At 60.5% G+C, this 115,343-nt stretch carries 94 protein-coding genes and 2 pseudogenes (1 of these 96 only partly in view); 54 read left to right on the top strand and 42 right to left on the bottom strand.

Features of this window, described 5'->3' with window-relative positions:
• From AB0N72_RS19350 to AB0N72_RS19330, 5 genes are all read left to right on the top strand, one after another.
• Positions 1-846, top strand: partial view of a branched-chain amino acid ABC transporter permease gene (locus AB0N72_RS19350; RefSeq protein WP_363934101.1) — the 3' portion only. It extends 33 nt beyond the left edge of the window; the window shows 846 of its 879 coding nt (coding positions 34-879); the start codon falls outside the window, past its left edge; the stop codon is at positions 844-846.
• A gap of 2 nt (positions 847-848) precedes the next feature.
• Positions 849-1,706, top strand: coding sequence for a branched-chain amino acid ABC transporter permease (locus tag AB0N72_RS19345; protein ID WP_363934099.1), 858 nt, complete (start codon positions 849-851; stop codon positions 1,704-1,706).
• A gap of 301 nt (positions 1,707-2,007) precedes the next feature.
• Positions 2,008-3,135, top strand: coding sequence for a zinc-binding dehydrogenase (locus tag AB0N72_RS19340; RefSeq protein WP_363934097.1), 1,128 nt, complete (start codon positions 2,008-2,010; stop codon positions 3,133-3,135).
• Between the two features lie 373 nt (positions 3,136-3,508).
• On the top strand, positions 3,509-4,996 hold the full coding sequence (locus AB0N72_RS19335) for an aldehyde dehydrogenase family protein (protein ID WP_363934095.1): 1,488 nt from the start codon (positions 3,509-3,511) through the stop codon (positions 4,994-4,996).
• 256 nt (positions 4,997-5,252) lie between these two features.
• Positions 5,253-6,428, top strand: coding sequence for a low temperature requirement protein A (locus tag AB0N72_RS19330; RefSeq protein ID WP_363934093.1), 1,176 nt, complete (start codon positions 5,253-5,255; stop codon positions 6,426-6,428).
• A gap of 737 nt (positions 6,429-7,165) precedes the next feature.
• Here AB0N72_RS19330 and AB0N72_RS19325 read toward each other — a convergent pair.
• On the bottom strand, positions 7,166-7,624 hold the full coding sequence (locus tag AB0N72_RS19325; protein WP_363934172.1) for a PhzF family phenazine biosynthesis protein: 459 nt from the start codon (positions 7,622-7,624) through the stop codon (positions 7,166-7,168).
• A gap of 1,240 nt (positions 7,625-8,864) precedes the next feature.
• Here AB0N72_RS19325 and AB0N72_RS19320 point away from each other — a divergent pair.
• The 8 genes from AB0N72_RS19320 (at position 8,865) to AB0N72_RS19285 (ending at position 17,734) form a co-directional block, all read left to right on the top strand.
• Positions 8,865-9,764 carry a fumarylacetoacetate hydrolase family protein gene (locus AB0N72_RS19320; RefSeq protein ID WP_363934091.1) on the top strand — a complete coding sequence of 300 codons (900 nt, stop codon included), beginning with the start codon at positions 8,865-8,867 and terminating at the stop codon, positions 9,762-9,764.
• Positions 9,765-9,849: 85 nt separating this feature from the next.
• Complete coding sequence (locus AB0N72_RS19315; protein ID WP_363934089.1) at positions 9,850-10,263, top strand: RidA family protein; 414 nt, start codon at positions 9,850-9,852, stop codon at positions 10,261-10,263.
• A gap of 43 nt (positions 10,264-10,306) precedes the next feature.
• Complete coding sequence (locus AB0N72_RS19310; RefSeq protein WP_363934087.1) at positions 10,307-11,098, top strand: cyclase family protein; 792 nt, start codon at positions 10,307-10,309, stop codon at positions 11,096-11,098.
• Positions 11,095-12,567: an FAD-binding protein gene (locus AB0N72_RS19305; RefSeq protein ID WP_363934086.1), complete on the top strand. Its 1,473-nt coding sequence runs from the start codon at positions 11,095-11,097 to the stop codon at positions 12,565-12,567. The genes AB0N72_RS19310 and AB0N72_RS19305 overlap by 4 nt, the downstream gene beginning before the upstream one ends.
• Before the next feature lie 288 nt (positions 12,568-12,855).
• Positions 12,856-14,208 (top strand): MFS transporter, encoded by a 1,353-nt coding sequence (locus tag AB0N72_RS19300; protein ID WP_363934084.1) that lies wholly within the window; start codon positions 12,856-12,858, stop codon positions 14,206-14,208.
• Positions 14,205-15,080, top strand: coding sequence for an alpha/beta hydrolase (locus AB0N72_RS19295; RefSeq protein ID WP_363934083.1), 876 nt, complete (start codon positions 14,205-14,207; stop codon positions 15,078-15,080). The genes AB0N72_RS19300 and AB0N72_RS19295 overlap by 4 nt, the downstream gene beginning before the upstream one ends.
• Complete coding sequence (locus tag AB0N72_RS19290; protein WP_363934081.1) at positions 15,073-16,557, top strand: carboxylesterase family protein; 1,485 nt, start codon at positions 15,073-15,075, stop codon at positions 16,555-16,557. The genes AB0N72_RS19295 and AB0N72_RS19290 overlap by 8 nt, the downstream gene beginning before the upstream one ends.
• 40 nt (positions 16,558-16,597) lie before the next feature.
• On the top strand, positions 16,598-17,734 hold the full coding sequence (locus tag AB0N72_RS19285) for a helix-turn-helix domain-containing protein (protein ID WP_363934079.1): 1,137 nt from the start codon (positions 16,598-16,600) through the stop codon (positions 17,732-17,734).
• 282 nt (positions 17,735-18,016) lie between these two features.
• On the opposite strand, the gene AB0N72_RS19280 is transcribed toward AB0N72_RS19285, so the two are convergent.
• The 3 genes from AB0N72_RS19280 to AB0N72_RS19270 all read right to left on the bottom strand — a co-directional run bounded on the left by AB0N72_RS19280 (position 18,017) and on the right by AB0N72_RS19270 (position 21,006).
• A complete protein-coding gene (locus tag AB0N72_RS19280; RefSeq protein ID WP_363934077.1) occupies positions 18,017-18,508 on the bottom strand; it encodes a hypothetical protein in 492 nt (163 codons plus the stop codon).
• Positions 18,509-18,540: 32 nt separating this feature from the next.
• Positions 18,541-19,428: a LysR family transcriptional regulator gene (locus AB0N72_RS19275; protein ID WP_363934075.1), complete on the bottom strand. Its 888-nt coding sequence runs from the start codon at positions 19,426-19,428 to the stop codon at positions 18,541-18,543.
• 381 nt (positions 19,429-19,809) lie between these two features.
• Positions 19,810-21,006 carry a YbfB/YjiJ family MFS transporter gene (locus tag AB0N72_RS19270; protein WP_363934073.1) on the bottom strand — a complete coding sequence of 399 codons (1,197 nt, stop codon included), beginning with the start codon at positions 21,004-21,006 and terminating at the stop codon, positions 19,810-19,812.
• A 438-nt stretch (positions 21,007-21,444) separates the two neighbouring features.
• Between AB0N72_RS19270 and AB0N72_RS19265 the strand changes: the two genes are divergently transcribed.
• The 8 genes from AB0N72_RS19265 to AB0N72_RS19230 all read left to right on the top strand — a co-directional run bounded on the left by AB0N72_RS19265 (position 21,445) and on the right by AB0N72_RS19230 (position 28,949).
• A complete protein-coding gene (locus tag AB0N72_RS19265) occupies positions 21,445-22,479 on the top strand; it encodes a substrate-binding domain-containing protein (protein ID WP_363934071.1) in 1,035 nt (344 codons plus the stop codon).
• A 240-nt stretch (positions 22,480-22,719) separates the two neighbouring features.
• Entirely contained in the window at positions 22,720-23,619 is a 900-nt protein-coding gene (locus AB0N72_RS19260) for an ABC transporter permease (protein WP_363934069.1), read from the top strand.
• 5 nt (positions 23,620-23,624) lie between these two features.
• A complete protein-coding gene (locus AB0N72_RS19255) occupies positions 23,625-24,440 on the top strand; it encodes an ATP-binding cassette domain-containing protein (RefSeq protein ID WP_363934067.1) in 816 nt (271 codons plus the stop codon).
• On the top strand, positions 24,440-25,606 hold the full coding sequence (locus AB0N72_RS19250) for a serine hydrolase domain-containing protein (protein ID WP_363934065.1): 1,167 nt from the start codon (positions 24,440-24,442) through the stop codon (positions 25,604-25,606). Before AB0N72_RS19255 ends, AB0N72_RS19250 begins: the two co-directional genes overlap by 1 nt.
• A 45-nt stretch (positions 25,607-25,651) precedes the next feature.
• Positions 25,652-26,041, top strand: a complete 390-nt coding sequence (locus AB0N72_RS19245; RefSeq protein ID WP_363934063.1) for a tautomerase family protein — start codon at positions 25,652-25,654, stop codon at positions 26,039-26,041.
• Between the two features lie 102 nt (positions 26,042-26,143).
• Complete coding sequence (locus AB0N72_RS19240) at positions 26,144-27,142, top strand: nitronate monooxygenase (protein ID WP_363934061.1); 999 nt, start codon at positions 26,144-26,146, stop codon at positions 27,140-27,142.
• A gap of 15 nt (positions 27,143-27,157) precedes the next feature.
• On the top strand, positions 27,158-28,645 hold the full coding sequence (locus tag AB0N72_RS19235) for a CoA-acylating methylmalonate-semialdehyde dehydrogenase (protein WP_363934059.1): 1,488 nt from the start codon (positions 27,158-27,160) through the stop codon (positions 28,643-28,645).
• 109 nt (positions 28,646-28,754) lie between these two features.
• Positions 28,755-28,949 carry a hypothetical protein gene (locus AB0N72_RS19230; protein ID WP_363934057.1) on the top strand — a complete coding sequence of 65 codons (195 nt, stop codon included), beginning with the start codon at positions 28,755-28,757 and terminating at the stop codon, positions 28,947-28,949.
• Between the two features lie 861 nt (positions 28,950-29,810).
• On the opposite strand, the gene AB0N72_RS19225 is transcribed toward AB0N72_RS19230, so the two are convergent.
• Positions 29,811-30,668, bottom strand: coding sequence for a hypothetical protein (locus AB0N72_RS19225; protein ID WP_363934055.1), 858 nt, complete (start codon positions 30,666-30,668; stop codon positions 29,811-29,813).
• Positions 30,669-30,707: 39 nt separating this feature from the next.
• Positions 30,708-31,466 (bottom strand): carboxylesterase family protein, encoded by a 759-nt coding sequence (locus AB0N72_RS19220; RefSeq protein WP_363934053.1) that lies wholly within the window; start codon positions 31,464-31,466, stop codon positions 30,708-30,710.
• Between the two features lie 409 nt (positions 31,467-31,875).
• On the opposite strand from AB0N72_RS19220, the gene AB0N72_RS19215 reads away from it, so the two are divergent.
• Positions 31,876-32,115: a hypothetical protein gene (locus AB0N72_RS19215; RefSeq protein WP_363934051.1), complete on the top strand. Its 240-nt coding sequence runs from the start codon at positions 31,876-31,878 to the stop codon at positions 32,113-32,115.
• A 248-nt stretch (positions 32,116-32,363) separates the two neighbouring features.
• Here the strand turns inward: AB0N72_RS19215 and AB0N72_RS19210 are convergent, their stop codons facing one another.
• Positions 32,364-33,134 carry a helix-turn-helix domain-containing protein gene (locus tag AB0N72_RS19210; protein WP_363934049.1) on the bottom strand — a complete coding sequence of 257 codons (771 nt, stop codon included), beginning with the start codon at positions 33,132-33,134 and terminating at the stop codon, positions 32,364-32,366.
• Between the two features lie 315 nt (positions 33,135-33,449).
• Between AB0N72_RS19210 and AB0N72_RS19205 the strand changes: the two genes are divergently transcribed.
• From AB0N72_RS19205 to AB0N72_RS19195, 3 genes are all read left to right on the top strand, one after another.
• Positions 33,450-34,814, top strand: a complete 1,365-nt coding sequence (locus tag AB0N72_RS19205; RefSeq protein ID WP_363934047.1) for an MFS transporter — start codon at positions 33,450-33,452, stop codon at positions 34,812-34,814.
• 101 nt (positions 34,815-34,915) lie between these two features.
• Positions 34,916-35,956, top strand: a complete 1,041-nt coding sequence (locus AB0N72_RS19200) for a carbon-nitrogen hydrolase family protein (protein ID WP_363934045.1) — start codon at positions 34,916-34,918, stop codon at positions 35,954-35,956.
• Between the two features lie 101 nt (positions 35,957-36,057).
• Positions 36,058-37,173: a hypothetical protein gene (locus tag AB0N72_RS19195; protein ID WP_363934043.1), complete on the top strand. Its 1,116-nt coding sequence runs from the start codon at positions 36,058-36,060 to the stop codon at positions 37,171-37,173.
• A gap of 95 nt (positions 37,174-37,268) precedes the next feature.
• On the opposite strand, the gene AB0N72_RS19190 is transcribed toward AB0N72_RS19195, so the two are convergent.
• Positions 37,269-38,486 (bottom strand): ROK family protein, encoded by a 1,218-nt coding sequence (locus AB0N72_RS19190; protein ID WP_364081394.1) that lies wholly within the window; start codon positions 38,484-38,486, stop codon positions 37,269-37,271.
• A gap of 167 nt (positions 38,487-38,653) precedes the next feature.
• Here AB0N72_RS19190 and AB0N72_RS19185 point away from each other — a divergent pair, with 167 nt between their 5' ends.
• The 9 genes from AB0N72_RS19185 to AB0N72_RS19145 all read left to right on the top strand — a co-directional run bounded on the left by AB0N72_RS19185 (position 38,654) and on the right by AB0N72_RS19145 (position 50,344).
• Positions 38,654-40,045 carry a hypothetical protein gene (locus AB0N72_RS19185; RefSeq protein ID WP_363934039.1) on the top strand — a complete coding sequence of 464 codons (1,392 nt, stop codon included), beginning with the start codon at positions 38,654-38,656 and terminating at the stop codon, positions 40,043-40,045.
• 7 nt (positions 40,046-40,052) lie between these two features.
• The gene (locus tag AB0N72_RS19180; RefSeq protein WP_363934037.1) at positions 40,053-41,033 is read left to right on the top strand and encodes a sugar ABC transporter permease; all 981 of its coding nucleotides are present in this window, start codon (positions 40,053-40,055) and stop codon (positions 41,031-41,033) included.
• The gene (locus tag AB0N72_RS19175) at positions 41,030-41,932 is read left to right on the top strand and encodes a carbohydrate ABC transporter permease (protein WP_363934035.1); all 903 of its coding nucleotides are present in this window, start codon (positions 41,030-41,032) and stop codon (positions 41,930-41,932) included. Before AB0N72_RS19180 ends, AB0N72_RS19175 begins: the two co-directional genes overlap by 4 nt.
• Positions 41,933-42,149: 217 nt before the next feature.
• Positions 42,150-44,309, top strand: coding sequence for a beta-glucosidase (locus AB0N72_RS19170; RefSeq protein WP_363934033.1), 2,160 nt, complete (start codon positions 42,150-42,152; stop codon positions 44,307-44,309).
• A 19-nt stretch (positions 44,310-44,328) separates the two neighbouring features.
• The gene (locus tag AB0N72_RS19165; protein ID WP_363934031.1) at positions 44,329-44,877 is read left to right on the top strand and encodes a hypothetical protein; all 549 of its coding nucleotides are present in this window, start codon (positions 44,329-44,331) and stop codon (positions 44,875-44,877) included.
• Positions 44,878-44,997: 120 nt separating this feature from the next.
• Entirely contained in the window at positions 44,998-46,230 is a 1,233-nt protein-coding gene (locus tag AB0N72_RS19160) for a CoA transferase (RefSeq protein ID WP_363934029.1), read from the top strand.
• Positions 46,230-47,756 (top strand): carboxyl transferase domain-containing protein, encoded by a 1,527-nt coding sequence (locus AB0N72_RS19155; protein ID WP_363934027.1) that lies wholly within the window; start codon positions 46,230-46,232, stop codon positions 47,754-47,756. Before AB0N72_RS19160 ends, AB0N72_RS19155 begins: the two co-directional genes overlap by 1 nt.
• Positions 47,757-47,959: 203 nt before the next feature.
• Positions 47,960-48,817, top strand: a complete 858-nt coding sequence (locus tag AB0N72_RS19150) for a PhzF family phenazine biosynthesis protein (RefSeq protein ID WP_363934025.1) — start codon at positions 47,960-47,962, stop codon at positions 48,815-48,817.
• A 459-nt stretch (positions 48,818-49,276) separates the two neighbouring features.
• Complete coding sequence (locus AB0N72_RS19145; protein WP_363934023.1) at positions 49,277-50,344, top strand: nitronate monooxygenase; 1,068 nt, start codon at positions 49,277-49,279, stop codon at positions 50,342-50,344.
• A gap of 536 nt (positions 50,345-50,880) precedes the next feature.
• On the opposite strand, the pseudogene AB0N72_RS19140 reads toward AB0N72_RS19145, so the two are convergent.
• The 14 genes and pseudogenes from AB0N72_RS19140 to AB0N72_RS19075 all read right to left on the bottom strand — a co-directional run bounded on the left by AB0N72_RS19140 (position 50,881) and on the right by AB0N72_RS19075 (position 65,074).
• Positions 50,881-51,930, bottom strand: a pseudogene (locus AB0N72_RS19140) (PDDEXK nuclease domain-containing protein).
• Between the two features lie 82 nt (positions 51,931-52,012).
• Positions 52,013-53,014: a S1C family serine protease gene (locus AB0N72_RS19135; RefSeq protein ID WP_363934021.1), complete on the bottom strand. Its 1,002-nt coding sequence runs from the start codon at positions 53,012-53,014 to the stop codon at positions 52,013-52,015.
• Positions 53,015-53,039: 25 nt separating this feature from the next.
• Positions 53,040-53,192 carry a hypothetical protein gene (locus AB0N72_RS19130; RefSeq protein WP_363934019.1) on the bottom strand — a complete coding sequence of 51 codons (153 nt, stop codon included), beginning with the start codon at positions 53,190-53,192 and terminating at the stop codon, positions 53,040-53,042.
• Between the two features lie 512 nt (positions 53,193-53,704).
• The gene (locus AB0N72_RS19125) at positions 53,705-54,133 is read right to left on the bottom strand and encodes a DUF4913 domain-containing protein (RefSeq protein WP_363934017.1); all 429 of its coding nucleotides are present in this window, start codon (positions 54,131-54,133) and stop codon (positions 53,705-53,707) included.
• Between the two features lie 15 nt (positions 54,134-54,148).
• Positions 54,149-55,918, bottom strand: coding sequence for a TraM recognition domain-containing protein (locus AB0N72_RS19120; protein WP_363934015.1), 1,770 nt, complete (start codon positions 55,916-55,918; stop codon positions 54,149-54,151).
• Positions 55,915-57,510 carry a DUF87 domain-containing protein gene (locus AB0N72_RS19115; protein WP_363934013.1) on the bottom strand — a complete coding sequence of 532 codons (1,596 nt, stop codon included), beginning with the start codon at positions 57,508-57,510 and terminating at the stop codon, positions 55,915-55,917. The genes AB0N72_RS19120 and AB0N72_RS19115 overlap by 4 nt, the downstream gene beginning before the upstream one ends.
• On the bottom strand, positions 57,510-59,018 hold the full coding sequence (locus AB0N72_RS19110) for an SCO6880 family protein (protein ID WP_363934011.1): 1,509 nt from the start codon (positions 59,016-59,018) through the stop codon (positions 57,510-57,512). The genes AB0N72_RS19115 and AB0N72_RS19110 overlap by 1 nt, the downstream gene beginning before the upstream one ends.
• Positions 59,005-60,285: a hypothetical protein gene (locus AB0N72_RS19105; RefSeq protein WP_363934009.1), complete on the bottom strand. Its 1,281-nt coding sequence runs from the start codon at positions 60,283-60,285 to the stop codon at positions 59,005-59,007. Before AB0N72_RS19105 ends, AB0N72_RS19110 begins: the two co-directional genes overlap by 14 nt.
• Position 60,286: 1 nt before the next feature.
• The gene (locus tag AB0N72_RS19100; RefSeq protein WP_363934007.1) at positions 60,287-61,036 is read right to left on the bottom strand and encodes a hypothetical protein; all 750 of its coding nucleotides are present in this window, start codon (positions 61,034-61,036) and stop codon (positions 60,287-60,289) included.
• A 28-nt stretch (positions 61,037-61,064) separates the two neighbouring features.
• The gene (locus AB0N72_RS19095) at positions 61,065-61,334 is read right to left on the bottom strand and encodes a hypothetical protein (RefSeq protein ID WP_363934005.1); all 270 of its coding nucleotides are present in this window, start codon (positions 61,332-61,334) and stop codon (positions 61,065-61,067) included.
• 13 nt (positions 61,335-61,347) lie between these two features.
• A complete protein-coding gene (locus AB0N72_RS19090; protein WP_363934003.1) occupies positions 61,348-61,956 on the bottom strand; it encodes a DUF6668 family protein in 609 nt (202 codons plus the stop codon).
• Positions 61,957-61,989: 33 nt separating this feature from the next.
• Positions 61,990-63,444 carry a chromosome partitioning protein ParA gene (locus AB0N72_RS19085; protein WP_363934001.1) on the bottom strand — a complete coding sequence of 485 codons (1,455 nt, stop codon included), beginning with the start codon at positions 63,442-63,444 and terminating at the stop codon, positions 61,990-61,992.
• A gap of 44 nt (positions 63,445-63,488) precedes the next feature.
• On the bottom strand, positions 63,489-64,001 hold the full coding sequence (locus tag AB0N72_RS19080; protein ID WP_363933999.1) for a hypothetical protein: 513 nt from the start codon (positions 63,999-64,001) through the stop codon (positions 63,489-63,491).
• Positions 64,002-64,009: 8 nt separating this feature from the next.
• On the bottom strand, positions 64,010-65,074 hold the full coding sequence (locus AB0N72_RS19075) for a CHAP domain-containing protein (protein WP_363934170.1): 1,065 nt from the start codon (positions 65,072-65,074) through the stop codon (positions 64,010-64,012).
• Positions 65,075-65,513: 439 nt separating this feature from the next.
• Between AB0N72_RS19075 and AB0N72_RS19070 the strand changes: the two genes are divergently transcribed.
• Positions 65,514-65,870 carry a helix-turn-helix domain-containing protein gene (locus AB0N72_RS19070; RefSeq protein WP_363933997.1) on the top strand — a complete coding sequence of 119 codons (357 nt, stop codon included), beginning with the start codon at positions 65,514-65,516 and terminating at the stop codon, positions 65,868-65,870.
• A gap of 154 nt (positions 65,871-66,024) precedes the next feature.
• On the opposite strand, the gene AB0N72_RS19065 is transcribed toward AB0N72_RS19070, so the two are convergent.
• The 4 genes from AB0N72_RS19065 to AB0N72_RS19050 are packed head-to-tail and all read right to left on the bottom strand — an operon-like array spanning position 66,025 to position 68,570.
• Complete coding sequence (locus AB0N72_RS19065; protein ID WP_363933995.1) at positions 66,025-66,447, bottom strand: hypothetical protein; 423 nt, start codon at positions 66,445-66,447, stop codon at positions 66,025-66,027.
• Positions 66,448-66,449: 2 nt separating this feature from the next.
• Positions 66,450-67,040, bottom strand: coding sequence for a hypothetical protein (locus AB0N72_RS19060; RefSeq protein WP_363933993.1), 591 nt, complete (start codon positions 67,038-67,040; stop codon positions 66,450-66,452).
• Entirely contained in the window at positions 67,033-68,010 is a 978-nt protein-coding gene (locus AB0N72_RS19055) for a hypothetical protein (RefSeq protein WP_363933991.1), read from the bottom strand. Before AB0N72_RS19055 ends, AB0N72_RS19060 begins: the two co-directional genes overlap by 8 nt.
• Positions 68,007-68,570, bottom strand: coding sequence for a hypothetical protein (locus AB0N72_RS19050; protein ID WP_363933989.1), 564 nt, complete (start codon positions 68,568-68,570; stop codon positions 68,007-68,009). Before AB0N72_RS19050 ends, AB0N72_RS19055 begins: the two co-directional genes overlap by 4 nt.
• An 879-nt stretch (positions 68,571-69,449) precedes the next feature.
• On the opposite strand from AB0N72_RS19050, the gene AB0N72_RS19045 reads away from it, so the two are divergent.
• The 3 genes from AB0N72_RS19045 (at position 69,450) to AB0N72_RS19035 (ending at position 73,700) form a co-directional block, all read left to right on the top strand.
• Complete coding sequence (locus AB0N72_RS19045; protein WP_363933987.1) at positions 69,450-71,210, top strand: hypothetical protein; 1,761 nt, start codon at positions 69,450-69,452, stop codon at positions 71,208-71,210.
• 1,537 nt (positions 71,211-72,747) lie between these two features.
• Entirely contained in the window at positions 72,748-73,380 is a 633-nt protein-coding gene (locus AB0N72_RS19040) for an AAA family ATPase (RefSeq protein WP_363933985.1), read from the top strand.
• Entirely contained in the window at positions 73,380-73,700 is a 321-nt protein-coding gene (locus AB0N72_RS19035) for a hypothetical protein (RefSeq protein ID WP_363933983.1), read from the top strand. Before AB0N72_RS19040 ends, AB0N72_RS19035 begins: the two co-directional genes overlap by 1 nt.
• Before the next feature lie 162 nt (positions 73,701-73,862).
• On the opposite strand, the gene AB0N72_RS19030 is transcribed toward AB0N72_RS19035, so the two are convergent.
• Entirely contained in the window at positions 73,863-74,045 is a 183-nt protein-coding gene (locus AB0N72_RS19030) for a hypothetical protein (protein ID WP_363933981.1), read from the bottom strand.
• Positions 74,046-75,279: 1,234 nt separating this feature from the next.
• On the opposite strand from AB0N72_RS19030, the gene AB0N72_RS19025 reads away from it, so the two are divergent.
• The 4 genes from AB0N72_RS19025 to AB0N72_RS19010 all read left to right on the top strand — a co-directional run bounded on the left by AB0N72_RS19025 (position 75,280) and on the right by AB0N72_RS19010 (position 78,303).
• Positions 75,280-76,092, top strand: coding sequence for a hypothetical protein (locus tag AB0N72_RS19025; protein WP_363933979.1), 813 nt, complete (start codon positions 75,280-75,282; stop codon positions 76,090-76,092).
• A 345-nt stretch (positions 76,093-76,437) separates the two neighbouring features.
• On the top strand, positions 76,438-77,322 hold the full coding sequence (locus AB0N72_RS19020; RefSeq protein ID WP_363933977.1) for a hypothetical protein: 885 nt from the start codon (positions 76,438-76,440) through the stop codon (positions 77,320-77,322).
• Between the two features lie 123 nt (positions 77,323-77,445).
• Positions 77,446-77,745, top strand: a complete 300-nt coding sequence (locus AB0N72_RS19015; protein ID WP_363933975.1) for an HNH endonuclease — start codon at positions 77,446-77,448, stop codon at positions 77,743-77,745.
• Between the two features lie 174 nt (positions 77,746-77,919).
• A complete protein-coding gene (locus AB0N72_RS19010) occupies positions 77,920-78,303 on the top strand; it encodes a hypothetical protein (protein WP_363933973.1) in 384 nt (127 codons plus the stop codon).
• 46 nt (positions 78,304-78,349) lie between these two features.
• Here AB0N72_RS19010 and AB0N72_RS19005 read toward each other — a convergent pair whose 3' ends face one another.
• Positions 78,350-78,718: a hypothetical protein gene (locus AB0N72_RS19005; RefSeq protein WP_363933971.1), complete on the bottom strand. Its 369-nt coding sequence runs from the start codon at positions 78,716-78,718 to the stop codon at positions 78,350-78,352.
• Between the two features lie 538 nt (positions 78,719-79,256).
• Between AB0N72_RS19005 and AB0N72_RS19000 the strand changes: the two genes are divergently transcribed.
• Positions 79,257-80,519, top strand: a complete 1,263-nt coding sequence (locus AB0N72_RS19000; protein WP_363933969.1) for a hypothetical protein — start codon at positions 79,257-79,259, stop codon at positions 80,517-80,519.
• A 191-nt stretch (positions 80,520-80,710) separates the two neighbouring features.
• Here AB0N72_RS19000 and AB0N72_RS18995 read toward each other — a convergent pair whose 3' ends face one another.
• The 3 genes from AB0N72_RS18995 to AB0N72_RS18985 all read right to left on the bottom strand — a co-directional run bounded on the left by AB0N72_RS18995 (position 80,711) and on the right by AB0N72_RS18985 (position 87,741).
• Positions 80,711-81,046, bottom strand: coding sequence for a hypothetical protein (locus AB0N72_RS18995; RefSeq protein WP_363933967.1), 336 nt, complete (start codon positions 81,044-81,046; stop codon positions 80,711-80,713).
• A gap of 446 nt (positions 81,047-81,492) precedes the next feature.
• Positions 81,493-84,846: a Swt1 family HEPN domain-containing protein gene (locus tag AB0N72_RS18990; RefSeq protein ID WP_363933965.1), complete on the bottom strand. Its 3,354-nt coding sequence runs from the start codon at positions 84,844-84,846 to the stop codon at positions 81,493-81,495.
• 147 nt (positions 84,847-84,993) lie between these two features.
• On the bottom strand, positions 84,994-87,741 hold the full coding sequence (locus AB0N72_RS18985; RefSeq protein WP_363933964.1) for a DUF1156 domain-containing protein: 2,748 nt from the start codon (positions 87,739-87,741) through the stop codon (positions 84,994-84,996).
• Between the two features lie 195 nt (positions 87,742-87,936).
• On the opposite strand from AB0N72_RS18985, the gene AB0N72_RS18980 reads away from it, so the two are divergent.
• Positions 87,937-88,446 carry a hypothetical protein gene (locus AB0N72_RS18980; protein WP_363933963.1) on the top strand — a complete coding sequence of 170 codons (510 nt, stop codon included), beginning with the start codon at positions 87,937-87,939 and terminating at the stop codon, positions 88,444-88,446.
• 15 nt (positions 88,447-88,461) lie between these two features.
• On the opposite strand, the gene AB0N72_RS18975 is transcribed toward AB0N72_RS18980, so the two are convergent.
• Positions 88,462-91,872 carry a helicase-related protein gene (locus AB0N72_RS18975; protein WP_363933962.1) on the bottom strand — a complete coding sequence of 1,137 codons (3,411 nt, stop codon included), beginning with the start codon at positions 91,870-91,872 and terminating at the stop codon, positions 88,462-88,464.
• Positions 91,873-91,990: 118 nt separating this feature from the next.
• Between AB0N72_RS18975 and AB0N72_RS18970 the strand changes: the two genes are divergently transcribed.
• Together AB0N72_RS18970 and AB0N72_RS18965 are read left to right on the top strand one after the other, a co-directional pair.
• Complete coding sequence (locus AB0N72_RS18970; protein WP_363933960.1) at positions 91,991-94,660, top strand: DEAD/DEAH box helicase; 2,670 nt, start codon at positions 91,991-91,993, stop codon at positions 94,658-94,660.
• Positions 94,661-95,300: 640 nt separating this feature from the next.
• A complete protein-coding gene (locus AB0N72_RS18965; protein WP_363933958.1) occupies positions 95,301-96,095 on the top strand; it encodes a recombinase family protein in 795 nt (264 codons plus the stop codon).
• Here the strand turns inward: AB0N72_RS18965 and AB0N72_RS18960 are convergent.
• The 3 genes from AB0N72_RS18960 to AB0N72_RS18950 all read right to left on the bottom strand — a co-directional run bounded on the left by AB0N72_RS18960 (position 96,022) and on the right by AB0N72_RS18950 (position 100,004).
• Entirely contained in the window at positions 96,022-96,837 is an 816-nt protein-coding gene (locus tag AB0N72_RS18960) for a VanW family protein (RefSeq protein ID WP_363933957.1), read from the bottom strand. The two genes, AB0N72_RS18965 and AB0N72_RS18960, sit on opposite strands and share 74 nt — an antisense overlap.
• A 415-nt stretch (positions 96,838-97,252) precedes the next feature.
• Positions 97,253-99,172: an FG-GAP-like repeat-containing protein gene (locus AB0N72_RS18955; RefSeq protein WP_363933955.1), complete on the bottom strand. Its 1,920-nt coding sequence runs from the start codon at positions 99,170-99,172 to the stop codon at positions 97,253-97,255.
• Positions 99,173-99,614: 442 nt separating this feature from the next.
• The gene (locus tag AB0N72_RS18950) at positions 99,615-100,004 is read right to left on the bottom strand and encodes a PH domain-containing protein (protein ID WP_363934169.1); all 390 of its coding nucleotides are present in this window, start codon (positions 100,002-100,004) and stop codon (positions 99,615-99,617) included.
• On the opposite strand from AB0N72_RS18950, the pseudogene AB0N72_RS18945 reads away from it, so the two are divergent.
• The 4 genes and pseudogenes from AB0N72_RS18945 to AB0N72_RS18930 all read left to right on the top strand — a co-directional run.
• Positions 99,993-100,223, top strand: a pseudogene (locus AB0N72_RS18945) (recombinase family protein); the annotation flags it as partial. The gene AB0N72_RS18950 and the pseudogene AB0N72_RS18945 sit on opposite strands and share 12 nt — an antisense overlap.
• Positions 100,224-100,342: 119 nt before the next feature.
• On the top strand, positions 100,343-100,588 hold the full coding sequence (locus AB0N72_RS18940; protein ID WP_363933953.1) for a recombinase family protein: 246 nt from the start codon (positions 100,343-100,345) through the stop codon (positions 100,586-100,588).
• A 286-nt stretch (positions 100,589-100,874) separates the two neighbouring features.
• Positions 100,875-101,984, top strand: a complete 1,110-nt coding sequence (locus AB0N72_RS18935; protein WP_363933951.1) for an N-6 DNA methylase — start codon at positions 100,875-100,877, stop codon at positions 101,982-101,984.
• Complete coding sequence (locus tag AB0N72_RS18930) at positions 101,942-103,468, top strand: type ISP restriction/modification enzyme (protein WP_363933949.1); 1,527 nt, start codon at positions 101,942-101,944, stop codon at positions 103,466-103,468. Before AB0N72_RS18935 ends, AB0N72_RS18930 begins: the two co-directional genes overlap by 43 nt.
• On the opposite strand, the gene AB0N72_RS18925 is transcribed toward AB0N72_RS18930, so the two are convergent.
• The 4 genes from AB0N72_RS18925 to istA all read right to left on the bottom strand — a co-directional run bounded on the left by AB0N72_RS18925 (position 103,421) and on the right by istA (position 107,596).
• Positions 103,421-104,695 carry an APC family permease gene (locus tag AB0N72_RS18925; RefSeq protein ID WP_216925948.1) on the bottom strand — a complete coding sequence of 425 codons (1,275 nt, stop codon included), beginning with the start codon at positions 104,693-104,695 and terminating at the stop codon, positions 103,421-103,423. The two genes, AB0N72_RS18930 and AB0N72_RS18925, sit on opposite strands and share 48 nt — an antisense overlap.
• Entirely contained in the window at positions 104,688-105,008 is a 321-nt protein-coding gene (locus AB0N72_RS18920) for a PadR family transcriptional regulator (protein WP_216925947.1), read from the bottom strand. Before AB0N72_RS18920 ends, AB0N72_RS18925 begins: the two co-directional genes overlap by 8 nt.
• A 93-nt stretch (positions 105,009-105,101) precedes the next feature.
• The gene (gene istB / locus AB0N72_RS18915; protein ID WP_216925946.1) at positions 105,102-105,917 is read right to left on the bottom strand and encodes an IS21-like element helper ATPase IstB; all 816 of its coding nucleotides are present in this window, start codon (positions 105,915-105,917) and stop codon (positions 105,102-105,104) included.
• The gene (gene istA, locus AB0N72_RS18910) at positions 105,914-107,596 is read right to left on the bottom strand and encodes an IS21 family transposase (RefSeq protein WP_363933947.1); all 1,683 of its coding nucleotides are present in this window, start codon (positions 107,594-107,596) and stop codon (positions 105,914-105,916) included. The genes istB and istA overlap by 4 nt, the downstream gene beginning before the upstream one ends.
• A gap of 126 nt (positions 107,597-107,722) precedes the next feature.
• Between istA and AB0N72_RS18905 the strand changes: the two genes are divergently transcribed.
• Complete coding sequence (locus AB0N72_RS18905; protein WP_363934167.1) at positions 107,723-108,547, top strand: type ISP restriction/modification enzyme; 825 nt, start codon at positions 107,723-107,725, stop codon at positions 108,545-108,547.
• A gap of 391 nt (positions 108,548-108,938) precedes the next feature.
• Here AB0N72_RS18905 and AB0N72_RS18900 read toward each other — a convergent pair whose 3' ends face one another.
• The 3 genes from AB0N72_RS18900 to AB0N72_RS18890 all read right to left on the bottom strand — a co-directional run bounded on the left by AB0N72_RS18900 (position 108,939) and on the right by AB0N72_RS18890 (position 112,156).
• Positions 108,939-110,072 (bottom strand): hypothetical protein, encoded by a 1,134-nt coding sequence (locus AB0N72_RS18900; RefSeq protein WP_363933946.1) that lies wholly within the window; start codon positions 110,070-110,072, stop codon positions 108,939-108,941.
• A 912-nt stretch (positions 110,073-110,984) separates the two neighbouring features.
• The gene (locus tag AB0N72_RS18895; RefSeq protein ID WP_363933945.1) at positions 110,985-111,560 is read right to left on the bottom strand and encodes a flavin reductase; all 576 of its coding nucleotides are present in this window, start codon (positions 111,558-111,560) and stop codon (positions 110,985-110,987) included.
• On the bottom strand, positions 111,557-112,156 hold the full coding sequence (locus tag AB0N72_RS18890; protein WP_363933943.1) for a flavin reductase: 600 nt from the start codon (positions 112,154-112,156) through the stop codon (positions 111,557-111,559). Before AB0N72_RS18890 ends, AB0N72_RS18895 begins: the two co-directional genes overlap by 4 nt.
• Before the next feature lie 225 nt (positions 112,157-112,381).
• On the opposite strand from AB0N72_RS18890, the gene AB0N72_RS18885 reads away from it, so the two are divergent.
• The 3 genes from AB0N72_RS18885 to AB0N72_RS18875 all read left to right on the top strand — a co-directional run bounded on the left by AB0N72_RS18885 (position 112,382) and on the right by AB0N72_RS18875 (position 114,972).
• Positions 112,382-112,759: a MerR family transcriptional regulator gene (locus tag AB0N72_RS18885; protein ID WP_363933941.1), complete on the top strand. Its 378-nt coding sequence runs from the start codon at positions 112,382-112,384 to the stop codon at positions 112,757-112,759.
• Between the two features lie 215 nt (positions 112,760-112,974).
• Positions 112,975-113,571 (top strand): recombinase family protein, encoded by a 597-nt coding sequence (locus tag AB0N72_RS18880; RefSeq protein ID WP_363933939.1) that lies wholly within the window; start codon positions 112,975-112,977, stop codon positions 113,569-113,571.
• 381 nt (positions 113,572-113,952) lie between these two features.
• A complete protein-coding gene (locus AB0N72_RS18875) occupies positions 113,953-114,972 on the top strand; it encodes a DUF4192 domain-containing protein (protein WP_363933937.1) in 1,020 nt (339 codons plus the stop codon).
• The last annotated feature ends 371 nt before the right edge of the window (positions 114,973-115,343 follow it).

Below are 115,343 nucleotides of genomic sequence, written 5' to 3'. Positions count from 1 at the left end.
CTGACGATCGGGAGCACGTACGCGCTCGTGGCACTCGGAGTCGTACTCATCTTCTCGATTCTTGATGTGATGAGTCTCGCACAAGGTGAGCTCTTCTTGGCCTCGGGCTACATCGGGCTGGTGTGGACGCTGGGTCTGACGGGCAACATCTGGCTCGCCATACTCGCGGTCATCGTCAGTTCGGTGCTACTCGGAGCGCTGGTTGAGCGGGTGGTCGTGCGACCGACGCTCAAGGGCGGGCACATGGCGACGCTGATCTCGACGGTGGGCGTGGGGATTATCCTCACAAACCTCATCGTCGTGCTGTTCGGCCCGTACAACCAGCCGGTGCCGAACGCCGCGGTCGTCGGCGCCTGGCATCTCGGCCCGGTGTCACTGCGTCCAATCGACCTGATCGCACTTGCCGTCCTGGCTGCCGGGTTCTTCGGATTGACCTTTATAGTGCAGAAGACGCGACTGGGAGTCGCGATCCGTGCGACCGCAGAGAATCCGCAGGTTGCAGCGACGTTCGGCATCCGGGTCAACCGGATGCGGTCGCTCACTTTCGTCATCGGCACGGCGTTGGCTGGACTCGCGGCGGTGATCCTGGCGCTGAAGTTTGGAGTCCTCACTCCGGTGCTTGGACTCGACTTCACGTTGAAGGCCCTGATCGTCACGATCATCGGCGGGACGGGCAGGATCGCTGGGGCTGTGATCGCCGCCTTCGGACTGGGCATCGTCGAAGCCATAACGACCCAGTTCCTCGGCGCCGACTGGGTCAGCCTCGTCGGCTACACAGTGCTCTTGCTGTTCATCATGTTGCTTCCGGAGGGCATATTCCGGTCCCGAGTCAGAAGGGCGGGCTGATCATGCACGTCGATCTTGAACTTCTCACAATCCTGTTCGCGGTCAATGCCATCGGCGCGCTGGGATTTTACGTCACGTTTACGAGCGGGCAGTTCTCGCTCGCGCACGGTGCAATGTATGCAATCGGCGGCTACGCAGGAGCGTACGTGACCACCGCCCTCGGATGGCACTTCCTTCTAGCGATCGTCTCGGGCTTTGCATGCTCTGCCATCATTGGCGGCGTGTTGGCTCGCCTGCTCGCCGGCGTTCGCGGGTTGTACTTCGGCGTGGCGACCCTAGCTTTCGGCGTGGTCGTCGTGGAGGCGATCAAGAGGATTCCCGCACTCGGCGGTCCGTTCGGCCTAGCGGGCGTGCCGATCTTCACTAATCTGCCCGTGTCAATCGTGGCTCTGGTCCTTGTCGGGCTCGTTGCCTTGAAACTCGACCGCTCGCCGCTGTACGTCGCACATGCAGCAACGCGTATCGACCAGGAGGCCGCTCTTGTGATGGGGATCGATGTGAAGCGCACTCGAGGCGTTGCCTTCGCCATGGGCGGCGGGATCACGGGGATCGCTGGCGTCCTCTACGCCGGTTCCACCTCGGTCGTTTCCCCGGATCTGGGCAGTTTTCATATGAGCCTCGCATTCCTGTTGATGGTGGTCATCGGCGGGGCGAACTCGTGGAGGGGCCCGATTCTAGGGGCCGCGATCTGGACTGTACTCCCGGAGGTTTTCCGTTCAACTGACGAGCTGCGGATGGTGTTGTTCGGGGTCGCTGCCATCGTGATCGTGGTCTGGCGGCCGCAGGGGATCATCCCTCGGCGAATCTTCCGAGCCAAAGCGGACGTGGCGAAGATCCCTGCGATTTCCGCGACGGTCTGAGCGGGCGAAGGAGGATGGGAGCCGGAGCCCCATCCTCCACAGCCCGCGTTGGGTCCGAGGACGATCTCGCAGCGTCCGCGGTGGCGATGAGCTTTTGAGACGCCCATGCTTTCAATTTAGTAATCTTATATCAAATATGTTATATAACATATCGCTGTTCGACGTGGTTGGTGAACCTCCGAAAGGACTAGGCCGGCAACGTCGGAAGAAAAGATGGAGTGGTTCATATGCAAAATTGTCCCGGTTGGTATTGCTCAGCATCGGTTGCAGCATCGGTAGCCTTCGGTAGGAAGGTGGGGCGATGAATGTGGTGCCAGCCACGACGCGTGCTGCGGTGCTGACAGAGTACGGGGCGAATACCCAGGTATGGGATCTACCCATTCCCGACCTGGATCCGCGCGGGATCCTGGTCACCGTCGAGGCTGCAACAATGTGCGGCTCGGACGTGCACCTTAGTCAGGGCGCTCTCTCCGACCCCAAAGCCGTCTTTCACACGGAGTTGCCACTGGTGTTGGGGCACGAGATCGTGGGGCGAGTGGCCAAGCTCGGTTCGGATCGCGTTGTCGACGGTCTGAACCGGCCATTGAAGGAGGGCGACCTGATCGCTTTTACCTATGCGCGATGTCGGTCATGCTTTTGGTGCTCGGTGGCCCACCAGCCCACCCTTTGTGAGAACTCGGTCAACTATGGATATGGGCCAGTCGACGAGTTCCCCTATCTGACTGGGGGGTACTCGGAATACGCGTACGTGATGCCGGGATGCGGGGTGGTCAAGGTGCCGGAAGGTCTGGACCCGGCACTTGCGGCGTCGGCTACATGCGCGTTCCGCACGGTGGTACACGGGTTCGAGCGAGTCGGTCAACTCAAGTCGACTGACACTGTGGTGATTCAGGGTAGTGGCCCCATAGGTCTTTTCGCGGTGGCATATGCAGTTCAAATGGGGGTGCGACGGACTATCGTCATCGGTGGTCCGGCGGACCGTCTTGCTCTTGCGCAAAGGTGGGGCGCAGACGCGGTCATGGATTTCACTGAGGTCGGCATCGAGGAGAGGCGCGTTCGGGTCCTGGAGGCGACCGAGGGGAGGGGGGCCGACGTCGTCCTAGAGTGCAGTGGTGCCCGAGGGGCGATGGAGGAGGGCGTGGGTCTTGCTCGTCGGGGAGGGAAGTATCTTCTGCTTGGTGTCGGTGCCCCGGAGAAGGCTCGAATTGATGTCACTGATCTCGTGATTCGCGAAATCACGGTGCTCGGCAGCGCCGGCGGCGATGTCGATCACTACTACCAGGCACTGCAATTCTTGGCCGATTATGGTGACCGGTTTCCCTTCGAGGCCATACTTGGCAACAGGTACGGGCTTGAAGACGTCGGAAGTGCCTTAGCTGCAATGAAGAACGCGACAGAGATCAAGCCGGTGATCATCCCGGCTAAATGACTCCCTGACGGACGAAGAAAGCGATTGTCAGGGTCCGCCCGGCCGCTACCGCATTCCCGAGGGCGCAGGCGTCCTGAGGCGCGTAAGTAGCTGGGCATCTCTGCGCACTTGGGTCAGGAGGAGAAATTCGTCGTCAAGCTCGCGGCGCGTGGTCCTGACGAGTTCCCTCTAATAGCCCTCCCCGAGAGGTCCTGTCGAGGGGGTATGTGAGGCGCGCGCCGTAAATATATTATTCCGCAACTTTGTGTCGTGCTGTCTGGTCGCTTGAAATATCTGCGAACGCCGACGGTGACCGCTGTCGGTAACGTTCAGCCTTAGCCACTCTTGGCAGCATTCATGCAATCCCGCTAAATTGAATTCAGGAGTCATCACGATGAGCACTGTGAAGAGCACCACCCGTAGAGTCGGCTTCGTTGGCGCCCAAGGACATGTCGTCCCGCGACAGGGCGACTACATTCCTATCCTCAATCCGGCAACGGGCACAATTATCGCCGAAGCGTATGAGGCCACCAAGCAGGATGTGGATGAGATCGTTGCTTCTGCGAAGTCGACCCAGCAAAATATTTGGCGGTCAACGCCGCCAGATGTCCGGGGCCAGCTTCTTCGGGCGTGGGCCAGCAAGGTGAAGGAACATCGCCAGGAGTTGGCCGAACTCGATTCAGAAGACGTAGGCCATCTTCGGAAGGAGACACTCGGCGACATCGATACCTGTGCTCGCATTCTTGAGTATTACGCCGGAATGGCCGACAAGCTAGAATCGCGTTCATTCGCCCGGTACCCGGGGCGCGTCGCCTACGGCATGGACGAGCCTTACGGTGTGGTCGCTGGAGTGAACCCGTACAACGCGAACACAGTCTTCGTTGCCTTTAAGGTAGCTCCCGCGATCGTCGCAGGCAACGCTATCGTGCTGAAGGCCCCAGAATTGGCTCCACTGTCGACGTTCCGTCTAGTGGAGTTAGCGCTTGAGGCGGGACTGCCGCAGGGTTTGGTAAACGTAATCACGGGCCGAGGTGGCGTGGTGGGCCCACTACTCACAGAGCACCCGGGCATCGGCATGGTAGCGTTCACCGGAAGTTTGGAGGCTGGGCGGTCGGTTATTCGACAGTCGGCAAAGCAGATCATTCCGGTGGGTCTCGAACTGGGCGGCAAGAGTCCTGTTATCCTCCTGGAGGACGCCGACCTTGACCTTGCACTTCCACTGATCGCGCACTCGAACTTCGTCAAAAGCGGTCAGAGCTGCGTCGCTGGTTCTCGAGTCTTCGTTCCAGAAGCACTCTACGTGGAGGTCTGCACAAGGTTCGCTTCGATCGCCCGCAATCTTCGCGTCGGCAATCCTTCCTCTTCTCACTCCCAGATGGGAAGCCTGATCAGCCAGAAGCACCGCAGTTTCGTTGACTCGCTGGTACATTCCGCCGTGTCAAACGGGGCCAAGCTTTTAGCCGGCGGTGCGGTGGTAGAGCCCGATGGCCTCACTGGCGGTGCATTTTACAGTCCAACGGTTCTGGCCGATGTCGAGGACAACAACCCAGCCGCCCGAACAGAGGCCTTCGGTCCCATGGCGTGTTTGCTCCCTTATGCAAATGTTGACGAGGTTCTCCGCCGCGCTAACGACTCGAAACTGGGCCTGTCGGCACAGGTATGGGGCAACAATGCCGCGCAGATTCAGTTGCTAACAGACGGTCTGGAGGTCGGCACGGTATGGGTCAACACCTACCGCGCGCTTCACGCCACCGTTCCTTTTGGGGGCTATAAGCAGAGCGGTTACGGCCGGGAGAACGGGTATGAGGCCATAAGGCTCTACACGCGTTCCAAGGCAGTCGTATGGGATTTGACTACAGAACGATCAAACCCATACAAGTGAAACGCAATTCGATGAATTCAAACGGCAGAGCATCGGAATCCCGCATCAGTTACTGCTGGATCGTGGCCGGAGCGGAGGCCATTCATGGCGGTCCCCCACTGCAGGCTTCCTGCTGTGGGGTGAAACCGTGCGGAATTATCAGTTGGGTAGTTGCCGAGAGGCCCAGTTAGCTTGAGTTGCTTTCCGTATGCTGGCTGGGAAGATGAGGTCGTGGTGAATCGTTCTGGTCGGGTTTGAATGTGAGGAAGAGTCGGAATTGAAGCTCCGATTGGGGACATCATTACGAAGAGATCCAGGGGATGTGGAGGTCAGTCCGCTTGAGCTCTTCTTTGACCTTGTGTTTGTCTTCGCGATCATGCAGCTGTCGCTCTATTTACTCGAGCACCTGACCTGGACCGGCATTGCCCAGACCGGGGTGCTCTACATTGCGGTGTTCACGGTGTGGTCGTACACCACCTGGGCGGGGACGCTGACGGATCCTGCCCGGGGTCCGGTTCGGGCGATGCTCCTCGGCGCAATGCTGCTCGGATTGTTCATGAACGTGTCCATCGCATCGGCCTTCGACACTTCGGGCTGGTTATTCGTCACCACGTACCTGGTCATGCAGATTGGTCGGACGTTGTGGCTATTGAGTGCTGGCCTGGACACCGTCATGCATCAACACTTCCAGCGAACCCTAGTCTGGTTGGTTGCGTCCGGGCCGCTGTGGACCGTCGGTGCCGTCGTCGAAAGCGGTCCCCGCCTGATTCTCTGGAGCATTGCCACGGTGGTCGACCTGATCGGCATGCTCGCGGCCCACCCGCTGGCTGGTAAAAGAGTGCGCACGGAGAAAACTGCCTTTCCTGTCGCACATCAGTTCGAGCGTGCACGGCTATTCTTCATCATCGCGTTGGGCGAAACGGTAATGACGACCGGCTCTGCCATCACGCACGCCCCACTAGGGCCGATGACACTTTTCGTCGGCGCCGTCGCCCTCACCGGGACGATTACTCTGTGGTGGGTATACTTCGGGCGATCCGAGGGCGCGGCCCGGGCGCGGGTAAACTTCGACCAAGATCCCGTAAAAACGACCAGGTACGCAAATTACTCGTTGATGGCAATGGTCGCGGGACTGCTGGCGATCGCCGTGGGGGATGAGCTAGTCATTGCCCACCCGGCCGGAGAAGCAGAACCGTCAACGAATGCGCTGCTTTACGGCGGCCCATTCCTGTTTTTCGCGGCTCAGTCGTGGTACATGCGGGTTGCTATGAACGAACTTCCGCGCTCCCGACCCATGGCGATGATGGCATTGGTTGTGCTTACGGCAGCGACATGGCAGGCCCCACCGTACCTCGCAGCTGTCGCTGCCATGGTAGTAATCCTTGCCGTCGCGGTCGCCGACGCCCGTCGCAGCTCGGAGGAGACGGACAAGTCCCATTCTTCCGTCTCCTAGTAGTAGCCATGAAGCGCGTCGGCAGACCAGCCTCCGCCCAGCGATGGTCTGACAGCGATCGCGTGTAGCCTCAACACCAAACCACGCAAAACACGGGGCTGGAAGACTCCGGCGAAGCACTGGACGAACAGCTACCATCAGCTCGACGACCCGGTGTTGCGACGACCGGTTGGAACCGTCCAATGCAACTCTGCCCCTTCCGTGGTCTGGTCAAGGACCTGGACATGCGCTCCTCGATGGGCCGCGCCGGAGTGCAAAGGTAGCGACTGACGGGAAGATCGCAATGCATCCCAGCGACGGGTTCGCTGCCGGGTGCTGGGTAAGGTGTGCTTATCAGAGGCAAGGGCGAATAGCCTGAGCACGACGACGGTTAGAGCCGCTTCGGCGGTGATAGTGATCTGTGCCTGAGGCCAGGCTACACGCCCTCTGATGGTATAGGTACCAGCCAGCAACGCCACCGATCATAGCTTGCAGCCCAACAGCCCAGACCGGGCTAGCTAGCGTTCGCAGAGGAATGCGCGGGGACGGCCAGCGTGATGACTGCTGGGTTGAAGGCCATTAATAAGGGAGGCGTTGAACGCTTCAATGCAGGACCAGGCTGAGTGGAGTGATGCTTTGGGCTGCGGCACCGATGCAGTTTCCTGCCCAGAACAGCGGAACCCCAGCACCCAGGCGATCTCCAAGGCAGGATGGGAGCCGCTAGGTGGTGATGGTTGAGACGGTATTGTCGCGGGCGATCATTTTTCGATGCGGGCGATGCCACTGAAGCATGTGCTCGTTGTTCCGCCAACCCAGACCGTCCCTTCAGGATCGGCGGTGACCGTGATGTCTCCTGCCCTGCCAAGCCGGGTGCCCTGGGAAACCTTGTAGATGTGCGGGGCTGCCCCCGTGCCCGTAAGCCACTGCCCGACCGAGGCGTTCATGGACCCGCGGACTGGGTCCTCGGCAACGCCTACTCCGGGCGCGAATGTGCGCATTTCGAACGCATACTTCAAGCCTTCTGGAAACGCACCGATTGCGCCGACCATCGCGTCGGGGATTTGCGTCAGGTCGGGTTCAAGGTCAAGGACCTCCTGCGCCGTAGCGAGTCGAATGACCGCCCAGCCGGGGCCGTTGTCCACCCACTGGTGGCTAAGCACCTGGTCTTGACGGATGCCGAACGCGCGGACGATGCGGGCCAAATAGTCGTCCTCCAGTTCACCCGTCCGAATGGTGGCCGGGGCGGCAAAAGATAAAATCCGTTTCTGCGCTGCACGTCGATCAGGCCGGCGCTACATTCCTGAACGATCCGGTCCGCCCGCCTCGGAATTCCGCCAAAATTGCCGCTACTGGTCAACGCCCTAAGCGGATGACGGGCGTTGGTCATGGCCGAGACGGGCAGCGGGCGGACACCGGGGCCAAAGCCAAGCGGGTCGAAGCCATCGCAGCGGACCAAGTTAGTCGAAGTAGTGCCGTTCGCTGCCAATTAACCAATCGTTCATTCAGCGACGTTCAGGGCCATCAGGCCAGAAGTGTTCTCGGCGTCCACGGGGCGAAGGGTGGTCCCGACAGCCGCGTTTTTGCTTGCTTTGTTCTCTCACCAGAGGGTTTAACCGGCGCGATGGTGCGGGTGGGGGAAGACCGTTCATTGCAAGAACTGCGATAAGGCAGATCCCTGTACCGATGAGGGAACCCACCGTGAATGCCTGGGGGCCGCGGATGGCCGGGAGCTGCGCCGCTGAAGACACCAACGCGAAGATGGCTGTTCCGGTAGCGAAACCCAGGAGCCTAAGACGCTTCCAATTAGAGGCCGTGTAGTGAGACCGGCTACTACCGTGGGCGCAATGACAAGGTACGCGGCTCCGCCACCTACCCCGAAGGAGCACGCACGCCGGCGAGGTTTCCCATGAGGAGGAAGGCTCCGGCCGGGACGAAACTAATTCCCCAAAGAGCAACGCCTGCGCCAGCGGCCCTCCGGGCGCCAAGAAGGCGTTGGCCCGTTCCCAAAGGGCGCCCCTGTGGCAAGGCCGAAGGGATGTGGCGACGGAGGGAAGCACGGAGTCCGCGGTCGTCATTCCAGAGATGGAAGGAAGTCCCATTTGCGGGGCGCTGAGGCCATACATCGTCCCGATGCGGAGCATGAGAAGGAAAACTGACACCCTGATCCGATATGTGGGGGTGGTCTTCATGGCTTCCTTCTCACTCTCGTTCATGGATTCTCTCGTGGGCCTCCACGAGACCAGCGCGGGAATTGGTCAGCCGTGCGATGTCGCCGGCAGGAAGGTCAGGTTGACACCGTTGCTCTGGCTGGCCTGGTGGTACCAGTGCGTACCGGGGAGGGTTAGCCCTGGGTCATCGCTTCGTCAGACCTACCGGAATGTTCTGTGGTTTCCCCAAAGACCGGCGAGACCGGGGATTCGTAAGGTGAACGGCATCACACTATAAGCCGGAGTCGCCATGAAACTCGTCTCATACTTCCTCGACGGAGTCCTCCATCCTGCAGCTCTAGTGCAAAGCGAATGGCTGCAGCCGATTGCCCCTTTGCTGTTAGCCGCAGGGCACCACGTTCGGGACATGACCGAAGTGCTGGAACATCTTAATAATCTCCCACAGCTTCTCGCCCAGGCTAACCCAGCCGAGCGCATCCCCGCTGAATCGGTCAGACTCGGTCCGCCCCTGCCCCGACCAACCAATATCGTCGCTGTCGGACTGAATTACCCCGGCCACATTCTCCCTGGCACCCCAATTGACGCCTCACCCCGGCGCCCCGTTGTCTTCTTGAAATCCACCACCAGTATTGCGGGGCCCTCTGACCCGATCATCCGGCCCGCCGGTTCCGTGGCGTTGGACTACGAGTTGGAAATCGGCGTAGTCATCGGCACGTCTGGGCGTCGGATTTCTCGGGCCGATGCTTGGGCGCATGTCGCTGGCCTCGTTGCCGTCAACGACATCACCGCAAGAGATATTGCCCTCGGTGACAGTCATATCCATCCGCTGCTTGCCCAAATCGCCCGCGGAAAGAGCGCACCCAGCTTTTGTCCTCTCGGCCCTTGGATCCTTACTCGCGATGAGCTCGACTACGACGCTGGTATGGAGATGGTCCTGACAGTTAACGGAAGCCCGCGCCAAAGGGCCAACAGTCGGGACATGTTGGTGCCCATCCCCGACTTGCTTCACGACCTTAGCTCCTCAATGGACCTAGCCCGCGGGGACCTGGTGCTAACAGGCTCACCTGCCGGATGCGGAGTCCAGCAACACCCACCGTCGTTCCTTGCGCCCGGGGATGTCATCGAAGCCGAGATCGAAGGCTTGGGACGCCTAAAGAATACGGCTATTAACGCACCTGCATTCCACTAATGCTCCGTCGCTGCGTGCATGACATCCAACGAACCACCGGTTCCTCCGACCAACCCTTACCCCTTCGAACACACGAGGAGACTCCATGACCACTTCAACGATTCGCCCATTGCCAATAAACCCTGAAACGCTTGCTCCCCCTGCCGGCCACTTCGACCGTGCCATCAGGATCGGCAACTGGCTGTCCATTTCCGGCACCTCCGCTCTCACCAACCTGACCGGCGAGATTGAAGACCGTATTCTTCCGGAAAGCTTCAGAGACCAAGCCAACGCCACGTTCGACAACATCGAAGCCGTACTCGCCTCCGTGGGAGGGACGCTGGCAGACATTTACGACTTCCGTGTAACTCTGGCTGACGGCGCGGACTTCGGGGAGCTCAACGACATTTTCCGCGAGCGACTTCCAGAACGAGGCTTCACCGGCCATGGTTTCGTGGCCGGCTTCCTTGCACCCGGGATGAAGATCGAAATCGCCGCCAGCGCGTACCTGCATTCCTAGTATCCAGCTCTACCACACCACCCATTCCGACAAAGGAAGCACCATGCCCACTGCCACTTCCCTATCGCAGTGCCTTGTCCAAGGCACGACAACCGTCATCGACCTGACGACACCACTGAGCCCCAGCACGCCCGTCGTCCCCGTCCCAGCCCCCTTTGCCCCGACCGCCGCGTTGTCCTACACCCCCGTCAGCGACTTTGATGAGGCCGGTCCTGGCTGGTCCTGGAACGACATCACACTGGGCGAGCACGCCGGTACGCATGTGGACGCACCCCGGCACTGGATAAGTGGCCGAAACGGCAAATCAGTCGACCAGATCTCACCTGACCGACTGGTTGGGCCTGCGGCAGTTGTGGACTGCACAGACCAGGTCAGCGAGAACCCAGCATATTTGCTGACAATTGAGGACTTGGAGGCTTGGGAGACTGAGTACGGCCGTTTCCAACCGGGTACTTGGGTGCTGGCGCGTACCGGTTGGAGCGAACGCAGCGCAGACCCGGAGAAGTTCCTCGATCCGCAAGGCTGGCCCGGACTGACCCTCTCGGCGGCCAAATGGCTGGCCGGGCACCCTCATGTGAGCGGCTATGGAGTCGAGGCCATCGGTATCGACAGCCTGGGAGGCTCCCAAGAAGCTGACGATCAGGACCCGGATCCGGGAGCCTTCGGCCCAGGCCACTACTACCTTCTGGGCTCTGACAAATACGGGGTTACCTCGCTCCGTAATCTTGAGCAACTGCCTGCGCATGGAGCGACCATCATTGTGGCCCCTCTTCCACTTGTAGGCGGTACGGCTGCTCCAGCGCGCGTCTTCGCCCTCCTCGAGGAGTCCAAATGAACGGAACCAACACAGCCACTGACACGATCTATGACCTGCTCGTGGTTGGTACCGGCGCAGCGGGCCTCACCACCGCCACCGAGTTCCTGCACGCCGCCGACAAAGGTGGATGGAAACCATCGATCGCCGTCATAGACAAGGCGCCCGTTGAAGAAAGCGGAGGCGCCACGCGATGGTCGTGGGTCAACTTGTTCGTCAATCAGCACGGTCAAGTAGACCCGGAAGTGATCAACCGCGTCATCGGCGGACACCCGGACGTGGATGACCAATACTTCAGAACTCTCGAGGCAGAAAGCGGCGACACAGCTCAATGGATGCGCACTCAAGGGGTACAAATCGCGTATCAGAATCCGGGCATCGCCATGGAGTCAGACTATGGAGCCGTTGTCGGAGGCGGCCAAGCACTCCTTGACGCACTCATGGCTCAACTACGGACCCGCAAGGGTGTGGAGTTCCTCTACTCGACCGAGGCGTTGATGATCCACCAGAATGGCGCCGGCGAGGTCGACGGACTCACCGCCAGAACCGCCGACGGCACCGAATTTACGCTGCGTGCACGAACTGTGGTCGTTGCTTGTGGAGGATTCGAGGGAAGCCCTGAAAAGCTCAAGCAGTATGTGGGTGATCGCGGAGCCGACATCAAACCTGTCGTTCCCGGCCTACGCTATAACGTGGGCGACGGACTAAGAATGATCACGCAAGTCGGAGGCGCTACATCCGGTCAATTCGAAAAGCTGCATGTCCAACTGGTTGACTCCCGGGCTTCCAAACCCGATGCGGGAATCTTCGGCGTACCGTACGGCATCATCGTCAATAACAAGGGCCAACGGTTTATCGATGAGGGAAGCCGCACATTCGAAGGATTGAATGCACCCCTGGCCTGGTCCGTCTGGCGCGACCACGAGAACGAAGCCTATGTAATCTTCGACGCGCAGACTGACGCTATTCCAGCCTTCAGCTTCCTCAACCAAACAAACCTGGAACCGGTCAGCGCTACGACCATTCCGGGACTGGCGGAGGCGCTAGGCCTTGATCCTGTGGCCCTGCACCGCACAATCGAGGAATTTAACGCCGCAACAGTGGCGGGCCCCTTCGACCCAGCTACCAAGGACGGGCTGCGGACCCAGGGCCTGGGCATCGAGAAGACAAATTGGGCCCGCCCACTCACCACCGGCCCGTTCATTGCATATCCAGTACGAACAGCCGGCATCTTCAGCTTCGGCGGAGTGCGCACGGACATCGATGGCCGAGTAATCGGCACGGGCGGCCAACCGATACCGGGCCTCTACGCCGCAGGGGTTACCACCGGAGTCTGGTACACGGAATACCCCGGCGCAATGTCCATACTCCGTGCTGTGACGTTTGGGCGGCGCGCCGGGCGACATGCCGCGTACCTCGCCGCAACCCGTACGAACGCAGCCAGGACGCGGACCTCGCCATCAACCGCAGCACAGTCTTTGCCCGCATGACACACGCTGATAATTACTGACTCGCTCTATCGGAGTCGCTCCCTCGCCTGGCCCCATCGAAAGCACGTGCGTCCCCAGGACGCACGTGCAACGCCGGTGTCAAGGCGTCTCGATATGATGCCGGCGAACGCGCCTCGCTCAGCTCACCGCTTCCCCTAATCCCCCGGCTATGTCCTATGGAACCCACGACCTATCACTGGAGATCTACCGACACGCCCCGGACGATCCAAATTATCGAGTGCCGGCAACGGCGCCCATCCCCCAACGTTTTCACCCCCTGGAGATCCCATGCATTCCTCGCCACCCCGCCTGACCACTCCCCTACCAATGCGCACGCGCCTCACTCTTGCGCTACTCATGCTGACGATGGTGGCCGAAGGCCTGGACCTCGTCGTCGCAGGCTTCATCTTCCCCCGCGTCATGGACGAATGGGGTGCTGGCATGGATTCCATAACCCTTATTGTCACCCTCAGCGTCGCCGCTACCGCACTAGGCGGGTTCGTAGCAGGCCCCCTTGCTGACAGTTTCGGATACCGACCCGTCATCGTCGTAAGCGCTCTATGCTTCGCCTGTCTCACAGCAGCATTAGCTCTTTCCCCGGATATGACGGCCCTGGCCTGGATCCGCTTGATCGGATGCGCTGGGATGGGAGCCATGGTCCCTGTGGTCATAGCGCAGGTCTCCGCTCTGGTGCCCCAGCGGCTGCGGTCGCAGATGGTAAGTCTGGTGTGGGCTGGAGGAGCCGTCGGTTTCATTGTGGGAAGCATGCTGGCAGCAACGATCATTCCAGCCTTTGGGTGGCGGACCCTGTCCGTGATCAGCGGCGCTATCGCGCTGATTCTGGTCCCCTTCCTTGCTGTACTGCTTCCTGCAGGTCGCCTAACACCGCCTGCCGGAGATTCATCCCTTTCCGAGAGCAACCCGACAGTGTCCGGGCCGCGCTACCCCAACCAGTCAGCACTTCGCGCCATCCTTTCCACCCCGTACCTCGCATCCACGATCGTAACCTGGGCCTGCTTTGCAATCGGGCTTGGCGTGGCATACCTCATTGCCACCTACCTGCCGCTGATGGTTGAACGGTATGGGCTGGGTGTGGCCGCCGCGGGCACAGTGACGGCGCTCTTTGGGGCCTGCGGACTATTAGGCCAAATTTTGCTCGGCTTCGCGTTACGTCGCTGGGACCCCCGGTCGGTTCTTGCCATTGTCTGGTCCGCAGGGGCGCTCGGTATCGTGATGCTCGCTGTTGTGGATCTGGGCATCGCCGGCTTCCTAGTCGCTATCTGCCTCGTTGCAGCCACTATCGCGGGCTCCAACGCAATACTGCCCACGCTGGCTACGTCGCTCTACACCGAGCAGATACGAGCTACCGGTGTGTCGTGGGCGAACGGGGCAGGACAGATCGGCCGTCTCGGTGGTGGCTGGGCCGGCGGCGCCATGATTGCCGCCGGGCTCACAACACCGCAACTGTTCCTAGGCATCGCGATCCCCACAGCGCTCGGCATCGCGGCATCCATCCTGCTGCGTCGCTCTGTACGTCCGGACCACGCTGCCACCCAAGACATATCGGCGCCGCCGACATCTCAGGAAGCGGATGTCCCTCCGTCGGCTCAGAAATCCATGGAAAGGCACCACCAATCATGACAACCGACACGACGACTGCCGAGAGCATCACCATCGAGGTAGGGGCACTCACGTTTGATGCATGGGCTTGGGGGCCATCGGACGGCGTTCCGCTGCTGGCCCTCCACGGTTTCCCACAGCACGGGCAAAGCTGGGCGCAACTAGCCGTGCTCCTTGCTGAGGCAGGGGTTCGCACCTACGCATTTGACCAGCGCGGCTATTCCCCGCGAGCCCGCACACCCTTGTCTGAATACACCCTCGATGCGGTCACCGCCGACGCCATGGGTATCGCCGACGCACTAGGGCTGACCCGATTTCACCTCGCCGGCTTCGGCATGGGCGCCGTCCAAGCCTGGCAAGTAGCAGCCCTCCATCCACAACGGGTCGCGTCCCTTACGGCCCTGCGATTTCCGCACCCAGCCGTTTTCGCAGACGCCGTACGAGAAGATCCGGCCCAGCGCGCACTTTGGGAGGATCTCGAAAAGATGAGCCCCCCAAAGGAAGCGGCCGAAATGCTGCTTCGCGACAACGCAACCGAACTGATCAGCTTTCTCGACGCGTCCGGTATGGAACCAGAAGTGGTCGCTGCCACAGCCGACCGTCTTAGGGACCGCAACACTATGGAAGCCGCCATCGCCTGGCATCTGATTCCCGTCGAACGCATGGCCCATGTCCCGCCCGTGACAACACCAACTCTCTACGTCTTTAGCCAGGGCCCTGCCCTGCTACCTGCCACGGCCCTGCGGTGCGGGTCCGCAGTTCATGGGCCCTACGAGATGGTGGAACTGGAAGGGGTTGGTCACTGGCAGCTGGAATCCGCTGCCGGCGACTTGGCACCCGAAGTGATCCGGCACCTGGCCGCCCACGGCGAAGCCGGTGGTGCCCATGAGTAGCCCTCTGGCCTACACGCGCTACGGAACAGTGGCCGGGTTGTGGCGTGATGGTGCAGCCCGCTTTTATGGGGTTCCCTACGCCGCCGCCCCGGTAGGACCGCTTCGCTTCGCCCCACCACGGCCCCCGGTCCCTTGGTCAAGGATACGGAACAGCACAGAACCGGCTCCCGTGGCTCCCCAGCCTGCCGGCCCGTTAGCGGATCCACACCGGGGTATGAGCGAAGACTGTCTCACCGTCGATATTGTCACTCCAACAATGACGGGAGGCCATCCCGTACTGGTGTGGCTCCACGGCGGAGGGTACTTCGCCGGAAGCTCCATTGAACCAGACACCGACGGCGGTCAGTTGGCTGCGACATACGGCACGGTGGTTGTCTCTATCACTCACAGACTGGGTCTACTCGGCTTTTTGGACCTTGAGGACTCTGGGGTACCGGGATCCGGCAATGCCGGACTTTTGGACATCGTGGCAGCTCTTAGATGGATCCACGAGAACATTGCCTCCTTTGGCGGTGATCCTTCGCGGATCACTGTCGCCGGACATTCCGGGGGTGGCGGCAAGACCTCAATGATTATGTCGATGCCCGCGGCCAAAGGACTGATCAATGGCGCCGTGGTCATGGCTGGGCCCGAGTTCGATCTCAACACCGTCCAGCGTGCCCGCACCACCCTGCTCGGGACCCTGGCCACTCTTGGAATCAGTCGGTGCGCCTCGGGCACCTTGAAGCGCCTTCGCGATGTGCCGCTGACGGACTTGTTACAGGCTCAAGAGCAGTTGGGGGTCGGCGCGGTTCCAGGTCCGGACAGTATGCGGTTTTCGCCAGTGATCGGCCGGTCGGTCCTGCCGCTATCGCCCTCCCAAGCGTTCAGCACAGGAGCCTCGGCCAAGGTCCCCATGATCCTAGGAACAGCCCGGGATGAGGCCCACATCGGCGTCCGACCGACGCCCGGTGTCCCCGTCCCGACCCTGTCTGAAGTTCAGCTGCTGGGTCTTCTGGCAGATGGCCTGGATCATCCAAAGGATGCTGAGAAGATCGTTAGCCGATACCGGGCGCTCCATCCCCGCTTTCCAAACCGGGATCTGTTTCTCGGGATCGCCAGTGACCAGTTCCGTATCCGGACCCTGCGAATGGCCGAGGCGCGGCTGCAAGGGGGTGCCGAGCGCACCTACGTTTACCGTTACGACGCTTCTGGCCGGGAAGCGGTCGCTTCACACGGAGCAGAGGTCGCGTCTTTCTTCGCCCTCCGAGGAGAACCTGACGGTTTGGCGACGGCCCTCGTCGCATTTGCCCGGGACGGTCGACCGCCCTCCCACTGGCCTCCGTACACGATCGAAGCACGCCACGAACTCCGCGTGTCCAACGACTGCATCGCTGCTGTGCCGGACCCTGACGCACCGTCCAGAAGTGCCTGGAAGGGGGTCTCCACCGGTCCTGGTTCAAACCCTTGGGCCCGGCTGATCCAATCCTCGCTGTAGGATGCAACGATTACCCGCGCCTGCCAATCTCAGGAGAGACATGAGCCCGTCCGCCGAGAGCCCGGCCCAGCGTGCCTGCAGGCTCGTGCAGGCAGATCTTGACGAACTTGCGGAACGCACAACGGTTCACGTCCGGGCTGAGGTCCCGAGTTATGCTCTGGTGCCCGTAGAGGTTCATCTGCGGACGGTGCGCGAGACGGCTGCGGCACTACTTGTGGCGCTGGCAAACGGTTCCTCGGCGTCGCCAGCTCACGTCCGAGCAATCCGGTACGCCGCCATGAGCCGTGAAGATGCTGGAGTTGCAGTTCAGGACGTCCTCTCCGCATTTCACATTGTTGGGCGGGACGTGTGGGAAGCGCTACGCGCCACAGACGGCATCAAGCCAACAACGCTGGTTCAGCTCGTCACACCGTTGTGGTCATGGATTCAAGACAACGGATCTCATGTAGCCGAGGCGTTTGCGTCCGGGTCCGGTGGGCTCCAAGGCCGGCAGGTGGTGTTGCGCCAGCGATTGTTGGAAGCTGTCCGTAGCGGTGACTCAGAAGGATCGGAGACAACTGAAGGAGCCCGGCGGTTGGGTTTCGTCCCGGGAGGAGTCTTCCGCGCTGTCTGTACAGAAGCCGGCCCGTGGCTGGACGGGGACATGGAGAGCCTGCAGAAGACACTGACGCGCATGCCCGGAGTCTGTCATGCAGGTCTCCACGGGACACTCATGATCGTCCTGGCACAGGGCATCGGCTATGCTGCGGTGGCTCAGGAGATACAACGACGTCTGCATCCGCGCGATGTAATTGGTGTAGGACTGGAGCGCCAAGGACTCGCGGGAGCAGAAACAAGCATCGGGGACGCCGAACGTGCATTGCGCGTGGGTTGGCCGGGTTCAATATCAGTTTTCGAGAAAGCATGGCTGCATGCAAGCCTCATTGATGCACGCACCCGTCTCACTCCCCTCTACGGGCAGGCCAAGGCTGTTGCACAAGAACACCCCAGCTTGGCGGAAGCCATCCGAGCCTTCGCAAACTCGGGATTCAGCCTGGCTGCTGCAGCGACGAACCTGCAGGTCCACCCAAACACCGTCGCGTACCGCCTAGACAGGTGGCAGGAACTCACCGGACTGGATCCCCGCCAATTCGACGGACTGGCACGATCTGTCCTTTCTACCGGTCCGCCTCGGTGACTTTCGGCTCCTATGCTTAGCCTTGGTTCCACCTTATGGCCGCAGATTGACTCCGTGACGAGCCTGACAGTACATAAGGTTTCGGATCTCCCAGCACCGGTGCCCGGAACGCTGGTCGGTCCTTGAACCATCCTCCTAGTGCCGCCGGCACGACATATTCTCCATTATCGGCGTTTGAAAATGGTCGGGGAGAGCCTTGAAAAGGGCGAATTTCCTGCCTCCATCCCTGCGCCCTTGTGAATGTTCCGAGCAGTAACAGTCGGGCCCGAGCGGCGCTGTCGGTTAGCAGACTGTTTGCTCGATCAAGCAGGGACGGTGACGCTCTCCTTGAGCAAACCCCAGATCGGACCGCCGGAACCGTTTGACGGGAACGCGCCGGATAGTCCCGCCGATCGACTGGGCGAGACGCTCGTTCAACCTTTGCGCAGCGATGTTTTCGTCGAGTGTGGCCATGGCTATGTTGCGGTGGGGCTGCCACCTTGCGGCCGTAAGGAGGAGCGCGAGGCCGATGTACCGGGACATGAGCAGCTCATCGATGTACTGTGCCGGCAGCGCCGCCCATGACAGCGTCCCGTCGATGATGACATTCTCACCGTCATAGGGACGCACGCAGGTCAGCATGTGCGGAAGCCCGCGTTCAAAGGTCCGCACCATCACGGTGATGATTGCTGTCTGCCCAAGGAGCGACTGGGTGACGATCGCCTGGAGCGCCGCGGAGGTCACCTCCAGTTGGTCCTCTTCGGGTGCCAAGGCTCCCGAACGGGAGAGGATCACCCGCCGGAGATAACTCCATCCACTGTGGGTCCCTACGCCGAAAGTCTTTCTCGGACTTCCATAGCCAATGCAACGAACTTGCGCACCAAGGGATTCTGCCGTCGAGGTTGATAAACGAGCCACACCGAGACGGGCGGCGCCCCCGTAAGCGGTATGAATCGAATCTGGGGGTGACTGGTGGCCCGGGCGGCCGAGCTCGGCAACGCCCCCACTCCCCTGCCCGCCACCACGAGGCTAAGCCATTCGTCATAATTGCCACACGTCACGACCTGTCGCGGACGGCGGTCCACGGGCCATAGCTCGGCCCGCGTGGTCCCATTGACAACGTTGACGACTATGGGATGCTCAGCCAGCTCTAACCAGTCAATGCTGTCCCGATCGGCCAGCGACGAGCTCGTCGAGACGACAGCCACGCGCTCTTCTTCAAAAAGCTGCGTGTGCACGAAGGATTCAGGCGACAGCCGGGTACGGGTAATCGCAACATCAAGTTCGGCCCGTTCCAGATGTGAAGCGACGTCATCCCTCCGCATGAGGATCACAGTGGCGCTGCTATTTCTCTCGAACTCGCTGATTACCTCCGTTGCCCAAGGCACAGGCAGGATCCATTGAAAGCCGAGACGAAGCTCCTGGTGCCCTTTTACCGACAGCACTGCCCGGTCAACATCGCTAAGTATGGCCAGAACCTTCGAGAGAAATACTTCCCCCGTAGGCGTCAGCCCCACCGAACGTGAATTACGGTCCAGTAACCGGGTACCGAGAACGGCCTCGAGTTGTTGAACAGTTCTTGTCAGAGCCGGTTGCGTGATAAGCAGGTCTTTGCTCGCTGCCGTGTACGAGCCTGACATCGCTACCGCGGCGAAAGCCCGCAGATGCCTGAGCTCCACGTCTGCATTGACATATTCCAATCCCATACCTGCCATTGTCGTTCCTGATCAGCAGTGCGACCTCACCCTAAGCCAGCACTGGAGGCGAACATCCGCTTTCGGCGTTGCTCCGCTCGGGCGGTGCAGTATCCGCGTAGGCGACTGCCGGGGATGATGGACAGTCCCGCGAGGGCTGCCGCAACTCCGGCGGCGCAAGAAAGGATCGAGTATGAGCCACTCCCCAATAGCAGGATGAGCGGTGCCGCGGTCGGGACCAGGGCGTTGGCGAGTGTGCTTGCCATGCAGAATACGGCCATGTCATGCCGGGCGTCTGCCAGATTGGTCACCCTACGCGTCCGCTGGCTGCTCCCCGTGCTTGCCGGCGCGGTGCTGCTTTGCAAGTGGGGACGCGTGCAGACGCTGCAGGCCGAGCGTGGGTCATGGTGCTGTCGTCGCGGGCGCACGGTGAGGGAAACGGATACACAACACTGCGGCAACTGCCGAGGAGCCCAGGACGATGATGCCGCCAAACAGCATGGCCTCCTGGAAGCCGTTGTGGATAAGGGGTGCCGCCAGCAAGGGACCGAGTATTTGGCCGATGCTGAAACCGACCGTAAGTAGCGCGACCGCATACGGCGTCTGCAGATGGTCGCCAATTGCCAGAGTCAAGGCACTGACGCCCATGAATGTGGCACCAAAGAGAGCGGCCGCCACCAAGGCGGCGACCGTTCCGTCAACCACTGCGGGAAGAGCGATGCCGATTGCCTGAACGAACAGTGAGATAGAGAGGAGAGCCGGACCGTTCCATTTACGTGCCAGCCAAACCCATAGTGCGCAGGACGGAATGGCTGTGACACCGACAATGGTCCACACACCGCTGCCAAGGTCGCCCACCGATCCGTACTGGACTGCGGCTACCAGGAAGGTGCCCGCAATGATGTAGCCAATGCCCTCGAGAACGTAACTGGCCCACAATGCGGCGAACCATTTTGCGGTTCCGGCCCCTTGCCGGGCTGCTGGTCGGGGTGCGCTCCGCCGCGCCACGGGCAGCCGCCATGCGGCGGCGGCGAGTGTCGCGGTCACAGCCGCGCTTATCCACCATGCAAACTGCCATGTGGAAGCGGCACGGACTATGGCAACAAAAATGCCCGTAAGTGCGATACCCACTCCAACGCCGCCGAATCCCCATCCGGCCAGATGGCGGGTGGTGATCGAAAGTCCGGATAGCATGGCCGAGACGGCGATGACGAAGACGAGGGCGCTTGCGGCACCGGCAAACAGCCGGAGAAGAAACCATGCAGCGTCCGAGGAGGTCGCTGGCATCAGCGCCAGCGACAGGACAAGACCGATCAGGCAAAGCCGCAGGGCGCTCTGGGATCGGACGAGGGACGGCAGAACGATTCCAAGGACGGCCCCGGCAAGGTATCCGATGTAGTTGGCGGTTGCCAGCCCCACACCGGCCTGTGACGTCAGGCCGGCCTGCGCTTCCATCAGCGGCAGGATGGGGGTGAAAACGAACCTGCCAATACCCATCGCGGCGGCGAGCGCTGCCGCCGCCTGCGCGACGAGTGGCCAGTGCGCAATTTGGGCGTTAGTTGCATCGGAAACAGGGGGACTGGCTTTCGAGTGTGGCACCTCTTCACGCTAGGCACAGGCGGCGTGGTTGAGAAATGCCCTTTGCTCACCATCAATGCGCCACCGGCATTGCCTACCGCACCATAACCTCCGTAGTGCCCGTTGCGGCTCTGAGTCATCGCCGGACGTCAACCAACTGTGTTCAAGCGAGGATGTCGGCGGATCCGATGAGGCGAGACGGGGTGGCGGACGGGCGTCCTGGCTTCCGCGGCATGCAGAGATACCATCCCCAACCGCGTGCTTGCTCCGAAATCCGGCGTGGCGGCACCGGCCCTGGTGCGTCGGCATGACCGGCGGCAGGGCGTCTATGCTCCCCATGCATTGATCATCGTCAACAGGCATTTCTCTCGTGTTTGTGACCTGCGTAACGTCGCTTTCCATCCGATCAGGACTTCCGGTGGATCCACCGGCTAATCCCCGTATAACGAAGGAGTTCTCTTGTTCGCACCTAGCAGGTCCCAACGCATGCTGGCGGCTGCATCGCTCGCGGGCATCATTGCTGTGACCGCCGCAGGCTGTTCCAACGGCACCTCGAATGGCACAGGCGGCGCGGCCAGCGCCTCGGGCGCAGACCGAAACGTCAACGTCATTGTGGTCTCCGGACCCCTCGACGACCCGTACTTCGGGGCGATCAAGCGTGGAACCGATGACGCCGCAAAGCAGGCCGGCGTCACCGCCCAATACCTGAGCCCGTCATCGTCGAAGGAAGGCTCCGGCCCCACGCTGGCACGACTCGTGCAAGACGCCATCAACAAGAAGCCTGATGCCCTGGTCGTCGCAAACTTCTTCCCCGATGCAGAGAATGCGGTGATCAAGCAGGCGACGGCAGCAGGCATACCCGTCATCCTCCAGAACACAGGAAACGACATATGGAAGGAACTCGGCGCCAAGTCCTACGTAGGGCTTGAGCCACGACCTGTGGGCGTCGAAGCCGCCAACCAGATGACGGCGAAGAACATCAAGAAGGTGCTCTGCGTCAATCCTGTCCCCGGAAACCCATTCCTCGAGCAGGCCTGCGAGGGCCTGACCGACGGAATGAAGAACGACGGCGGGGCTGCGACGACTATCTCAATCCCGTACTCCGATGTCACCAATCCGACTAAGGTCAAGCAGAGCATCCAGGGAGCACTCAAAGCTGACCCCAGCATCGAGGGAGTGTTCGTATTCGGTAGCGCCGTGGCCGAGAACGCGAAGCAGGCCGCAGCGGACTCCGGTATGAAGCTCGCTATCGGTACCGGCGATCTTTCGACACAGGTGCTGAAGGACATTCAGAGCGGAGATATCGCATTCGCCCTGGACTCCCAGCCGTATCTGCAGGGCTACTACCCCGTGCTCATGGCCGCCCAGTACGTGCGGTTCGGGATTATGCCGGCCGGCGAGATTGTCACCGGCCCCAATGTGGTCACCCAGGCCAACGTCGCCGACGTCCTGAAGATCAACCAGGAGACCAAGGGCATCCGGGGCGCTTCGTAAGCCCGCATGTCTCCGGGCGCGCCTTTGGAGCCGACCGGCACGAAGGCGCGCCGAACCACCAGCAATTCTCGAGAGGTTTTCACCATGTCCCTACAGTCATCCATGCGCAGCCACTTAACGAGGCCGCCTGTACCGAGCCCAGACCCGGGCGTCCCCCAGCGCGGGTCAGTCCTTGGACGCACCCTGCGCCGCCCAGAATTCGGCGCCCTTATCGGTGCCGTCGCCGTCTACGTATTCTTCATGATCACCGCTTCAAGCTCGGGGTTTGTCACGTTCGACGGCACCGCCAGCTGGTTCAACACAGCGGCGGAACTGGGGATCGTTGCCACACCGGTTGCACTGCTCCTCATTTCCGGCGAATTCGACCTCTCCATCGGTGCCACAGTTGGTGCCGCTTCCATGATCGTCGCCGTCGGCAGCGGCACCTACGGCCTGCCGCAGTGGGTCTCCATCGCACTGGCCGTGACTTTCAGCCTTCTTGTCGGTTTTGTCAACGGATTCGCCGTCACCAGGACCAAGTTGCCGTCCTTCATCGTCACCCTCGGGAGCCAACTCGTGATCGGCGGAGCGGCTTTGGGTTTTGCCCGTGCCTTGGCCGGCACGACCGCTGTCTCCCTCGTCGCCGAACCGAGTACCCAGGCGGTGTTCGGCTCGAAGATCGGGCCTTTCCAGTCGACGTTCATCTGGTGGATAGCCCTCACTCTCCTGGCCGCGTGGCTCCTCACCCGGACACGCTTCGGCAACTGGATCTACGCAGCCGGCGGGTCGCTGGAGGTCTCCCGGGAAGCCGGTGTCCCCATTACCCGGGTCAAGATCACCCTGTTTATGGCAACCTCCCTTGGAGCTGCCCTCGTGGGCATCATGCAGACCATCGCCTTCAACGGCGGAGACGTCACGCGGGGCCGGTCGTTCATCTTCGACGCTGTCATCGCGGCCGTCATCGGCGGTGTTCTGCTTCAGGGCGGTTACGGCTCGATGGTTGGCGTGTTCCTGGGCGTGGCAACGTACGGGATTGTCAATATCGGCATCTTCTACACGGGCTGGAACACCGACTACGCACAGTTGTTCCTCGGCGGGCTGCTGTTGATCGCGGTCATCGCCAATAACTATTTCCGCAAGCTCGCACTTACAAGCAGGTAACACCAATGACTCAAATAATTCGCAACATCAAGGACTCCGTAGCATCGGAGAAGCCCCTCATTGAACTCCGCAAGGTCACCAAGCGCTTCACCGGCGTCACAGCCGTCGCCGATGTCTCCCTCACCGTCGAGCGAGGAAAAGTCCTGTGCATCCTCGGCCACAACGGGGCCGGCAAGTCGACCCTCATCAAGATCCTCTCCGGCGTCCACCCGCCAACCGAAGGGGAGATGCTCATGGACGGCGCATCCGTCCAGCTGGAGAGCCCCCGGGACGCCTTGTCCCGCGGGATCGCCACGGTCCACCAGGGCGCAGGGACCATCCCCCTGATGAGCGTGGCACGCAACTTCTTCCTCGGATCTGAACCGACCAAGGGGTGGGGCCCGTTCCGCCGCATCAATTCCGCTTTGGCGGCCAGGGTTGCACTGAACGAGATCTCCAGCCTCGGTATCCGCCGCGTTGCGGACGCCAACCAACTGGTCGGTACCATGTCAGGCGGCGAACGCCAGGCACTGGTCATCGCCCGCGCCATGCATTTCGGCGCCAACGTCCTCATCCTCGACGAACCGACTTCCGCCTTGGGCGTGCGTGAATCCGAGACCGTACTGCGGGCGGTCGAAAGCGCCCGGAACCGGGGGGTCGGGGTCGTCCTCATCACCCACCAGGCCCACCACGCGCTCCGGGTCGGTGACCAATTCGCCGTTATCGCGCACGGACGGCTCGTTGCTTCCTTCTCCCGTGGGGAGAAGGAAGCGGCTGAAGTCATCGATCTGATGGCCGGCGGCGCGTCCATGCAGCAGCTGGAATCCGAACAGGAAGCATGATGGACCACTCGACCGCGCTGCTGGGGCCGGCGTCCTCGGTGTCAGGTTTCACAGCGCCCGGATACGAGGGCGTACGGGAGGCCTTTGAAGCCAACATGAGCATCGGCGAAGAATTCGGAGGAGCCCTTGCGGTCCACCGTTACGGTGTCCCTGTCGTGGACCTTACCGGCGGAGTCCAGGACAGCACCGGGACACCATACCGGGAAGATGCCCTCCATGTAGGCTATTCTGTCACCAAGGGAGTCGTCGGCCTGGTCCTGGCTGAGCTCGTTCACAATGGTGAACTGGACATCGAAGCGCCAGTCGCAGCGTATTGGCCCGAGTTCGCTGCCGGCGGTAAAGCCGGCATCACCGTCGCAGAACTCTCCTCACACCAAGCTGGACTGACCGCATTCGCCGAGCCGATCAATGCCGCAGACTTGGTCAACTGGGACGAATGCGTACGCCGCCTCGCGGCCCAGTCACCGGCATGGCCGCTGGGAACCGGCCACGGCTACCACGCCCTGACCTTCGGGTACCTTGTCGGTGAGGTGATCCGGCGAGCCACCGGGCGCACTGTCGGGCAGCTCCTCAGAGACCGCTTCGACCCCAAAGGCGACCTTCAGGCCTGGATCGGTCTGCCGGCGGAACATTCCAGCAGGGTCGTCCTCTACCGCAAGGCAGAACCCACCCCCGGCGTCGGCGCCCTGGCGCAGGCCCACGCTTCAACCGTAGGCACCCACACCTACAACACCTTCCATAATCCGGAAATCACAGTCTCCACCTTCAACGATCCTGACATTTGGGCAGCAGAAGTCCCTGGAGGCAACGGCATCTTCGACGCCCGCTCCCTCTCACGACTGTATTCGTCGGTTGTGGACGGCCCCCTCCGCTCGATTTCTTCCGCCACGGTCGATGAGTTCCGCCGCCAGCGCGTGAACGGAGCCGACTTTGTACTCACCGACCAGCCCACCCGTTTCGGGACGGTATTCGCGCTTTCCAGCCCCCGCCAACCGATGCTCGGTCCGGGATCGATGGGACACGACGGCATGGGCGGGCATGCCGCCTTTGCCCATCCCGAATCGGGGATCACCTTCGCCTACCTCAGCACCCGTGCCATCGCTGACCCCATGCCCCACCCTCGACTGTGGCGGCTCATCTCCGCCGTCGAAGCAGCCATTCGCTAGCAAGACTGCAAGTCGGCCTACCGCAGCACCGGAAAAGGAGAACTTGTGCCCCTCGTACTCATCGACCTCGTCCGCGGCAGAACGCCAGAGGAAGTCCGAACCCTACTGAACGTTGTCCACCGCGCAATGGTGAAGGCCTTCGACGTACCAGAGACAGACCGGTACCAGATCCTGACCCAGCACGAACCATACGAACTCGTCCTCGAAGACACGGGCCTGGGCATCACCAGATCAGAAGCCCGGCTGGTGATCCGCTTCCTCAGTCGGGAAAGACCCCCGGAAGCGAAAGCTGAACTGTTCCGGCTCCTGGCCGCCAGCCTTGAGTCGGAGTGCGGAATACGCAGCGCGGACGTCGTAGTCGCCATTGCAGAGAACGGCCCCTCCGACTGGTCCTTCGGGATGGGCGAAGCCCAATTCCTGACTGGGCCTCTCTGATTCCCCGCTAGGAACCTCGTTTCATTCCATCCGGCAGGAACGCACACCGTCCGGCGTCATCAGGACACCACCTTCCATCGACAGAAAGGAGAAGAAGCTTCAATGACTCTTCAAACCCGCCTGACCCATCGGCTCAATGTGAAACATCCCATCGTCCTCGCCCCGATGGACCTCGCCGCCAATGCCCGACTCGCAAACGCGGTCGCCGCCGCTGGAGGGCTGGGACTGCTGGGAGGAGGCTACGGAGACCTCCCATGGCTCCAGTCCGAGCTTCCACAACTGGACCGTACCCCTGGCCGTCGCATCGGCGTCGGATTCATCACGTGGTCCCTCGCCCGGCACCCGGCACTCCTCGATGAAGTACTCAAGTACTCCCCCGAGGCGGTCTTTCTTTCCTTCGGCGATCCCACCCCGTTCGCCAGGAAAATCAAAGACAGCGGCGCCGCCCTCATCTGCCAGGTCGGGAGTGTCGAGCACGCGAAACGCGCTCTCGACGCAGGCGCCGACATCCTCTCGGCGCAAGGCACCGAAGGAGGCGGCCATGCTCTCGGGACACGCTCGACTCTCACGTTGGTCCCGGAACTCGCCGATCTGATTCGGGGAGCCGGCTCCCCCGCCCTCCTGCTCGCAGGCGGCGGCATCGCCGACGCGCGCGGCCTAGCGGCCGCCCTTGCCTTGGGCGCCGATGGCGCACTCGTCGGGACCCGCTTCTGGGCGAGTACCGAAGCTGCCGCCTCCCGAGCTGCCCAGGAACTGGTCTTGCGGATCGACGGTGACAGCACCGTGCGGCAAACCCTGTACGACACGGTTCGGGAGAAACACTGGCCAGAGGATTACAACGGGAGGGTTTTACTCAACGACTTCCTCCACCGCTGGCTTGACCACCCGGAGGAATTCATCGGCCGCCTAAGCCGCCTGCGAGATGAATACCATGCCGCCGCCCAGAACGATGACCTGTCCGTCGTGAACGTCATCGTTGGGGAAGCCATCGGGATGATCCACTCCATCCAGACAGTCCGGGACATCGTCGAATCCATGTCTGAGGGCGCCGCCCATCTCCTCAACAGTCACTTCAGCCTGCTGCCCACACCCTCACACTGACGAAAGAGCAACAACATGACCACCACCATCCCGCACTACATCGGCGGCGAACAACGTACTGACAGTGTTCGGCACCAACCCGTCTTCAACCCGGCAACCGGCACGTCAGACAAGGTCGTCGGTCTGGCCACCGCAGCCGAAGTGGCAGCAGCCGTCGACATAGCAGCGAATGCACAGCGCGAATGGCGCCGGACAAGCCTCACGAAGCGGGCCGATATCTTTTTCCGGCTCCGCCAGCTGATCGATTCCCACAAAGAAGACCTCGCGCAGATCGTGACCGCCGAGCACGGCAAAGTCCTCGGCGACTCTCTCGGGGAGATCAGCCGGGGACTTGAGAACGTAGAATTCGCTGCAGGCCTGGGTCACCTGCTGAAAGGCGAGTACTCGGAGCAGGTGTCGAGAGGAATAGACGTACATCAGGTCCTCCAGCCCGTCGGCGTCGTCGCCTGCATTACGCCCTTCAACTTCCCCGTGATGGTGCCCCTCTGGATGACGGCCGCGGCGATCGCCTGCGGCAACGCCGTCATCCTAAAGCCCAGCGAACGCGACCCCTCCGCCGCGGTCTTCCTTGCCGAGCTCTTCACCAAGGCAGGACTGCCACCCGGGGTCCTCAACGTCGTCCACGGCGACGTGGAGTCGGTGGACGCCCTACTGGAACACCCCGGTGTGGGGGCGGTGAGCTTCGTCGGCTCGACCCCGGTGGCTAAAAGCGTCTATGAAAAAGCAGCCCGGGAAGGAAAACGAGTGCAGGCCCTCGGCGGCGCGAAGAACCACATGGTTGTCCTGCCGGATGCGGACCTCGACGCTGCCGCCGACGCTGCAGTGTCCGCAGCCTACGGCTCCGCCGGTGAGCGGTGCATGGCTATCAGTGTCCTGGTCCCCGTTGGCGACATTGCGGATGACCTCGTCGCCCGGATCCGTGAGCGCCTGGAGCGGATGACCATCGGGCCGGGGACGGACCAAAAGTCGGAAATGGGTCCTCTCATCACCCGGGAAACACGTGACCGCGTGGCCAGCTATGTCGAAGGCGCCAGCGCAGATGGCGCAACCGTCGTCGTAGACGGCCGAGAACGCCAGTTCCCATCGGGGGGATATTTCATCGGTGCCAGCCTCATCGACCATGTGCGGCCGGGAATGGCTGTGTACGACGAGGAAATTTTCGGCCCTGTCCTCTCGGTCATGCGCGCTGACTCTTACGACGAAGCCATCAAGGCCATCAACGACAACCCATACGGCAACGGGGCTGCAATTTTCACCCGGGACGGGCGCGCCGCCCGCGAGTTCGAGTTCGACATTGAGGCGGGCATGGTGGGCGTGAACGTCCCGGTCCCCGTGCCCGTCGGTCATTACTCATTCGGAGGCTGGAAGGATTCCCTATTTGGCGACGCGCACATCTATGGGCCCGAAAGCATCCAATTCTACACGCGCAGCAAAATCGTGACATCCCGCTGGCCGCTGCCGTCTGAAAGCCAGATCAACCTGGGCTTCCCCTCGAACAGCTGACCCCACAGCGACAACGGTGATAGCGGATGGAGAAAGGCTCCATCCGCTATCACCATGTCAAAGTCAGCTTGCGTGGTCGCCATTCGGACGTTGATGAGGAGCATCGGAATTGGAAAAAGTAGTTATCGAGGTCGGTACCAGGGCGGAACTCGACGCAGCGCTGAATGAGGCGCAGGCGGCACTCATGGCCGCCGCCATCACAAAAAGAATGGGAATCAGGGTTGCAAGACTCAGCGCTGGCCGCTATCTCGCCGTCCTGAGCGACGCGGTCCCTTACGGGACAACGCAGGAAGGCTGGAGCTGAAGGGCAGGGCCACACCTGTTGCGTACTCCCCGACTCGTCCGATACCCGAAACCGCGGTCGGCCCAATCAGCTGCCCGGAGAGAACCCCAGACCGCCCCAATTGACCGCTGGCCCAACTTGACAATACGAAAGGGGCCCAGTGTCGGGAAGGGACCTCCGATTCAAATTGCTTCGTGGGCTGCCGGGCGGACTGTAGGCGGCGCGGCAGAGCCGCATTTGAAGCTGTAGAGATATGTGGCTAAGACCGAGTTCCGCCCTGCCAGCGGTTGGCCATTGTCGGCGGCCCCGTGTCGGGGCGCGAGCAGCGACGTCGCCGCGGCAAATGGTGGCGGCCGCGCCCCGCCCCTCTGGCCTTGCGCTGATGCCTTTATCGAGCAGTGCGGAATGGTCTGCGGCCCTGGGCTCGGCTGCAACACTGGACTTATCTACTATCGGCCGGCGACGAAGGCGGTCCGGCCCGCAGTGAGCTCCAAAAGTTTCGTCACGTTTCAGCGAACAAGCATCGTGGACGTGCACGCCCGTTCTGTCGTCGCGTGCGCAATTGACGGGGAAACCGGAGACATTCAGGCGCCGGCTCACCCCTGAATTCGAGGACTCGCTTCGATCCGGTCGTTGCCGGGCTTGGTGAAATCTGTCTACGAGGCCAGTCCCACGGGGCGACTGGGACCGCTACACGGGCCGGACCATCGGCGCCTACTCTTGGTCTGGGTCCTGTCCGAACATTCCTCCGGCCAGTCACGGTCCCAGGCGCGATCACCAAAACAGGCAACGGACATGATGCAGGCTGTTGGCCGAGACCGCCTGACAACACCGAAGCCCGCGGCGGAGCCTGCTTGAGTGGACTCCGCCGCGGGTAATTTGCTACTTTGCGGCCAGCAGCTCTTGGAAATCGCGGTCGGGGTTGTTCCGCACGTGCGTGGGTGCATCGTAAACGAGCGTAGCGCCTTGCCCCTGCTTGTATTCGGGCCAAGACACCTTCGACAGCTTGCCGGGATCTCCGTAGTGAAGGAAGCTGATCAACCCGCTGGATGATTCATCGGCGATCCGCTCAGCATTGCGCCTGTCCCCGGCGAAGACGTAGGCCACCTTGTCGATGTTATTGAGCACGAGGGGCAGGTCCCCGCCCGTGTGGTGGGCGGTTACGCCTCCGAAGATGGGGAGGTTCCATGCATACTCGCTGACGTTGACGGGAGCGCCGCCCTCTGCTGCTTGGGCAGCCTTGGCATCGGCGACTTGCAATCGAGTCGCAGAGAAAGAGTTGGCACCGCCGTCAACGTAAAGCAGGTCAAACAGGTCATGGGTGGGAAAGCCCTTCCTGAAGGCCTTGACGATGTCGTCTGTCTTCGAGCCATATTTCTGCTTCAAGAGTTCCTGCACGCGGGCCGCCGAGACGTTCGGACGGTACGCATCGTCCAGAGGGTTAGTTGCGCTCGGAATTGCAAGCTTAAAATGATTGCTGGCGAACTCTCCCAAGGTAGAGCTGACGATAAGCGGTATCTTCGTAGCAAGCGGCGAAAACTTCCCGTCCTTGATCACAGGTGCCGGGTAGAAGTCAGGGTCGATCTCTGAGCTGGCGCTGAATTTCGCGGCGTTGGCAGCCGTCAGCCGTTTGTCATACCGAATGGTAGCCAGTTCGGCGACCCGACTGCCGTCGAGGCCAAGGTTCGCCAGGAACGACGCTGCCTGGGTTTGAGCAGTCGCGGGCTGACGGCTGGGCACTGCGGCCGAGCTATGGATAACCGACTTCTGGAACAGCCCTTACGCCATAGGCGAACCAAACAGGCTCAGCACCTTGCCTCCACCACCGGACTGTCCCATTATGGTGACATTGTTTGGGTCACCGCCGAAGTTTTCCGCGTTCGCCTTGACCCACTGCAGGGCCTTGATCAAATCCAACATGCCGAGGTTCCCCGAGTGCTTGTATTGAGCGCCGTACGCGGAAAGATCCATAAACCGGAGGACGTTCAGACGGTGGTTAACACTGACGAAGACCGCATCTCCTTTTGAGGAAATGCCTTTACCCTCGTAGTAAGGGAGCTCGTTGGAGGCCCCGCTCGTGTAACCGCCTCCATGGATGAACAGCACGATTGGCTTTTTCGCTGTGGGCTCCAGTGATTGGGTCCACACGTTCGCGAAGAGACAATCCTCGGAAGGCACCAGGTCATTGGCCGACGGACTCATGAACTCGAATTGGCTGACCTTGGTTGCCCCGTTGGGACAGACAGCACCGTAAGACAAGGTGCTCTTGACTCCACTCCAGTGCGTGGGATCTTGCGGCTCTTCGAAACGGGCCGCCTGGGCATAAGGGATGCCCTTAAATGTATAAACGCCTCGGTCCCTATAGCCGTAGATCTGCCCCGCTGTCGTGTTCGCGATGGCTGGCTGGGTAATTTCGTTATTGGGGCGTGATTCATTCTGGTCGGGATTGGCGGCGAATGTAGGGATGACTGCGGACACACCCAACATTAGGCTTGCTGCTGTTGCGGTAACGAAAGCGAGGCCGCGAGGCTTCTTCATTGACGCTCCTGTTTCGATTCGGGTTTATGATCGTGCGGCGAACAAACCCCTGACCATGCTGTGGGAACCTCAGCATGATCAGGCCGCACATAATGCGAGCTTTGGATTCAAAGCGCGAAGGTGATGGCACGTACGCGTCCCCGGTCCCGATGCTAGGTGCTTTATCGGTTCGAACCGTCCTTGTACGAGCTGCCATAAAAGCTTGCTCGCATCTGACGGCTCATGTCGTCAGCGTTAGCAGGGAAATGGTGAAAACAGTCCTTCTGGCGAACATCGACAGCCTCAAAGGTAAGGTCCAGATAGGAGGAGGGTAATGCGCTGGAGTTGCGAGGCGATAAATTTGGTGTCGTAGTTTTCCGACAACAGGAGATGCAGATTGGAGCGGATCCAAAAAGGGTCAACCCTCTATTTGCCCATTTTGGAGATGCGTGAAGTGATCGTGGGCGAAGCCGTGCAGCGCAGAATCGTCGAGCTTGTGGACTCCAGCCGCACAAAGAGCTGGGCCAACACCAAAGTCATCCAGCCGCAGAATCCCGACAGGCTGATAACTGACTGGCTTCAGACGAAGGTTCTCCTCGGCAGGAGTCGTCCCGCAACTGCAGGCACTGCGGGAGCCTTCCGCCCCCTTCCCGAGGACAACTTGCTTTGAAGGAGTGGAAGGCATGCGTCATGAGCTGTTGGCTTGAGGCTAGGAACTATGCGGGATCGTATCGATGGGAGACCGCACAAGGGTATTGGCAAAACGGCACCCGGCGATTACGTTCATGAGTGGTGCAAGAGGAAGGTCTAGCTTCGCGTCGTACGTTCAAACGAAAAGGACGTATTTCAAGGCTGGCAACCAGCGTGCAGGAGTTCCGGCATGCTTGCCAGGAAGGCGAAGATCCTAACAAAGTACAACTAGCCGCTGGGAGAACCCGCGTTACCGATGTCCTTGCTGGCCCCCCACAGGATTTCGAAGAGGTTGCGCTGCATCTCTGCGTACTCCACGCTCTCGATCTTAAGAGCGAAGTTCTCATGCCTGGTTGAAAGCATGATCACCCTGTCAGCACCAATGAGCATGGTCATGTTGTACACATACGTGTCCGGAGCGTACCGGGCGTGCCGAAACTCCGCCGGGTTGCTGTCCCATCCCGCCACGGTGTCCTTTTCATGGGACCTCACAACCCGCAACCAGATCTTCCGCTTGCAGCGCTCACGCACATAGTCGTCGGTTGCCGCTTTACCGATCCCCATGTGCAGATCATCCATCGACATGATGCCGCTAAGGTCCGACCCCCATGTAAGAGTCTCGAAGAGGGCATGCCGCATACCCTCAACGCCCTCGAAATATGTGGTCCGGGGGAACGGGCGGGAGCGCTCCTGCAGTGCCTGCAACTGCGGCACGATCTTGTCCAAGAGAATTTTTGTCTGGAGCCAGTCAGTTATCAGCCTGTCGGGATTCTGCGGCTGGATGACTTTGGTGTTGGCCCGGCTCTTTATTCGGCTCGAGTCCACGAGCCGCACCATCCCGCGCTGGACCAGGGAGTTCACCAAGTCGTACGCCGTGGTCCTGTTGATGTTGGTCACCTTAGCGACTTCCGCCACTGTAGGTTCATGCATCTCCAAAATAGCGAGGTACAGGTTAGCCGCTTTCGGGTCCAACCCGATTTGCACAAGCTCTTCAATCATCTGAAGCTCCGGACTGTTGTCGAAATACTACGACACTAACGTTACTCGGCTTTAACGTTTTGTCGTTGTCTGCGAAGCCTCAATTGCCTACGGTTAAAGCATCGATGGCCCACGACCGCAGTAACAACAACCTCCCACCCGAGACATAGTGACGCGAATCGCCGTCACTAGATGACTGATCACTGCCTTATGCATCAACGACGACATCGAGGCCGGACGGTACGAATGGGTCCCGGCAGGGCAACGCGTCGATGTGATGCCCATGGGAGTCCCCCACCAGAAACGCTTGACCTAGACAGAATGCGAGTTGTTCCAATGAGCCAACTGAAACAAGGACGACGCGGCACGTTATCGCCAACGATGCGAAAAGTTGTCTTGGTTGCCACCACCGGAGCGATGATCGAGTGGTACGACTTCTTTATTTACGCGACTGCCGCAGCGCTTGTTTTCCCTGCATTGTTCTTCCCGGCCGACATGCCGGTTTATGTCGGGGTGATTGCGTCCTTCAGTACGCTGGCCGTGGGCATGGTGGCACGGCCGTTCGGTGCCGCAATATTCGGCCACTTGGGCGACAAGTATGGCCGAAAAAAGGCCCTCGTCGTGGCCCTCCTGATGATGGGTGCAGCCTCGACGCTGATTGGCGTGCTACCCACCTACGCAGCCGCCGGCGTGCTGGCTCCCATCGCTTTGACAACGCTCCGCATGTTCCAGGGACTGGCGGTGGGCGGACAATGGGGCGGCGCTATCCTGCTCATCACAGAAAACGCCCCGTCACATCGCAAGGGGTACTACGGAGGCTTCGCCCAGGCGGGCGTCCCGGCCGGAGTTGTCGCCTCAAATGCCGCGTTCCTTCTCGTGGCAGCACTGATGCCGCACGAAGCCTTCATGTCCTGGGGCTGGCGCGTTCCGTTCCTACTGAGCGTTGTGATGATCGCCGTCGGCGTCTACGCCCAGGCCAGGCTGGAAGAATCCCCGGCGTTTGCACAGCTGCAGTCAACGGCAACGAAGCCGACCCGCTCCCCCGCCCTGCAGGTCCTGCGTTCCAACCCGAAGCAGATCCTTCTTGGCGGAGCCGCCTTCGCCGCCTACATCGGCTATTTCTACGTGCTGGTCTCCTACGTGGTCCAGTACGCTACGGCGGTGCTGCACGTGGCTCAGACAACCGTGCTGGCTGGTGTCCTGGCCGGTGCTGCACTCCAGATTTTTTCAATCATGATCGCGGCACGGCTTTCGGACCGCTTCGGCAGGCGCAAAGTCTTCGCTGTCGGTGTCGCTCTGCTGGCCCTGTGGGCTTTCCCCTGCTTCCTCCTGATTGATACAGGGTCGGCTTTCGGCATCTTTACAGCGCTGATCGTCGGCCAGATTTTCATGGGAGTCCCCTACGGCCCCCAGGCAGCCCTGTTTGCCGAAATGTTCAAAGTCGGGGTGCGGTACTCCGGGGCATCCCTGGCCTACCAGGCGGGAGCCATCATCGGGGGGGCATTCGCCCCCGTCATCGCCACGGCACTCTTCGCCGCGACGAAAACATCCATGTCGGTCTCCGCCTACCTGTTCGCCCTGTCACTGATTTCCCTGATCGCAATTCTCCTGATCAAGGAGACCCTCGGATCCGATGTGGACGCACCAGCGGAACCCGCCACCGACGATCCGCGGGCAACGTCTGCAGTCGTCGAGTCGTAGAGCGGACTAACAAACTCACAGCCGAACCGGCGGCGGATCCCACGGTCTCCGCATCGGGTCCGACAGAAATCCATCCTCCCCTTCCCGAAAGGATTGTTCACATGAGTAAGACCCACGTAGTTGCGGGGGCACACCTGGCTCCCGTATTTCTGGATGCGGCAGCCACGACACAAAAGGCAATTGGCGCGATAGCCGAGGCAGCCAAGGCCGGGGCGGAACTGGTGGCTTTCCCCGAATCATTCATCCCGGGCTTCCCCGTCTGGGCAGCCCTGTCAGCGCCCATCTACAACCACGAATTTTTCCGCCGCTTCGTGGACTCCTCGGTCGCCATCGACGGACCCGAAATCCAGGCGATCCGCAGTGCTGCCCGCAGGCACGGTATCGCCGTGTCCGTGGGGATCAGCGAGAAAAACCCGTCAAGTGTCGGCAGCATCTGGAACTCCAACGTCCTGATTGGGCCCGACGGGACGATCCTCAACCATCATCGCAAGCTTGTGCCAACCTTCTACGAAAAATTGGTCTGGACCCCCGGAGATGGCCATGGGCTGACCGTCGCGGATACGCAGGTGGGCCGGGTGGGCACCCTGATTTGCGGCGAGAACACCAACCCTCTGGCCCGCTACACGCTGATGGCGCAGGCCGAAGAAATGCACATCTCCACCTATCCACCGCTGTGGCCCACCCGGGACCCTGCCGACGGCGGAAAACCCTATGACTTGGAAGCCGCCATCCGCGTCCGCGCCGGCGCCCATTCCTTCGAAGCCAAAGTGTTCAACCTTGTCGTCTCCTCTGTTCTCGACAGCAGCACACGAAAGGCCCTGAGCGTGCTCGGCGAAAATGCCATGCGGGTTCTCGAGAGCACCGCCCGGGGGGTCACCCTCGTCATCGACCCCTTCGCCGATGTCATAAGTGACGTTCTCCGCGACGACGAAGGACTCCTTTACCAGGAAATCGACTTGGACCAGTGCATCGAACCAAAGCAGTTCCACGACGCCAGCGGCTACTATAACCGCTTCGACATTTTCGATCTGAAAGTTGACCGCAGCCGCATCAAACCCATTACCTTTACCGAATTTGCCGCCTCTGCAGACAACTCCGAAACAGTCCCTCACAATAAATTCGAAAGCGCAACAAGCCGATGACGGGAGGACCAGCATTGGCCGGCACTCGACCTGGGACCAGTAGCTGGCGGATCGGGGCGGCCGGCTTCCTGCTCATGGTGGGTGTTGGAAGCATGTACGGCATGAGCGCACTGCAGGCCGAACTACCGCGGCTGCTCGGCGCTAGCGCGGCATGGTCTTTGGCACCGTTTGGTGCGGCATCACTCGGCCTCGCCGTCGGCACGGGACTGGGCGCCAAAATTCTCTCACCCTTGGGTCCGCGCCTGGCAGCCACGCTCGGAACCCTGGCCTGGGGTTTCGGCATGGCGGCTTCAGGCCTCGCCGTTGCGAACGGATCCCTCGCAGCAGCAGCTGCCGGCTTCGTCTTCGGGGGCGCCGGAGTGGGCCTGGCCTACCTGACCATTGTTGCCACCGTTGGGCCGAGCTTTCCGACCCGCCCACTGATAGGAAGCGCTATTGGCCCGGTCGGCTTCATGATAGGAACCAGCCTGTTTTTCCTGGTGGCTATGGCGACGGGTTTTCACCAGCTTGGAGTTCGTGAGGTCGGGACTGTGCTGATCGCGGCCGGCCTCCTCATTTCCTGTGTCGCTGTCGCAGCCGGCCGAGGCATGCCCCGTTCGGCCACCAGCGGTGAAGGTCAACGTGCCCTGCCCGCTCAACAAACGTCGGCTGCTCCTGCCAGAAGGGCCCTGTCGGTTCTGCTGTTCGTCAATGCTCTGCCTGGCATGCTCCTCCTGGCAGTCGTGGTGCCCGTGGTCTCCAACACCCTTCAGCGAAGCAACGTGGCCGCTGAGGCGATCGTCGTCGCCACCGCCGTGGCCTTGTTCCTGGGCGGCCTGTTGGCTCCCGGCCTCCGCCGGAGGACTGGGGTGCGCAAGGCGTTTGTGATCCTGCTGCTGGTGCGGGGAGCACTTCTCCTGACCGTCCCCCTGATACCGGGAACGGCGGCAAACGTATTGCTTTTGGCCGCGGTGCTGTTCGGGCACGGAGCGGGGTTCAGTCTTCTCCCGGGGCTGATGAGGTCCCAGGATAGCCCGGCCCGCTTCCACGTGAACTACGGCCAGGTTCTTATCGCCTGGGGTGTCGCAGGTTTGGTCGGGGTGGGCCTGGCCGCAGTTAGCGTCAGCACAACCGGAGGTTACAGTGCAGGTCTGGCCATGTGCGGCGGCACTGTGCTGACGGCGGCCCTGCTGTTGGCCATCTTCGGAGCCGACCTGCCCGCGCTGCGGGAAACCTGACCCACTATTTTATCCATCTCGGCACCCGGACGTCCGGGGGATGGAGCCACTCGTCCGGGGAGCCGCGGTACCCCGCTTCTTCCCCGGACCGGCTTCTACACGCTTCTCGCTGACACGGTCTCGTTATGCGGGACGTCCCCTGTCACCGTCTTTTGACGGACAATCGGGGCGGACTGCAGGTCCAAGCCTGAGAAGAGGGTCCGCTTCACGGCCCCAAGTGCGGTTTGGATGGCACCGGCGATGATCGCCCGCTCGCTGGACGCGGATGTCCGCAGTCGAGCCTCCACGGGATGGGGCTGCGCAAACAGTCGGCGACCCAGAGCATCGACGAGCAAATGGTCAAGCGTTCCGAGAACGCCACCGATAACGATCTCCTGGGGAGCCAAAATCCATGCCAGCGTCTGAAGGCCAGGAGCCATACCGGCCGCGAGAGAATCAATCTCCGCCAACGCCATGGCATCACCCTCGCGGGAAAGTCGGATAATCTCATGGGCTTCCTGCGACCGGGGATGGTCCGGATGAACCAGTCCGCTCAGCACGTGGTCCTGCACTGCCTCGAAGTTCAGTGCCGGCGCCCACACAATCTCACCCGCCGCACCGTCAGCACCACGGTAGAGCTGCCCGTTGATCACGATACCGAGACCGATGCGCACACCGTCCGCACGGACCCAGATGAAGTTAGCGTCAGGATCTTCACCGGCCAGGGCAACCTCGCCCAGAGCAGCGAGGTTTGAGTCGTTCTCGACCTGCACGGGGCAGTCGAAGCCTTCTTCGAGGCGCGACCTCAGTGGAAAGTCGGACCAATCCAGGAAGGTCGCTGGCAGGTCGATGGTGCCGTTGTCCCTGACAATGCCGGGCGTCGCCACTGCGACCGCCAGGACGTGCCCGCGCTCCACAGCTGCTTCCGTCAAGAGCAGGTCAACTTCGTTAAACAAGTGCGCGATCCGGTCTTCACGGCTCAGTGCATTACTTAGGTCGGAGCGCCGCTCTGATACCGGCGAGCCGGACAGATCGGCGAGCTGGGCAATCATATACCCAAAGTCCAGCTGGACCGCCGCGACGTAGCCGGCCTGCCAATTAAAGGAAAGGGACCGGGCCGGACGCCCCGCCCCGCGTTTCGAGGACGCAGTGGGGACCGTGTCATCGATCCAACCTTGGGCTGCCAGATCGTTGATGATCACCTCCAGCGTGCGCCGCGACAGGCCGGTGAGACTCTGTAGGGGCCCGGTAGCTATCGGACCGTTGTCATAAACCGCCCTGAGGGTAGAGGCAATGTTCAGTCGGCGCATAGCGCTTGGATCTACCGGCCCCATGAAGCTCCTTCTGGCACCCGGACATCCCGAATGGGATGCCGGCTCTCCTATCGAATAAATAAAAACATGATACTTTCCAAAATTATTTCGGGAACCACTGGCTATTATGCGAAGAGTCTGCACATAATTGAGGGCATCCCCCTCCAAACGTTTACCGAGGAGTCATCTTGAAGACATTTCAAACCCGCCGCCGGTGGGTGGCATGCGCGGTCGCACTCAGTGTCGCAGCCTCCGTCGCCCTCACCAGCTGCGCAAGCAACGACGCGAGCAGCTCCGGGGAGTCGGGCGGCGCTGCGGGCAATTCCCCCCTGCCTAAAGAGCTCGTTGATGCCGCCGTAGCCAAGGCGAAGGCCATCGCCGGACAGGAAAAGCTGGGCGATTCGCTCTCCATAGTCGGGATCGCCGGCGGTGAAGAAGGCGGCTCCCTGGAGCAGGCAATGGCGCCGTTCACGACCGCCACAGGTACCAAGATCAAGTACACCGGAACCGGGGACCAAGCCAAGGTCGTCCAATCTGCCGTCGAGGGCGGGAACCTTCCCGATCTTGTCGACGGCCAGGGCGCGGGACAGATGCTCGAGTACGCCAAGCAGGGTAAGCTCCTCCCGCTCAATGACGTCGTCGGCGATGAGCTGAATAACTACAACAAGGGCCTGACTGACTTCGCATCGGTGGGCGGCAAGGTTTACGGGCTCTGGGGCGAGACGGACAGCTTCGCCATCTGGTACGACCCGCAGACCTACAAGGGTCCCAAGGATCCTGCGAGCTGGGCGGAGCTACAGTCCTGGGTTGACGACAATCCGTCAGCCGGTTCCGCACCGGCCCCCTGGTGCATGACCCTGGAGGCCGGCACGAGGACCGGATTCCCCGCCCAGGCCATCACCGAGAACATCTTCCTGAAGATGTGGGGTCCGGAAAAGATGAAGCAGTGGGCCAGCGGGGAATTGTCCTGGACATCACCAGAGGTGAAGGCCGCATTCGAGCGGTTCGGACAGATCGTGAAGTCGGACAAGACCGTCAACGGTGGCCCGTCCGCTGTGGTCTCAACGTCCTTCGCGAACTTTGCCGACGGCATGTACACCAAGCCCCAGCAGTGCCAGCTCTCCCTTTGGGGCAACTACATCGGCGGTCTAATCAAGGCCAACAACCCGTCCGTATCGTCCCCGGAAACGCTGGACTTCTTCAATGTCCCGGGCGATACCCCCGAAGCCAAATCCGCTGAGAACACCACCGGTCATCTGATGTACGCCTTCAAGGACAAGGACAACCCCACGACGAGGGCATTCCTCAAGTACTGGGCATCATCCGAGGCACAGTCCCTCATCGCTGCAAGCGGCCGGTGGACCGTGGCCAACTCCAAGGTCCCTTCCAGCGCCTACCCCAACCCCGCCTTGCGGAAGTCCGCGCAGCAGCTCCAGGACGCGAAGGTCCTCTCCCCCGGACCGGCAACCACGGCCAATTCGGCAACTATCGCTGCCTGGAACACCGCCGTCGTCAACTATATCCAGGACCCGGAAACCCTCGACAAGGGCCTCGCCAACGTCCAGGCAACCATCAAGTAAGAATCCCATGACATACGTTCCATTCCTCATCGGAACCGTTGCTCTGCCCGCTGCCGTGATCCTTCTCACGGCAGCGGGAGAGCGGGTCCTCATCCGGTTCCGTCATGACATCTCAGCCAAATTCCGGCCATGGCTGTGGCTCAGCCCTCTCATCATCGCCACCGGCGTCGTCGTCCTGTTCCCGATCTTCTACACCTTCGCGCTGTCGTTCAAAGGCCAGGATGGGACGGGATGGGTCGGTCTGGACAACTTTGCCTACGCGTTCGGCGAAGCCATGCGCCCGATCCTGCTGAACAACCTCGTCTGGCTGATCGCCCTGCCGCTCGGTGTCACTGCCGTCGCTGTTCTCCTCGCCGTCCTGATCGACCGCATCAGGTGGGAAGCACTCGCCCGCACCATCCTGGTGCTGCCGACTGCGGTGTCTCTTGTGGCGGGGGCTGTCACTTGGCGCAACCTGTACGCCTACGCTCCGCCAGGGCGCAATCAGCTCGGAATCTTCAACGCCATGCTTCAGGGCATCGGCCTGGACCCGGTGGCCTGGACCTCACGCGGGCCGGGACCCACTCAGTGGCTGAACAACGTGTCCCTGGTCGTCGTGGCCGTATGGGCCTTCCTCGGCATAGCGCTGCTGGTCCTCTCAGCAGCCGTAAAGTCCATCCCTGAGGAAATGGTGGAGGCAGCCCGCCTTGACGGTGCCACGGAGTGGAGCATCTTCGTCCACATAACCCTCCCGTCCCTGTGGCCCAGCATCCTCACCGTGATCACCACCCAGGCAATCTTCGCGATCAAAATCTTCGACATCGTCTACGTGATGACCAACGGCAACAACGCCACCAACGTGGTTGGCAACCAGATCTTCTCCAACCTTTTCAACCGTCCCAATGAGCTCGGACATGCGGCCGCCCTCGCCGTCGTTCTGCTGGCAGCGGCAGCGCCCATCATTTGGTTCAACATCCGCTCGGTGCGACAGCAAGGAGCCACATCATGACCACCGTCCTGCAGGCCACCCCGGTCGTCACGCCCCCGGAGCGCCGGCGTCCATTCCCGGCCAAACGCCGAATCGGCCGCATCGTTCTGAACGTCGTTGTCTTCCTGTTCTGCGTCGGCTGGTTCACTCCGATCGCGCAGCTGCTCGCTGCAGCGCTTAGGACGTCGCCGGATACCGCCGCCTCCGGGTGGTGGCAGATCTTCACCCACCCGCTGCTGACCGTCGAAAACTTCAGCGACGCCACGCAGATCATGGACCTGGGCACCACCATCCCTGCGACCCTGGCCTTCACCATCCCCGCCGTCGTGCTCACGGTTCTGCTCTCCGCCTACGGCGGCTACGCACTCGCCCGCTGGCGCTTCAAAGGGTCATGGGTTGTCTACTCATTGCTCGTGGCGCTCCTGGTTGTCCCGCCCCAGGTCACCCTGGCTCCTCTCGTCCAGCTGTTTCGCGATTTCGGCCTGATCGGCAACCCGGCCACTGTTTGGATCTGGGAGACGGGTTTTACGCTTCCGTTCGGCGTGTTCCTGCTCCGCGGTTATATGGCTTCGCTGCCCGAGGAACTCTTCGAAGCAGCGAGGATGGATGGTGCGAGCGAATTTCGGGTGTTCTTCACCGTTGCTTTGCCCCTCTGTGTGCCCATCCTCGCCTCGCTGGGCATCCTGCAATTCATGTGGACCTGGAACGACCTCCTGGTGCCACTGACATTCATCGGTGCCACCAGCTCAAGCGCGCCCGTGACCCTGCAGCTGTCCAACCTGGTCCAGGCGCAGTCCGGCGGAGCAATCAACATTCTCTCTGCAGGTTCCCTGATCGCCATCGCGATTCCGCTGCTCGTGATCGTGTCACTTCAACGCTACTTCGTAGCCGGTATCACCGGCGGAGCAGTAAAGGGCTAAGGCCGCGCCGGTGACGGCTGCCGACTGGCACCCCACCGGAGATTAAAGCTGACCCGCCGTTCGGCGTCCCGCCAGCACAGCACCCCGGCTGCCAGGTCCCCTGGGGCCTGCCTTTAGCTGGCAGAGGTCCCCGACAGGGTTTACCACCATGCGCCCGGCGTGCGGGCAGGACACTCAGACCCAGCCGGTTCCCAACTCTTCCGAAAGAAGACTTCCCATGACGCACGTATCCGGCATCGAAGCCGTCGTTTCCGCCAGCCCGGATGAACGGGCCCGAGACCTTGAATCGCTCATGACTGATGAAGAACGCTTTTCACTCATCGTCAGCCACATGAGCGCCGGGCTGCTGGACCTTCCCCGTGATGATGCCCGCATTCCGGAAAGCGCCCCCGTCGGTGCCGGCTACACACCCGGCATTCCCCGGCTTGGCATCCCCGAACTCGTCATGACGGACGCCAGCCTCGGCGTGACCAACCCAGGCTACCGGCCCGGCGACACTGCGACCGCGCTGCCCGCGGGGCTCGCACTCGGGTCCACCTTCAACCCTGCGCTGGCGCGCCGGGCCGGAAGGGTGCTCGCGCTCGAGTCACTCGCCCGGGGCTTCAATGTCATGCTCGCAGGGGGAATAAACCTCGCTCGGGACCCCCGCAACGGACGGAATTTCGAATACCTCAGCGAAGACCCGTACCTCAGTGCGGACCTCGCCGCCGAATCCATCAATGGCATACAGGCCGAGCACGTCATCTCCACCATCAAGCACTACTCCCTGAACTGCAATGAGACCAACTCACGCTGGATTGATGCCCGCATCGACCCGGCCGCCCACCGTGAATCAGACCTGCTCGCGTTCGAAATAGCGATTGAACGGTCCCGGCCCGGAGCCGTCATGACCAGCTACAACAAGGTCAACGGCGAGCATGGCGGCGGCAACAAAGAACTCATCGACCATGTCCTCAAGAACTGCTGGGGATACCAAGGGTGGGTCATGTCTGACTGGGGCGCTACCCCGACGTGGGAATACGCTCTCTCAGGCCTGGACCAGGAAGCCGGGATCCAGGTGGACAAGATGATCTGGGGAGCAGAGGCCTTCACCGACAACCTTCGCACGGCTTACGAGGACGGACTCTTCCCCAAGGAACGACTCTCCGACATGGTAAGGCGAATCCTTCGCTCCATTCTGGCCGTCGGCATCGAGCAGGCACTCACTACTAACGATGTGGACGTCGACATGACAGAACACAACGAGGTGGCCCTGGACATCGCACGACAGGGAATTGTGCTGCTAAGCAACGACGGGATTTTGCCGCTGTCGGTAGACACGGCGCCAACCATCGGCATCATCGGCGGGTACGCCCACATGGGCGTCATCAGCGGCACGGGATCCAGCGCCGTCGTTCCGCCCACCGGCTACGCGGCAAGCATCAACCTCGGCGGGTTCGGAATCATGGGTCGGAACCGCAACCTCTTCGTACTCCCGAACTCCCCACTGAACGAGCTGGGCAAACTGATTCCGGATGCAACCATCGAATACGACCCGGGCCTGAGCCCGGCAGAGGCAGCATCCCTGGCGGGCCGCTGCGACCTCGTCATTGTTTTCGGGGTCCGGGTCGACGGCCAGGGATACGACCTGATTGACCTCGACCTGCCCTGGGGGCAGAACGGCGTCATTGACGCCGTCGCCGAGGCCAACCCGAACACAGTCGTCGTGCTCGAAAGCGGGAACCCAGTCAGCATGCCGTGGAAGGACAGGGTCCGCGCTGTTGTCCAGGCCTGGTACCCCGGCCAGGCCGGAGGACAGGCCATCGCCGAAATTCTGACTGGACGTGTCAACCCCTCCGGGCGCCTGCCTATGACGTTTCCCGCGAGTATTCACGACGTGCCGCGGCCCGTCCTGCCAGGCCAGGGCACCCCCTGGGGAACCCCAACGACTATCGAATACGGCGAAGGCGCGGAAATCGGCTATCGGCGGTTCGCCAAGAAAGACCACGACCCGCTGTTCGCCTTCGGACATGGGCTGGCCTACACGAACTTCGAATACTCGGCCCTGGATGTTCACGGCGGCGGAACCGTCACAGCGACGTTCACGGTGACCAATACTGGGAACCGCGCAGGGTCTGATGTTCCTCAGCTCTACCTTATGGCGGCACCGGATGAGCCCCGCCAGCGGTTGCTCGGATACAGCCGGGTCTCCCTTGAGCCAGGCCAATCCGCACAGGTTCACATCGAAGCGGATCCCCGGCTCCTCGCCCGTTTCGACGCCGACGCGGGACAATGGAAAATCGCCGAAGGCCTGCACGCCATCGCCCTGGGACGATCAGCCGCGAACATCGTCGAAACTCAGACGGTCACGCTTCCGGGACGCCGCTTTGGAAGGTAACCGGCCACCGGACGTTATGATGCCGGGAATTCCAGCCCCTCCCCTGCGCCCATCCCAGGACGCCGTATCTCTCGACCTTGTGTTCATTGCCGCCAACGCGGACATGGAGTTCACGACAAGACTGCCCGCGGCCAGACACCACATCCAAAACCTCCTCGCAGCCTTTAGCCTCGCCCTGTGCCGGCAGGACGCTGTTCGGCTTGCAGACTTGATCAGGGGCGTCAGAATCAGCAACGGAAGCGCGCCCTCCACGGACCCGGCGCAGATCCTCGGCTGGTTCAACGCCAACCATCACCCCGCCGCTCAAACGATCCACAACCTCAGCGTCCAGTTCACAGATGGGGCAGTGCATTACTCCGGCTTTTATCAGGACTGGAACTCCGGGCCGCACTGGAACTGCACCGCGATCAGATCTTTCAGCGGAAGGCTCAAGGCCGGGCACCAGGTGTGGCGGTGGGAAGAACACTCCATGCACCTGCTGGCCCCTACAGCCCCGCCCAGCGACTACGGGCTGGAGGCCCTCCAGGTTCGACCGGCGGCAGAGATCAAAACGACAGCACCCGTGTAGGCCGTCGCCCTGCATTGGCGGCGACTCATCCAGGGATCCCGGACGTCACCCACCACCCGACTGGCTTGGCCACCCACTACTGAACGCAATAAGAACGCTAACCGCAAGGAGCCTCAGCCCATGAACGAAAAAACAGAAGGACACGCGATCGGCCCCCTCGACGGCCACCTGGTCGTGGACCTTAGCCGCGCCCTGGCCGGACCGCACGCCGGAATGATGCTTGCCGATCTTGGCGCCCGTGTCATCAAGGTCGAAAATCCCGGGTCCGGGGACGACACCCGGGGCTGGGGACCGCCGTTCGTTGGCCCGGCGGACAACCTGCAGGCCACGTACTTCCTTTCCTGCAACCGCAACAAGGAGTCAATCGCCCTGGACCTCAAAAGCGACGAGGGAAAAGCTGCACTCACCGCCTTGCTGGAACGCGCCGACATCGTCATCGAAAACTTCCGTCCTGGCGTCATGGACCGCCTGGGATTCTCCCCGGCTGCCATGCACAAACTCAATCCCCGGCTCATTGTCCTGTCCATCACCGGCTTTGGCCACGATGGCCCCGAGTCGCACCGGAGCGGCTACGACCAGATCCTCCAAGGCGAAGCCGGCCTAATGTCCCTGACCGGGTCCGGTCCTGACGATCCACAACGGGTCGGGGTACCCATCGCCGACCTACTGTCGGGGATGAACGGAGCCTTTGGCGTTCTTGCCGCCCTGGTTGAACGGGGACGCACTGGTAAAGGCCAGCTCGTGCGCACGTCGCTGCTTGCGTCTCTGATCTCGGTTCACGCGTTCCAAGGGACCCGGGCGACCGTCGCCGGCGAGGTGCCTCAGGCCCAAGGCAACCACCACCCTTCCATCGCCCCCTATGGCCTCTTCCGCTGCCGCGGAGGAAGCGTCCAGATCAGCGTCGGCAGCGAAAAGCTCTGGTCGGCTTTTGCCCGTGAGTTCGGTCTTGACTCCGGCGCACCCGAATTCGCAACGAACTCGGACCGGGTACAGAACCGGCAAAAAGTCATCGACGCCATAGAAGCCGTCTTCCAGAACTACGATGCCAGAGACCTCCTCGCAAAGCTCGAACAAGCCGGCATCCCCGCCGGAAAAGTCCGCACCCTGGATGAGGTCTACGCCTGGGAACAGGTAACCGCGCAGGGGCTGAAAATCGACGTGAACCATCCCCTGCTAGGCAAAATTACCCTCCCGGGGCCGCCTCTTCGGTTCTTCACCGGCGATGGCCAGACGGAGACCACGCCCACACATCACCTCGCGCCCCCGCTGCTCGACGCCGACGGGGACCGTATCAAGCAGTGGCTCGCAAACGAAGACCGGACCGCCGTCCACCTCGGGGAAAAGGTTCGCTGATGCCGACACGCCAACGGACCAAGCGGCTTTCGGCCACAGCTCTTCTATCCGTTGTACTGGACCCCGGTACCTTTATCCCGTGGGACACAGAACCTGAGCAGCTTCCCCACGGCGAGGACTACGCTCTCGATCTGGCCGCGGCGGCACAAAGGAGCAGCGAAGACGAATCCGTCATCACCGGCATGGGTGTAGTCCGCGGCCATCGAGTGGCGCTGATTATCAGCGAATTCGCGTTCCTGGCCGGATCGATCGGCCACGCCGCTGCCCAAAGGATCGTGCAAGCCGTTGAGCGCGCCACAGCTGAGGGCTTGCCCCTGCTCGCCGGCACGGCATCCGGCGGCACCCGGATGCAGGAAGGAACGACCGCGTTCCTCTCCATGGTGAAAATCAGTGGCGCGGTTCGGGCCCACCGCCAGGCCGGGCTCCCCTACTTGGTGTACCTGCGCCATCCGACCACGGGTGGGGTGATGGCATCGTGGGGATCCCTAGGGCATGTCAACATCGCAGAACCGCAGGCGCTCCTGGGCTTCCTGGGGCCGCGCGTCTATGAAGCTCTTCATGGCGAACCGTTCCCGGCGGGCGTCCAAACCGCCGAAAACCTGTTCGCGAAGGGCCTTATCGACGCGGTAGCCGAGCCCGCCGGGCTACCCGACCTGATCGACCGGGCTTTGAACATCCTCATGCCGCACCCTTCAGAACCGGTCACGGCTCCATATAGCACCGGCGTCCTGCCGTCCCGGGCCGATGCTTGGACGTCCGTTCGGATCTCACGGAATCCGCGCAGACCCGGCCTCCGGCATCTCCTCCGCTACGGCGCTGACGACGCCCTTCCACTAAACGGAACAGGCCAGGGAGAGAAAGACCCGGGGCTCCTTCTCGCCCTTGCCCGATTTGGCACCCAGTCCTGCGTCGTCCTGGGCCACGCACGGCCCCTGCAACCAGGCGGCAAAGAAATGGGCCCGGCTTCGCTTCGGGAAGCCAGACGAGGCATGCGGCTCGCCGAAGAACTCCGCCTACCACTACTGACCGTCATCGATACCGCAGGCGCGGAACTCTCCAAGGAATCAGAGGAAGGCGGACTGGCCGGCGAAATAGCCAGGTCCATCTACGAACTCATCGGGCTGCGCGCACCGTCCGTGTCGGTGCTTCTCGGCCAAGGCGCCGGTGGCGGTGCCCTGGCACTTCTCCCGGCCGACCGCACCATCGCGGCCGAGCACGCGTGGCTGTCTCCCCTACCCCCGGAAGGAGCCAGCGCCATTGTGCACCGAACGCCCGAGTTCGCTTCCGCCATGGCCGCATCCCAGGGCATCAACGTAGCCGGACTGCACGCGATTGGCCTCGTAGACCATATCGTCGACGAACGCGGTAGCGATCCCGACAGTGTGGGCGACTGCGCGCGGGAGCCCCGTGAATTCAGTCTCAGGCTCGCCCATGCCATCGAATACGAGCTGGGAAGCCTCTCGTCCCGGCCAGTAGAGCGACTTCTGGCAGAACGAATGAGAAAGTATCGTACACTCGGGCTCTGATTCGGGAGTTCGGGGCGATCAGGTTTAAGCCTGCAGGGTCAAGGAACGCAGCGCTGCCAGCCTGAGCGGGGGGACGGGTAGCTGGAAGTGCGGCCGGATCACCGTGTCCACTTTTCCAAACTGGCCCTTTTTTTGAAGGCCAGTATTCCCTTAGTGTGGATGGAGCCCACTCGAGCGTTTTACGCGTGTCCAGAAAGACCCCCATGAATTCAGCAGTTTGTGAATGTTCGTTTCTCCAGGTGGACGTATTTTCCTCCACCCCGTACCGCGGGAATCCCGTAGCTGTCATTCTGGAAGCGGCTAGTCTTGATGACGAACTGATGCAACGCATCGCGCGGTGGACGAATCTGTCTGAAACGACATTCCTGTTGCCCCCTACCACCACTGATGCGGACTACCGGGTGCGGATCTTCACCCCCGGCGGCGAACTATCGTTCGCGGGGCATCCTACGCTCGGCTCTGCGCATGCCTGGCTTGAGGCCGGCGGAACCCCCATGCAGGCGGACCGGATCGTGCAGGAATGCAGCGCCGGTCTGATCGACGTGCATCGCACTAATGGCATTTTGTCTTTTGCCGCTCCGGCCATCGTTCGCACGGGCAGGCTGGAGGATGACTATCTGGCCCGAATCGTTTCCGCATTCGGCATCCGCCGCGAGCAGATTCTCTCTCACCAGTGGGTGGATAACGGACCCGGCTGGGCGGTCATCCGCCTTGCCACCGCCCAAGAGGTCCTCGGCCTCGAACCCGACCTGGGCCAGATCCCGGACGCGATGGTCGGCGCGATCGGCGCGTATCCGGAAGGCTCGGAGCACGCGTTCGAGATGCGCACCTTCGCGCCGGGAGTCGGCGTGGACGAAGACCCTGTTTGCGGTTCCATGAACGCTTCGGTCGGGCAGTGGCTTACCGGCACGGGCGAAGCCCCGACCAGCTACAGGGTGTCACAGGGTGCCCGACTCGGCAGAGCAGGAGAAATCATCATCACCGCCGATTCCGGGGGAGCCGTCTGGGTCGGAGGAACGACCACAACCTGCTTCCGCGGCACGGCTGTCATCCCCACCTGACCCATCAACCAGCCTCGACAGAGGAGCACATGAGCACGGCCCATCCGCCCGCACCCGTCGTATTGCACCTCCCCAGAAAAAGTATGGGCTGCGGCGGCCCTGGGCGGTAGCTGCGGTTAGCCATGCTGGCCCTTGTGGCCACCGTAGTGTTCAGATCTACCATCGTGCCCTGTTCGCTCTCATCGAGGACGAGTCCGGCTGGACGGCCACCGCCGGTGATCGTGCGCCTGGTGATCGCCTCGCACGTCCCACGGACTTCGGGCGTGAGTTCTTGGCTACCGCCGCCGAACAGTCGGCGCCAGGGCCCAATCCCCTTCGATGCGCGGCGTGCATGGGTCATGCGGCTGCGGCATTTCCGGCGGTTCTCGGCCGCTCCTACCATGGTGGAGAGAGATGCTCAGGTGCCCCGCCGATGATGCAGGCGCTCCTTCCAGGTATTCCAGCACGAGGAGGGCAATAATGTCAGACCATCATGAAGCCAGGAGAGTGCTGCAGGCTAACGGCCTGCTGGCCAGCCTCGGTGCCACCATTCCCTTAGTCGCCGCCCCGATGGCTGGAGGCCCCAGCACCACCGGGCTTGTCCTGGCCACCGCCAGGGCAGGAGGGGTCGGCTTTCTGGCCGGAGGCTACAAGACTCCAGCGGAGCTGGCCGGACAGATCGCTGAGGTACGCTCCGGCACTTCCAGTTTCGGGGTCAACCTGTTTGTGCCTAACACTGTTCCAATCAATCGGGACGCCTTCATCGGATATGCCCAAGCCCTTCGCACGGTAGCTGCGGCGTACGGTGTCGACCTCCGTGACTCGGCAGCCCTCGAGGACAGCGACAGGTGGGACGATAAAGTCGACATGCTTGCCCACGATCCGGTCCCGGTGGTCAGCTTCACTTTCGGGCTTCCTCCAGCGGATGTGGTGCGCCGCCTAAAGCAGGCCGGCACCCTGGTACTGCAGACCGTGACCAACCCGGAGGAGGCTAAACGCGCCGCAGCCCTGGGCGTAGACGGACTGATCGTGCAGTCACACCGGGCGGGCGGGCACTCTGGGACGATGTCACCTGGCACTCCCATCGCAGAAGTCCCCATGGCCGGACTCCTCGACAGCGTGCGCACCACGACTCATCTTCCCCTGTGGGCGGCAGGCGGAATCGCAACGCCTGCCGCGGTCCAGGAAGCCCTCGGCGCCGGCGCCGAGGCCGCCGTCATTGGCACCGTCCTGCTCCGTACACCTGAAAGCGGCGCATCCGCAACCTACAAAAAGGCGCTGGCGGATCCGGCCCGCACCGAGACTCTGCTGACGACCGCGTTTTCCGGCCGGCCCGCCCGCGCTCTCCGCAATCGCTTCCTCGACCAGTTCCACACGCTGGCGCCCGCCGGATACCCCGCCCTGCATCACCTGACCAGTCCCCTACGGAAGGCCGCTGCCGCCGCTGGGGACCCGGAGGGCATCAACATCTGGGCAGGCACCGGTTATAAGCACGCCACCGACGAACCTGCCGCAAACATACTGCTCAGACTTGCGGAAGCACGATAGCAATACATGCGCCGCTTCGCACACCTCCCTACGGGGACTTCCCAGACCCACTAATCAGCCCCGACAACGCAGCCGCGAAGAACCGTCCCGAAGCCTTTTCGCCACTATCCATGTGCCTTCGTCGCTTCAACATTCTTCCGTCGAAGCTGGCGGCGAAGGCATTCAGGAGGGGCTTCCATCCTCCGGCCCATGGTGCCCTGCTTTGCCTGTGGGCTCCGGTGTCCGCGTGGCGAGGTTAGAGGTGCTTCAGGGCCACCTGCTCCGTGGGGAAATCTGTGCTGAGTGCGCACCCGCTTGAGGTCGAAGGGACGTTCATGCTGAGCTGCCGGAGCGATTGAAGTTCCTAGGCCCGGGGCTAGGCGTTGCCTTGTACACGACATATGGGTGCTTATCGGCGTACAGCTGTTCGGGAAACGCCTTTCAAACTGTGGCGAGCTGCGGCTACGGAGGAATTCGCGAGGACTCACAAGACTCACAAGGAGTCACAAGCTTCCTGCCGATGAGTTCCAGCCGTTGACCATCGCTGTCGGCATCGATCAGTCTTCGGATTCTGTGGTTGCTTCTGCCCATTCGAGTGCGGCGACAACGTGTCCTTCACTAGGCAGGGCGATTTTTTCGTCTGCGGGCAGTTTGTCGTAGGTGTAGGCGGCGACTGCCATGGGTGAGGTCGAGCGGCCGAGGCTGTACCGGACGGTGCGGTCGTTCTTTGTGCCGCAGATGAGGATGCCGATGGTTTCGTTATGGTGCTCACGGCGGAGCATGTCATCGACCAGTGCGACGTAGAAGTTCAGTTTGCCGGCGTATTCGGGCTGGAACTTGCCGGTCTTGAGTTCAACGACCACGTAGCGGTTTTGGTCCATGTGGAAGAAGAGCAGGTCCACGAAATAGTCGTCGCCGTCGACGTCGAAGTGCACCTGCCGGCCGACGAAGGAGAACCCGGGCCCGAGTTCCCGCAGGGTTTCGGTGATGCGGCTGGTGAGGGCATTTTCCAGATCCCGCTCTGCTACCTCACCGGAAAGGCCAAGGAATTCAAAGTTGTAGGGGTCTTTGGCGACTTGTTGGGCCAGCTCGGATGAGGGCGCAGCAAGTTGCTGCGCAAAGTTCGACGGGGCGTTGCCGGTGCGTTCGAGGGTTTTGTTCATGATCATGTTCAGCAGGACGTTGCGTGACCACCCGTACTGGACGGCGGCTGCGGCGTAGGCGTTGGTCGCTTCAAGCCCGAGCTTCTTGTCCAGGAGGACCATGATGTGTCCCCATGGCAATTGCGCAGCAGCCTGCTGCGCAATTGCCCCATCGGGCCAAGTGGCCGCGAAAGTGGCCATGTACTGGATATTTCACGGTGATAGGCCCTTCATCTCGGGGAACTCTTTGCGCAGGTCCTCGGAGAGTTTCTTAATGACCCCACTCCCCCAGCCTTGCTGCTCTTGCCGACGCCGGACGCCTAGGCCAATGGTCCAATACATCTCGATGAGCTGGGTGTTAATGGTCCGGAGAGCCTTGGTCCTGGCTGCTTTGACTGTTGCTTTGAGATCCTCGAGCAGTTCCGCATAGCCAGCGGGGAGGTCAAGTTCACGGGAATCGGTCATCACTCCACCCTAATGTGAGCCACCGTCAGGGGTGGTGGGCTCAGTTGTCCATACGCTGTTTGGACAACTGAGCCCGCGGGTTTTAGCAGGCGGTTGGGTCTCCGAAGGGCAGGGAGGTTCCGGCGATGAGCCAATTTGTGCCGTCCCAGTGCATGGAGTACCGGATCTTCCAGTTCGAACATGTTTGGCCAGAATCCCGGAAGGCATCGGCGGCGTCCTGGATGGTTTGAAGATTCACATCGGCGGTCAGATCGTTGGCTGAGGGGGCGCCGGTGACATTAGTGAGCTCGGCTTTTGTCCAGTAGGAGGATCCGAGGTCCTTGCTCCATGAGATGGCGTCCCCGAAAGTGGACTGGAGCTCAGGGGTGAGGAGTTTGAATGCTGCGGTGTAGGCGCCGCGATTGATGCCTTGACCGTGAAGGAGCAGGCTTTGGCCTATGCTGCGCGCTTGGTCATGATCTGCCGAGACGGTGAAGGGGAAGAATCCGGAACCTGGCGCCGGTGCATTTCCGCAGTCTTTCAAGGCCACAGGCGTTGACTTGGATTTCCACTCGTTGACGGCGGAGGCGGCACGGGGCGCCGTTACCGCGTAGGCGATACCTTCGGCTTTCATGTAGTGATCGAATTCGATGGTGACAACAATGCCGGCTACCTGGCCGTCCTGGGTGATGAGTGGTCCTCCGCTGTTGCCATGGTTGATAGCAGCGTCTGTTTGGATCAGGTTGCGCAAAACCCGGTCCCCTATGTCCTGTTCAGCGTCGAGGGCGCTGACTGTTCCTTTGGTGAAGGTGAAGGGGCGGCCCAGGGGAAACCCAAGGGCTGCTACGTCGGTGGCGACCGGCGGTTCGCTGGTTCTGAGCTGAAACTGATGGCCCTGGACCGGACGGTCGGTTCTGACAAGAGCGATGTCCGCCACTTCATTAGTGCCCACAACGGTGGCGTTCACCGATGTTCTGCCGAAAGCCACGCTGATCGCGGCAGCGTCATGGACAACGTGCGCTGCAGTGACCACCAGATTCGGTTCGATAAGGAACCCGGTTCCTGTACCGCCGGATTCACACGTGGTGACCGAGATTTGGCCCACACCTGACTGAACGTCAGCGACGACATCAGGCCATGCGCTCGTCGACGGGGCTGCGCTTATACTCGTCGCCGTCGACGTGGTCGGTGAGGTTTGGGTAGGCGAGGAGGTTGGAACGCTGCTTGTCGGCGGCGAAGTCTGCGGGGACGTGACGGATCCGTTGGTGCAGCCTGTAGCCCACAGACACAGGGTTAGTGACGTGACAACTGTGCAACGGATGAAGGGGTTTGGTTTGTTGCTCATTAGCTACCTCCCGAGGCTGAGAAGAGCAGCTGCCCGAGCGGCCTTATGTCGTGCCCGCCCCTGCAAGTGCTCACAAAGAATATGAGTCGGGTAAGCCACCGTCAGATGTGCCTGATCATGGAGGGAAGCAGGAGACCTTCCCCATGATTCAAACCAACGGCCGTTTACTCGACTCGTGTCCCAGCAAGCCCATCGTAACTCCTAAGGATCCTGTTCATCCGGAAAATGCTGACGGGCGAGTCGACAGCAGGACCGCATCCGGGCCTTACCCTGATGACCTGCGACTGGCCGCAGCAGCCCCCGCTGCGGCTTCAGTTCCGGCCTAGGATTCAACGTTGTTTGGACTATTGCCCCACTAGATGTGGCCACAGCTTGTGGCACTATCGGGAGCCGCACACCGCTTCCTTGTTCAGACAGAATAGGTAGCTTCCAGCGATAGAGCGTTCAGAATTATGGCTGGATGGTTCTGACGTCGGGGAACCATCCGTGGGGTGCTTTGCGGGGTTCGAGGTGGTCGGGGTCGCGGTGTTCTTTCATGTCGCAGTTGTAGAACGGCCCTTGGGGGTCGAGGAGGACGCGCATGTGGTGGTCTGCGTGGTCTCGCCACCAGACGCTCATGCCCGTCGCGGGGTCCAGGCGCAGGTGTTCCCAGGCTCGCCAGAGCGCGGCGACCCGGGAGATGGCCTCGGGGTGGAAATACCATTCGATGCACCACTTTGCGGATTTTCCCGTGACGCTGCGCATGTAAGTGGGCAGCAGCTGCTCATGGAGGAACTCTTCGGCCGAGCCGTAGACGAGTTCCGGTTCTTTCACTGCGCCTAGGTCAGCTGGGGCTGGGGCTGGTGTGTCCGTGTCGTAGAGGTCAAAATCATTCGCCATGCGTGCACACCCTTCCTACTTCGCGACCCAAGGATTGGCCATCGGTGCAACCGACACCGGGACAGCGGGTCCTTCGGCGCGGGGGCTGTACTTCTTGATGGATGCCTGGACGGCTTCCTTGTGCGGTCCGGTGTACCAGGGCATGGTGCGGACGAGTGTGGCGGGTGCGCCGGAGGCGAGAACGACGGCGCGGCCACGGTCCAGTTCAGCCAGGTTGGAGACGTCGAAGATGCGTTCCTTGCTCTCCTGACGAGAGCGGCTGGACCCCGATTTACCGGAGGAGGTGGAAACGTTGATGTAGCTGTAGTCTCCGATCAGGTCCGAGACTGCCCGGAGGAAGCCCTCTTCGGCTACGCCGCCGCCGTAGACCTTCACGTTCGCGGCCGACCAAATCTTCCGCATGCCTGCCTCGCCCCAGAGCTCCACGCCTTGGGACCAGGACTGCAGGATGCCCATGACGATGATGCCTTTGGAGCCGTAGTGGCTGTAGAGGTCCGGCAGCGCTGCCCATCGCACCACGTTGGCCAACTCGTCGAGCGGTAACAGGGCGGGCTGGGGAAGGCGACCTCCGCAGCGCTCGGCGCGTTCCTCCATCGCCTCGGCGATGGCTACCGTCAGGGCTGTGGTGAGCGGGGCAGCGGATCCGGCGCCTTCTTTGGAAAGGATGTAGATCGTCTCGTGCGCGGCGGCGAAGGCATGGGGGTTGAACTGGCGGCGGGGGTCCGTGGCCACCGTCGAGCCACCCGTTGGGGCGACCCAGCGCAGCGTATTACGGCTCTTGAGGCATTGGATCATCTTTTCGGCCGTGCCGAAGATACCGTCGCGCTGCTTATCAGCCAGCTCCAGCGTGGATTCAAGGCCCTTGTACTGCAGCTCGTAATCATGTTCGCGGAGAATGTTGATGGGTTCGCGGTTTACCTGCTCGGTGACCCAGAGGTAAACCTGCGTGATGGGTAAGTCTCCGAGGGCGGCCGCGAGAAAGTATGAGGAGAGGATGTCTTCGGCCTTGGGGTCGAAGTAGGCGTCGGGCTTGGACCCGGGGACACGGGATCCGACGGAGAAGTGCTGGGTGAGTTTGTAGGCCTTCTCTTCGTCTGTGACGTAGGAGAGGGGGTTCCACCACCAGTCCGGTTCTTCTTGGGCGATCTTTTGTGGATCGAACACCCACACAGGGGCAGTGTTCTCCCGGACGCCCCGGGTGCCGTCCACGACGTCGCGCTTGTTCGAGGTTGAAACCACGGCGCCGGGTGCGTCCAGGATGGCGGGTATGACCCGTGAGGTCGACTTACCGGTACGGGGACCCCAGATGTCGAGGCTCAGGTCTTCCCAGGACTGGATGAACTTCTGCCCTGTGGAGACAACCTTGCCCACCACGATGCCCGGGGTGTCCGTGACGCCGAGGCGCTCGGCTGTGGCTTTGGTTCCCTTCTCCGAGAACGCGTGCAATGCTTTGCCGCGTCCGAGGTAGCGGGCGGCCTTATCGACCCGGGCGCGCTTGGACGCACCCTTCCGCCACGCCACGAGGACAACGATGGCCAGAGCCAGCACGGCGCCCGCCATGAGGCAGGCAGCGACTGTGGCCTCGGTGGGCCATGGGACGCGGCCCTTGATCAGGCCGGCGATCAGGTCAATGGGGTGGGCTGGTGGTGCGTCGATGCCTGCCATCCAGGAGCCGAGGTGCAGGGCGGCGTAGGTTCCGCCGCCGAAGACGACGATGAAGCCGATGGCCAGCCAGACCAGCAGGGCATCGCCCAGGCCGATTCCTTTGCGGTTTGGTGCGCTCATTGTGCGCCTCCTTCGCCGAGCAGAGCGGGGGCTGCCGTGTCCAGCAGGGTTTCCGGGGCGGCATGCCATTTGCCGTCGGTGTCGTTGACGCCTTCCGGGCCCTTTTCCAAGGACGTGAGGCCGACCTGGACGGGGATCCCGGGACGGCCGCCGACCTTTATGAGGAATTTGCCCCGGCCTGGAGGTTCGACGTCGACCCCGCGTGAGTCCCACGCGGGCGGGTCCTGCCAGCCGATGAGTTTCTGCTGCTCCTGTCGGGACAGTGGAATGGCGGAGGTCAGTTGCGGCATCTCGGAGGCCGGGAGGCCGCCGCAGATGACCATTCCGGAGCGTTCGACGAAGCCGCGGGCTTTCATCCGGTCTTCTTCTGCCGGCAGTGCCAGCAGGTCGGACATGGTGTGGGAGATCATGATTTGGCCGACGCCCACGGACCGGTTCAACCGGGTCAGTGCGTCCACGCGGTCGACCATTCCTTTACCGGCGCGCAGCGCCCGCCAGAGCTCGTCCAGGACCACGAAGTAGTTCCTACGCGGTTCCAGGCCGGCGTCCGCGAGGGCGTTGGCGACGTTGATGGTACCGAAGCCGTAGGACCAGCACGCCAGAAGTATGGCGGCCTGCAGGTCCGTTTCGGTTTCGTCAATGCCGGAAACGTCGAAGACCACGGCGCGGTCGCGGACCATGGGCTGGCTGGTCTGTTGGGAGAAGATTTCTCCGAGCTTCCCTCCACCGGTCAAGCCGAGCAGGGTGGCTTCCAGCGCTCTGGTTTCCCGAAGGTAGATGTTCATGTCACCCCGGTCCAGTGCGACCTGTCGTAGCTCGTCGGGGGCGGAGACGATCACGTCCAGAAGGTCCTTCAACACCGGGACACCATCAAACCGGTGATCGAGGACCCGCAGGGCGCGGTCCAGGATGGTTTGTTCCTGATCTGTGGGTGGCTGGTTGCGGCTGATGGTGATCAGCGAGACCACCATGGTCAGGCGGCGGCCGTGCGCGTCAGCGCGGACGCGGGCGGCGTCCTCGGGGTGGCCGTTCTCTTCCAAAAGTTGTGCGGCTTCCACAGCCTGGCCTGGGTCGAGGATGTTCAGGTACCCGACACCACGGCCGAGCCGGATGACCTGCCCGCCCAGTGCCCGGACGGCTTTGACGTGCTCGCCTTTGAGGTCACCGAGGATCAGCGGGTGAACCCCTTGGGCGGAGAGTCCGATGAACATGCGCCGCACGACGGTGGACTTCCCCAGCCCGGGCTTGCCGAGGATGAACGCCGAGGGGTTGGAAATCAGGCGGGCACGCTGGAACCAGCTGATCGGGTCACAGCAGACGGTGGCCTGGGTTTCCTCGTGCCGTCCGAGCGGGACACCAATCATGGGCGAGGACGCACCGGAGGAGAACGGCCACAGACCGCAGACTTGAACCGTCGTTCCCCGGTACTCCTTCACGGAGGGGACGAGCTGAGCCATACCGCCGCCGCGACCGGGCCAGCCACGGGCACCAGGACCGGCCCCGCGCGGCTGTTTCTCAGCTTTCTTCGGTGCACCCTTGACCGCAGCGGTGCTGTGCTTTGAGGGACGGGCGAAGAGCTTCGTGCGGGCCATTACAGTGCATCCTTAATCTCGGACGGGAGCATGCTGTGCTTGGGCAGCACCAGGCCCAAGGGCAGGGACGCCGCGAACACCGTGTCCTGCGAGCCGTACGCTTTGCGCAGCAAGAGCCTGGCGCTACCGGAACTCTGTTCCACAGCGGCGACGGCGTCCTCCAAGCGCTCCCGGTCGGTCACGGTGGCGGTGATGACCATGCCGAAGTTCACCAGCCCTGCCCCTTGTGCTTCTTCCTGCGCCGTTTGTGCCGCCGAGCGGGCATCGACCAGAGCGCGGGCGGAGGGGCGGGAGCCGGAGGTGATGCGGACGTTGGCGTTGTTCTGGTCCCGCTCAACCACGGCAGCGGCACGGGCTGAGTCCATCGGCCGGTAGAGCAGAGAGACGCGCTTGCGATCCACGTCTCCGTGCGGGGCCAGCAGCCGGGACAGGGCCGAGGAGTTCACCGAACCACGCGGGGCGCCGGTCATGGTCCAGGAGACCGAGAACGCCGAATCGTGCCGGTAATTCTCCCAGTTGGATTGGTGCGCCGTGGGGCCAACCTCGGCCCAGGTGAGGGCCACCGGCGAACCAGCTGCGTGGGCTTCATCAATGATCAGCGCGGCGGGCGGATCGTAGGCGATCCTCACGACCTCGCACAGCTCCTGCGCCGTCATCGGCCGGGCAATACCAGCTCCCGTGGACTGCAACCGTGCCGACAAGCCAGGGATCCGGGACGCCAGGTCGCGGGCAACATCTTCCGGGGTCCGCTTCTTCGCGCCGGACCGGATGGCGGAGTTGAACGTCAAAGACACCCAGGCCCGGACCGTGGCTGATCCTTCGGGATAGGTAGCCACGACTTCGTTCAGCATTTCCCGGGCGAACTCAGGTGCGTCCGGGTCGATATTCATCAATACTTCGTTCCGGAGCCGGTATCCCGAATCCGGGGCGGTCTCGACTGTCACGGCGGCGGCATCCAGCCCGGCCTCATCGGCCAGCCCGGCGAGCCAGCCGCCCCAGTTTGCGACCCACGCATCGACCTGCTCAGGGTCAACCAGAGAGGCCCCGTCAGGTTCGGTGGAGAAGATCACGGTGAAGTGGCTTGTCGTGGGTACGTGCAGCATCGCGAACGGGCGCTTGTAGGAATCGGTGAACTCGTAGAGCGTCGACTTCGCTGCCAACCCCGGGAGCTGGTACATGCCCCACTCGGTCACTCCGAGCGGCCCGGACCGGTACAGGTTGGTCCCGGAGGACTTGGAGATTTTGAACGCCATGCGGGTGCCAAACCAGTCAACAACGGACTGGCCATGCTTGTCCTTGACCGTCAGCAACAGAGCGCTGACAGCAGCAAAGGCAAGAACGCCCAGGCCAACGAACAGGCCCCAAATAGCGAAGCTCACAATGCCCCCCAACAAACCGGCGAACACGATAGCGGTGCCGATCGCGCCGAGGTTAGCCAGCCCTGCAGAGCGCGGCACCCGCCAGTTGCCGTAGGACGGTTCTTTGTATTCGGTGTTAATTGCTGCCACTGGGGCCCTCCCCCGTTGAGTCCTGCGCTGTCTTTTCGATTGCCTGCGACGTCGCGGACGCCACCCTTGCTCCTGTAGCCACAGCCGCACCAGCTCGACCAGCTGGACCAGCTGCCGCCGCTCCCCCGCTAGCTGCTGCCCCTCCTGCAGTCCCTGCCTTGGTTGCTGCAGCCGTGCCAGCAGCTCCGCCGGTTCCCGTAGCGCCGGGGATGGGCTGCCCGCTCCCGCCTCGCGGGCCGGACGTTCCATCACTGCCCTTTGGCGGACTGCCCGCTTGGGTGCTTTGAGTGCTCGACGTGTTCGTTGATGACGAAGGCGTTGGGGAGGCGTTGCCCCTGCCGCCGCCGCCACGACCGTAGGAGACAGCACCGGTGGCGATGGCCCCCACAACTGCTCCCGCCCCCGCACCGCCACCGGAGGCAACAGCGGCAACCATCGGAGTTACGAAGCGCATCAACGCAGGCAGGGCGAACAGTGCTACGAGCATCAACGTGAAACCCGTGATCGAACCGATCAAAGCATCCTTTCCCCGTCCGCTCATGAGCAGGAATGCGACCGAGTAGACGATCGCTGCGGCTGGTTTGTAAAGGATGAACGCGATGGTCCACCCCACTGCTTTCTGGAACCACTGCCGACCCATTTCGGTGTTCGTGAACGCGGCCGTGGTGGGCAGAATGCCCGCCAGAATCACCAACATGCCACTGCGTACCACCATCAGGACTATCTGAACCAGGGAAGCGATCAAGCCAATCAGGCCCAGGACGATCAGGATGAAAACTCCGACGCCGGTCTGGTTCGTCAGAACCAGGAGTTTCATCGATTCGGCAAAGCCCCTGCCGTTTGTGGACCGCTTGATAATCTCTGCGGACAAGGCATCGGCGGCGACCACCAAAATTGAAATCACCCCCAGGCCCAGCCCGGAGACCAACATCAGGGTGATGAGGGATCTCAGCAGGTCTCTCAGTGGCGCGCCGCGCTGGTCCCAGACCAGCCGAATACCACCGAGTATGACCGCCAGGACGGCAAGAGCCAGAGTCCAGGGAGCTAGTTCACTGTTGACGATGGATACGACCGGGCTGGGCGTCGTCCCGTCCGCGCTGGCCAGGTTCACTGTGGGCATTGAAACCCAGAAGGTAGACAGAGTGGTCACCATCTGGCTCATGCCCTCCATGATGGCCTTGGCCAGATTGTTGATGGCGTCATCAGCTAGATCCGAGACGGCATTACCGATGCCGCATCCAATGTCTCCAAAACTGCATTCAGCCATGTCAGACCCCAGACCAGAGGATAAAGCCGCTCAGATCACGGATCTGTGAGGGGCCGTTGTAAGTCTTACCGTCGTCGGCCGGCATTACTTTCCAATCTCCTTCCATCCACCGCATGGACAGAGTCAGGTGAGCCAAAGCCCCGGAGCTGGTTTCAAATGCGAGGTCAACGGTTGACTCGGAAGGTGTGTAGGACTTGATCAAAAAGCCACGCACCTGGATGGAAGTTGCGCTGGGAGAGGTTGGCTTCGCGGCGGCTTCACGCATGGCGGTGTCTCGTCCGGTGCCGGGCATGAGCAGCTTGTCGGCAAGCTTCGAAACTAGCTCTGGAGACCCTGTCGACCCGAGGGCGGCCACATTCATCGCAGCATAGAGAGCCCCCGTGGGGGATTGCGCGAAGCAGGACCGGAAACCACTCTCATCGGTTACGCCTGGCCCGAAGGTTTTCGGATCGGTGGGCGTCGCCATTCGTCCTACCAGCTCCCACTTGGAAGGAGGGGCGGTCCCTAAGGACTTCTCAGTCCCAGCAGGGAGCCCGCAGACGCTCTTGCCTGCCTCAGTTGGCGCGCTGGGGCTGGTTGCGGCCGGGCTGGTTGGCTCTGTTGGTGCTGGTTGGGCGTTTCCTTGCCCTTTGGGGATCAGGAAGATCAGGACTGCTGCTGCGATCAGCGCGACGACCAGCGCTGCAGCAATGAGGAAGCCGGGTTTGGTGAACGGATTGGCCTCGGTGGTGCTCTCTGTTGACTGGCTCAAGGGTGAACCTCCCGTTGTTGGTTCTGGTTTAGACGAAGGCGCGGACGATGCCTGCAGCGCCGGTGATGATGATGCAGCCGAGCAGGACCCAGCCGAGTTTGGCGATCGACTGGGCGCCCTCGCCGCGTTGGAGCTGGATGACCATGGTGATGCCCACGATGATGACGCCGAGAACACCCAGGACGAGGCCAATACCCGAAGCCCAGTTGAGGATGGTGAGCAGACCGCCTGCCTGGGAGGGAACGACGGGGGTCGGCTCGGGGATGACGCTGGTGGTGATTGCGGTGATCGTGTACATGATGAGAGACCTTTCAGTGGTTGCTGATTGGGTTGGTTTCCGTAACCAGGGCGGTTACGTCGGTGATGAAGCGTTGGTATCCGCGGGCCGTGGGCGGTGTAGTCGAGTCGCCGTGCCGCCAAGCCTCGACCCAGGGAAGCGTCCAGAGACGGGGCGCTCCCCCACCAACGATGGCTAAAAAGTCACGGAGCGCTTTGGGTGTTTTTCCCGGTGCGTCCGCGAGGACGGCGAGGCCGAGCAGGTCAACAGTGGGTGCGGCTCCTGAGGCCCATTGGGTCAGGGCGCTTTGCGCTGTGGTGAGGCCGCGCATGTCGGCACGGCAGACCAGCAGCACGCGGGGCTTGCTGCGGTCCTGCAGGACGGGCCAGCAGTGCCCGGTGGGGCGTGCCCCGTCGAGCAGGTCAGCGGTGCGGCTTTCACCGGCCCCGCCATGGCTGCCGAGAACCCACAACGCTGCGGTACCGGACATGGTGCGCGAGGCGAGACGATCTGCCGTGTCGGGTTCGACCATGCCTTTAAGCGGGGTGCTGATCACGGCAGCCGGCGGGACGTGCAGCTCGGGCGTTTCTTCTTCGATGCTCTCAGCCGGGCTGGTGATCCAGGGGTTCAGGGAGAGGTGCATGACTTCCTCCTTTCTTCGGTCGTTTGTTGGTGTCTAGAAGCCTTTGGCGACGGCGGCCGCAGCGGCCAGCCACGCCCGCTGGGTGGCGGGCTGGAGAGCTTCGTAACGGATGGGGCCGTTGACCAAGGCCGGATCGTAAGGGATCCGGACGACGGCGCGGACGAACGGTTCGAACCCATCCGCGATGCGCTGGGCCTCGGCTTTCGCGCGTTTCAGCGCATCCCCGGTCATGCTGCGCTTGGCGTCGGTCGATTCGGAGACGATCACGACGGCATTGCGTGCCAGTTCGGCGTCGTGGCCGCCACGGGACTCGAGGGTCTGCAGCGTCAACCGGGCGGCCTCTGCACGGTCTTCGATGGCGGTCACTGGAACGACGAGCTGGTTGGTGTGGTCGATCATCCGACGCCAATTCGCGGCCCGTGCAGTGTTACCGGAGTCCATAACCACCAGCCGGTAGTAACGGGTCAGCACCTGGTGAGCGATATCGACTTCTTCAGCGGTGACCTCATGGTCGCCTTCTTCGTTCTCATCCGAGCGCAGCACATCGAACTTGTCAGCCGTTTGGTGGTGGACGAACTTGGCGATCTCGGCCGCGTTCGTGGACGGGGAGAGCAGTTCGGTGGAGGAATCGATCAGGTCCAGGACGCTGCGGTTATGCGCGCCCTTCTCCGTCCGCCAGCCCAGAGTGCCTTGGGATTCGTTGTTGTCCCACGCGACGGTGGCCGCTCCGCTGTAGCGAGCAAGGATGGCCGAGAGCATGACCACGGTGGGGGTCTTGTTGGCCCCACCCTTCCGGTTGACCACGGCGATGGTCCGGGGACCGGGCCAGTGCTGGCTCACGGTGCGGATATCCTCGCGCTCTGCGAGTTCTTCAGTTGAGGGGTCCATGCGGAACCCGAGCCGCGTGAGCGTTCCACGCCAGCCCTGTGTGGCAGGTTCCAGCACCGGGGCGCTGACCAGGAATGAGGTTTCCTTCAAGCTGCGCCGAGTCAGCGGTGCATCCGGGCCGGCTACAGCTGCCTGAGGTTCTTCGGCTTCGACGGGAGCGGGCGGCCATGGCTGGCGGTCCACTGTCGCCTCCGCTTCTTTGACGGTTGCGGGCTGTGAGGGAGCAGGGATTGGTTCAGGAGCCGCTACAGGGACGCTTTCAATGACGGCCGGTGCTACGGTCTCGGGCGTGGTCGCGGGGGCCTGTGCCCGGCGTCGGGCCGGGCGTGGTTCGTAGGAGACGGATTCGATTTTGTTGTCCGGGTGCACGATCAGTTCTCCATGCCCTTCGGGATCCTCGATCTGGACCCTCACTGGACGTTTCAGGGTTTGCGCTTCGCCCACGACGAGGGCGAGGGCGTTGTTGCGGAGGTCCTGCAGGGTGTCCCCGTTGGGGACGACGCGGGAGTTGCCAGCGACGACGACTTCAGCGGTGCCGTTGTCGCGGACGATGGCCTTGATGCTTGGAAAAGCCAGGACCTCAGTTGATGTAGTACTCATGGACTCTTTTTCCTTTACGTGTGCGAGGTGGAGAGGCGTGGCGTTTAGGACGTTGGTGGTGTGAGCCGGTTGACCTTCCACGGCGCCTCCTTGCCCGTGCGGAGCAGCTGCAGCGTGTACGTCCCTGCGTTCGTGGGGACTGTGGCTGTGACCCCGTAACCGTTGGATTCATCGACGGTCAGCGTGGCCGGCCCGGTGACGCGGCTGGCCGGAATGTTGGCCGGGTCCACTGCCGAGTAGTCGGCGGTGGCCTGCGGGGTGAGCCAACGGGCAAGATCGTTGGCCCACTGCTGTTCCTCGACATTGGGACGGGCGAAGTCGGCCATAGCCTTCTGCGCGACGTCCACGGCCTGATCCTTGCTGGCCTGATCCCAGGCGATACCAATCGTGGCAGGGACGGTTCCGCCCGGCGCCTGCGGACCGCTGTCAACGCTCAGGGACACCGGAGCTGAAGGCGTGGGTGTTGTCTGCATGGGCGCTGGCGTGGTGTTCGACGCCGGGGCGCATCCAGCGCACAGCAGCGCTGCTACCGCGATGAGGGCCAGGGGCTTTTTCACTTCTTCTCCTATTGGTTGGGCAGGTACAGGAACGCGGACGGGACACTGCTGCTCACGGTCCGGGTGTAGTAGTTGTGGTCATCAGGGGGTGGGTTGCCGTTGTAGCCCTCTTCGACGTAGGTCCCGTTGTCCTTGACTTCCTTGACCACGGCCACGTGGCCGAACGTCGGGTCCGATCCGCCCACTCCGGGCGAGTACCAGACGACAGCGCCTACCCGGGGTGTTTTACCGGAGGGCCAGCCCTTGGCGTCCCAGCCGGCCTTCCACTTCACCGCCGAGCCGAGACCCTGCCCATCAGGACGGAAGTTGCCATTGAGGAACTTGAACGGCGCACTGGTGGACCGCATTTGCTGGTTGACCCGCCATAAAGCGAAGTCCACGCATTCGCGGTAGAACATACCCAACGGTGAAGCCGCAGCTGATCCTGCCCCGACCTGCAACCAGGTCGGAGAGTCCTTCCACGGGTAGTCATCCCCAGCACCGGATTTCCCCGGGATCCCGCACCCGCCGCCTTCAACGGAGAACTTCCCGTCCGAAAGCGTCTGGACGATCTTCACGGCCTCAGGCCAGTACTTCTGGTAGTGGTACGGGTCCGCGTTGCGCTGGACCTTGTTCCCGGCAATGGTGGGCTCCAGCAGCTCCCAGCCCGGGACCGCCTGCAGAGCTTTGATGAAGTTCGTGGCACTGATGATCGGGTCCATGCGGTCCCTGTAAGAACCCCACGCGCCGTTGTCGCGCTGCTGAAACAACCCACGGGAATCAGGGCCGGGACCATCGCCATAGTCCAGCACACGCAGACCCGACTCCCCCAGGGCCACCATGATGCTGATGGTCTGGCCCTTCACGGAGAGGTTCAGCGCCTTGCCTGCCCCCATGACAGCGGCAGCATTCTTTAGCTGCTCGGCGGTGTAACCATCAACCTTCGTGCTGCCGCCAACGGCAACGGATACCGGCCCGCAGTCGGCAGCGGCAGGTTTCGCAGGTGCCAGCAGCAGCACGATTGAGAAGATCAAGCCGAAGAACAGGCTAGGGATCACAACGAGAGCCACAAGACTCAGCGACGTCCGCCGCATCATGAACGGCCTCGGGAGCGGTTTCGGCGGGCCCAAGAGCCTTGAATCAACAGCGAGTCGGCGGCTTCAACGGTTCGGACTATGTCGGGAGCCAGAACATTTTGTAGGACTCCCCCCAAGCCCGTGCGTCGGGCAAATTCTGCCTCATACTTGACACACGCAGTACGGCCCTCGACGAACTCCCACCATTGCGTCACCGGGGCGCGTGGTTCCTGCGCGGCCAGAAGGGCGACCTGGCCTACCGCATTCCCTCGGGCCCCTCCAGCTACACAGCCCAGCTGGCGCCTCGACTTCGGCAGGTGAACTATGGGCCGCATACGCCTCCTTAGCAGTGAGGACTGGAGATGGATGTGTCGTAGTAGTTTCAGACTAGCGAATAGTTTAACTAGTCGCTATCTTGATGCGGTCTCTCGAGTGGGGATGCGGCAAAATAAGAATCATGCCCCGCTACGCCCGCCCTAAAATCCCATCCAATACGGAGCGGGCAATCGGCGTGTTCAGCAACTCAACAAAAGTGGCGATTGTCGGCTACCTTGCTAAATCGGGGCCGGCTACCAGAGGCGAAGTGGCCAAGGGGCTGGAAATTGGGGTCCCTACGGCTCAGAACAATCTGGTGCAACTGGAGGCCGAGGGCGTTCTGATAGCGGACCCGCCGGCATCGGAAGAGCGGAATGGCCAGCGCGTAAGGTACTCCGTTGACGCCGACGAGGTGGCCCGGCGCTACTCCATCCTGGGCCGCGCTCTTGGACTTGATGAGGATCGGCCCGGGGATCCGCGCCAAGAAAGCAGATCCTGACCGCAGAAAAGGCATTCAGCCGCGCGTGAGTGCCCCACCCCAGGGCTCCTGGTGGGGTTGAGTCAAATTGCTGGATCGTAGGCACCCCAATAGCCTACATTGAGCATGCTCAAGATATAAAAAGCATGCTTAACCACGGTGTGTCGTGAGTGTTCTAGCCGTCCTCGTCCAGTATCCGGGCTATCGCTTGGAACTTCTCAGGTGAGACGCCCTTCAGGCTGCGAGCAGCAAACTTCTTCACTCTCTTCTCGCGAAGAGTCTTCAAGGACTGGAGCTGCTTTTCGATACGTTCCGGAACCTCGGTTTCGAAGTCTTTGAGGTACGCCGGGTTCACGCCGAAGAAATTGGCCAAGGCCGTGAGTAGCCGTTCATCCGTCACCGTGGCCCCGTTGCCATCGCGCATATAGAGCCACCGCGACCGAGAAAGAGTCACGCCTTGCTCTTCCAGTCCCCGGCGGATGTCTTCAAACTCGTAGGGCTCTCCCCCGCTGGCTACCATCACGTCGAGCAGGAGATTCAACCGCTCCGATAATGTCTGGCGCCAGGCGTCCCGCGCCTCGTTGAGATTGGGCGACATCGCTACGCTCCGAGCAGCGACAAGCTAAGCAGGTATGCGAGCCATGCCACCACGCCTATGGCACTTCCCCAGAGCGACTGCACAACGCTCTGGCGCTTTAAGGCTGCCCGTGACCAGATGAGGACGGGGAGCACAATCAAGGCGACGAACCAAAGCGGAGACAGTGAGGTTCCGAGGCCCAGCACGATGCCGGTGAAGATTGCAGTATGTACCGAGATGTTCCACCGCGACCGGCCCAGTGCAATAAGTGTGGCTCCGACGAAGAATGCGATGCCGTTGGCGATGAGCAGCGCAGGGGCGCCTAGCAATGCCGTGATGATCAAGCCAAGGCCGAGAACGCCCGCACAAGCCATGAAGCTCCGTGTCTTCCTGCGTTCCTCAGCCCAGCCCAAGGACTTACCAATTCGCGGAAAGACCAGTACGCCAAGGAGGATCACAACTGCCAGCGCCGCCAGGGTAGCGATCAGTGCCGGGACGGATCCAGGAGCGCTAATGGCTGTTGCAACCGCTGCCACCAGGAGCATGACCGCAGGGTGAAGAATCCGGCTAACGGCTTCTGCCGAACGTCCCGGGGTGGTTTGCTGGTCAAGCATGTGTGTTAACTTCCATCGTTCGAATTGTGGCCAGTTCGGCTTCAGAGAGTCTACCTTCTAGGGTTGCATCCGATTCAAAACAGTCGCGTATTTCGACTCTTCTTCGATGCCTTCGCATCGCGGGGTCCCGGCACATGATTTCCATCAGCCGACCGCGGTACGGCCAGATGACATACTGATCAATTTCAGGCTGCAGCTTGGCCCACAGTGGGCAAAGATTCCAGAGCTCCCGTCGGCCGATGAAGTCTTTCCTGGCGGACTCCAGCCATCGAGGAAACGTCGGGATCCCGATGGCTAAAGCAAAGACAATGGCGGCGCTGGCCGTGAAGATCCGTTCGAGCGTTCCGAGAATCTCTGGTGGGGAACCAACCAGATCAGTAAAGGTCATTATGGAGTGGATCAGCGCGACAGCCAGGGCAAAACCGGACCCGAGAGCTACGAAGGCCAGCGACCGCCGCCGACGCAAGGACTTTAGCTGTGGCCTGTAGCGGACACTGAGACGCATCGCTGAATAGGCCACAGTGGCAAGGTGCGCGAGCATCAGAAGGCTATAGGTGGCGACTAGAGGATTGCTCTCGTACTGGCGCATACCGGAACTGCTAAGCGATGGAGCTGCCTGGATGAACAGGAGCACCTGGCCGCCGTAACTGGCGGCTGCTATGACGCAGGCGAAAATAACAGGACGCCTTAGTTGTGAAGGGGCCATGGCTCTCCAAATGCCTATATGCATTGACAGCAAGGTTGCTGTTAAGAAAGCCCGGTGCGCCAAGGCGAGGTAGTTGATACCTCCCAGGGCTGCATCCACTGCATAAAAAATCGGCTCGACAAGGAAGATCGCCGTGAGCGAGCCAAAGAAGCTGCCGTAGATCCACGAACCGTGCATCCGGCGACCCCGGGAAACGTACATCGCCACAGACGAGAGCAGAAGCACGATGGCGGCAATAATGAGAACAAAACCAGCGAGCGTCAACCGATTACATCTCCGAAGCCTAAAATCTCTTCATCCCTCTTCCCGGAGCGGATCTGTGCGTAAAGCCGATCCGCCAGCAGCTCAGCCTCCGCTTCGATCCCGGTGCGCAGTTTGGTGTGCCGCCACCCGTGCAGGACCTTTAGGGGATCCAAATCCGGGAAGACGACAGCCAGCTCCTCCCCCGACAGGGGCTCCGGATCGTGCTGGAGCAGAACATGTGCGATTTCGTGCAGAATGTTCATCTCGCCGGCGAATTCTGACCGGTCGCCCACATGGAGCAAGCGGTTCACTTCTTCGCCCTCATGCCAAAAACCTGACATGTCCACATCGAGCAGGGCATCCCTCCGGGAGAGCTGAATGGGCCTCTCCGTGACCAGCTCAACAAATCGTACGAGCTTGTCCAGACTTAGAGGCGAAGGCAGTTCGACCGCCCGGGTGAAGGCGGACACTCTTCGGGCAGCCCGCCGCCTATCCAAGGCAGATACGGCAAATCTCCCCAAACGGCCTAAATGCCGTTCTGCAAACTGGGCCGATGATGCAATAGGATGAAGGTTGAGCATGCTTAAGGATCTTCAATCATGATCAAGCGAACGTAGGAGGAGCAAAGAACATATGTCACATCCTAACTACGCAGTCCAAGGCCGAAACGAAACTCGCATACGGCTCCCTTACCGACACGCCCCTCGCCCTTCGCGGACTTCAGTTATGGAAACCAAGTGTGGCGGCAAGTCGCATACGCAGAAATATCAACGACACTTGACTGAGGCTGATCCGACGTACCGGACTGCGGCAGGGATTCTCGAACCGTCGTTACTACGTGACGGGCTCCATATGAGACGGGAGCAAACGTTCTCTGCGGGAGCAAAGATCATCCCCCATAAGGTGAGCCGTGGACCCTTTGTCAAAGAATGGACGCGACACGCCCCCCTGCATCTAGGGTTTCGATAACAAAAACCGATTAGATAGCTCTATGGCACTCCGAAAGCTCGCACAGGGTGGACGCCCGTCTAAGGGCCCACGGCATACATTCAACGTCAAACCGGACATCACTCGCGCCGAAAAACTGCGTGACATCCTAGACATTCTTGACTGCAACGCGGTGGACTACCTAACCCCCCTTGTTGCTGCCCACATCGACTCCATCGATCTGGAAAAATTTCGGGCCGAGCACACACAGGAGACTTTGCCTATCGCAAAGGCTAGTTAAAAACTGAAGGCCCGCACTAGGCGGGCCTTCATCTAAGTATCTGTTCAGATCCAGTTCTTGGCGGGATCAGATCTGAACTTGTAGAACACCCACCCTGGTGGGTGGATTTTCCATACCCCTCAAAGAGAGGCTGTTGTTGTCTATGGTACCGGATGCCGTTTTGGCGTCAACGCATCCAAATGCGAGTGTCGCGCCAGAAGTGTCTCCTGAACACGCGTGGAGTCTCGCTCCCTTGATCGCCGGCGCGCCGTCATACCGTTTGGGGCGTTGGATTGGTCAGCGCTTTCAGTATCCCCGGCCAGCGAATGCGTCGAAGATCACTCGTTCTTTGCCCCATCGCCCTGCTGCGGTGATGGTGCACGGCGCCGATGGCCGTGTTGCCACGTTGTGCCTTGACTTTGACACCTCGAAAGCCTTGAAGGGTGTTGTGGATTCCGACGCGGCACGGATCGGTCGGCTGTTAGCTGCCTGTGGGATGAGGTTTGTAGAAGATTTCTCCCCCAGCGGTGGACGCCACCTGTACGTCCCGCTTCAGGAACGTCTGGAAGCGGCCGAGGCCCGGGAACTGGTTGAAGCGCTAGCTCTGATAGCCACCAGTTTGGACCCGAGCCCCCATCAGAACATCACCGACGGGTGCATCCGTGTCCCTGGCTCGGTGCATAAGTCCGGTGGCCACCAGACCCTTATCACTCCCCTGTCCAAGGCATACGACGTTCTTCGCCGCCGCAACCCCGCCCGAGCCTTGGTGGAATTGCGTAGTGCCTTGGCGCCAGAACTGACACGCAAACGTGCGCTGAAAGCACGCGAAGCGAAGCGCGTAGCCGCACAACGGACAGGCGCGTTGCCGACGCTACCCCTGTCGGGCGGGAGCGAGTCCCCGTTGCGTCGGGTTGCCCGGAGCGGTTTGTACAACACGGCCACGTACAAGAGCCCGTCCGAAGCCCGGATGGCGGTGCTGAACCACTTCAGTGCCTGCGGCTGGTCCTTGCAGCAGGTTCAGGGCGAGCTTGCGGTCCAGTTCCCAGGTCTTGCGGCCCTTTACGGATCCGCGGAGCGTCAGGCTCGGCTGCTGCCCTACGAATGGGCCAAAGCCCAGGCTTTCACCAACTCGGTCTTAAACGCGAAGAAACCACTCCCCCGTAAACACGGGGAAAAGAGTGCCCCTATTAACAACACAAGCCTCCCATTAACCACAGGGGGGCGAGGAAACTCCAGCGCCGCTGGAGTTCGTCAGCTTGTGAACGATCTGGAAAATGTGCTCTACGGAGTTCTGGATCACAGACTTCAATCGCGTGGCCGCGAAGGCCTCAGCCTTCGCTTACTGATTCGCGGTCTGCTGGGCTACATGCGTGGGAAGGAAACTGACGTTCTCGACGTTGGGTGCCGCACCTTGGCTGCCGCGATGGGTAAGCATCATGTCACGGTCGCCCGACTATTGCCCATCCTGGCTGCGGCCTCGGACGGGATTTTGACAAAGATTGCTGACGCACGTCAGAAAGCAGCGGACGTTTACCTCATTCAGCTGCCTGACCACTACCGACAACTAGCCAAAGAGCTGACCTGGCGGAAAGGAAAAATCAACGCCGTACGGCCTGTGTTTCGTGCTCTGGGTGACCCCGCAGCTCTTGTCTATGAAGCCATCGAACGGGGCCGGCACTCCCCCACCACTGCCGAGATCGTCCGTTCAAGTGGTGTCAGCCGCAACGCCTGCTCGGCCGCCCTAGCAGACATGGAAGCCCTGGGCATGATCCAACGCCAAAATGGCACCTGGCGCGTCACCACCGCCAATCTGCGCATGCTTGCCGGCAGGCTCGGAGTCCTCGATGACTACTTCGAACAGATCAGCCGCAACCGCCGCGAACGCGCCATCTGGCACGCCTACCTGGCTCGGTTCCTTGAATGTCAACTCGAGGAAACCGATATTTATGACTACGAGACTGAAGAAATTTGGATACCACCCAACGACAACTACACGTTGTGGCAGGTAGCCTGAGTCGCCGGCCATGGCAGCGCTCGGACATCTTTGTGCTAGATGCTTGCTTCAGCTCGAGGCCGATATTCGAATTGTGTCCGTTCGGAGGGAGTTCTAGCGGCAGCTTCTGACAGGCTGAGGTGCTATGTCTTCCATCGTTCGTGGGCTGACTGTTTGCTGATTCCCAAGGTAGTGCCGATGGCTGCCCAGGAGACTCCCGCGGACCGTGCTGCATGCACTCCCCTATCAATGCGCCCTTCCGCGTCCTTGAAAGAACGTAGGGCGGCCTTTAGCTCTGAAATTGCTGCAGCAGGCTGCGCATGGGTCAACCATTCGTGGTGCATGGCAGCTTCAACTTCCACTGATGGCACTGCCACTCCGAGAAAGGGGACAAACGCCAGATGCTTGGTTTGTATTTCCTCTGAAGCCTTCAGGGCTCGCTTCCAGAACGGACCAGTCCAGCCGCACCCGCAGAATGAGCGCCAACCAATAACACTGTCGTCCGGGATAATCTCACGTCCTGCATGGACTGGATGCCTTGAAAATCTTCCTGAGACACCTTCGACTGAAACGCTACCCGTTCGGACGTCGTTCGATATGCGCCCGTCTGGCGCGACAGCAGCGGGCCATCCTTCGTGGACCCCGTCCTGCATGTCCCAATTCATGCTTTTATCTCCATGTGAGGTTGTCTCCGGACAGGTGGGACGTTGCGACCTCATTCTGTCAGGAAATCCTGACGGAGAAGAAGCTAGACGGCTATGGGAAGGTGCTGCGGGTGAGGTAGAGAAGGTCCGGGCCCACCTGGATCACAATCTCGTCTAGGGTCCGGAGCGCCAGGTTGTTGGACCTCGAGCCATGTTCTTGGAGCCTTAGGAGAGAGAAGTGGCTATAGATGGTGGAGGGACCGATCCCACTCCCCCATCAAAAGCAGCTCTGCAGTCTTCGGCTACAGATGGTGTTTTTGGAGCTTCGGCCCATGCTGGTCCAATGCGATATCTGTATGAAACTGCTTTCAAATCACTAGCGTTTTGATATGGATTTAGTATTGCCTTTTCGTTTTCTCCCTCTGGGGGATCACGAGTTGTGGGCGACCGCTGATCACCCTTTGGTTTCTGGTTGATATCAATTCGAAGTGACTTCAAACAGCCATTGATTTGCACAACGGATCATCGGCCCGGGTGCTATTACTTTCAAAGTGCTATCACTTTGAAAGTAATAGCACTTTGGAAGTAATAGCAGTTCGATATCAAAACCGGTGGCGGGACGTTCCCGGTCAGGCTTGGATGCATGGAAGGGCCAGCTGATATCAAATCGATAGCATTCTAATAGTGGTTTGATATCGCTATCCGAGCCAAGGCCGAGGCCTTTGATTTAATAGCAATATCGAAGTGCTATTAAATCAGTAGCGCTTTGATAGCAGTGCATCGCTTCAACTACTTCGGTTGCACTCTGAAAGCGATACCGTTCCGCTAGTTCTCTGATATCAATTCCAAAGTGATATCAAAGCACTAGCGTGTCGGTACCGGTTCGATAGCTTCCACGAGGTAACGTTGCTGTCATGATCATCGTGGTTGGAAGCGAAAAGGGTGGCGTGGGTAAATCCACGGTCGTCACTAACATGGCCGTCGAGCTCTCGAAGCGTGGGATGCGGGTGTCAGTGGTAGATGGGGATCGCCAGCGGTCCACCGCGCGGTGGGCTGTAGATCGCGAGGAAGCCGGTCATGAACCGCGCATCTTTGTCGTTGAAAAGTTGGGTAGCTTACATGAGACTCTTCGAGAACTCGATAAGAGCTACGACATAGTTCTCGTCGACGTGGCAGGCAAGGACAGCAAGGAAATGCGTACGGCTATGACGGCCGCGCATCAGCTCCTAATCCTGACTCAATCTAGTCAGTTTGACCTAGACACCCTGGTCACCGTGGACCAACTTATCGAAACTGCACGTGATTTCAACCCTACGCTGCGCGTCCGGGGCGCTTTAACCCGTGTCTCAACTAACGCTTTCGAATCGGAGAGTGCAGACGCTAGGGAATACCTCGCCGACTACCCGAGCATTGAACCTTTGCAGACCGTTCTGTACGAACGCAAGGCTTATCGGGACGTAGTTGGGGAAGGCTTGGGTGTCGTCGAATGGAAGAACCCTAAGGCGGCTCGAGAGATCCGCGGACTGGTGGAGGAGTTGATCGGTTAATGGCACTCAAGAAACGCTCAGCGTCCGAGAGGGCTCGGGATGAGGCAATCGAAGCCTTTGGCAACGCAGCCGAACCTCTGTTACTGGCGCCGGCCGCCAAGAACGAACGTGTCGCACCTGTCAGGCCTAGGTTTACACCGGAACTTAGCGACATTAGGGATAAGGAGCGCCCAAAGACGATGCTGCTTCGGTTCGACAACGACCTGGAACTAGTAGAACTACTGTCGGAAGTCGCTACCCTGGAAGGGCGAAAAAAGCATCCCATGGCTTTGCGGGCACTAAGGATTGGGCTGGAACAGGTTAGAGACAGCTACGAGTAGACTTTCGAAATGGTAGCTGGTTGATATCAGTTAGATATCTTGCCTTCGACGGGCCGTGCAATTCGCAGCGTCGAGGCGGGGGAGTGTACACATGCGGATGTATGCCGACCCAGCGTCAGGACGAGCCGGTCGAGTCAGACGGCCCCTTCGCCCAGCGAAGAGTCAGCGCTTCCGAGGGACGTTTACCGGAACGTCTTCAGCCTGAGTCTCATCCAGCACCCAGCGTTGGTACTTGGGGTGGACCGGGTATTTCTTGCGCAGGTAATCCCGCACGACCTTCCCCGGCCTTTGCTCACTGGTATAGCCGAGTTCTCGAGCGAGTTCGGAAGGGTCATATGTAGCCACGACACTGAGTCTAGGTGTTGGACGGCGCACGAATGGGACTCGTTCGACGTCGGCGCAATCGTTTGCCGGCGGAATCCTTGCGTTTGTCTCGAAAACCTAATGCTTACTGGGGCGGTGCTGCGTCTGCGGCCGGCAAGACGGATACTCAGGATTTCCGGGCCCTACCAGGTCTCGTTTAGTCGTCTCGCTGTGAAGCGTCTCAGTACCGGCAGGGGATGGGTTTTCCGAGCGAAGGAACGTAAAGGGATCCTTTACCGTGCGCCCATCACAAGAGGCTTGAGATCAACGCTTTCAGACCAGACTTTCTAGTGTTGCAAGAAACAGAGGACGAACGTCTGCTGCTTCGGAGTAGGGCGTACTGACCCACTAGGCGCCCCACACCCTTGAGTGCTGCGGGCCCCTAGTAGTCAAAGACGACGATGGACCCGCCGGGCAGCCAGAACGCTGGGCGGGGGTGACCGGCGGGGCAGTCCATCCTGTAGTACGCCTACGCATGAACTTTGGCGAGCCTGTTGCCTAGGGAATTGGACGTTATGCCACGGAAGTGAGCAGGCGTCCGCATAAAGGTCTTGACAGCCAGGAGTATGGTGGCTGAAGTCATCGCGTTTCTTATAGCTGTGCCAGCCGTACCTGATAAACAGGGGACTTGCTAGTGTCACGGAAGTGACAGCATTCTTGGCAGTGAAACGGAAGTGACGCGATAATTAGAGACAAGGGCATCCGCCGTCGTTTGAGTCACTCTAAGCGGGGAGGACGTGCGTAACCACCTAGATTTGGTCTTACGGGTATTCTGAGAATGACATCCCCGAAGGTCGCTGAGGACGTTGCGTACGCATAATCCTTGACAACACCTCGTAACCTAAAGTGAGAGCAACGCAGGCCGTTTCGCTTGAATGAGTTACCAGGATTAGGGGAATATCAGGCAAGGCCAACGGCTCTTGAACCCCAAGCCGGGTGTGCCCCGTTCCTCTCGGGCTGAGCCACCGCAAGTAGTTCGACGGCGGATACGTGAAGCAAAGTAACAGCGTTCGGGGCACCATACTGAATGTCCATCCAACCTCTGCAACTGCAGAGGTTTTTTTGTTAAGTACCAAAGGAGGAACCACTTAGGTCAGAACAGTCAGCTCCAGCAGAGACCGATAGCCCCTTCGAAGGACCATCCCCGTGGATGGTCCTTTTCTTTTGCCCTTTGATCATTCAAGCGTCACAGGCGCTAACAGCTCAGGAGAACACCATGAAAATCCACCAGTATGCCAACTACATCGAATGGACCGCCCACACCTACCTCAAGGAACGCAAGCACGCTGACAAGGTCTCCCAGGAAACGGGGTGCTGGCTGAGGTCCTACGGAATCACAGCAGGACGAGTCAATGCCTATCTCCGCGGCAGCCAGGGGAGCGGTGCGACGATGCCCAACTCCTTGGTCATGGACATCCTTGAACTGGGCCACTCCAAGGAGCGGGAGACGGTAGAAGAGCTCTACTCCATCGACGCCCTGCTCTCCACTTGGAGCGCCTTGGCCCAAGTCTACGGTCGCACGGTAACCCCGGCAGAACTCGAAGTCGCCAGGGTCGAGTTGATCGCCGAAGCAGCCTACGCACTCATCATGACAGCAGCCCAAGGATTTCCGGGCAGCGGAAGCCTGCTAAGGCTGTACTGGCAGGAGAGCGAACTACTGGACCTCACTCTGATCAGAAAGAGCACGCCGGGGTTCAGTAGTGTCGGCGCCAACCTGGAGCTGATCAAGCGCTTCAGAAAGGACCTTCCGAAGAAGCCCAAGAGTCTGGACCTTCCACGACGCCGGAAAACGCTGGAAGATGCACTACAACGTATCACTCCTGTAGCCCAGGGCGCGGTGCCGCCTGCGGCAAAACCGAAGAGTGATATCGAGCAGCCCAAGAGCATCACACCGGTCGATCCCTACGGCGAGGACCGCCTTCCCGCCCTGCCGACCTCAGGCAGGCACTGGGCCGAGCCCTCTAAGAACTCGTTCTACTGGGCTTATGGCAATTGGCCTGATCGATGGGACAACACCTTGCCCTACTGAAAACCCTCGCCCGGCATGCGGGCGTCCTCTTGCGACGACAGAGCACCGCACGCCAGTACAGGCGATATCATGTCAAGGCCGAGCGGTCGAACTACGAATCCAGGAATGCTCGTTTCGTCCCCAGAAGGTCCCAGTAGGTTAGCGGGGTCTCATCGGAGAACTGCCGTGGTTCTGCGTTGATGCCCGGCGCCCTTTCGCCGATCGGTTACTGAGACAGGCCTGACCAGCCGTGGCCGGGGGAGTGGTTCCGCTGTGAGGTCAGCGATAGAGGGGGCGTTTTGGGGAAAGGTCGCGTCACCCTAAGCTCTCGAAGAGTGCTTGATGTCCAGGCCAAGAGGGAGCAACATGACGACAGCAACAGGTGTGAAGTACGAGACGAGGTCCGTCAAGACGGTTCGGGGACTGGAGGCCAGGACTAGAGCCAAATTAGAGAAAGAGGGCTGGGAGTTCGTCTCGCAGGAACAGGGGACAGTGCGGTCGGAGTTGACCTTCCGGCGTCCGAAACCAGAGACTCCGTGGAAATTGATCGGGGCGGGTGGCGGCCTGCTCGCACTTCTCATCATCGGAGCGCTCATCGCCAGTGCATTCGGGGGAGAGGGTAGCTCAAACAGCAGTGCTGACGCGCTTCCGTCGCCGACCCCGTCCTTACTCGTAGAAACCCAAGTGCAGACGCCTCCGACTGAAACAATGACACCATCAGCCGAGCCCCCGACTCCTGCTCCTGCGGTCACAGCTAACGAGCCACAAGCCAAAGTTGAAGGCACGACTTGCAACATCGATGAGAACTTCGGCAAATGCTTGTATGGGCAAACTGCGATATATGAAGATTCTCGACGTAGCGGGGATAAGGTTTTGCTCGAGATCACCGTGCAAGAACCCCAAGAATTCGAGCCTGGGAAAGACGCTGACTTCTCTATCACGACCCTTGGAGGTACACAAGATAAGGGTTCTGACAACCTTTACTTCGATGTCACTATCAAGAATTTGTCCGAAGGGGTCGTCTTGGGACGTAGTGACGTCGAGTTAGTCGCCAACAGTGCTAAGGATGGTGACTTTGATGTCCGTTCGGTTCAGGATGACCTAGTGGGAGCCTACTGGGATGCAAAACTTGAACCAGGACAAAGCTCAACTTTGAGAAGCGGCTGGAATTTCAACGACGCTTCTGAACCTACCTTCAAAGTCCGCATTGATGGACTCGGTGGAAATAGCGTCACTTTTTCACACAAGTAGCACCAAGACGCTTCATCGAAGAAAAGTGCGAGGAGTTCCGCAAATTCAGCTATCGGATCGTGCAGAAGCGCTGGCGTTGATCTCGAAGCCCGGCCACTTCCGGCCCCAGCTAAGGACAGCCAGTTGCCCGGTAGGCGTTACGCCGGCCGGTCAGTAGCATCGTTGCGTTGTCTGCTTTCCAAGAAGGGCGGAGGCAGTGATGATGCGCGTAATGGTCTGCCTCTTTGCGCGAATCACCATCTCGCCTTTGACCGAGGCTACTGGTGCATGGACACCGATCTAAAGCTCCCCGCTCAGAGCCACGGGCCGAGCCTCTTAGATCTGGCGATACCCGGGACAATCTGTCCCAATTGCCACTTCAACCGCACTCAGGCCATCTCCAGGGTTTGGGCGGAATGGCAGGCTACGTTCCATCAGGGATAGCCTCTAACTCTCTGACTCAACGAATCGGTCCCGAAACGTTGGCTAAGTTGTCTAAGGCCCTCTAAAAGATAGCGACACTCCACTGTATCCTGACCGTCCCTCGGTCCATCATGGAGTTCCCGCCGATTTAGGCGCGCACGAGCCACGAGCTTGGTACACGTAAGGAATCTACTCATGACGTCCTACGAATTTGTTGGGAAAGACATATCCAAACTTTGGGAAGTGGTCGGCGTGAGGACCACGGAGCGCGGAGTGAGGGTCCAAGCACACTCCTGGAGGGCCGGTATCGCCACGGTCGAGCTGACCGCCGAGCAAGCCAAGGAGTTGATCCAAATCATAGCGACTCACCTTCCGAAGGTCGCAATGACCAATCGGGAAGAATTCTTCGAAACCGTTGGCGAGGCGTACCGCGAAGTAGGCGTGGGCCATGGCTATCGCCACGGCAGGATAATGATCTTGGTAAGCGAAGGCGATATCTATGCGACGGTCGACCTAACCATCGAACAGGCCAATGAGCTGAGTAAGATCATCAAGGCTCACCTTCCAAGCCCGGAATGACCGGCTTGGAGGACGGCAGCGCATCGTCATACCTGCATGACGTGAGTTACGGAGATGCTGGGTCTAAACTCCGAACGATGTCGCGCATGTGCTCGCCGCGGCCTCGTCCAAGATCCTCAAGTAGTGGATCCTGTTCACCGACGAAGGTTCCCGTCGAAAAGTCGTCGGAGAGTTCCTGGAAAATGACGTCGTTGAACGAATCGATGCGGTTATACGTGGTCGTGAAGATCCGTTTTCGGGCGAGTCCGCGGGGGTCTTCATGAGTGGCTTCGTAGAAAGTATCTCCGACGGGAGACTGCCACGGTGCTATGAGGAGATCGTAGTTGCCGTCATGGATGGCCACGCTGCCAATGTAGATGGTTTCGCCGTCCTCCATGTCCATGCGTCGCGGTGGCAACAGCCTCTGACGATTCAAGGCGTTTTCTGTTGAGCAGTGCGGCACGCTGACTTGACCGTTCGTGGACGTTACCGCTGACCATGGCTGAGTCGAGATTGGAAAGCCTGTTGTCGTAGGCCTCCCTGGCCGTATCAAATACTCCTGTTCAAGGGCTATTTCAGCCTTGAATGCTACTTTATCCATGTCCTGCAACTGTGCAGTCATTGTGCCCCCTCTGACTCGTAACCCCGATTAAAGCAGAGGTGACCGACAAAGAAGACTCAGGCTCACGACTCACACCGGGCCCTTGTAAGAATCGATTTCCCGCTCCACTACCAGGCACTTGACGCCCTCGAAGAAGAACACGCGATGCTCATGATTGACGACAGAGGCCCACGGACAGCAGCTTCGTGAGCGGGATTCAGGGCTCATCCGAATTCACGATGCGGAGATGCACCTTTCCCTGAAACGGCAACTTACAGATCGCTTCACCTGGCCGGAGCAATGAAGGCTGAACCAGGTACGTCAGGAAACCCATTTTCATCCCACACGATTGCAAAAAGGAGCTATTGGAACCATGGCCGCCGCCCAACGCGAGGTTGAAGTCGCCTCAAAGCTAGTCCGATTTGATGCTAAACGGCGCAGTGCACTCAGCTCATATAGCGAGATACTTCGATGGGAGTTCAAATGGGCAAATCCGCAGGACGATTCACAGACCATTCTTAGACGCATCGCACAAAAGATCGCCCTCCACTGGGACAAAAGTCTTATTCATGCCGCAACCGACCCTGCTACATTGGAGCGCTTGGCGGAATACCAGCCAAGCCTCGCGCGCCTAGCCACGAAAGGCTTTCCCCAAATAGGACGCGAAGTCTCGACCTTGCCGATGGATCAAGTCGTTGAATACTTGGAGCTGCTCGCTATCCCGTCAGCGCTGAGGACCCAAGTTGGCGAGACCGCGGTAATGTCCGGACTTGCTCGGCTTCTGATCCTGCGAACCATCGCTACGGCTGAATCCCTGGATTCCGTCGAGGAGGAACCCGCCCCCTTCACACTTCAACCACGCGCAAACGTTGATTGGCATCCTTCCCCAGAAGCGGGCATAAACGATCATGCCCCATGGGTTACCGGTGTGGCTCAACTCCATGCGTGCATGTCGGGCTGGGACGCTGCCTGGACCCTTCCACCCCGTCCGACGCTTGAAGCCGACGTTCTGGACAGGTGCGCCTATTTCGCACCATTGTCATTGTTGATGTTTGGTTGCCTTTCTTGGGTAAACCCTGCGGTAGGCATCGCAAGATGGATAAATCAGGGCATGCCTACGGATGAGCCGGTATTGAAACTGATCAAGCGTCAATGGGGTAAATGGGCCTTTGCGCACGCTCTCAGCAGAGACACGCTTAGCTTCTGGACCTACGGCGACGGGTACGACTTGGCGCGAGGGCTGACCCCTGGCCAGGCCAACTTGGAAGGAACAGCCGTAGCCGCGCGTTCGTTCCTTGCATCATCGGAATACGGAACCAGACAACTGCAATTTGCTGACGAGCTACACATGCAGACTCACATCCACTGGCAACTATGGCGTTCCGACAATCAACGAGCCTCAAGAACTGTCCTCGTAAGGGGTGACCGCGCTGTCATCTCTCTGGAGGAATACAGCGGCTGGTGGAGGGCCCTTCAAGAGGAAGGCGACAGTTTGGTCGCCGGCGGTGAAGAGCGATCAGTCCACCTTCTTTCAAAAGGCATAGGACTTCTCGGGGAATTTCACCGATCGAGGGTTACAGGACGTTGGCACGTCGGTGCCCAAGATACGCACCTCTTAGGATGGGTCGGCCCCTAGCCAGTTCACAGCGTGGTCCCATGCAACAACGTAAGCGATTGGGACTGCGGGCTCGGTCCCATTGAGTACGATCCACATCAGGGTCCCGCCTGAATGCTACGATCCGGCCGTCTTCGAAAAGCCTAACCCCAGTGCCGTCTTTGGATCAGATTGAGTTCCAACCCGGAGGCCGCTCCTATAACTGCTGTTGGCTAAGCAAGAGTGACAAGTATGGCGCCGAGGTTCCGATGAAGTTGCTTCAGCGTGTTTTGATCAAGAGCCAATGTGGTGATCGGCTCGTCCTTGCCTGCCTCGAAGAAAAACAGATCCATGACAGGTTGGTCATCATCCTTATCCTGGCTCGCCACAAAGTTTATCCAGGCGATGTCTTTCGGGAACTCAAATAGAGCTGCCATGCTTCCTGGGGCAGGCAAGGCTTGCACCTCATCATTGCCGCTGTCGTAAATCGTGACGCGTGTGTAGCAAGAGTCTTCAGCGAAGGTTTTGTGGTCGGTACACCACGGTTCGCAGTTAGAAGTTGTAGTCATAGTGGGTCCCCTTGTGGGTTGTTGTAATGCTCAGGTTAGTGGCCAGGGTCCGACTTACGGGAACGGGAGGACTTAGCCACGGTGATCATCTTCCCAGTCCCACATGGCACTGCTTAAACTCTCACCACGTAGCCCAACCTGAGGCGACAAAACTAGGACGTCGCTGGGACTTCTATAGAAGATTGGAGACATGCAACAAAGTACGATTCCTTGGTCCCTGCTGTGGAAAGGGTCTTTGCTCGAGTTGCGGGAAGGGGCTGGTTGCCACTCATGTATACCCGGAGCTCTTTGTCCTGCATCAGGGTTGCCCTGCTTGGAGGCAGTCGAACTGGAGCCCGTTCGGTCTGCCTTCGGAAGCCTCCTCTATGACCTGCCAGCAAGGGTGTGTGTCCTGAATATGGGATGTACATCGATGTGCATGAAAACGATCGAATGGTTCGGGGCGTTTAGTTCTCTTCGAAGCCGGACTGGTCGAACTTGAGGGTGCGGGCGTTCTCTGAGACGGTGCGGATCCTTCCTTCCTCGAAGCCGTTCTCGTCAGTCGCTTCGATCTCGATTCGGACGACAAGGTTGGCGCCTGTATCGCCACGGAGATGGACCAGGACTTCCTCGGCGATGTTCTTGAAGTCCATTGCGATTTTGTCGGCGTTGAGCGTCTTGACTCCGTAAAAGCGCGTTTTGGCGTTCTGTTTTACGACTTCGTCGGCTGGGGGCTTAGAGGGCGGAAGGGGCTGGTCGAGGGTTGGCTCATCAAGTGATATATCCGTTGACGCCTGGACCTCGGCTTCCCTCTGTGCGACGGCGACATCGGGGCGGACGAGCAAGAGCGAGTCGGTGGCCATAGGGGCGGCACTTTTGTCCTGTGGCGTCCACATGCCGATATACCGATTAGCGGTGTGGTCGTAATCTGCCGCTAGCGCAAAGGCATCAGTCTGCCAGATCATTGGCAGGTCGACGATGCCTTCATCGAGTACTTTGCGGTCGCGTAGGCGTGGCATGTACGGGTACTGGCTGTAGAGGGACCACAATTCGCCGAGTGAGACGTGACCGTCTTTCCATATCTGCGGCACTTTGCTGATAGCGAGGCGGATAGTGGCTGCAGCCTGCCGTGTCGAGAGGTCACCGTCGTTTCCGAGCCGTCGCGAAACGCGGTCCGCGAGTGAGTCGGATTGACCTTCGACCTTGGTTTCTCGGATCACAAACGGCGCCCCGGCATCAGGCTGAGCGGGAACGAGTGCCCAGGTGAAGGTTTGTAACAGCCTCGAAGAGACGGTCTTGTCTGCCTGCGTTTTGCGCAGCGCGGCCTGGTTTTTTTGGTTCTGAGTGAGGTCAAGATCGGCCTCGTTCTCCAGTACGTGAGTCCATCCAAGATAGTCACGGACGGCAGTGCTGAGTTCCTCCAGTCTGGCCTCATCAGCGGCGAGGTAGACCAACATGTTGCGGTTTGTCCGGTTGGCGCTACCGCGCTGCTCGGTGGCCTTCTGCGCAAAGTCCTTGGCAACCGATTCTGCGCCACGCTTATGGGCTACTTTGGGGTGGAGAATGACTAGTCTGGCCTCATCAGTGTCTGGGATGTCGGCATTGGTCTCAGGACAAACATGGACTCCTGCGAGATCGCCGCGGCTACGAGCTTGCCCTTGCAGACGCCTGACGATTTCCGCCCACACGTCTTCTTTGTGAAGGCGTTCCGCCTGGTCCTTGGCCGTGCGGGTGATGTTGGGCTGGAGGTCGTACCAGTATTTGCCCGAGCCAGAGTAGAAATAAGTCGCCCGGTCGCCGAGCTGAGTCAGGGCCGCATGGAAATTGCCAGGTACATCGCCGGGGACTGCTGTACCGAGAAACACGCGCTGCGTGCCAGTCCCTTTGTGAATCGAACCTGGAGAGACAGTGGGCGCAGCACTGAAGAACACGGTGCGCGCGAGGCGCTTGGTCAACGCCCGCTGGCCGAAGAGCGGCTTTTCAGTGTCGATGCGTGCAGGTTCAGAGTTGGGCCCGTCTACGTCTGCATCGATGATCGTCTTCCACGAGTCCTGTAAGTATTGTGTCAGCTCGGCGTTCACGTGTGCGGTCGCCAAGGGAATTGACCCGGGCATTATGAGTGGGGAAGCGTCCTCTCCGGTCCAGAGCGCATGGATGACTGTGCTCATCAACCGCAGGACGCCGCGAGTGCGCTGGAAGCGTTCGAGGGACGACCACTCTTCGTAGAGGGTGTCGAACATTTCGGGATGGATCGGGTAAGTCCGTTTGATCCGTTCCTCATAAGCCGGGTCGCGAGTTTCACGCGGGAAGTCATCGGTGTACTTCCGGTACATCTCCAGGTACGTTCGGGCTGTCGCGCCGATCGAAGCGAGTGCGCCTGCATCAGCCTGCTTGAAAAGGCGCTGCTTGACGATGTTGAAAGCTTCGTCCGACGAAGCCGGCCTCCATGGGTCGGCGACTCGGCGCACGATGTTCTGGAGACGTTTGAGGGCCTCTAGGCCGTTAGTTCCCCCCACCTCCTCAGCGCTCCCGGCGACGACTGCGGCATCGTCGGTTCCGTTCTCCGAAGCCGGGATGGAAATGGCCAGAAGGATACCGGAGGTCCCTTTGCACGCCTCGGTTAATGACTGTGCGAAAGTAAACTGGTCGTCAAAGGTGCCGCCGGCTAGATCATCGCGACCTACAAGCGAGCGGGCGTATGCAACCCATTCATCGATGAGTATGACGGCAGGTGAGTAACTGGCAAGCAGCGTGTGTAGTGCCTCGCCAGGATGCGTTCGGTCCGCATCAGCTTTGGAAACCAGCGTGAAAGCCTGCACTCCGCCGAGCTGCCAAGCCAATTCCCCCCAAATGGTGTTGACACGCGTACCGTCAGCCTTGGTGACTCCGGATGGACTGAAGTGGTTTCCCACGATTGCCACACGGTTGACCTTGGTGCCCGTATAGCCGTTGGCCATCAACAGCTCTTGCGTTTCCTGAGGAAATTCACCCAAGGGGAGTCCAGCCGCGACATGCCACAGTGAAAGCATCGAATGCGTTTTACCACCACCGAAGTTCGTCTGGAGGTTGATCACGGGTGATGTATTGTCGTCGCCTGCGAAACGCCGAACCGCTCGCCCGACCAGATCTCGTAGGCCCTCTGTTAGATAGGTGCGTTTGAAGAACTCCACCGGGTCGGCGTAGTCCGAGTCGACCTCCCCGCCTGTTGCGACCTTGTAGAGGTCGGCGGCGAACTCTGATGCATGGAAATTTCCGGTCGCAACGTCATCGTGCGGCTGGAGTACCTCGCGCCACGGTTTTAACCCCGACGCCTCTGGATTCGTCACGGCGGCCTTAAGAATCTTCTTGTCATCCTTATCGGCCGTCACCCGCCTGAGGTTCAGCCGGATATTTCGAATCTCCTCTGATGCTGTCCCCGCACCGATCAGCTTGAGCAGCCGTTCGCATGTATCGAGCGAGCGATAGGCGTCGTCGTCCGTGAATGTACCGTTGTGTGCCCAGTTGTTGCGGACCTCTCGCAGCTCGATTGCGAATGACTCTCCGGCCTTGCCTAGCGACTGGTTGAACGGGTACCAGCCCGGCCGGTACCCGGCTGTGATGTTACTTTCCGTGAGGATTCTGAGCTGCGCCTGTGGGTCGAGCGCGTCATAGACCTTCCCGGCAGGCACACCGTTCTTCATATCCTTGGCCTGAACGAGCTTGGTCCATTCGGCACCCATCACCGGGTCGGCCTGACCGATGACCGTTGAAATGAAGTCGTCCAACGCCGGTGCCAGCACTTGGAACATGCGCTCGATCCGGTCGCGGTTACTAAGCGCCATGTCAGTTCAGCTCCCACTTGTTGATGAACCTAATAGGGGGTTCCGCCTGCCGTTGCTTCGAACTCGGGATAGGGCAGTCGCAAGCGGGGGTGTTCAGCGTCCCTAGTCGCATCTCGCCAGTGTCACCTGGCTTGCGCTTCTGCTCAGTCACTCGTCATCCTCGAAATCAAAGGCACCTTGCGCGGCGGCGGGCTTCTTCTGCGTGCGTGCAATGTCGATGAGATCAGGCCAGCTTGTAACAAGGCTATTAAAGGACAATGCGTCCTTGGTCCAGCCATTATTCTCCGCAACGCGGAACAGGAGATGGGCTAATTCCTTCACCAAATCCGGATTTACCGCACCGTCATCCCGGCTGAGGGCCGTCTGCAGGAACACACCCGCGGCCGCGATTCCCTCATGCTCCAAAACCCTGATCAGGTGGTGGAGAGCCTCCCAGTTACTGGTGTGGCCGTCTTTGAGGACGTCGTAGTCCGATGGCAGATCGGATGGCTTAATCAACTGAACTTTTCCCGCTCGACTCGTGAGGATTTCGTCACGATCCATCGACTGCACAGTGGTGTTGCGAGCGTTAGCAAGGTTGTTGGCGTCTCCGAAGTCGCCGACTCCATATCCATGCAATCGGTACCAGGCGATCGCGAACCGCGAGGTCGGGTCGAAGTCGCCCTCCTGCTCGTTTAGTACCTGATCCAAGATCTCGTTGATTCTAGTGAGCGCCGAGCGAACACTCATCCTAGACCCATCAGGTTCCAGGACGCCACTGTATCGGCTAACCACGGCCATTCCAGGTCCGATGGCTGCCTGTGGCAGGTCGACCGGGGCGATAAGGCCCTGCTGCAGTTTGCGTAGAGCGCTGGGCAATTCCCCCTCGAGTGCGGCGATCAGCCCTCGCCGGTCAGTGGTCGGTGCTCCATCTGGACGTGGACGGAGGGACAGAACGATTGACGAAGCCAAGGCGTTAGTGCCCAGACCAACGGCTCGTGCACTGCGTTCGCTCCTAATTGGCCAAGTGGATGTAATCTCCCAACCGGCACGGATCATGCCGTCGAGCAAGGTTTCCCACCCGGTTGAAGCCTCACCGTGTGCATCTGTTTCCGATTGCTTAAAGGCGTAGTAGACAGTGATGGGAAAGTCGGGAGAAGCGGTCTTTCTTGCGCGTGTGAAGACGTCGCGGAAGCCATCCTCAAAGAAGGTCTTCGCGCCCTCTTTGCCACCGTGGCGGTAGGGGTTAGCAACCAGTTCGTCGGCCTTCGGCACCAAAAGGGTGGACAGGAGCTGTGGCTCCACGTCCTTCAGTGCCCTGCGCAGCCAAACGTAGAAGAAGTCAGAGAGATCCGAGTAACCGATGTTGTCGTAATACGGGGGGTCAGTGCTGACTACCGTCCCCGAAAAGTCGGCCTGATCGGCAGAGATCTGTCGGGCAGTTCCAGGAGCCCCAATGCCCAGGTACAAGGAGTTGCATACGGATTCGATGGGTCCCTCGAGCCCAATGTTACCCAATGGGTTGGCCTCAACGAAGTCCCAAGTCATGGGGATCGCCTGTCGAGAAAAGAGCGCCCGCACGTTCTCGTTTGTCTGATTCCACGAACAAATAGTGTTAGACATGTCTGCGTAACGAGATACAGCCAGTGCCAGATAGGTGGCTATGGCATCCGCGTACTCCGCAGTGCCACCGTCGCTCACTACGCGCCTGCGGGCTTCTCCGACGAGATCAGTAAATGTCGCAAGGGCGGTCAGCTGGCGAGGAGTGAACAGGTCGACCCAATGCGTCATCCCGTACGCCTGGACACGGAAGCTGAGCGCTTGTGGAGGAATTGAAGCCTCCGGAATGTCGTCGGGTCGAGGAACACTCGCGGTGGCTTCTTGCAGGGCATCCGGCGTGACGTAGATCCGTGCTCGTTTGCCTTCGGCTACCGTAGCGATCAAACGCTGGCCTAGCTTGCCCGCCCGGCCCTCTGCACGGATATGAGAGAGGTCGATCATCGTCTGACATGCAAGACACTTGGCCCCTGACCGGCCAACCGTTCCGTCCTCTTCCGCCGTAGGTCCTCCTGCCTTGGTGGATTTGACCGCGAAACTGACGGTTTGCCCTGAGGGATGTTCACCGGTCCTCTTAACTGAGGGAACGACAAAAGCCTCCTTGCCCTTCTTCTTGCTCAGCCACCAAGATCGGACAAGTGGCAGATCGAGGCCGCACCCCGGGTTTGGACACGCCACAGTCCTCGCCCAAATCCATGCTATTGCCCGGGCAGATGTGCCATCGGGCAGGGTCACTTTTGGATATATCGAAGCGATACGATCAGCCGCCCGATCGCACATCCATTGACCATAAGACCGGACGTCAGCCTGAAGACCCTCGGCTCCGCGCCAATCTCTAATCTGAGACTCGGCAACACCAGGGAACACCGGACTTTGGCCCTTGAAAGCAGGGGGAATCTCAATCAGAGCCTTATTGATCAGGACAGCCACCGGATTCAAATCGGATGCACGTGCCTCCAGGCCCAGTCGCTGCGCTTCAAGTGGGATAGTTCCGCCTCCCGCAAAAGGGTCGAGGATGACGGGCAGTGTCCCTCCTGTGGACCTGAGAATTTCGTTGCGAGCTTCCTCAAAGAGCTCTTCGTTCCACGAGTTCTCCCAAATCACGAGGCGCTCGATCAACTTATGCAAGCGTTCCCTCTCGACCCGTTGGAGGTCTTCGGTGGGGAATTTTTCTGGATGTGAGCTGGGGTCGTCGACGAGCTGCGCGAAAAGGATGGCCCGAGCAGCTGTCAGCGGCCGCCGTGCCCACCAGATGTGAAGAGCCCGGGGGTGCTTGCGGGTGAAGGGCTCCTTCTCCCGGGCAGACTCACGATTGATTGCCTCAAGTGGCAACGCTACCTCGATGAGCTTTTGTGCCACCACTACGTGTACACCTTCCTTTCCAAACGTGAGCCGGTGCCCGAAGTTACCGCCGGTTGGGCACTGATCAAAACTACCGGTAGGACCGACAGGTCTCAGAACCTGGCCCATATATAGGGGGATGGCGTGGCGGACTACAAGGCGAACGTGAGTCTAGCTTGGATTTACTTGCACGTATGCAACTACGCTGCTCACATGACTGCTACGCATTTGGTTGTGCTCGGAAACGCCGACGCTGCTCGCTGGGTCCTAGCCAATCAACGCATGGCCTTTAGCGAGGTCGGCAAGCGCACTGCGTCGCGGCTGTCCCGAGGCGACAGGTTCCTCTTCTATGCCAGCTTTACCTGCTGGCCTAGGCTTGGCGGCGACCAGCGGCCGACGTCCGGACTTATTATCGGCGACGCTGTCGTGCTAACAGAGGTGAGGGAGCTCCGGACGCCCGTCCTCGTCGGTGGCCGCCACTTCCGTTACGGCTGTGAGGTCTTCTTTGAGCACCTTGCCCCAGTTGGAACCGGTGTTTCGATTGGGTCGATCCGGGATGAACTTGAGTTGACCGCCGGCAGAGCCAACTACGGTCAGGCACTCCAACGCACTCCGGTTCTGCTCTCCCAAGCGGACACGGAACGACTGGCGCCACGGTTGGAAGGTGTTTGGAAACCATATGAAGAGACCATCGCTGGGTATCTTCAGCAGAGCATTCTTTAGCGCCCCGAACCCGGGCTAGAAGGGGGTCTTGCCCTTCGCCCACATCTTGTCCCAATCTCCACGGATGCCAGTAGCGTCGAAGTTGCCAAGGTCGACGGTGGCGAACGGGGCTTCGATGTATCGCACCTCGTCGTGTTGGGCTCCTCGAAGGTCTACACGAACAAGGGCCAGACGGTAGTGCGGGCTGGAGTTTTTGCCGGTTATCACTTCGTTGTGGGTGATGAAGAAGTCTTTAGATCCCTCTAGGCGTGCTTTTACTTCGATTCGGTAGGTGTCGCCATTTTCAGCTGTGGAGAGGATGTCGAAGCCCGGGTTGTTGAACGCTTGTTCGACTGGCTTGCGACCGAGGGTGTGTTCCTTAGCCAGTACGAGGTCAACGCCACGGCGTTCTACTTCCTTGGTTTCTTTGGCGTGGATTGGGGCATTCGGCGGAAGCTCGCTCTCGAGCATTGCGATGGGCAGCACGAGCGCGGCGGTGAGGATGCGTGGAGGTTTGGTGGACATCAGGGCTTGCTGGTCGAGCAGGCCCAGGCGTTCGCGCAGACGGAGGTCCAGTTCGACGGCTTTCCTATTAAGACTTTCAGAAGACTCTTTTGCTTTCTGGCCGGCCCGCTCGTTTTCCGCGGCTATGGCGGCATCCAGGATAAGTCGGTCGCGTTCATTTTCGAGCCGGTTGGTGACAAGCAACCTGGTCTTTTGCAATTCAGCATGACGATGTGGCTGAACTTCGGCAAGGTAGGTGGGGAGACGGTTGGAGATGATCCAGCTGTTGGCTTTCTCTTCGGCGTCAGAGAGCCAAGGGAACTGCCGTGCTGCGATTGTGGCAGGGGAGTCGGGAGCTGCTACGCAGTCAAGGTAGGGTGCGGGGCCAGCCGGTGTGACCGTGCCGTAGCTGTCCACGTAGGCGTAGCCGAACCGTCTAGCTACGCTGACGCCGGTGGAGTCGGCGACTTCTTCAATGACTCCCACCAGGAGTTGGGGTTCCTCAAGTGTCGGGGAGACCAGCACGGTACCCCGGTTTAGGGTGCCGCCGAACTGGCGAATTGCTTCGTCCATGACGGCGTCGTGCAAAGGATGGCCGGGAGCGAGGAGATCCGCTCGGGCGAGTCCCTCAGATTGGACATGGGGGAGGTCAAAAGTAGCCCTGTCGTATTTGGTGGCGATTGGGCCGTGTTTGCTGGCGCGGATCTGCGCCGGCACGTTGGCGATCTCGTAGCGCCCTTTCTCTCGTTTTACGATGCGGCCACCCAGTCTCGTGAAGGCGGCCTTGAACGCCAGCTCGATGTAGTGCGGTTGGAGCCGGCGTGCGCGCGCTTCGTCCATCGCGGCACGGAGTGCAGCGAGATCGGCCTCTGCAAGATGTTCAGAAGCTAGTGCACGTTCATCGAGGAGGTCTTTCAAGCCATCACCGACACTGGCATCAATGACATCGTGCATTTTTGCCTTCACTTCCGGCCGTTCGCCGTACTGGATGGCGTCCAGGAGCAGGCTGCGTAGGGGTGTCTCATTGAACGCTTCCCCGAGAACGTCGAAGACTTTCCCTCCATAGGCTTTGCGCTGCTCCTCGATTTTGTCCAGCAGTCGCGTGAATACCTCGCCCTCGCGGGTATTGGCCGCGACGAGGTTCCAGAGCCGGCAAACCTCTTCCTGGCCGATACGGTGGACGCGGCCGAAGCGCTGTTCGATTCGGTTCGGGTTCCAGGGAAGGTCGTAGTTCACCATCAGGTGTGCGGCCTGAAGGTTGAGGCCCTCGCCGGCCGCGTCAGTGGCCAACAGGATCTGACAATCACGGTTCTTGGTGAACTCTTCGGTGATTTGGCGTCTCTCGGAGCGCCGTACACCACCATGGATAGCCCTTACAGCGTCCGGTTTGCCCAGGAGGGAGCCGATGCGGGCCTGCAGGTAACTGAGCGTGTCCCGATGTTCGGTGAAGATGATGAACTTACGGGGCCAGCCGTTGTTGTCCGTGATTAGGGCGTTGTCTTGGAGGATCGTGGACAATTCGGCCCACTTGCGGTCGGTGCCGGAGTCACGGACATGCTTCGCCGTGGTCACGAGTCCGCTGAGTTCCACGAGTTCGGCGTTGAGTTCGTCGACTGTTTGGGCAGCGGTCGCAGCGTCGACGAGTTCCTCTTCCAGGACCTCGGTTTCTTCAGCGTTGAAGTCGTCGGCGTCCAAGCCCTCGAGATCGAGGCTGGGCTCGGACTCGACGTACGTTCCGTTGAGGATTTCCTGCTTCTTGCGTTCGAGTCGTTCCGAGCGGCGTACCAGGCTCCTGTAGATCGCTTCGGGACTTGAAGCCAAGCGCCGTTGGAGAACGGTAAGGGCAAAGCCGACGGTATTTTTTCGCTTGCCACCAACCCTGTCGGCGCGGTTCATGCCTTCACGGACGTAGCTCGTGACCTGTTCGTACAGTTCGTACTCCAAGGAGGTCAGCTGATACGGGACGGTCTCGGCTATGCGCTCGGGGAAGAGCTTTTTGCCTTCGAAGGTGAGCAGGTCTTCTTTGACCATTCGGCGCATGAGGCCGCTGGTGTCAGCAGTGACTTTGTTTTTGCCTTCGAAACGGTCGCGGTCAAGCAGGGTCAGGAAGAGTTGGAAGTCCTCTTCCTTGCCGGAGTGCGGCGTGGCGGTCATCAGCAGGAGATGCCGGGTGATTTCCCCGAGCAATTCACCGAGTTGGAATCTCTTGGTTTTTTCCAGCTTGCCACCGAAGTAGTGCGCGCCCATGCGGTGCGCTTCGTCAACAATGATGAGATCCCACTCAGTTTCCTTGAGCTGGGCCTGAAGTTGCTCGTTGCGGGAGAGCTGGTCCATTCGCGCGATGAGTAAGGGGTTGGATTCGAAGACGTTGAAGTTGACGTTGCCATCGATCAGCTGGTTTGTCAGCAGGTCGAAGCGCAGCCCGAACTTGAAGAACAGTTCATCCTGCCACTGCTCAACCAGGCCGCCAGGGGCGACGATCAGGCACTGTTTCACGTCGTCGCGCAAAATCAGCTCCTTGATGTAGAGCCCTGCCATGATGGTCTTGCCCGCGCCGGGGTCATCGGCGAGCAGGAAGCGAAGTGGGGTTCGGGGTAGCAGTTCTCCATACACTGCACGGATCTGGTGTGGCAGAGGCTGCACGTCACTGGTGGCCACGGCCAGCATTGGGTCAAACAAGCCAGCCAAGGAGATTCGCTGCGCTTCGGCTACAAGTTTGAAGTCTCCGGCATTGGCATCGAAGGCGCGGCTGCCGGTCTGGGCGACGGTCAAGGCGTCCTGATCCTTGCGGAACACGACTTGTTGGCCAAGGCTACCGGCCGAAGTTTTATAGGTCAGCTCCAGGGCGTCTGTGCCGTGCCACTGAGCGGCGAGTACAGTGATGACCTCAGCAGGAATCAGTCCTGCGATTCGTAAGCCGGTCTTAAGCTCTTCTAGCAGCATGGGTGACCTTTCAGTCGACAGTCGATTCACCATATAGGACGGGCAAGACAAACAAAGCGGGTTCGTCGCTGGTCTGCACTAATCTTTGCAACAAAAGCTGACCACTGAAGGGCCAAATATGGACCGGGACGAACGCCAACAACTAAGCGCGACCTCACAGGAGGTCAGCCAATGGCTCAACCAAGCCCGTTCGGCGCTGGCACGCCGCTCCAAGGTAGAAAAATCAGGTGACAAAGCTGTCGCCGCCCTCCGCCACAATACCGCCGACGTTTGGTGTGACGGACAGCTTGCCTGGAGAGTCATGCCGCTGCGGCTCGACGACAGTAGCCGCCTGGCCAAAGCTGCTCGCCAGGCTCACCTTCCGGTCATCAGCTCAGAGGAGCAGAACGCCATCGAAGGCCTTCTCACTAACGTCGCCGCGGCATTAGACGCTGTGAAAGCCATGATGGGGGTGCGCCGGTTCTTCCTGAGCAGCAAGGCTCGTGAAACCGGGGTGGCCGCGGCTGAGTACCTGGACGGTTACCGACAGTGGGCGTTGACGGCTGGTGTCCCATTGCTGCTGGAACGCCTGAGCCGCTCCGATGACGACCTTTCAGAAGTTCCGCTCTCTGCTGCCTTGCAAGACTGGGTCGGATTGAGCCCTCGAATCGCGGACCTCGGCAACAGCCAGAACATCCTCTCGGGCGCGGCCGTTGCATCCTTACCAAAGGCAATTGAGGGCATCAATGGGGCTTTGCGCGAAGAGGAACGCTTCCGTGCGGATGCTACTGCTGCCGGTGAAGCGGTTCGGAAGCAGGAGGTCCGGCGACTGTTGGTTGAGATGCCAGTGGAACGACTCCGGGAGGCGACGCGGGACCGTTTGCGCATCGGATCGCTTCTGGAGAACGGTATTGCTACCGTCCAGACAGTCCTCGATCACGGTGCCAAATTGTCACATCTTCCGGGGATCGGGGCAACCACCGCTACCCGGATGCATGGTGCAGCACGGACACTTTGGCAGACGACGTATGATGAGACGCCTGTCCGGATCGACATTAAGAACCGCACTCCTCTAACCGGCGAATTACTGCGGCGACTCGCCGCTTGGGACGCTATCAGGCAGACCAAGGATGCTGCCCGCGACTTGGCCCTAAAAGACTCCCTGACGCCACTGGCACGGACCCTTGATCACAGCGTCACGCACCTCGTCGTTCTCGCGGGTGACCAGCAAGCCTCAGAGTTCACCAGAGCAACAGAAGCCGTCATCCAACGTGCCCAGCAGGTAGGTGCTATGACGCCTGCTGTCACAGCGGACGATCCTTGGGACGACTTCCTACTTCGGCCGGCGGATTACTTCGCCCTTCTCGACGCACTAGGCTTCACCACCGAAGACGCGCAGACGGCTCACAGCGACCTATCAGAGGAGATTGTTGAGGCTGTCCGCAAAATCGAACTCGACACCCAACACCTGTCAGCGTCGCTACGCGGCTATCAGAGTTTCGGTGCCAGATTTGCCCTCGCCCAGCGCAAAGTGATCATCGGCGATGAGATGGGTCTAGGTAAGACCGTCGAAGCGCTAGCCGTCCTGGCTCATCTACGCTCCAAGGGAGGCCACCATTCGGTGGTAGTCTGCCCAGCTGCAGTCGTGACCAACTGGGTCCGCGAGATCCAGGGAAAGTCCAAACTCCGACCACACCGCCTGCATGGCCCCGGACGGGCGGCAGCGGCGCGGAGCTGGCTCCGCCACGGTGGCATCGCAGTGACTACCTTCGAAACACTGCCATGGTTCGAAACGTTTAGGGATGAGCCGGTGACCATCGGATGCGTCGTGGTTGACGAGGCACACTACATCAAAAATCCTGCCGCCCAACGCTCCCAACGGGCCGCGAGGATGATCAGCCAGACCGACCGAGCCATTCTCCTCACTGGAACGCCCTTGGAAAATCGCATCGATGAGTTTCGTAATTTGGTCGGCTATCTCCGACCTGATCTCGTCGTTGATGACAGCGAACTGGCGCCACACCGGTTCAGACGGCAGGTCGCACCAGCCTATCTCCGCCGTAACCAGGAAGATGTCCTCACTGAGCTCCCGGAGTTGGTCGAGGTTGACGAATGGCTGCCCTTTTCGAAAGAGGACACGGCCGTCTACACAGACGCCGTCGCCGCCGGGAACTTTATGGCAATGCGGCGGTCCGCTATGGCAAGTGGCACCAAGTCCGAGAAGATGCAGCGTCTCATTGAGATCGTCCAGGAAGCCGAAGACAACGGTCGCCGCGTGATCGTGTTCTCGCAATTTCGCGATGTCCTCGACCGCGTCACTCAAGTACTGCCTGGCAGGGTTTTCGGACCTTTGACCGGATCGGTGCCGGCTGCTGCACGACAGGTCATGGTGGACCAGTTTTCAGAGGCTGGACACGGGGCCGTGCTCGTTTCCCAGATCGTCGCGGGTGGTGTCGGTCTCAATATTCAGGCTGCATCAGTTGTCGTAATCTGCGAGCCTCAGTTGAAACCAACTACCGAGTGGCAGGCTATTGCCCGAGCTCGGCGCATGGGTCAACTAGAGTCCGTCCAGGTCCACCGTCTGCTCTCCGAGGAGGGTGTTGACCGGAGACTGACAGAGATTCTGGCACGCAAGCAGGAACTGTTTGAGGAATTCGCCCGTGTTAGTGAAACAGCTGGCAGCGCGCCTGAGGCCGTTGACGTCTCGGAGGCAGAGTTAGCAAGGGGCATCATCGCCAGCGAACGCGAACGCCTTTTTACTCCTAAGCAAGCGGCTGAAACGGACACACACGTTCTGCCCGTGGACTAAGGAGCGCGTCTTGATAGAGCATCCGGCCGTCATCAGGTCCGGCATGTTGCAGAGGTCGGTACCAATCAAGCCGTCCTGGTGGGCGATCAGACTGACATACTCACTTGCGCTTCCGCATCAAGCTGAAAGGCTCTGACCCAGACTGGCTGACGCTTTTTGCCCGCACGGAAGTATCCTTTCTCAAAGCAACGATCTCATCCAGCACGCTGGGGCTATAGATCCGACTAAGGAGCGAATCAAGATTCAGGGCCCATCTTGGCCACAGAGCACCTACCCGATAACTGCGTGGCCAGGTAAAGACTTTTTGTTATTAAGACCATTCGGTGAATCGTCGAACTGAATCCACGGACCAAGGCAATCTCAGGTGGTACTCGCCCTCAGTTTTTAAAAGGAGATTCCATGAGCAAGATCAGCACAATCGGAACACTCACGAGCTTGGCGTTTTGAGCGCCCTCGCATCGGGGGCGCCCGGCCCCCGTGGCTGTCGCATCAGTGGATCCTTTGATAAGAACCGCAGGCTGTGCCTGGTTGAAGTTCCAGGCTCGCGGATATCCGGCACGTCGCCTGTCCCAACAATGTGTCTCACTAGGGCATTCTCAACATCACTGATATTTGCCCTTTGATAAGACGGGAGGAGTTGATGGCTCGCCTTGGATACGCCCGCGTCAGCCTTGCTGACCAAGACACCGATTTGCAGATCCAGGAACTGGAAGCAGCTGGGTGCGAGCGAATCTATAAAGACCAAGGGATCAGCGGGACGCGGGTAAGTCGTCCGGAGCTGGACCGGATGCTGGACCGTCTCGGCTCAGGGGATGAAGTCGTGGTGTGGAAGCTGGATCGATTGGGACGAAACACTCGCCACCTGCTCGAGCTCTTGGATGATTTCAAGATGCGAGGCGTCAAGTTCCGTTCCCTAAGGGATGGCATCTCCACTGACCCGGCCAGCGAGGTCGGGGGAGCGATGGCCCAGGCGATAGTCACCATCATTTCCGCTTTCGCCCAGCTTGAACGAGACCAGCTTTCCGAGCGCATCAGGGCCGGCATGGCGGCTGCAGCTGCCAACGGCAGGAGAGCAGGACGCCGGGAGGTCACTGCTAGCCACGCGAAGGTCAAGAGGGCACATGAACTGAAGGCTCACGGTCTCAGGCCGACGGACATCGGAAAGATCATCGGAGCCAGCCGCGCCACGGTCTACCGATACCTAAGCATGGTGTCAGTTCTCGAAGTCGGCTGCACGGATGTCCGCAGTTGTCTGCACGGGCGTCGTATGGGGATCCCTAACGGGCTATTGGAGCGTCCGGAGAGCCGCAAGCTTACGGACGCATGCTCACATCCGTCTCAAGAGCATCGCAGTATGATCCCTAGGCGGTTGCTGTTGCGAGGAGTTCGTCAGTTCCGTAGCGGCGCGGACGCGCTGGGAGGATGGGTGCGTTGATCAGGGACCGGTCGTAGACAACGAGGGCGTCATTCTCGATGATCTGCTCTTTGGACGTTACGAGTCCTGTCCGCTTGTCCCGGGTCAGGCGAACCACTTTATTGTGGCGGTAGACGTTGCCGTCTGCCTCGTGGAAGTAGGCGTCTTCTTCGCGGATGTGGAACTTCACCGTGGGAACGCGTTCGGCGCGCAGTTCACCACACAAGTGCTCGTCGGTAGTGGTGACAAGGAATTGGTAGGCCTGGTCGGTGTCGTTGCGGACCCTGTAGTCCAAGTAGTTGTAGATGATCGAGGTTCCGGAACCGAAGGGAATCTGGCGGTTGAAGTCCGGGAACAAGTCCAGATCGCCGTGGTGGTGGTGTTCCACCACTGTCAGTTCGCTGTGCAGGACCATCCAATGCAGCAGGTTGGTGAACTGGCATAACCCTCCGCCGATGCCCGAGTCCGCCCGGCCATGGTTGATGACCAGTCCCTCACGGTAGCCCTTGGCTTCCGTGCAGCTGCCCACCAGTTTCCAGAACGAAAAGGTCTCTCCTGGCTGGATGACCACGGAGTTGACCAGGGGCGCCGCGATCCCGAGGCTTACGGCTTTGTTTTCCTGCAGGTGCAGGTCGACGTTGCCCAGCTTCCGCCTGATCAGTGAATTGTGGCGATAGACAACCTCCGGCAAGACCTCGTGAGGTCGTTGCCTGGCGAAGGCGGTGGGTGAGAAGAAGTCCTTGGCCTTGCGAGTGAGGATCATGCGCTGAACCGAGAGACGGTAGGTCAAAGGCGATATTTCGCAGAACAGCTTTCGTGGCAATGTTTCCCCAATAACGAGCCCGGAGCCGGGCAGCCCGACGCCGGAAACTCGGTGTCAAACGTATCTTTACAGACATTGGAGAAAACCCGAAATCGTCCGGTCAAGGATCCCTCTCTCTGCTGTGCCGGACCGTCTGAATGCAGCCCAGGCCGACGTCGTGGCCGAAGCAAAGTCTGCAGGACTGGTCATCACCGAACGGACGGCAGAGCAGGAACGCCAGCGTGCGGCGCCCTAAGCCGCTCCAGTTTTGACGGTCGGTCGTTCCTTGCCCCGTTCAGGTGAGCAGCCCCGCGTCTGTAAGTAAGGTCGTCAGCGATTTCGGGTTCGTCGCTCCAGGCCGTTACCAACTGACGGGTTAGGGGACAGGTGTCATGGGACCCCAGCCCTGGCCGACCTGGCTGCGGCCCAGCCAACCCCCGGAACCGTTGCTGGGGTACAGCCAGAGGACGCCGTTCCGGTCGGCGGCCAGGAGGTCGGTGTTGCCGTCTCCGCTGTAGTCACCGGAGCCGATGATGGCGGTCATGACGTTCCAGCCTTGGCCGATTTGGGCCCGGTCCAACCAGCCGCCTGAGCCGTTGCCCGGGTACAGCCAGAGGGCGCCGGCGGTGTCGCGGGCGAGCACGTCCATCGTCCCGTCGCCGTTGAAGTCACCGGAGCCGATGATGGCGGTCATGACGTTCCAGCCTTGGCCGATTTGGGCCCGGCCCAACCAGCCGCCCGAGCCGTTGCCCGGGTACAGCCAGAGGGCGCCGGCGGTGTCGCGGGCGAGCACGTCCATGGTCCCGTCGCCGTTGAAGTCACCGGAGCCGATGATGGTGGTCATGACGTTCCAGCCTTGGCCGATCTGGGCCCGGTTCAACCAGCCGCCGGAGCCGTTGCCCGGGTACAGCCAGAGGGCGTCGGCGGTGTCACGGGCAAGCACATCAGCAGCGCTGTCACCGTTGAAATCACCTGATCCGATGATGGCGGTCATGGCATTCCAGCCCTGCCCGACCTGGGCCCGGTCCAACCAGCCGCCTGAGCCGTTGCCCGGGTACAGCCAGAGGGTGCCTGCGGCGTCGTGTGCGAGCACATCCGTCGTGCCGTCGCCGTTGTAGTCCTTCCTCGGGGTGGCCCCGTCGAGCACCCTCAGAGTATTACTGAAGCTGGTCACGTAGATCTTGTTGGTCAACGGGTTCACCGCCACCGAATGATGGCCTCCGGCGGAAACGATCGCCGAGGTGTCTGTGGCCCCGTCGATCACCGTCACGGGGGATCTGCTGCCGTGGATGGGGCCGGTGACGTAGATTTTGTTGGTCGCCGGGTTTACAGCCAACGCACTACCGCTGCCAACTACGGTGGTTGTGCTGTTGATGGCACCGTCGACCACGGTCACACCATCGTTGCCGGAGACGTAGATTTTGTCGGTCCCAGGGTCCACCGCCACCGCGGCCGGATTACTGGCTGTGGTGAGTTCGGCGTCGATGGTGTTGGTGGGTCCATCGATCACGGTCACAATGTTGCTGTCCTGATTGGCTACGTAGATTTTGTTGGTCGCAGGGTTCACTGCCACCGACATCGGGTTGTTGCCGGTGGCTACCGGAACGGTGGTTGTGGTGTTGGTGGCGCCGTCAATTACTGCGACGATGCCGCCGCGCAAAGGGGCAACATAGATTTTGTTGGTCGCAGGGTTCACTGCCAGCTTGCCCGCCGGGGTGGGGACGGCAACGGTTGTTGTGGTGTTGGTGGCCCCGTCAATCACCGCGACACTTCGGCCACCGGAGGCGTAGATCTTGTTGGTCGATTCGTTCACGGCCAGCATCCCTGCGCCTGGGGTCACGGCGAAGCCGATGTCAGCAACGGTGTTGATGGCCCCGTCAATCACCCCCAAATAGGCGCCACAGGCACAACCGGATCCGTCACCCTTTGTGAAGTAGATTTTGTTGGTCTCCGGATTAGCAACCATCGATCCGCCCTCGCCAATCCTCTTGGTCTGGATCGTTGCAGTGGTGTTGGTGGGCCCGTCGATCACTGTCACGGTGTCGTCGTAGTTGTTGACATAAATTTTGTCAGTCGCTTGGTTCACCGCGACTGCCGCCGACATAGGCCCCGTGGGTACGGTCGTATCTGCTCGCGCCGGCTGGGCAAGCCCTCCGAGAAACATGGAGCCCAGCATCACCGTAGAGGATACTGCCGCCACAACCCTCCGCCGGGCTCCTACCCAAGAGAACCTGCGCCGCCGATCTACCTCGTCCAGGTAGAGCGTCTCGCCACCTAAGGCATCTTCGTGTTCCATGGCAGCCCCCCGTCCCGTAGTGCATTTGTCAAAACCTGCCTGCAGACTACACCTCAATGAGGTACGGCCCCCCGAGCTCAGGCGCTTAGATATTCGGTGGCCACGTTCCTGCGGCGCGGAGGTTCTGTCCGACACGATTCCTGCGCCTGTAAGCCGGTGGCTCAAGGACACGGCGTCCGGTTGGGGATCCTTCTACCGGACGCTCAGAACCGGTTCTGGACAGCTTGGATGAGCAACATAGCGCCCACGGCGGGATCCCATACAGGGTGTTCCGATACCTGCTCGGAACGCGAGTAGCTGGGGTCAACCGTTTCGTCTCTAAACGGCGTCGAGTAGTTCCAGAACTCGAGGTAGTTCCCCAACGAGCGTGCTGAATCCAGTTTTGGATGATGCCTACAGCCTGCCCAACAGCTCGGCCTTTTAGACTCAAATTCCTCTTGGCTTAGTACCCCGGCCTTGTGCAGCTCGCTAAGGCGAGTGATCTTATGTCAGGCTGAGCAGCTACGGGCTGGGGTGCCGGAGCTTGGGGCACACCAGGCGCCGTACCCCCTAGATAGGTGTGAGTGGTCGCTTCCCGCGTCAGCTCAGCCTTTCTGGCGCGAGCTGCCTGGTTTATTACATCCTGTACAGCCCTGCTCTCAGTCAGGTTCTCCATGGTGACGACTTCCATGGGCCCATCGGGCCGTTGTACGTGGACGCGAATAGTGGCCACACCGCGTGCCTTCTGGATCATTGTTTGTGACAGGTCGATATCGGTGATGTGCGCCAACGGAACCTGCTGGGAATCAGTTCGCAGTACACCGGCTTCGAAGTACAAGTAATGGCGGGTCAGTCGGTACCGTCCACCGCCGATGCCGCCAACCTGAGAGGAAGCACCTTCCTACAGCACCAAAATACGGATTTGCAGATCCGCGAACTGGAAGCGGCCGGGTGTGAGGGAATCTATAAAGACCAAGGGATCAGCGGTACTCGGGTGAGCCGTCCTGAGTTGGACCGTCTTGGCTCTGGTGATGAAGTCATGGTGTGGAAATTGGATCGGTTGGGACGAAATACTCGACACTTGCTCGAGCTCTTGGATGACTTCAAGGTGCGAGGCGTCAAGTTCCGTTCCTTCGGGATGGCATCGCGACTGATCCGGCCAGTGAAGGCGGGGGAGCGATGGCCCAGGCCATGTTTACCATCATTTCCGCGTTCGCCCAGCTTGAACGAGACCAGCTCTCCGAGCGCACCAAGGCGGGCATGGCAGCTGCAGCTGCCAACGGTAGAAGAGCGGGACGCCGAGAGGTCACTACTGACCACGAGAAGGTCAAGAGGGCGCGTGAACTGAAGACTCGCGGTCTCAAGCCGGCGGACATCGGAAAGATCATCGGAGCCAGCCGCGCCACCGTCTACCGCTACTTGGCCATGGACTCCTGAGCCACAAAGGTAACTCTCCCGGAAGTTGTTTTTGTGACTGCTTTTAGCAGCAGACGATTTGGGACAACATCTGGGACTGAAATGTTACGCGAAGCCCGCCTGCTGCTGGCACAGCAAATCCCTACCGGATGGCGATCATCCTGGGGAGATACCGCGACTTCCTTACCCGGGTGCGAAGATTAGGACAATATTTATGGGGTGGATCGCGGCCGGCCCATCATCGTTGTTAGGTGATGGGCTGGTCCGGTTCCGGGACATCGCCTTGAGGGGCGTAGGGGAGTCTTTGATGGCAGCAATCGACGATGCAGTCATGCAATTTGGCCGGTCTTGCAAAGAAAAGTTGGGACCGGGACAGGGAGAGGCTGCGCTCAGAGCGCCCTTGGAGCAGCTCCTAAGGGATTGCGGAATGGCTATCGGTCGTAAGGTCTTGCCTTACGACGAGGTCAGTGAGCTTGATGGGTCTGTTAGGCCGGACTTTGCAATAAATGTAGACGGTTTGATCAGTGGCCATATTGAGCTGAAGGCGCCCGGTGTTTCGTTGGACCCAGCGAGTTATGGCAAGTCCACCCATAACTACAAGCAGTGGCAGAAGCTCAAAGAGCTACCCAACCTGATTTACACCAACGGGATTGAGTGGCGGTTGTGGCGGACCGGTCAGCCCGTAGGTCAGCCCGTTCATCTCATTGGTGGGGCAACCTTGCAGACGGCGGGGGCCGCCCTGAAGCCCGTACCCTCATTCCAGCAACTACTGTCTGACTTTTTCGCGTGGGAGCCGGTTCCCATTAGGACAGTGGGCAAACTTGTTGAGTCCATTGCCCCGCTGACGCGGCTGCTGAAGGAGCAGATTCACGAGGGGCTGCAGGACGAACGGCGGCGGGTGAAGGCCGGCGCGGACAAGGATGATCAGATGTTCCTTGGCTTGTTGTCTGACTGGAGGAACACGCTGTTTCCGCTTGCGACGGACCCGGAGTTTGCGGACGGATTCGCACAAACGATCACCTTTGCCCTGCTACTGGCGCAAACCGAGGGCATTGATCTGAGGAGCACCTCGCTTCATGAGATTGGCAAAGCTCTGGATGCTCATGAACACTCGCTTATGGGAAAGTCCCTGCAAACCCTGACCAACCAGCTAGATGCAGCAACGCTTACGGCCGTCCAGCTACTGGTTCGCATCATTTCCGTCATCGACTGGCCGAAAATCCGCAGCATGGGAACCGACACCTACCTGCACCTATACGAGCATTTTCTTTCCGAATATGACGGCGACGCGCGGCGCAGGACGGGCTCCTACTACACGCCCTACGAAGTGGTAGAACAGATGGTCCGCCTCACCGAGGACGTACTGTCAACAGTTTGGGCAAGTCCCAGAAGTTCAGAGATCCTTCGGTCAACGTGATTGACCCCGCGGTCGGAACCGGAACGTTTCCGTTGTCGATCCTCTCGCGTACCGCAGAGGAGGCAGCTCTGGAACATGGTCCGGGAGCGGCCCCTGAAGCGCTCACAAGCCTTGCGGCTCGCCTTTACGGCTTTGAGATCCAGTCTGGGCCTTACTCTGTTGCGGAGCTTCGGTTCTCCGACGTCCTGAACAAATACAAAGCCCGTCACCCGGACGGAGGGCTGAACCTCTTCATCACCAACACCCTTGACGATCCGGAAGCGAAGCAGCCCTCGCTGAGTTCGGAGCTGCGCTTGATTGCCCGCCAGGGAATCAAAGCGAACAAGGTAAAGCGGGAGAAAAACGTCACCGTAGTTATAGGAAACCCGCCATACAAGGAGAAGGCCAAGGGACTGGGCTCTTGGGTGGAAAACGGTAACGGACTGAAGTCATCGTCATCCTTGATGGACGATTTCCGCAGCGCATCCTCGGGAGCTCATGGGAAGCACCTAAAGAACCTGTATGTGTACTTCTACCGCTGGGCATTCTGGAAGGCATTCGAATCGACCGCGATGGAGGGTATCAAAGAGGGCGACGCCGGAGTCGTCACCTTCATAACAGCGGCAGGCTATCTGCGCGGACCAGGATTCGATGAGATGAGAAGGTACATACGTCGGACCTGCAGTCATGGTTGGCTGATCGACCTAACTCCTGAAGGGAAGCGGCCTCCCGCGGAGACAGCGGTGTTTGCCATTGAAACGCCGGTAGTCATTGGCATCTTTGTTCGTAAGTCTGAGACGGATCCGACGACACCAGCGTCGATTAAGTTCACCTCTCTTTCGGGCACCCGTCAGATGAAGTTCCAGAGCCTGAGCGAGCTGGAGCTCGACGGTCCTTCGTGGCAGGACGTGCGATCTGACTGGACGGCACCATTCACGCCCGTCGCAGCGGACTGGGATTCACTTGTTGCCATCAAGGATCTCTTTCCCTGGTACTCATCAGGTATTCAGCTCAACAGAACATGGCCTGTCGGACCAACGCAGCAGGTTTTGGAAGAGCGATGGAGAACTCTTTGCCACGAGGACTCGTTGGTCCTCAAAGCAGAGCTCTTCAAGGAGAATAGAAATACCAGCCTCACCGCCGTGCCGGCCCCGCTGAAAGGGGTCAAGACGAAGCTGGACACAAGCCTTGCCATGAAGGATGAACTCGGCTTCCTTGAACCCCCAATTGAGCGGTTCCAGTACAGATCATTCGACCGCCAGTGGATCATTGCCGACTCGCGAGTCATAACTTGGCCGCGTCGCGACCTGTGGAACGCGCGTGTGCCCGGACAGGTTTTCACAATGGAAGCCAACTCCCACGTCATATCAACGGGACCCGGTCTAACCTTCAGTTCACTGGTACCGGAAACGGACGCGTTCTGGCTATGTCAACTGTTTTTGGCCCCGGTAGGGCGGTTATATCTGGCCCCGTTTGGGGTGGGCTGTTGTCCTGATTCTGATTAAGCGGAGGATGATTCCTGCAGCAAACATGAGGATTCCGAGCCCGACGGATAGCGGTGGAAGGGTTGCGACGAGGGCCACGCATGCGGCCGCGCCGAGGATCTGAAGGGCTTTGGGATAGCGGCGGTCCATGTCCGGTTGGGTGTAGGCGGCGATGTTGGCGATCAGGTAGTAGATAAGGACGCCGAAGGACGAGAATCCGATGGCCCCGCGTAGGTCGGCAACGGTGATGATCGCGCAGATCACCACGGCAAGGGTGACTTCTGCGCGGTGGGGAACTTTGTATCGGGGGTGGACGGCGGAGAGCCAGTGCGGCAGGTCGTGTTCACGGGCCATGGCCAGGCTCGTGCGCCCGAGTCCAGCGATAAGGGCGAGCAGGGCACCGAGGGCCGCGATTGCCGCGCCAACCCTGACAACGGGACCAGCCCAGGGCATGGTTCCTGACTCGACGGCAGCGGCCAGTGGTGTTGCGTTCGCAGCGACCCGCTCCGGGCCAATGCTTGCCAGCAAAGTCACGGCAATAACCGCGTAGACGATGATCGTGATGCCAAGGGCGATACTGATGGCGCGTGGGATCGTTCGTTTGGGATCGCGGACCTCCTCACCCATGGTCGCAATCCTCGCGTAGCCGGCAAACGCGAAGAACAACAGCCCCGCGGACTGCAGGATCCCATACCAACCGTGAGCGAGCAGGCCGTCCCCAAGGATCCTGGCTGGATCCGGGGCGGACCCGCCCCAGCAGGCGGCAACAGCTGTCGCGAGGGCCGCCAGCACCAGCACGACGAGGACGCGGGTTAGTCCGGCCGTGCGCGTCACGCCGTGGTAGTTCACTGCCGCGAGCACGATCACGGCCGTGATGGCCACCGGGCGTTCCCACCCTGGCGGGGCGGCATACGCAGCGAACGTCATCGCCATTGCTGCGGCGCTGGCGGTTTTGCCGATTACGAACCCCCACCCGGCCAGAAACCCAGACCAAGGTCCGAGCCGTTCACGTCCATAGACGTACGTGCCTCCGGAAGTCGGGTAGGTGGCGGCAAGCTGCGCGGAGGATGTCGCGTTGCAGAAAGCCACTACCGCGGCGACGACAAGCCCGACCAGCAGCCCTGAACCGGCTGCGGCCGCGGCAGGAGTGAAAGCCGCGAACACGCCGGCGCCGATCATCGAGCCAAGCCCGATCACAGACGCGTCAAAGGTGCCCAAACGGCGGGCCAGTGACTGGGGATTAGTCATGCAGTTGCTCCTTCGAGGATGCGGGGAGGACTTCGGCTGCAAGCTCCGCAATGGAACGACGCCCCTCGGCCAGCGCGTCCAGGCCGGCGTCCGTGGCCCGATAGACGCGCCGGGGCCGGCCGTCAACGGTCTCCTGACGGGAGACCAGCAAACCGTCCTGTTCCATCCGGTGCAGTGTCGGATACAAGGTGCCGGGCGAGACGGAGTAGCCGTGGTTGGACAGCTCTTCAGACATCCACGCGCCGTGGATGTCTTCCTCCGCTGCATGGTGGAGGATATGCAGCCGCACCGCCGCACGCATCAGTTCACGCATCTCACCCTCACGTATCGTAAACAAATATCGGATTCCGATATTTGTTTACGATACCTCAGCTGGGTAGTCAGGCGAACGTCCGGCCGCGCCCTATTAGTTCTGTGCGTTGGCGAGGCTGTGGGCGAGCCGGTAGGAGTCGGTACCCGTTTCGATGATGGTGCCGTTGAAGGTGAGGCGGTCCACAATCGCGGCGCATAGCCGCGGGTCGGTGAAGGTCTTGGTCCATCCAGAGAACGATTCATTGCTCGCGATCGCGATGGAGTTCTTTTCCTCGCGTTCGGTGAGGACCTGAAAGAGGAGTTCGGCGCCGCGGCGGTCCAGTTCCATGTATCCGAGTTCGTCGATGCAGAGCAGGTCGACCCGGCCGTAGCGGGCGATGGTCTTGGCGAGCATCTTTTCGTCGGCCGCTTCGACGAGTTCGTTGACGAGCCGTGTCGCGAGGGTGTACTTGACCCGGTAGCCCTTCTCAGCGGCCGCGGTGCCCAAGCCGATGAGCAGGTGGGACTTGCCGGTGCCGGAGTCCCCGATCAGGCACAGTGGTGCGCCTTTGCGAATCCAATCTCCGGTTGCAAGGGTGTTGATCGTGGCGGGGTTGATGTTTGGGTTCGCGTCGAAATCAAAGTCCCCAAGCCATTTATCCCGTGGAAAGTTCGCCGCTTTCACGCGCCGGATCGATGATCGCCGATCCCGGTCATCGCACTCGGCAAGCAACAGCTCGGCCAGGAACCCCTGATACGAGAGCTGCTCTTTGCCCGCGACGATCAGGGCTTCGTCCAGGACTGCCCTGACTGTGGGCAAGCGAAGGCGTCGGCAGGCCTGGTCAACGGCCGCGACCGCTGCTTGTTCGGTCAGGCCGCGGCGCCGGCGCAAGGTCGGAGTGATGGTCATCGCGGGCGTGGTGGGACTCATGAGATGTTCTCCTTCGACACAGAAACGGCATTCGTGGTTGCACGTTTGGCGAGCAGCTCGTCATAGCCGGCAATTGATGGCAGAGGCCGTGTGTCCGGTGGAAGGCCTGCGATCACCGCGGCAGGATCCGTGAGCCGACGTTGGGTGAGACTGACAACCCGATGCACTGTCACCTCATCATGGGCACCGGAATGACGATCCGCGCTGGCCCCACCCACGAGAGGGATGGTGTTGGCGGCGTGACGACGCGCCTCGACTGCGACGACATCAGCACTTACCGCTCCGACCTTGAGAGCTGCGGTCATGCCGGCCACGACGTCGTCGGCGTCCATGGAACGGTGAAGCAGGAGCACATCGATCAGTTCCCGGGTCCCTTCGGCGTCGCCGTTGACCTTGCGGGTCTCGGCCCAGAACGCCTCATGCACTGCGGTGAACGTGCTGGCCTCACGCGCCCTGGCCAACGCCGTGGACCCGGGCAGCGCCCCTGGCTTGGTCTTGAGGACCTCCAGGTAATGATCCAGTTGAACCGACTGCCCGGCTTTCGCGGCGATCCGCTGATGCCTGGCAACCACGGTCCGGCCGTCAAAGACCAGCAGTTCTGAAGCCCGGAGGGAGACCCTGAGCCGACGGCCGATAAACCGGGCCGGAACGGAATACTTGATCATCCGCACCGTGATCATCGAGGACCGGTCCACCCGTGGCGTCAGCACCAGACCTGGATCGAATACCTCTGCCGGCAACGGTGCCAGAAGTGGCTGCTCGGCCTCGAAGTCCTGGCCGATGGTGCGGATCCGGTCATTGATCCGGCGCCGCGCATCGACCTCTTCCCAGGCCTTGATCTTCGTGTTCAGCTCGTCCAAAGACTTCACGACCGGCATTGGGGAGAGCCTGTTACGGCGGAACCAGCCAACCTCACCCTCGACACCGCCCTTTTCATGGGCCCCGCTGATCCCCGGCTGACAGTAGAAGGCATCAAAGCCGTAATGGGATTTGAACAGCACCCAGCGGTCATTCTCTTTACGTTGCCGGCCCTGGCCGAAAACAACGGCCGTCACCGCACTGGTGAGGTTGTCATAGCGGATGTGCTTAGTCGGGACGCCACCAAGGACGCTGAATGCCTCGATGTGGCCTTCCAGGAACGCTTCCTGGGCCTGCGTCGGATAAATCCGGTGGATAGCTTTGCCCGAGTGGGAGAGCCGGAGGATGAACATGTGGCACTTCGTTTTCACCCCGTCCAGAACCACCCAGACCTCGCCGAAGTCCACCTCGGCTTCAGCACCCGGGGCATGATCCTGCGGAATGAAAACCTCATGCCGGCGGCCCGCCTCAACATCGATCTCGGCCCGGCGCACACGAACATAGTCCCGGACCGTCGAATACGACAACACATGGGCATCGTGTTCCTGAAGGAGCCGTGCCAAGATCCGTCGCGCGGTATGGCGCTGTTTGCGCGGCGCCGTCGTGTCCTCGATCAGCATCTGATCGATCGCGGCCTTGAACGGCTCCAATCGATGGGACACACCCCGGCGCGGTTTGCGCTCCGGCGGTTCAGCGGATTCAAGGGCTTGCCGAACGGTTCGCCGATGGACACCATGGCGACGTGCGAGTTCACGGATCGATAAGCCCTCGATCCTGGAATCCCTGCGGATCTTCGCGAACAACTCCACCCGTGCACCCATCCGGACCTCCAACAAGGCTCGTTCCAGCAATTGGAAACAAGCCTCAAGTGGGGCCACTTATAACCGTCACAACCACACCGGCGAGTCAGAAAGTGGGGCCAGAAATAACCGTCCTACCGGGGCCAAATAAACCTGTCACAGTCAGCGTTCCGAGCTAACGGAGCCAGCCGAGTTTCGCCTCTTTTGAACCCGGATGGAACACCCAACCTGGCAGAGGGTTTCCTCGAGGCCATGGGGCAGGTACTCGGAACTGGCGTGGGCGCAGCTGACGTCATTTCCTACATTGCAGGCGTGGTCTCACACACGGGGTTTACAAGTCACCTTGCTGAAGAGCTCGAAACGCCGGGAATTCGGGTGCCGTTCACGGCGGAGAACGAGCTGTGGGACCAAGCGGTGCGGCTAGGGGAAGAAGTGATTTGGCTACACAGCTATGGGGAGCTTTTTCACGACAAATTTGGCCGCGACGTCAAAAAGGGATTTGACGGCGTTCTGCCTAGCTACCAGTCCACTGTTAGCGAGATGCCGGAAACAAAGTCTTATGATCCGCAGACCAGGATTCTTAGGGTCGGCACGTCGGGGGCCTGGCACAATGTCGCACCCGAGGTCGCGGCCTACGATGTGGGTGGTAGCAAAATTCTGGATCTCTGGTTCAAATTTCGCCAGCGGAACCCCAAAGGTCGTAAGGGATCTCCGCTGGATGACATTAACCAGATTGTCTGGCCCGCAGAGTGGTCGCAGGAACTTACAGAACTGCTTGTGGTCCTCACCCGGCTGAGAGCACTGGAGACTGAGCAAGCCTCTCTGCTGAAAAGAATCATGGGCGGATCAATTCTTACCAAAGACAGCAAGGAACTCTCATCGGTCAAATTCGGCGCGAGCAAACTCAAACCGAAGTATCCGATGACAAGTACTGCGGACCAGTTGAGTATTTACCCTGAGAGCGGGGTTTAGCTGGCTGCGGATCGGTCGTAGTCCGGGGACGACTGGGGCGAAGTCCCGGCTCTCAAGCGGCTTTGGGCTGTCGGACGTTGGCAGCGCCATCTTGTCTCGCTGGACGGGTACACAGCCGATGGCGGGACAGGTGTCTCGCTGGACGGCGTCCCAGTTCCAAGGAAGTGGGACGGGGAGCGGGCACCTTCCTGGCCGTCGGGAGGAAGGAAAGTCGGAGGCCTTGATGGCTAACTTGGCGACCACTCCACCTACTGCTGCTCGAATGTCCTCCTTGCACAGAAGGGGCCACCGGTAGGTGACCCCTTCTGTGGTTCGTCAGTCAGATGTCGAGCGTTTTTGGGCGATTATTGCTATCGGGCTTTAGGTGATTGCCGTACGGGATTCTGTGGAGTCATTTGCAGATTACATCGGGCCAGCCGTCCATGACGACGTTCCAGCTGGCACCTCCGTAGAGGCGCGAGGACAAGCAACCCTTGTCGCTCTTCCAGCTGGTTCCGGCGGAAGCTGTCCCCATACTCCCGAACTTCATATAGAAGGAGATTGGTGCATTGAGTTCGGCGATGGCATTACCGGATTCGGGAAACGTTCCGAGCTTCTTCGGGGCCGTTGTTTCCTTCAGTTGCTGGGAAGCATCCGGAGCAAGGGTTGCGCCTTCGACTGAACCAAGCTCGACGGCACAGTAGGACGGTTTTTGCCAGTCGGCACCTGTGACTGAGATTCCGTTGTAGCCATCGCAAGCGGCGGATTCAAGTGGGTAGACGGCCATGACGCTGGCGCCGGGCGTCTTGGTCTGGCGGCCGGCTGTCGTGTTGGTGACAGTGCCAGAGACTGTCGAGCTGGAGATTGCGTGGAGCTTACTCGGGGGCGCATCCTTGACGTCTTTGGTGAAGGGCTCAAGCTTTCCCTGCACCTTCAACTGCGCAGTGTAGCCCTCGTCATTGGTAACAACAGCGCTTGTCGAGAACGCGGCAGCCAGTCCCAGCGCAAGTGCCTTGGTCGGGTCGGTGCCTGCGCCTGAAGTGGACCCCGGAACGGTGGCACGAGCCATAGCCTGGGCCTTTTCAGCTTTCAATGCGAAATCGATTTTTGCCTGAGCCCCTTGCGTGTACGCGGGAAGGACAGACTGGTTCCACCCGAAGGAGCTGTTATCTCCAGTCACCTGCACCGCGGTGCTCTTCGTCCAGCCACTGAAAGTGTCCGGAAGATCGAAGTCGTTACCGGTAGTGTCGGTAGTGGCTTGACTGCTTATGGGATCGGTACCTTTCAGGGGTGTTCCTCCTGCCAACTTCGCCCAAGCGGTGATGTCGGCGGTCGTCAACCTGGCCGGGCGGTTGACGTTGAAGTACCACACCATGACGCGCTGGTATTTGTCACTTGAATTGTTTGAAGTCCCTGGCGGGCTGTACAGGTACGCGCAGCCTCCTGGGGGCAGCGGTGTCTTCACCTCTGAGTCGAGGAGTTTGGCATCGATGGCGGCAGTGAACCAATTCGGGTCTTCCACCCAGGCCTGACCCAGCTCCTTCACGGGTGGGCAGCCGTCCGGGACTGGAAGTACGGTAGGGGATGCGGACGGCGAGGAAACGGCCACCTGCGTAGCTGCTGATGATGAATCTGGCGATTGTCCGCATCCTGTCATTAATGCGGTCATTGCCACGATCGCCAGTGCGGATGCGGAGGAGCGGAAGATGCGTTTCGGCATAGATGTTCCGTTCTGTGATGCTGCTGAAGGCCAGATTCCCACTAGTCCCTCGGTCAGCGGATTGGCGGTTCCACTTGGTTGTAACTCGAGGGCCCAGACCGTAGCCTGCGCTGGTTTCTGTCCCCCAACGTGCATCGTAAGCCACGTCGGGGACCGGGAAGGGACTGAGTCACCATATTTCGCGCAGTGGGGCAGGCCGGGACGATGCAAGCGCATGGAAGGCCAACGAGGTCCGCCAGCCGCTCGGTGTGAGGGACGCTGACGCGAGAGGGGCGTCCACCGCCGCGTGCTGAGGATCGACCTCAGCCCGGCAGGCTGCGCCTGTTCAGGACGTACCGTAGTAGTCCCACCGTCTACCTCTTCTTCTGAAACAAGTGGTCCCGCCTGGGATTGGGGGCTACCAGGCGGGACAAAAACCACCCTACCGGCAAACGCTGACAGTTCCAGCAACGACACATGCTCGCTGAGGCTCGCACCCCTTTGGGCGTCCTCTCCGCTTCGCTCCGTGGCCGGCTGTTGGGCGCTGCCGGTCCGTCGCAGAGCTCCTGCCCGTCATCACCTGTTGTGTCTACGACGATGCTCCTATAGTCGTCAAACTGCACTTCGATCTGGATTTATTAGGTTTCCTTAAGTCCTGTTCGGGTTTGTGGGCTATGTCCTGTCGTCAGTTCAACGGTCGATCGAGGCCATGTTGGTCTCGTCGTGGCGTTCTCCGGCGGCGAAGGGCCGCTCAGTCCGTCAATCCTGTCCAGGGCCGTGGTTGAATTTTGTACCCTGACCCATCGCATAGAACTGGCCACCTGCGACATAGTGCACGGTGCGCAGTTCTTCAGGCGCCTCATCGAAAATCCAATGCCTGCCGTCAAAAACGCGACTGTCTGCCCAGGCCGACACGATTTCGCCCATGAAAGAATCAAATTGTTGTTCTTGTTGTGCATTGGGGACAACTTTACACAGCAGGTATCCAGCGCTACCGGTCACTAGGGGGATATCACAGCCGTCCTGGTAGAAAAGTGGCATATTCTCCAGCTTTTTGGGCGATATGAATTTGCTGTGCCCACCTACATACAGCACGGTTTCCATCTGCTGAACGGTCGGAATATGCACCACGAAGTAGCCGCTCTTCTCCACCAGTTTTCGCGTGTAGGATTGCGTGCCAAGATAGGCAATCACCTTGTTCGGCCCACCCAGGCCGACCCATGCCGCCGCCATCACGTCTGCATCATCTTGGTGCTTGGCCGAAAGCATGGTCGTTGCGCCGAGCTGGAGCAGCCGGTAGGCCTTGCTCAATTCAACAGGTCGAATTGTCGTCATTTCAAACGTCCTCCATGAGCGGAGAGGACGCGGCCTTCGCTCCAAGCGTCGCCCACCCTGTTGCCTAGTGTGAAATATCCTCGACTGAAGGAGTCGAAGAAGATCATGCCCAACTTGCCTGCATCGACTTGACCGCTCGCATCTAGCACCGATTCATCGACGGAGACGTTGGCAATTCGCCCAATGACCGTATGGATGTGCTGCTCGTACAGGACGTCCACCAACTCACACTCGATCACCAACGTGCTGCCATCAATGATCGGGGCGTTGACATGCTTGGCTTTCTGGACGGTCAAGCCTGTCTTTTCAAACTTGTAAGGTACCTGATACCCAGAATAGGTGCCAAAGAAGTCGGCATACGGCATCAATTCCTCCGTTGCCAGCGTCACTCTGAAGGCTTTCATTGCCTCAATGTTTCGATGGGTCTTCTTGTTCGTGTTGATATTGAGGTTGATGTAGCCGCCGTGATTAAGTGCGCCCCAGTGGGAATTCATGAAATTCACTCTGCCGACTTCATCGTAGGTTCCGATCATGAAGAGTGGCGTGGGATGACCGTAGCCGAATTCTCGCGCAGTCAAGTCTTTCAAATTGCTCATTTCAGGTTAAATTCATCTCTCTACGTGGTGCGTGATCTCCATAGCCATCGAAAATCAGCCACGAGAACATGGCTGGGAATCTCAAGGACTGCAAGAGCACTCGGTCCGGTAGTTCACGAGCCGAGCCTGTTGAGGAACCGCCGCGTCGACGGGCACGCTTGTCAGCGTAAACTTTGACATCAGTGTCAAGGTCAAATCGGAGACGGAAGAGAAGGGAAGTGGGCGATGAAAATCGGGGAGGTTGCCAAGAAGGTGGGCGCACCGACGAGGATGCTCCGCTACTACGAGCAGCAGGGGCTCATTCAGGCGTCCCGTTCGACCAACGGTTACCGCGACTACTCCGACGAGCAGGCTGAGCATGCCCGCCATGTTCGCGCTCTTGTAGAAGCCGGCCTGTCAACGCGGATGATCAAGATCGTCCTCAACATCGAAGCTCCTGCGGCTCAGGATCAACCAAACGAGTGCAACCGCTCCCTGGCAGAAGAACTTGCCAGGGAACTGCGCGTCGTGGAGAACAGGATCGTTTGCCTGGAAAAGAGTCGTGATGCCGTCATTGACTTCCTGCAGCGGACAAACCACTCAGACTTGCTCGCGCGAGTGTGACCTTCGAGACGATTCGCGGAGTCCCAGTGTCTCGTAACTTCGTTGCCTCCAAACCCTTCGGATACGAGACGTCTCATACCGACGTCCGGGCTAACCTGGATTTCCGGGAGAGGTACAACTTTTCAAGAGCCCAATGATTCTCGTAACTATGTCTCGAAACCTGCTCGTTGAATCGGCATACTGGCCTTTAGTTATGCGACACGTGGAGGCAGGCCATGGCAAAACTCATCGGTTACGCGCGAGTTTCGACACGGCAGCAGTCAACCGACCGGCAACAGGCAGATATTCTGGCCGCCGGCGTTCGACGCGACGACCTCTACATCGACCATGGCGTCTCCGGAACCCGCGCTTCACGACCTCAGTTTGATCGAGCAATCGAGGCACTGATCGAAGGGGACACCCTTGTCATCACGACTTTGGACAGACTGGGCAGATCCAGCCAGAACATGCTGGCCCTGGCCGATGAACTCCGTAGCAGGCGTGCCGGGCTGCGCGTTCTGAACCTGGGCGGAGGAGACGTCGATACAGCAACTCCGATGGGCTCGATGCTGTTCACGGTCATGGCTGCCCTTGCCCAGATGGAACACGAGATCAGGCGCGAACGCGTCACGGATTCCATCAACAAGCGCAGAGAAGCTGGCGGGGACCTCGGCGGCCGACCCCGCCGGGTTACCGACAGCCAGATCCGAAGCGCTATCCAACTGGTCAAAGCCGGCGACCCCGCTGCGCAGGTTGCCCGCGACTTGGGAATGTCACGGGCAACCTTCTACAGACGCTCACGAGCACTCACCGACCAGAAAACCTCCTTGTAGCGCTCTATCAAGCAATCCCCCTGGCACCGTCCATGTGCGGTGACAGAGTGCAGCGTCGAGCGCTGCAGAACGGACCTCGCTTCGCTCGGGCTGTAGAAGCGTTTTTCTTGTTTTGGCTGCTGTCCTTCGGATTGTACGTACCCGCTCCGACCCGTCTAGCCCCTCCTTCGTCGGGGCCTGCGTGCCGTGAATTTCCCTTCGGCGCTCCTGCATCGCTGATTTCCTTCGGGAATTCCCCGGCCCTTGCCCCATGGGTAGACAGGCCTCCGTCGGGCACAGCTCCGCAAGCTTCGCCAGCAGCCAAAACAACGGGGGAGAGGGGAAGCTGGCCACTCACCACGAGCGCCCCACCCACCGAATCCTCAGCAAAGGACTTGAATTTTGACGAACGAACTCCGCATCAGCAGCCCCGCCGACATCCTCAGCTTCATCCCGCACACTCTTGGCTTCGCACCCCGTGAATCCTTCGTGTTCATCACCATGCGCGGGAACATGCTCGGCGCCACCTTGCGCGTCGACGCCCCCAAGGACACCAACACGGCCGGTTTTGCCCGGGCCATGGCTGACTACCTCGCACTGGATACAGTGGCGAACGCCGCCGTGCTGGCCATCTACACCGACCAGCCCGCAACCGCGGGAGAACCCCGGCCGTTCAACGGGCATGTCGAAGCGATCGTCGAGACCCTCGACGCCTCGGGGGTCCCGCTCAGGGATGCATGGTTGGTGACCTCCGAGCACTGGAACAACCTGCTCTGCGACGACCTCCAGTGCTGCCCCATCGAGTCGCTGGAGTCCATCACGGACGGGCAGCTGAACGCAGAAATGATCTTCCGCGGCAGCAGCTACAAGAACGCCCCGGGCACCAGTTACCCGCCGTTCAACGGTCCCGCCGACACGATCGAACAGATCGAATACGCCGGGCACGTGCTGCAATACAGCGAAGAGATCAACGCCCGCGAACTCTGGTCAGAGGCCATTGCATGCAGCGGACGGATCAGCCAGGAATCAGCCGTGCAGCTGCTGGCCTGCTTCCAGTACCCCTCCCTGCGGGACCTGCTGATGTGCAATGTGATCGAACCCGAACGCACCACCGCCGACGGCAGCGGGTACCTGCTCGTCGGGGAGGGAATCACCCCGGACTGGACCCGCGTGGACGGTGCCCAGGAAACCTGCCGGGAACTGATCACCGCAGCACCGGAGACCTACCGGGCTCCGCTGCTGACCGTAATCGGATGGCTCTTTTACCTCAAAGGCCAATCCTCGGTCGCAGCGGAGCACTTCACGGCCGCACTGGAGGACGTGCCCGGGTACCGGCTCGCTGAACTAATGGAAGAACTCATCAGCCACGGCAAGATCGCCCCCGTCGCGGCCGACGAATCTACCGGCTACAGGAAGGGCTAACCCGGGGCAGTGGGCCGGAACCAACAACGGTTCCGGCCCACTGCGCGTCGGCGGCCTCCCCCGCTGGCGCTCCGCCGGCCGCCGAGAACGCTGCGCGGGCGAAGCCCCACACCACTCACCACTCCTAACGTCGGGCTACAGTGGAGGAACCACCGTTTCCACCAATGCTAGGGAGCAAACCCATGAGCCACGATTTCGTCCTCACCGAAGACGACGCACCCTCTGGAACACGCACACCGAAGACATCCTGGAACTGAGCATGCTCACCGCAAAATCAAGCACCGTAGTCGTGGACATATCTTGGGAGAAGCTCCCGCAAGACATCTAGCCCATGCAGCAACGATGCTGCACCCGAAGATTTCCTTTTGCTG

Origin of the sequence: Paenarthrobacter sp. NPDC089307 (genome assembly GCF_040685055.1) — a bacterium.
GTDB lineage: Bacteria > Actinomycetota > Actinomycetes > Actinomycetales > Micrococcaceae > Arthrobacter.
The sequence above is the reverse complement of the archived record's forward strand: the minus strand, read 5'-3'. Positions and strand labels throughout refer to the sequence as shown.

Coding starts and splice junctions, on each gene's coding strand:
- AB0N72_RS19160 (WP_363934029.1), top strand. CDS start 44,998: ATGAACGAAAAAACAGAAGGACACGCGATCGGCCCCCTCGACGGCCAC.
- AB0N72_RS19250 (WP_363934065.1), top strand. CDS start 24,440: ATGGACCACTCGACCGCGCTGCTGGGGCCGGCGTCCTCGGTGTCAGGT.
- AB0N72_RS19070 (WP_363933997.1), top strand. CDS start 65,514: ATGCCCCGCTACGCCCGCCCTAAAATCCCATCCAATACGGAGCGGGCA.
- AB0N72_RS19150 (WP_363934025.1), top strand. CDS start 47,960: ATGAATTCAGCAGTTTGTGAATGTTCGTTTCTCCAGGTGGACGTATTT.
- AB0N72_RS19000 (WP_363933969.1), top strand. CDS start 79,257: ATGGCCGCCGCCCAACGCGAGGTTGAAGTCGCCTCAAAGCTAGTCCGA.
- AB0N72_RS19180 (WP_363934037.1), top strand. CDS start 40,053: ATGACATACGTTCCATTCCTCATCGGAACCGTTGCTCTGCCCGCTGCC.
- AB0N72_RS18960 (WP_363933957.1), bottom strand. CDS start 96,837: ATGATCCTCACTCGCAAGGCCAAGGACTTCTTCTCACCCACCGCCTTC.
- AB0N72_RS19095 (WP_363934005.1), bottom strand. CDS start 61,334: ATGTACACGATCACCGCAATCACCACCAGCGTCATCCCCGAGCCGACC.
- AB0N72_RS19060 (WP_363933993.1), bottom strand. CDS start 67,040: ATGCTTGACCAGCAAACCACCCCGGGACGTTCGGCAGAAGCCGTTAGC.
- AB0N72_RS19170 (WP_363934033.1), top strand. CDS start 42,150: ATGACGCACGTATCCGGCATCGAAGCCGTCGTTTCCGCCAGCCCGGAT.
- AB0N72_RS19040 (WP_363933985.1), top strand. CDS start 72,748: ATGATCATCGTGGTTGGAAGCGAAAAGGGTGGCGTGGGTAAATCCACG.
- AB0N72_RS19300 (WP_363934084.1), top strand. CDS start 12,856: ATGCATTCCTCGCCACCCCGCCTGACCACTCCCCTACCAATGCGCACG.
- AB0N72_RS19235 (WP_363934059.1), top strand. CDS start 27,158: ATGACCACCACCATCCCGCACTACATCGGCGGCGAACAACGTACTGAC.
- AB0N72_RS19315 (WP_363934089.1), top strand. CDS start 9,850: ATGACCACTTCAACGATTCGCCCATTGCCAATAAACCCTGAAACGCTT.
- AB0N72_RS18935 (WP_363933951.1), top strand. CDS start 100,875: ATGGCAGCAATCGACGATGCAGTCATGCAATTTGGCCGGTCTTGCAAA.
- AB0N72_RS18890 (WP_363933943.1), bottom strand. CDS start 112,156: ATGAGCAATTTGAAAGACTTGACTGCGCGAGAATTCGGCTACGGTCAT.
- AB0N72_RS18880 (WP_363933939.1), top strand. CDS start 112,975: ATGGCAAAACTCATCGGTTACGCGCGAGTTTCGACACGGCAGCAGTCA.
- AB0N72_RS18925 (WP_216925948.1), bottom strand. CDS start 104,695: ATGACTAATCCCCAGTCACTGGCCCGCCGTTTGGGCACCTTTGACGCG.
- AB0N72_RS19195 (WP_363934043.1), top strand. CDS start 36,058: ATGAGCGCACTGCAGGCCGAACTACCGCGGCTGCTCGGCGCTAGCGCG.
- AB0N72_RS19175 (WP_363934035.1), top strand. CDS start 41,030: ATGACCACCGTCCTGCAGGCCACCCCGGTCGTCACGCCCCCGGAGCGC.
- AB0N72_RS19290 (WP_363934081.1), top strand. CDS start 15,073: ATGAGTAGCCCTCTGGCCTACACGCGCTACGGAACAGTGGCCGGGTTG.
- AB0N72_RS19200 (WP_363934045.1), top strand. CDS start 34,916: ATGAGTAAGACCCACGTAGTTGCGGGGGCACACCTGGCTCCCGTATTT.
- AB0N72_RS19275 (WP_363934075.1), bottom strand. CDS start 19,428: ATGGCAGGTATGGGATTGGAATATGTCAATGCAGACGTGGAGCTCAGG.
- istB (WP_216925946.1), bottom strand. CDS start 105,917: ATGAGTCCCACCACGCCCGCGATGACCATCACTCCGACCTTGCGCCGG.
- AB0N72_RS19075 (WP_363934170.1), bottom strand. CDS start 65,074: ATGCGGCGGACGTCGCTGAGTCTTGTGGCTCTCGTTGTGATCCCTAGC.
- AB0N72_RS19305 (WP_363934086.1), top strand. CDS start 11,095: ATGAACGGAACCAACACAGCCACTGACACGATCTATGACCTGCTCGTG.
- AB0N72_RS18980 (WP_363933963.1), top strand. CDS start 87,937: ATGACTGCTACGCATTTGGTTGTGCTCGGAAACGCCGACGCTGCTCGC.
- AB0N72_RS18920 (WP_216925947.1), bottom strand. CDS start 105,008: ATGCGTGAACTGATGCGTGCGGCGGTGCGGCTGCATATCCTCCACCAT.
- AB0N72_RS19010 (WP_363933973.1), top strand. CDS start 77,920: ATGACGTCCTACGAATTTGTTGGGAAAGACATATCCAAACTTTGGGAA.
- AB0N72_RS19340 (WP_363934097.1), top strand. CDS start 2,008: ATGAATGTGGTGCCAGCCACGACGCGTGCTGCGGTGCTGACAGAGTAC.
- AB0N72_RS19260 (WP_363934069.1), top strand. CDS start 22,720: ATGATCACCGCTTCAAGCTCGGGGTTTGTCACGTTCGACGGCACCGCC.
- AB0N72_RS19295 (WP_363934083.1), top strand. CDS start 14,205: ATGACAACCGACACGACGACTGCCGAGAGCATCACCATCGAGGTAGGG.
- AB0N72_RS19085 (WP_363934001.1), bottom strand. CDS start 63,444: ATGAGTACTACATCAACTGAGGTCCTGGCTTTTCCAAGCATCAAGGCC.
- AB0N72_RS18940 (WP_363933953.1), top strand. CDS start 100,343: ATGTTTACCATCATTTCCGCGTTCGCCCAGCTTGAACGAGACCAGCTC.
- AB0N72_RS19090 (WP_363934003.1), bottom strand. CDS start 61,956: ATGCACCTCTCCCTGAACCCCTGGATCACCAGCCCGGCTGAGAGCATC.
- AB0N72_RS19205 (WP_363934047.1), top strand. CDS start 33,450: ATGAGCCAACTGAAACAAGGACGACGCGGCACGTTATCGCCAACGATG.
- istA (WP_363933947.1), bottom strand. CDS start 107,596: ATGGGTGCACGGGTGGAGTTGTTCGCGAAGATCCGCAGGGATTCCAGG.
- AB0N72_RS19020 (WP_363933977.1), top strand. CDS start 76,438: ATGACGACAGCAACAGGTGTGAAGTACGAGACGAGGTCCGTCAAGACG.
- AB0N72_RS19255 (WP_363934067.1), top strand. CDS start 23,625: ATGACTCAAATAATTCGCAACATCAAGGACTCCGTAGCATCGGAGAAG.
- AB0N72_RS18990 (WP_363933965.1), bottom strand. CDS start 84,846: ATGGCGCTTAGTAACCGCGACCGGATCGAGCGCATGTTCCAAGTGCTG.
- AB0N72_RS19105 (WP_363934009.1), bottom strand. CDS start 60,285: ATGGCTGAATGCAGTTTTGGAGACATTGGATGCGGCATCGGTAATGCC.
- AB0N72_RS19320 (WP_363934091.1), top strand. CDS start 8,865: ATGAAACTCGTCTCATACTTCCTCGACGGAGTCCTCCATCCTGCAGCT.
- AB0N72_RS18995 (WP_363933967.1), bottom strand. CDS start 81,046: ATGACTACAACTTCTAACTGCGAACCGTGGTGTACCGACCACAAAACC.
- AB0N72_RS19285 (WP_363934079.1), top strand. CDS start 16,598: ATGAGCCCGTCCGCCGAGAGCCCGGCCCAGCGTGCCTGCAGGCTCGTG.
- AB0N72_RS18895 (WP_363933945.1), bottom strand. CDS start 111,560: ATGACGACAATTCGACCTGTTGAATTGAGCAAGGCCTACCGGCTGCTC.
- AB0N72_RS19065 (WP_363933995.1), bottom strand. CDS start 66,447: ATGTCGCCCAATCTCAACGAGGCGCGGGACGCCTGGCGCCAGACATTA.
- AB0N72_RS18885 (WP_363933941.1), top strand. CDS start 112,382: ATGAAAATCGGGGAGGTTGCCAAGAAGGTGGGCGCACCGACGAGGATG.
- AB0N72_RS19190 (WP_364081394.1), bottom strand. CDS start 38,486: ATGGGGCCGGTAGATCCAAGCGCTATGCGCCGACTGAACATTGCCTCT.
- AB0N72_RS19050 (WP_363933989.1), bottom strand. CDS start 68,570: ATGCTCAACCTTCATCCTATTGCATCATCGGCCCAGTTTGCAGAACGG.
- AB0N72_RS19210 (WP_363934049.1), bottom strand. CDS start 33,134: ATGATTGAAGAGCTTGTGCAAATCGGGTTGGACCCGAAAGCGGCTAAC.
- AB0N72_RS19240 (WP_363934061.1), top strand. CDS start 26,144: ATGACTCTTCAAACCCGCCTGACCCATCGGCTCAATGTGAAACATCCC.
- AB0N72_RS19120 (WP_363934015.1), bottom strand. CDS start 55,918: ATGAGCGCACCAAACCGCAAAGGAATCGGCCTGGGCGATGCCCTGCTG.
- AB0N72_RS19035 (WP_363933983.1), top strand. CDS start 73,380: ATGGCACTCAAGAAACGCTCAGCGTCCGAGAGGGCTCGGGATGAGGCA.
- AB0N72_RS19345 (WP_363934099.1), top strand. CDS start 849: ATGCACGTCGATCTTGAACTTCTCACAATCCTGTTCGCGGTCAATGCC.
- AB0N72_RS18965 (WP_363933958.1), top strand. CDS start 95,301: ATGGCTCGCCTTGGATACGCCCGCGTCAGCCTTGCTGACCAAGACACC.
- AB0N72_RS18975 (WP_363933962.1), bottom strand. CDS start 91,872: ATGCTGCTAGAAGAGCTTAAGACCGGCTTACGAATCGCAGGACTGATT.
- AB0N72_RS18955 (WP_363933955.1), bottom strand. CDS start 99,172: ATGGAACACGAAGATGCCTTAGGTGGCGAGACGCTCTACCTGGACGAG.
- AB0N72_RS19155 (WP_363934027.1), top strand. CDS start 46,230: ATGCCGACACGCCAACGGACCAAGCGGCTTTCGGCCACAGCTCTTCTA.
- AB0N72_RS19125 (WP_363934017.1), bottom strand. CDS start 54,133: ATGGCGAATGATTTTGACCTCTACGACACGGACACACCAGCCCCAGCC.
- AB0N72_RS19145 (WP_363934023.1), top strand. CDS start 49,277: ATGTCAGACCATCATGAAGCCAGGAGAGTGCTGCAGGCTAACGGCCTG.
- AB0N72_RS19335 (WP_363934095.1), top strand. CDS start 3,509: ATGAGCACTGTGAAGAGCACCACCCGTAGAGTCGGCTTCGTTGGCGCC.
- AB0N72_RS19220 (WP_363934053.1), bottom strand. CDS start 31,466: ATGAAGAAGCCTCGCGGCCTCGCTTTCGTTACCGCAACAGCAGCAAGC.
- AB0N72_RS19025 (WP_363933979.1), top strand. CDS start 75,280: ATGAAAATCCACCAGTATGCCAACTACATCGAATGGACCGCCCACACC.
- AB0N72_RS19310 (WP_363934087.1), top strand. CDS start 10,307: ATGCCCACTGCCACTTCCCTATCGCAGTGCCTTGTCCAAGGCACGACA.
- AB0N72_RS19165 (WP_363934031.1), top strand. CDS start 44,329: ATGCCGGGAATTCCAGCCCCTCCCCTGCGCCCATCCCAGGACGCCGTA.
- AB0N72_RS19115 (WP_363934013.1), bottom strand. CDS start 57,510: ATGGCCCGCACGAAGCTCTTCGCCCGTCCCTCAAAGCACAGCACCGCT.
- AB0N72_RS18970 (WP_363933960.1), top strand. CDS start 91,991: ATGGACCGGGACGAACGCCAACAACTAAGCGCGACCTCACAGGAGGTC.